The following is a 113,213-nucleotide window of genomic DNA, read 5'->3' on the forward strand; positions in this document are numbered from 1 at the left end:
CCGCAAGATGCCCAAGCCGCAAGATGCCCAAGAAGGATGCCGAGGAGATCGGCATGCACTATCTCAAGCGCGTCAAGATCCCCGAGCAGGCCCACAAATACCCGGGCCAGCTCTCCGGCGGCCAGCAGCAGCGCGTCGCCATCGCCCGCTCGCTCTGCATGAGCCCCAAGATCATGCTGTTCGACGAGCCGACCTCGGCGCTCGATCCCGAGATGGTCAAGGAGGTGCTCGACACCATGGTCTCGCTCGCTGACGAGGGCATGACCATGCTCTGCGTCACCCACGAGATGGGCTTCGCCCGCCAGGTCGCCGACCGTGTCATCTTCATGGACGCCGGCCAGATCGTCGAGATGAACGAGCCCAACGAGTTCTTCAAGAACCCGCAGCACGAGCGCACCAAGCTCTTCCTCAGCCAGATCCTGCACTGACGGGCGTGATCGATCCGCTCACCGGTGAGGACCGCCCGCGGAAAACATGCATCGCGGCGCGCATAGAAATCTCGATACACATATCGGAGGGAACCATGGCCCGACCAAGCATCGATTATTATTTCTGGGTCCTCTCGGACTGGGCCTACTTCGGTGGCCCCCGCCTCGCCTCGATCGGCGAGCGGCACGGGGTGACCATCAACTATTTTCCGATCAAGATGCCTTACGTCTACGCAAGGACGGGTGGCATCCTTTTGAGCCAAAGATCCAAGCAGCGGCAGGATTATCGCCTCGCCGAACTACGCCGCTGGCAGGTCAAGTTGGGCATGCCGATCAACGAGCCCCCTAGATACGGCACCACCAACGAAGACTTGGCATCGGGGCTCATCATCGCGGCGAAGCGCGACGGACAACCCGTCGAGCGGATATCTCATGACATCTTGAAAGCCGCATGGGTGGAGGAGCTCGACGTCGCCTCACCCGACGTCCTCCTGACTCTCGCCAACCGGACGCTGACGAATGCCTCCCGTCTGCTCGAAGAGGCGGGCTCGCACTCGGTCCAGGATGAATTCACACGTTATTCCGACGACGCCATCGAGAAGGGGGTGTTCGGGTCGCCGTTCTACCTGTTCGAGGACGACATCTTCTGGGGTCAGGATCGACTGGAGTTTCTCGAAGAGGCTGTCGTTGCCTCGAAGATGCGCACTCTCGGAAGGCCCTGAAGGAATCCTAGAGGGATCGAACGAGAACTCTTCCCCCGCATCCAGGCTGCCCGCGACGTTGCCGTGGAGCCGCGACCCAAGCGAGGCCATCCAATGCCGATGTCGGGACGTGTTCGGCTGTATGACACACAGCGTTCGGGGAACGCGTGGAAGGTCCGCCTTCTCGCAGGCTTCATAGGACAGCCGCTCGAACGCAGGACGCTTTCGATTGACAGGGGCGATCTGGAAACTTCCGAATTTCGAGCGATTGCCCGCTTCCGTCAGGTACCGGTTCTCGAGATGGCGGACGGCCGGACGATTCCAGAGTCCGGGGCGATCCTCTTTTTCATGGCACAGGGGACAGGTTGGTGGCCCAAAGATCCGCTCGACCAAGCGAATGTTCTGTCATGGATGTCGTTCGAGCAATCCTCGCACATGCACCCTCTGGCACAACTAAGACTGCATCGCTCGCTTCACCCTGGCCGGAAGGTCGAGCGGAGCAAGGTGAAAGAGTGGGAACGCAAGGCCGATGGCGCCTTGACCCTACTCGAAGATCGATTGAGCCAGGTCAAGGAAGGGAATTGGTTGGCGACTCTCAGTCATCCAAGCATCGCCGATATTGCACTGTACCCTTACACGCGCATGGCGCGAATGGGAGGTATCGACCTCGATGACAGGCCAGGCGTGTTGAACTGGCTGAAGCGGATCGAGAGCTTGCCGGGGTACTCTGCGCTTTTCCCAGGCAGAGCGGAGTTGAACGAGAGCGTCGTCGAGGACTGATACGCCGTCTTGATGATGCGCCCCCAAATAGAAACGCCTCCCCGTGGCGGGAATGCGTAATCGGTTCGTAATTCTCACATCAGCTGGCAGAGTGAAGTCGAAGATCATGCAACGTGAAACCGCCGCGAACCGTGACGTCGAGTCGAGCATGGCATCCCTTCCACATGCTTGGCCGAGGCCTGGCGCCAACCTCCTCCTAGAAAACGATCGTGGTGCCGCCTGGGACATAAAATTCACTCAAGGGATTTACTCTAACTTCCATAAACATCTTTACCACTATGCTGGCGTTGACCTGGCGCCTGCTGCCTACGAGATCATAAATCCTGACGGCAGCTCGGAAATAAAGGTTTCGTTCCCCGGAAGAATGTGGATGCTTCCCAAGGGGCTCACCCATATGGAGAAAGGGATTTCAACGATCGGGAGGCATATCGTGATCGTTGATATAAAAGACGAAGCTCCGGTTGGTGATGGCCGCGGCGTATTTGAATCAAACCAGATTTCGGATGTTGATTACAAGCTGGTGGGAGAGGACGTCTTTTATAAGCAGTACGACGTCACCATCGATTCCACCTCGGATATCGGTGTGCCCAACTGGCCAAATGATACGTTCATCGTTGCAGTCACGCCGGGACGGATCGTCCTCGATCATGGCAAGGAAAACGTCCTCGATGTGGACGTCGGCGATGTACATTTCCTGGAACGGGGAAAGAGCGTTTCGCTCCGCTCCGCCAATGGCGCGGTGCGATTGATGCTACTTGAATTGCTATGAAGGGTGGCCCTGCCGGTCGCGGCGCATTGCGACCGGTTACTTCCAAGCATCGCAGGCCTCGCACCCCGGTCCACGCGCGTGGTGTGCCTTTTGCCAGCAGGCCAACGTGATGGTTTCGCTTGAGCGCGTGGGGAAGTTTGCCGCGGTGTTCGGCGCCATCGGTGGACGGACGGGAATCCACCGAGATCTGTGTACGTCGCCGAAACATGGGTCGCGACGGGCCTCCCCATGTGGGAAGGCCCGTCGCCTTTTGCTACCTGAGCTCGACGAGCATGAAGCGTGACGTCGCTTCCACCGCTTCCACCTTGCGAACGACGCCTCCCTTCAGGAACGCGCCCCCACCGGGCTTCAATCCGAGGAGTTCCGGCGGCTTGCCGGGCTCCGAAATCTTCAAGCGCCCGCCGTCGAGCACGCAGATGAAGATGTCATGGGAATGGAACGTCGCCCTCTCCGGCACGCTCGGTGACAGTGAGACGTCCCACTGCAACAAGCGTGCGGTATCGTTCACGAGCTTGGCTTGAGTGCCAACGTAGCCTGAGGGTTCACCCGACTTGTTCTCATACGCAGGCGACGGCCCATCCTTCAGATCGACGATCAGGATGTTGCGTCCTGGCGTGGTCAATCCTTTCTCCATGTGGGTGAGCCCCTTGGGCAGTATCCACATTTTTCCCCTCGGGCTGGCTACGGTGCGGGTCACGCCGTCGGGATTGGTCACGGTGAACGCCGAGGTGGTCAGTTCCACGCCGACGAACTCGAACTGATGCTTGTGCCAATGGGCGCCGACACCTTCGGCGAAATTGATGTTCCACACTGCGCCGCGGTCGTTCTCAATGATCTTTTCGGCACCGCTTCTGGGCCAAGCGTGAGGCAGGTCGATCGTGTTGCCGGCCACCGCCGGCGGCACTTGTGCCAAGCTTGGCATGGAGGAACCGAGGGCGATAGACGCGATCAGGACCGCTGCGAGCTTTCGTTTCATTCGTTTCCTCCGTTTTTTATTTGATTGCACTGCTTCCAGATCGAGGACGAAGGCGAAGCACCGGTCCGCCTTTTCAGTCGACCTCGATCACCACCTTCCCTTTCGACTTGCCACTCGAAACGTGACGGTGAGCATCCGCTGCTGTCTCCAGCGTGAACCGCTCGGGATCGACATGCGGGCGCAGGAGCCCACGATCCGCCAGAGCCGCTATCTCGCGAAGAATCCGGCCATGTCTGTCGCGCCCCTCACCCGAGAGCATGGGAAGCAGCATGAATACGAGGTGCAACGAGAGGGCCTTCGCGTGCATCAATCCGAGATCGACCGAGGCCCTGGAATTGGTCGTTGCAATGCGTCCACCCACCGCAGCCGCCTCGAATGACTTGACGAGATTCTGGCCGCCGGCTGTGTCCACGATGGCATCGAACCCGCGACCGCCGGTGATGCGTTGTACGAAGGACGCAACCGAGTCGTTCTTGTAGTCGACAACGTTCGCGGCACCGAATGACCGCGCCTGCTCGAAGTCCCGATCCGAGCCGACGCTTGCGGAGACAACCGCACCAGCGAAGGCGGCCAATTGAACGGCGATGTGGCCGACGCCGCCCACGCCGCCTTGGACCAGGATGGCCTCCCCCTTCTTCGGGGCGATACGCTCGATGGCCTCCCAGGCCGTAATGGAGACCAACGGGAGAGCCGCGGCCTCGCGGAACGTCAAGGCCCGCGGCTTCGGCGCGATCAACCGAGCGTCGGCGGCGATGTACTCCGCGAGCGTACCACCGACGCCCTTCACTCCCCCTGCACAGCCATAGACCTCATCGCCGACATTGAAATCGTCGACACCCGGCCCGACTGCCTCGACAACGCCGGCCAGGTCCGCGCCGAGGATCGCCGGGAGCTCGGGACCGATGGGGAGGCCCTCCCGGATCTTGATGTCGACGGGATTGATCGAGGTGGCCCTGATACGAACTAGGACCTGTCCGGGTCGGGCAGTCGGACGTTCGACGTCTGCGAGCTGCAGCATCTCCGGTCCGCCGTGGCATTTCAGAACTTGGGCGCGCATGCGGGAAACCTCAGTTGTGTTGTGATGTCAGTCTGAGGCGCTTCAACCGCCACGCAAACGCATAGTTCAAATAATATTCAGTCGTTTTTCGAATAGCCCGCATAAGGGCCATGTTGTTTTGGATGATTCTAACTCTTTTTAAAGATAGATCCGCTTCCCATGAGCCAAGCGCATAGCGGATGTGAGTTTTTGATCATTGCTTAGCCACCTTTTTCGGAAGAGCAGCTATCTGCTGTTCACGGCACCTCTCGCCGATACTGTATACAATTCTGATTTCTCCCCAGAGAAACATCGGCGAGCGCCGATGCTTCCAACTTTGGCCGGCTCCACGCGGAGACCGGCCTTTTTGTTTGGATTTGCGTGGCCGCCGGAACCATGAGATCTGCAGGAACGGCACCGAGTTCTATCGGATTTGGCGTTTGGCTAGCTGGCCAGTAGCCGCCCTTGGCGTCCGGCCACCTTGAACCCGGCTTGGCGGTCGACAAATAGGAATGCCGGGAAGCGGTGTCGACCACGGCCGATGCGCTCCTCTTCGGGACTTCCTCCGATCGCGATCGTATCTCTATGCCCTTGCCGCGATGGCAATCATTTCAATCTCGACCTTGGCTCCGAGCGGTAGCGACGCCACGCCTATGGTCGTCCGCGCTGGGAACGGCTCGCTGAAATGGGCTGCATAAACTTCGTTCATCGCCTCGAAATCGGCCATGTCGACCAGGAACACGTTGCATTTGACGACGTCGCCAAAGGTCAACATCGCAGAAGCCAAAACGTGTCCAAGGTTGCCGAGGCACTGGCGCACTTGATCCTTGAAGTCTCCGACGACAATTTTCCCCGTCGCGCCGTCCAGCGGCGTCTGTCCGGAAAGGAACACGAGGTCCCCATGGGCTCGCACCCCGTGCGAATAGGGGCCGACCGCTGCGGCCCCCGCGGCTACGATGGCTTCTCGTTTCAAGTTTCGTCTCCTAGAATCTCGCAAGCCGGGCGCAGAGGCAGGCTCGCTCTGAAGCTATTTTTTGGACGACTTCGGAGGGAGATCGGTGCACGTACCCAACATGACCTCGGCCGCCATTCCGACTGTCTCGATTAAAGTGGGGTGCGGATGGATCGTCTTGCCGATGTCATGGGCGTCGGCCCCCATCTCGATCGCCAGACAGACTTCGCCGATCAGGTCGCCCGCGCCCACGCCGACTATTCCACCGCCGACGATCCGCCCGGTCTCATTTGAGAAGATGAGCTTCGTCATGCCGTAGTCCGCGCCGTTGGCGATCGCCCGGCCGGAAGCGGCCCAGGGGAAGCGACCGATCTCGACGGAGAGTCCTGATGCCTTTGCGCTTTCTTCGGTGACGCCGACCCACGCGATCTCCGGGTCGAGATAGGCCACCGACGGAACGACCATGGCATCGAGGGCCGCCTTCTTGCCCGCGACGACTTCGGCCGCCACGTGTCCTTGATGTACGGCCTTGTGAGCCAGCATGGGTTGATCGACGATATCCCCCACGGCAAAGATATTCGGAACGGAGGTGCGCATCTGCTTGTCGACCCGAATGAATTCTTTTTCGCACGCGATTCCGGCGGCGGCCAAATTCAGGGCAGAGGAATTCGGGCGGCGGCCAGGAGCTTGAAGGATAAGGTCATAGGTCCTGGGCTCGTGCTCGCCTCCGGCAAAGACGGCGAGAAGTCCTTCGTCCGTCGCCGCGACCGACTCCAACCTCGTCGACAACATGAGGCTATCGAAACGGTGGGCGTTGCGCTTCTGCCAGACCGCGACCAGATCGCGGTCCGCTCCGGGCAATAGCCCGTCGAGCTGCTCGACGATATCGATCCGTGCCCCAAGCGCGCCATACACGGTGGCCATCTCAAGTCCGATGATCCCTCCGCCGATGACCAACATCCGCTTCGGGATGAAGGGGAGCTCCAAGGCTCCAGTGGAGTCCACGATGCGTGGGTCGTCTGGCAAGAAGGGCAAGTGTACGGCCGAGGACCCGGCGGCAATGATGCAGTTGACGAACCCAATCTTCCTACGGTTTCCGTCGGCACCTTCCAAGACCAATGTGTTGGGATCGACGAAGCTAGCCTTGCCTACGAGCACATCGACCTTACGCATCCGCGCCATTTGGGCGAGGCCATCGGTCAGGCGTTTGACGGTCTTTCCCGTCGAACTCCTGAGCTTTTCAATGTTTATCTGCGGGTCGGCGAACGTGACTCCGTGGGCAGCCATACGGCCCGCCTCCTCCACGACCGCGGCGACATGGAGCAACGCCTTGGATGGAATGCATCCTACGTTCAGGCAGACGCCACCGAGAGTGTCGTACCGCTCGACCAATGTGACCCGAAGACCGAGGTCGGCAGCTCGAAACGCAGCCGAGTAGCCTCCTGGCCCGCCGCCGATGACCACGAGGTCGAGGCGTCCGACGGTCTCGTCTCCGATGGCGGGCGCGGGCTGTGGCTTTGCCGGCGCCAGCTCGTTCGGACCCTTTTCCTCGCCAACGCGTTCTTCGATCGTTGCGAGCATCGACGACGTACCGACGCGGTCACCGACCTGCACGGCGAACGAGACGAGCCGACCGGCGACCGGGGAAGGGACCTCGATCGTCGCCTTGTCGCTTTCGACAGCAACCAACGGCTGGTCGACCGCCACGATATCGCCGGGCTTCGCCAGCAACTCCGCCACCGAAACGTCCTTGTAGTCACCCAGGTCCGGGACAAGCACTGTCGTTGCCATGTTCATCCTCAGAGCAGCGCGCGGCGGAAATCGGCCAATAGGCCGGCCACGTGGCCAAGAAAGCGTGCGGCCGCCACGCCGTCGACGACCCGGTGGTCCCATGAAAGGCTGATCGGTGTGATGAGGCGGGGCTCGAACGTCGAACCGTTCCAGACCGCCTGCATCTGCGATCGGGCCGCTCCGAGGATCGCGACCTCGGGCGCATTGATGATCGGGGTGAAGCCGGCTCCCCCGATGCCGCCAAGGGAAGAGACCGAGAACGACCCACCTTCCATGTCGGAAGGCGACAGCCTCCCCTGACGGGCCTTCTCAGAGAGCGACGCCATCTCGTCTGCTATCTGGATCAGTCCCTTCCTGTCGCAGTCCCTGATGACCGGGACCATCAATCCCTTGGGCGTATCGACGGCGAAGCCGACGTGAACGTATTTCTTCTTGATGAGGTGCGCGCCATCGAGCGAGCTGTTGAAACGCGGAAACGCGGCGAGGGCCAGCGCCGACGCCTTTATGAGGAACGCGACCATCGTGAGCTTGATGGCCGGCGTCCTCCGTTCGGCATTGATGGCGAGCCGGAATGCCTCCAAGCCCGTGACGTCGGCGTTGTCGAAGTTGGTGACATGGGGAATCGCGAGCCAGTTGCGATGGAGGTTGGCTCCCGAAATCTGCTGAATACGAGAAAGCGGTTCGCGCTCGATCTCTCCGTACCTTGAAAAGTCGATAGAAGGCATCGCCGGTAACGATAGGCCCGGCGCCGCCGCGGTACCTCCGGATTCCGGCGCGCTCAATCGGCCCTTGACGAAGGCCTGGACGTCCTCCCGGAGGATGCGTTTTTTCGGACCGCTAGCCGAGACGCGGGAAAGGTCGACGCCCAATTCCCGGGCGTAAGCACGCACGGAGGGCGTCGCATGTGCCGTGCGGCTTTCCCCGCGCCCGTCGTCATCAGGGGGTGCGGCCACGATTGCGGCCTTGGCAGGCTCGGGAGGCGGAGTGGCCTTGGAAGGCGCCGGGTCCGGCTCTTGCGAGGCAGACGCTTTGGAAACCGGTGTCGGCTCCGATGACGACTGCAACTCGTCCAACTCCAAGACGGCCACCGCAAATCCGGTGGAGACCTTCGATCCGATATCGACCAACAGCTCCACGATCTTGCCCGCGAACGGCGACGGAACCTCCAGCGTCGCCTTGTCCGGCTCGAGCGTCATGATCGGCTGGTCGGCCCCGACGGCGTCGCCCAAGGAGACAAGGATCTCCACGACGGGGACGTCCTTGTAGTCGCCGATGTCCGGCAACTCGATCGTTTTTCTTGCGCCCATGGCCGCGCTTTCCTCTATCTTTTCGGGGGGGCGCGAACTCAGCGCGACCAGGGCGGAGTCTCGACGGCGTTCAGTCCGTATTTGGCGATGGCGGCCGTGACCGTCTCGGCGCCGACCTTGCCTTCCGCGACCAGCGAGGAAAGCGCCGCCACCACGATGTGATGCCGGTCGACCTCGAAGAAGTCGCGGAGCGCCTTGCGCGTATCGCTGCGTCCGAAGCCGTCCGTGCCGAGGGCGATGAAGCGCGCAGCCACGTAGGATGCGATCAGCTGAGGATAGGCCCGCACGTAGTCCGTGGCCGCGACGATCGGGGCTGCGCCTTCAAGCAGGACGGCAACGTGGCTCTTGTCCGTACCGTTGCCGAACATCTGCCGACGCTCGAGTTCCCGCGCCTCCCTCGCCAGTTCACTGAAGCTCGTGACGCTGAACGTATCCGCCTCGATCTGCCAGTCGTCCTTCAGGAGCTCCGCCGCCGCCACCACTTCGGGAAGGATCGCGCCGGAACCGAGAAGCCGGACCGCCGCGGTCCCACCGGCGGGTCCGGACAGCTTGTACATGCCGCGAATGATGTCGCCTTCGATCCCTGCCGGCATCGAGGGCTGCGCGTAGTTCTCGTTCATCGCGGTGACGTAGAAGAACTCGTCCGCACCCTCCTCCATCATCCGACGGGCGCCGTGATCGACGATCACGGCCATCTCGTACGCATAGGCCGGATCGTAGGCGCGACAGTTCGGGACCGTCGACGCGACCAGGTGGCTGCTTCCATCCTGGTGCTGGAGGCCCTCGCCGCCGAGGGTCGTACGGCCCGCCGTGGCACCGATCAGAAAACCACGCGCCCTCTGGTCGGCCGCGGCCCAAATCAGGTCGCCGATCCGTTGGAAGCCGAACATCGAGTAATAGATGTAGAACGGAAGCATGGGCTCGGCGTGCACGCTGTAGGACGTCGCCGCGGCCACCCAGGAGGAGATCGCCCCGGCCTCGGTGATGCCCTCCTCGAGCAGCTGACCGTCCTTGGCCTCCTTGTAGTAGAGCATCGTTCCGGCATCTTCCGGCTCGTAAAGCTGGCCCACGGGCGAGTAGATGCCGACCTGACGGAAGAGATTGTCCATGCCGAAGGTCCGGGCCTCGTCGGCGACGATCGGCACGATGCGAGGACCGAGCTCCTTGTTCTTCAGCAGGGTGCTGAACAGGCGAACGACCGCGACCGTCGTCGACATCTCCTTGCCGGCCGCATTCAAGGCGAAATCGGCGTAGCTCTCGATGGCCGGGACGGCATACGTCCTAGCCGCGGACCGGCGAGCGGGCAAATAGCCCCCGAGTTGCTCGCGGCGGGATTTCAGATAGGCGATCTCGGCGGAGTCTTCCGCCGGTTTCAAGAACTCGAGATTCTCGACCTGCTCGTTTGAAAGCGGCAGCAAGAACTTGTCGCGGAAGGCGAGAAGGCCCTCGACATCGAGCTTCTTTGCCTGATGCGAGGTCATCCTGGACTCGCCGGCCCGACCCATGCCGTAGCCCTTCTTGGTCTTGGCCAGGATGACGGTGGGCCGACCCTTGGTGTCGCGGGCCTTCTGGAAGGCGGCGAAGAGCTTCCGGAAATCGTGGCCGCCGCGCTTCAGTTGGTCCACGTCGTGATCCGACATATGGGAAACGAGCTTCCGGACCTCCGGGTTTGCGTCGAAGAAATTGGCGACGTTGTATGCGCCGTCCTTGGCCCCGAGCGTTTGGTACTGGCCGTCGACGGTTTCCGCGAAGCGCCGGAGCAGTTCGTGATTGGTGTCCCGAGCGAAGATCGCGTCCCATTCGGAGCCCCAGAGCACCTTGACGACGTTCCAGCCGGCGCCCTTGAAGATGGACTCGAGCTCTTGGACGATCTGGCCGTTGCCACGAACGGGACCGTCGAGGCGCTGCAAGTTGCAGTTGATGATGAAGGTGAGGTTGTCGAGGTTCTCGCGCGCGGCGAGAGACAGCGCGGCGATGGACTCCGGCTCGTCCATCTCACCATCGCCGAACACGCCCCAAACGCGACGTCCATCGGTGTCGAGCAAGCCGCGGTCCCGGAGATAGCGCATGAACCGGGCCTGATAAACCGAACTGATGGGCCCGATCCCCATGGACCCCGTCGGGAACTGCCAGAAGTCGGGCATCAACCAAGGATGGGGATACGAGCACAGCCCCCCTCCCCCGATCTCCTGGCGGTAGCGAGCAAGATGATCGGCGGTCAGACGGCCTTCGAGGAAGGCCCGGGCGTAGACACCGGGTGCCGAGTGGGGCTGAAAGAACACGAGGTCGCCTTCGCCCTTCTCTCCGCCGCCGCGAAAAAAATGATTGAATCCGACCTCGAAGATCTCCGCGGCTGACGCGTAGCTTGCGACGTGCCCCCCGAGCTCGCCATAGGCACGATTGGCACGCACGACCATCGCGAGCGCGTTCCACCGGATGATCGATGTGATCCGCTCCTCCATCGCGAGGTCGCCAGGAAACGGAGGCTGTTTTTCCAGCGAGATCGTGTTGCGATAAGGAGAATAGGGCAGCGCATCCGATAGGACGCCCAGCTCTCGGGCGCGACGCTCCAGCGCTGCGAGCACGAACCGAACGCGGTCGCTTCCTTCCTCGCGCGCCATGGCCTCGAGCGATCCCAGCCAATCCGAGGTCTCGCTCGGATCGACGTCGCCAGAGGTTGTGGAAACTTCCCGACTGCTGCTCTCAGGCATTTTGATGGACTCCAATCACGCGCCGGAGGCTACCGATTTCGCGCCGGAATATCCTGCCGCATATACCGCCTTGAAACGCCGTTGCGGCATGCTACTCTGCCAACATACGATTATGGAGCACGATATGCTGAGATCAGCCCTGGATCGAGCCGACCGTCGTATTCTGGCCGAGCTTCAGAATTCCGGACGAATCTCGAACGTCGAGCTCGCGGGAAAAGTGGGACTTTCCCCGTCGCCCTGCCTCGCGAGGGTCAAGCAGCTCGAAGACAAGGGCGTCGTGAGCAGGTACGTGGCGTTGTTGGATCCTGAAAGGATCGGCAGCACGGTGAGCGTCTTCATCCAGATTTCGCTGACGAACCAGACGGAGAAAAATCTGGAGAGGTTCGAGAAGGTGGTCATCGAATTGCCGGAGGTCATGGAATGCTATCTGATGTCCGGCGACTCGGATTATCTGCTGCGCGTCGTCGTCACCGACACGGTGGCCCTGAGGGATTTCATTCTCGACAAACTCACTAAAATCGAGGCCGTCTCAAGCATTCGATCGAGTTTTTCGTTGAAACAGGTCAAGTACAAGACCGCTCTCCCCATCGAGCAGCTTTGGCCCGAACGCTGAAACGTTGCGGCTTGTTCGGCCCGTTCATCGATTTGCGGAGGCTTCGGCATGAGATACCCAGACCTTGAGATTGATCTCCTTAGGGCGTTCGTGGCCGTCGCCGATTCCGGCGGCTTCAGCGCGGCCGCGCCCTTGGTGGGCAGGTCCCAATCCGCCGTGAGCCAGAAGGTGCTGCGGTTGGAGGGGATCCTCGGCCAGCGGATGTTCGACCGCAACAGCCGCTCGATCGGCTTGACCCTCGAAGGGGAAAAATTGCTCGCGGCCGCGCGGCAGATGATCGAGTTCAACGACAAGGTCGTGCGCGAACTTCGCGAGCCCAAGGTGGAAGGCACGTTGCGGCTGGCGATCTCCGAGGACGCAATCCCCCGCCAGCTGCCCTCGATCCTCGCCAGCTTCGCGAACGCCTATCCCCGAGTGCAGGTCGATGTCACCACCGGTTTGAGCTGCAACCTGGTGGCGGCGTTCGACGAAGGGAAGTTCGACGCCGTGATCGCAAAGAAGGATCGAACCAGCCAGCGCGGGAAGACGATCTGGCGTGAAGCGCTCACTTGGATGGCGAGCAGCGATTTCGCAATCGATGCGAAGCCGATCCGGTTGGTCATGCTTCCCATACCCTGCACGTATCGCGCCTTGATGATCGAGCGTCTGTCCCAGGCCAACTTGGATTGGCGGGTGTCCTGTACGGCCAGCAGCCTTCTAGGAGCCCAGGCGGCAGTGGAAGGAGGGCTTGGCGTGACTGCCCTGGGCAGGTCCTTCCTGGGTCGCGGCATGCGCGTCCTCACAACCGAGGAAGGTTGGCCGGCCCTCCCGCAGATGGAGATCGTGATCCTATCGGACGGGACGCAGACCACCGAACTCGTCCGGCCGCTGGTCGACTTCCTGACCGACAACCTCGCCGTTTCCGGGGACGATGCTCCAGAGCACTTCGCCCGTGGCATCTCATACTTGCATTCGTGACCAGACGATCGAGCCACGGCGCGAACGGCGGCCGAGAGACATTGGAGGACTTTGATGGATACCGAACCAGAACTGAGCTTCGAAGGAACGGCTCTCAGTCCAAGGAAAGAGTTGGTCAGGAAATTCTACAAGGACATGTGGGACCACGCGGACGTCTCGCTGATCCCCGACATCTTCCATCCGGATTTCACCTTCCGAGGCTCCTTGGGACCGACGTTGGTAGGGCATTCCCAGTTCGCGGAGTACGTTCGTTGGGTGACTCGATCCCTGGGCGGCTACACCTCCGACATCCTCGTGATGATCGAGGAGGGCGAAAGGGTGTCGGCGAAGCTGCGCTTTCACGGCACCCACCGCCAGCCCATGTTCGGCATTGCGGCGACCGGGCGTCATGTCTGGTGGAACGGAATGCCGATCTTCACTTTCGAGGGTGACAAGGTGCGGGACCTGTGGGTTCTGGGGGACATCCATGGTCTCATCGGACGCATCACGCAGAAGGGCCCAGGCGATATTGAGTTTGAAGTCGCTCCATCCGGGTCGGTAAAATTCGGTGGCTGAAGCTTGCGACGCGGCCCTACGATTCCAGCTGGGATCGAGTGCGCCCCGCAAGACTTCCGAAATTGTTGAACTGACATGCGAGGGGGATCGCCGCGCCCCGGGCGGTGGCGCGGCGACGGCCGCGCTCATGGGGGTGGCGCGGGGCTAGCGCCATCCCCATGACTCCGTGCTTCGGCCCCATGCCGCGTACACCGGAGCCAAGATGCGCACGTTCATCCGACGTCACGGATTAGACCACCGCCGTCTTCGTCAACGTGTTTTCAAACGACTTTGGCCGCGGCTGCCTCCAGCATCCGCTCGCCAACATACGTGTCGCCCCGCTCGACCAGATTTTCTCCGGCGCCGCGGATATCGCGTTCTTCCTTGTTTTGGCTCAGCTTGAATTTCCCCACGAGGCGCGTGATCTCAATTTCGATACCGACGATCGCCTTGAGCATCGCGTCGGTGAAGTCCTTGGGGGCGTCCGTCATCTTCCACGGCACCGGCTGCGACGCCTCGTGTGTACGGGTCAATCTCGCGACCATTCCACGAACGTAACGCTCGTCGTCCCTGATCGTGACGCGACCATGAGCATGGACGACGAGATAGTTCCACGTCGGCACCTGCTTGTGGAATTCGTGCTTGCTCGGATACCACTGAGGCGAGATGTATGCGCCCGCGGCGCGGAATACGACGAGCACCTCGTCCCCCGAGGCGATATCCTGCCAAACAGAATTGTTGCGGGCGACGTGGCAATGCAATACGCCATGCGGCCCCTGCGTGCGGTTCAACTCGAATGGAATGTGGTTGGCGTCCAGCCCGCTCTTGCCGTGCGTGACAAGGACGCCGAGGGCGTTGTTGTCGATAAAGTCGCAAAGCGTCTCAAGACTCGAAACTTCAAAATGCGGCGGCACGTACATGGTAGCTCCTTGGCGGCCATCTGCGGCGCCACGTTGAAAGGTTCCAACCCCCTGGGCGACGTCAGAGCTCCGTCATCTCAAAGTCACCTTTGGCCGCACCGCAGTCTGGACAAAGCCAATCCTCAGACACGTCCATCCACCGCGTACCGGGTGGGATGCCCTCGTCCGGCCAGCCGTCCCGCTCATGATAAACGAGGCCACACAGCGCACAGATCCAGCTTCTCAGCGGGATTTTTCGGGTTCGACGCTAGACGACAATGGGGCGACCAGGTCACTCATCGGGGTTCCATCGGTGGCGAGCCCTCAACGGAGGCCGCTTCGAGACTGAGAGCCATCTTGGATGGAACCTGGCCCAGGTGACAGTGCCAGTTCACGTCAATCTCGATGATCCAGTTCCGTTTGTGCCGTGGCCCCGCATAGCTTCGCGACGGCACGGACCCACGCCGACGTTCCAGTATCGCGTCGGCCCATTCGAGGCGCCCGTCTGCCAAAGCGTTGGACCTCCCCGGCACCCGCGGTCCGTAGGCCGAACGCTGGGAGGGGCCGACGCGACCAGCCATGTGCCGCGCCTCGAGGGTGCGGCGAAAATGACCGCTTCTTCTCAGTATCGAACGAGCGGTCGTTCCGTGCGCTTCAACCGTCATCCTTGCTCGGCGGATTGCATCTTGGGTGCAGCTTTGCGTCGGTTCGAGCGTACGTTCGGACCGATCTGGATTGCCTAGGCTCAGTCGTGCGCTCTCACATGGCGATGCCGGCGGGAAGGTGAGCGACGACTTCTGCGATGCGCCGTCTGGCGTCGACGTCAAGGGGAAGGATCGGACGCGGCGGCTCGATGTGGGCGATCCCGAGAATGTCAGTCAACGCATAGATCACGCGCATGCTGCTGAACTGCCTGAAGAGATCCCAGACTGGATCCAACTGCGTGTTGAGGCGCCGAGCTTCGGCGGCGTCACCCCGCTGGACGGCCCTCACGATCTCGACGCAAATTTCAGGAAAAAGCCCGCCGATCACGCTGTACCAAGTGTCGGCACCCGCGATCATCGCTTCCGTCGAGTTGGCATCGGCGCTGTAGCCCAGGCTGAAGCCCTCGGGCACGGCCCCTCGCGTCAACTGCAGGTGGGCGGACGTCTCATCCGGTGATCCCGCGATGCTTTTGATCGCGACGATGCCCGGGACGCGGGAGAGCCGTGCGACGAGTTCGGGCGTGAAGCGGAAATGGGTGGTGAACGGATTGTCGTAGATCACGATCGGCAGGCCGCTCTCTCGGGCCACGGTCTCGAAATGCTCGTACACCTCGTCGACCGTCAGGGGGGTGTAGGATACGGCCGCGAGCAGACCGGCGGAGGCTCCCGCGGCCTTGGCATCCTGCGCGAGATGCACGGTGTTGTCCGTTCTGAGGTGGCCGATGCCGACGACGAGCGGGGTTCGACCGGATGTCTCTTCCACGGCAGCCTCGATCGCGCGGCGTCGTTCGGCGCGTTCGAGGTACATGTAAGCCCCCGTGCTACCCAGCAGCCCGATCGAATCGACGCCGGCCTCCACGAGGCGGGCCACGAGCTTGCGCAACAGGTGGATCTCGACGCGACCAGCGGTGTCGGCGGGAGTGATGGGGAATGCGGACAAACCGGCTAGGACGATCATGATAACGATCCTGGGTGTGGGGTGACTTTGAAAGCCGAAATCGGCCAGACGCACTTGGCCGTGTGTGGAAACGAAGCGCATCACCCGTTGCTGGCCAGGCCGGGCCAGTAATGGCCGTCGGGAGTGGGGCGGACACCGAAGATGGCCTGTCCCACGCGAACGACGTTTGCGCCCTCTTCGATCGCGGCTTCGAAATCGCCGGACATTCCCATGGAAAGTTCGTTCATCGCCGGATCTCGAACCGCGATTTGATCGCGCAGGCGACGCAGCAGTCGGAAGCAGGGCCTGACCTTCTCCATGTCGGGACTGAATACGGCCAGCGTCATGAGTCCACGCGGGTTAAGTCGAGGGAAACGATCCAGCATGCCTACGAAAGGGCCGAGCGCGTCCGGATGGAGGCCATACTTGCTCTCCTCGCCCGACGTGTTGACTTGAACGAAGACGTCCAGTCGACGGTCTTCGCGCTCCAACCGCGCGTTCAGAAGATCGGCGACGCGCAAGCTGTCGAGGGCGTGGAACTCTCGGGCGAACCCAGCAACGAATTTGACTTTGTTCGTCTGCAGGTGCCCGACGATGCTCCAGTCGATAGGCAGATCGGCCAGCGCTTCGCGTTTGGAGATCGCCTCCTGGACCTTGTTCTCACCGAACTGCCGAACTCCAGCGTCGTAGGCGAGGCGTAGGATATGTGCCGGCACGGTCTTTGTGACCGGCAGGAGCGTTACCGAGTCCCGAGACCTGCCCGAGCGTCTGCAGGCCCGATCGATGCGTTCCTCGACCATTCCGAAATTGGCGTGAAAGGCGGCCCGCGGGTCCTCGCCGAAACGGGCTACGTCCGCCGCGGAGAGCGACGGAACCACTGCGGCCGTGATCATCAGTCGTCCTTTCCTCAACTTGCACGCCTGGAAGCGGCCGTAGAGTCCTAAACCCGTCGACTTGGGCAGCCGGCGTGGCGAGGAGAGCCCCAGAGCCTCCCAGCGAAGCCGATCCGCAATCCGATGCACCATTTGATTCCATCGTAGTTACGCGCACACTGGCCACATGAGAACGTCCAGTTTGCAGAGAAAATCATGAGCCAGTTCAACGACGGCATTTTGGCCGGCGCGCGTCGAATGGGCGCCCGCGGAATTTATGAGGCCCTAAAAGATCAGATCGTTGGCGGCGTTTTTGGGAAGAATGGTCACCTCCCCTCGTCGCGGACAATGGCCGTCGAGTTGGGTGTGTCTCGCACGACCGTGACAGCGGCCTACGAGCAGCTGCTCGCCGAAGGTTTCATCGAGGTGCGACGAGGTTCTCGTCCTCGGGTCGCATTGGGCGCGATCCCTCCCGCGCCGGCACAGATGCGGTCGAGTGGCCCTTTTCCTAAGCGCCTCTCGAACTACGCGAACCGCATTTCGGGAACCTCGCCTTGGTTGGAGACGCAGGGAAGCGGGTTGATCGCCGATTTCCGCTATGGCGACCTTGCCCCCGCGGACTTCCCCGCCGGCGTGTGGAAGCGCGCCGTGAACACCGCGATGGCTGCAGCGCCCGAGCGGTTGGCCTATGAGGACCCGAGAGGATCCCGCCGGCTTCGAATGGCGCTCCAAGGCTACCTTTGGCGCGCCAGAACGCTTCGCTGTGACCTCGAACAGATCATCGTCGTCAACGGCTCGCAACAGGGGCTGGACATCTGCGCCCGCTTGCTGCTCGATCCCGACGATCGGTTCGCGATCGAGAATCCCTGCTATGCCATGGCTCGGCAGATCTTTGCGAGCACCGGCGCTTCATCCATTGCCATCGACGTCGATCGCGATGGATTGAACGCGGATGCACTGGCCGAGCTCGACGCGCGCTTGGTTTACGTGACGCCCTCGCACCAGTTTCCGCTGGGCGGCGTCATGTCGATCTCCCGCCGACACCAGCTTCTTGAGTGGGCACGTCGTTGCGAAGCCTACGTGATCGAAGACGACTACGACAGCGAGTATCGGTACGACACCAAGCCAGTGCCCCCGCTTTACAGCCTTCGGGAGGGAGGCAACGTCATCTACCTCGGCACGATCTCCAAGACGCTCTCCCCCATGCTTCGCATTGGTTACCTCGTCGTCCCACCGGAGCTGCAGAACCTGTTTGCCACGGCGAAACAGCTCACCGACCGACACACCCCTGTTTGCGAACAGGATGCGTTGGCAACCCTGATCGAAACGGGAGCTTACGAGAGCCACGTGCGCCGGGTGCGCCGGTTCAACGGCGAGAGGCGCCAGACGCTACTGAACGCCCTGAGGCTCGAATTCGGCGATACGATTGAAATCGAGGGAGCCGAAGCCGGACTGCACATCGTCGTATGGTTCCGGACTCTGCCCGCTCGGCTTGAACGCACCCTCATGGTCAAAGCTCGCGAGACCGGGGTCGGCGTTTATTCCATTGCTGCGCTCTACGATCCGAAGTCGTCGGTAGCGCAGCCTGATCGACTGGGCCTCGTCATGGGTTACGCCGCGCTGGATCCCAAGAGGATCGAGAGGGGCGTCCAGCTTCTGGGGAAGGTGGTGCGAGGACGCGCCAAGACGCGCAGTAATCGCGGCCGCAAAGCCGCCAACTCGTGTCCGCCCCGGTCTTGAGCACGTCGATCGCCCGTCAAACGCGAAACCGCCGCGCATGCATTGCAGAGTCTAAAATCGATTTATCACTGATAGTCCGTTTGCCATTTTCGGATGCTAAACAGCATTCTGAAACTTCGCGTCCGCGATTCCAAGCGACGGGGCCCATTTTTGGAGGCCGAAGGAGGCCGCAGCGGCTCGACCGCCTTGACAAATAATCGATTAAAAATAAGGGTTCGGTCAAGGGAGCGTATCATGATGATTGCACGAGAGGCCGACGTGACCGCCGCGGCGCTTGCCGTTATGGAGCGCACGGACAACCCCCGTCTGCGGCAGATATTGGTGTCTCTCGTGCATCATCTGCACGGCTTCGTCCGGGATGTACGGCTGACGGAAGCGGAATTCCGGGAAGCCGTTGCGGTCCTCAACGAGATCGGCCAACTCGCTTCGGACAGTCACAACGAAATGATGCTGATGGCGGGCTCGTTGGGCGTCTCTTCGCTCGTCTGCCTGCTCAACAACGGCGACGGCGGTAACACCGAAACGTCGCAATCGCTGCTTGGACCGTTTTGGCGCCTCGACTCTCCCCGTGTTGAGAATGGCGGCTCGATTCTGCGGTCCGACACTCGGGGTGACCCGCTTTTCGTGACGGCGCGCGTCACCGACCGCCAGGGCCGACCGATCCCTGGCGCGGAGGTCGACGTCTGGCACGCCTCGCCGGTGGGCCTTTACGAAAACCAAGATCCAGAGCAAGCGGAGATGAATCTCCGCGGCAAGTTCACGACCGACGAGGATGGCCGCTTTTGGTTCCGATCCGTGATGATGGTCGGCTATCCAATCCCCACCGACGGCGTCGTCGGGCGTCTTCTGAAAGCGCAGCGTCGCCACCCGATGCGGCCCGCACATCTGCACGCGCTGATCTTCAAGACCGGCTTCAAGGTGCTGATCTCGCAGGTCTACGATCCCAATGATCCGCACATCGACTCTGACGTCCAGTTCGGCGTAACGCGATCGCTGATCGGTGATTTCGTGAGGCACGAGGAGCCGCATCCGGAGCAGCCGGACGTGACGCGACCTTGGTATTCGCTCGACTACACCTATGCCATGGAACCAGGCGAGGCGATCCTGCCGCGGCCCCCCATTCGCTGAGACGAAGGACCACCGCATGCTGACGGAAGACGAACGACGCGAGGCGGCCGCATCGATCCTCCGGGCTGAACGGGACCGCGTCCCCTGCCCTCAGCTATCGCGGACCTACCCGCACATGGAGATCGAGGATGCCTACCGCGTTCAGGACATTTGGGCCCAAGCACGCATCGACGCCGGCGCTCGGGTCGCCGGTCACAAGATTGGCCTGACCTCGCGTGCCATGCAGATGGCGTCGAAGATCAACGAACCCGACTATGGACGCATTCTCGACGACGCCTTGTACAATGACGGCGCGCAGATCCGCGCCGACCTGTTCATCAAGCCCCGGCTAGAGGTCGAGTTGGCCTTCGTGATGAGCGAGGATTTGCAGGGGCCCAACTGTCGGATCTACGACGTCCTACGCGCCACCGAATTCGTCGTGCCGGCGCTCGAGATCATCGACTACCGGACCGAGGTACCGCGCGCGATCGTCGATACGATCGCCGACAATGCCGCGTTCGGGGCTATCGTCGTGGGCGGGCGACCGATCCGCCCCATGGACGTCGACATCCGCTGGATCGGCGCGACGTTGGCGCTCAACGGCATCATCGAGGAATCCGGAGTTTCTGCGGCGATCATGGGCCATCCCGCCGCTGGCGTCGCCTGGCTCGTCAACAAGCTGCACGCCGTGGGCGCCAAGCTCGAAAAGGGGCAGATCGTGTTGGGCGGATCGTTCACGCGGCCGGTGGACATCAAGCGCGGCGACGTGGTCACCGCGGATTACGGTCCGATCGGCGCGATGTCGGTTTCCTTCGTATGAGCGCGGCCATGGAGCTGCCCCGCAATCGCTTCAAGCAGGGGTTGCTCGCCGGGCGACAGCAAATCGGCCTCTGGTGTTCGCTGCCAGGCTCGTATGTGGCTGAAGCCGTCGCGGGTGCCGGATACAACTGGTTGCTGTTCGACACCGAGCATTCGCCCGGCGACCCCTTGACGGTGCTCCCCCAGCTCCAAGCGGTCGAGCCCTATCAAGTGGCGGCCGTGGTCAGGCCGGCGTCGAACGACGTCGTTCTCATCAAGCGCTTCCTCGACCTGGGAGCGCAGACCCTCCTCATTCCGTACGTCCAGAATGCGGACGAGGCAGCGGCGGCAGTCGCGGCCACTCGCTATCCGCCGGCGGGTTTGCGCGGTGTATCCGGCCTCACGCGCGCAACAAGGTTCGGGCGAATTCCCGGCTACGCCAAGCGCGCCGCCGAGGAGCTTTGCGTAGTCGTCCAGATCGAGACGGTCGAGGCCTTACAGCAGCTTGAGCGCATCGCTAGCGTCGACGGCGTCGATGGGGTCTTCATCGGCCCTGCCGACCTTGCCGCCAGTCTTGGACATGCCGGAGAACCCGGCCATCCGTCGGTCGAGTCCGAGGTTCTCGCCGCAATCGGTCGAATCCGCGCGGCGGGGAAGCCTGCTGGCATCCTGACGCCGGATGAGGCGTTCGCGCGCCGTTGCATCGCGGCGGGCTCATCGTTCACCGCCGTCGCGATCGATGCCGGCATCCTTGCGCGCGGAACCGAAGCCGTCGCTGCCCGATTCAGATAGCGGCGACGCCCGACCTCTGGCGTGCGGCTTTGAGCGTGTTTTGCAACAGGTAGGCTATCGTCATCGGACCGACGCCGCCGGGGACCGGCGTTATGGCTCCGGCTCGATCGCGGACCTCGTCGAAGGCGACGTCCCCGATCACTCGGTAGCCATCGTTTCCCGCGATGCGACTTATGCCCACGTCGATGACGAGCGCGCCTCGCTTGATCCAATCGCCGCGAACCATTTCCGGTTGCCCTGTCGCTGCGATGACGATGTCCGCGGCCCGGCAGAGTTCAGCGACGTTGCGAGTTCGGGAGTGGGCGATCGTGACCGTGCAGTTCTCGCCCAGCAGCAGCTGACCCAAGGGTTTCCCAACGATGTTTGACCGCCCCAGCACAAGGGCATGCGCACCGGTCAAGTCCGCTTCGACGCTTTTCAGCAGATGGATGCAACCGAGCGGCGTGCACGGCGACAGGGCGCGCGCATCTCCCGTAGCCAGGCGGCCGGCATTGATCGGATGGAAGCCGTCGACATCCTTTGCGGGATCGACCTTGGCCAGGAGCGCAGTCGCGTCGATGTGAGGCGGAAGTGGAAGCTGGACCAGGATCCCGTCCACGGCGATGTCGTCGTTGAGTGTCTCGACCAATCGCATCAGCTCGCCTTGCGACACATCTTCTGGAAGCCGATACTCCAACGAGCGCATCCCGGCTTCGACGGTTTGCCGGCCCTTCGCGCGGACGTAAACGGAACTGGCGGGATCGTTTCCGACGAGCACGACGGCAAGGCCGGGCGTTCGGCCAGTCTTGGCGAACGCCTCGACTTTCTCCTTGAGCTCAGCCCGCAACCCCGCGGCTATGGCTTTGCCATCGATGATACGAGCTGACATGGTTTAGTCCCGGAAAACGACGGTCTTAGAACCGTTGCGCAACACCCGACCGTCGAGATGCCAGGCTATAGCCCGGGAAAGCACGCGCCGTTCTATGTCGCGCCCCTTGCGAACGAGATCGTCTGGCGTATCGACGTGCGATATCCGCTCGACGTCCTGCTCGATGATCGGCCCCTCGTCCAGATCGGAGGTGACGTAGTGCGCCGTCGCCCCGATCAGTTTGACGCCGCGCCCGAACGCCTGATGATACGGCTTGGCTCCCTTGAACCCCGGCAGGAAGGAGTGGTGGATGTTGATGCAGCGATCCGCGAGCTTCGTTGCCAAATCGTCCGAAAGGACCTGCATGTACCGCGCTAGGATCACGAGGTCGGCACCCCGGTCCTGGACGACCCGCCAGACCGCCGCTTCCTGTTCGGGCTTCGTCTCTTTGGTGATCGGCAAATAGTCGAACGGAATGTCCCCGAACTCGTGGGCCGCATAGGTCTCGCGCGGATAATTCGCGATTATGCCGACGATCTCCATGTCGAGTTCGCCCATCCGCCAGCGATACAGGATGTCCGTCAGGCAGTGATCGAAACGGGAGACCATGATGACGACGCGTTGCTTGTCGCGGCGTGAGCGCATCGTCCAATCCATGCCGAACGTCGTGGCGACCTCGGCGAAGCTGCCGCGAAGGTTTTCCGGCGATGCCGCATCCGACATGAGGCCGAAGCGGACGCGCATGAAGAAGCACCCGGTCTCCTCGTCGTCGAACTGCTGGGCGTCCTGAATGTTCGCGTCGTGCTGGAACAAGTGGGTGGCGACCCGCGCCACGATGCCCGGGCGGTTCCGGCAGGAAAGGGTCAGGAGATGCGTATCGGTCGTGGCCATTCGGTCCCTCGGCATGCTCATTTGCGCCCGCGGTGTGAGCCGGGTCGGCCAAGCACAATAAATCGATTTCTGAGGCGATCTTATTTTACGCGGACAACATTAAAACTGGCTCATCAAATTGAATTGGTGGGCCGATTATGGAAAAATGATCGCGCAATCGCCTCGGATCACCCGAGATAGCTGGCGCTTTCGTTTTGTCTAATAATCGATTATATGTCAATACCGCGATCCCGGCGATGAACGGGTTGTTGGCGACGCTGGCTCGGCTGTCGCCTGGGCATCTAGTTTGCTAAACGAGAATGTTCGGCGGTCAGATTGTCATGTCGCCAAACGGCCAGTCGGATAGCGACATGGAAAATGTTGCGTCGGCTCCGTCGAGGCAACCAATCGGAGGACGACGTGGCGAAAGACGTTCGCACCAAGGCTTCACCTTCCCCTTCGGTCGACGGCCGCCCCCTCACCGCCTCGGCGACGTCCCCACAAGGAGGGGACCAGGAGAAAGAAAAGCACACGATCTCGACGCGCCTTGTCACGCGGATGCGGGAAGCAATCTTGCGAGGTGAGCTTGCGCCGGGCTCAAAGATCAACCTGGACAAGGCTCGCAGAACATTCGACGTGAGCCTGAGCCCGATGCGGGAAGCCCTTGCCCGACTGACCTCGGTGGGCCTTGTCGAACTTCACGACAATCGCGGTTACACGGTCGCACCCGTCTCGTTGTCGAACTTGCGAGAGATCACGCAGCTCCGTGCCGAGTTCGAATGCCTCGCCCTCGATATCGCCATGCAACACGGCGACCTCGTGTGGGAAAGCGCGATCACCAGAGCCTTGCATAAGCTGAACCGCATCCATCGCGAGGCGTCCGACACGGCGAGCCTCGAAGCTTGGGAGGATGCACACCGGGACTTTCACCTCACCCTGATCCAAGGGTGCGATATGCCCATCCTCCTCAATTTCTGCACGACGCTGCACAATCTGAACGATCGCTACAGGCGGATTTTTCTCACCCGCACGGGAGGAGACGCCAACGTCGAGCAGGAGCACAATCAAATCGCTCAAGGCGCCGTTGCCCGCGATCGGGACTATGCGCGCGACAGGCTGCGCGAGCACATCCTGAGAACCGGACGCAATCTGCAAAATGCGTTGTCCGACGAACGCGCGGGCGCAATCCTCGCTCCCGGCCAAACCTCTCGCAAGAGCGGACGATCGGCAGGAGCTAGGTCAAACGCTTAGGTAGCGGCCCTTCAGAGAGGGCTCGGACAGGAACGCCTGCGACGGCCCCGACCATACCGTACGCCCCTTCTCGATGATGTGATGCCGGTCCCCGACTTCCATCATCTGCCGCAGGTTGCGGTCGATGACGAGGATCGAAAGACCTTCCGACTTCAGTTGGCGCAACGCACTCCAGATGACGTCGCGCACGATCGGGGCCAATCCTTCCGTCGCCTCGTCGAGGATCAGCAGATCCGGATTGATCATCAGCGCGCGGCCGACGGCGAGCATCTGCTGCTCGCCGCCGGAAAGCTGCGAGCCCCAGTTGCCGAGCCGCTCCCCAAGGCGGGGAAACAGTGCGAGCACGCGCTCAAGCGTCCAGGGATCGGGCCGACCGGAACGGTTGGCCGCCGCGGCCACGAGGTTCTCCCGAACCGTAAGGTTTGGAAAGATGCGGCGGCCTTCGGGAACGAGCCCGATGCCCATCCGCCCCAGGAGGTGCGAGGGCGTCGACCGAATGGACCGCCCCTTGAAGATGATATCCCCGCCCAAGGTCGGAAGCTGGCCGGTGACCGCGCGCACGGTCGTCGTCTTGCCCATGCCGTTGCGTCCGAGCAGTCCAACCATCTCGCCCGGGCCCACCGTCAGGGAGACGTCGAACAGGATTCGGGACTGTCCGTAGGAAGCCTGCACTGCCTCCAGCCGCAGCAAACTTTCGGTCATGCGGCGTCTTCCTGTTCATGCCCCAGATAGGCTTCCCGCACGCTGGCGTTCGATCTGATTTCCTGGGGTGTACCGGAGGCTACGAGGCGTCCGCCGACGAGTACGCTCACGGTGTCTGCCAGGTTGAAGACGGCGTCCATGTCGTGCTCCACGAGGACGATCGTGTGGTCGGCCCGCAGGGAGCCGAGCAGGTCGATCATGCGCTCGGCCTCCGCCGGTCCCATGCCGGCCATGGGCTCGTCGAGCAGCAGGACACGGGGCTGCATCGCCAACGCGATCGCTAGCTCCAGCTGCCTTAGCTGGCCATGCGACAGCACCCCGGCGGGGACATCTCCGAAATCGGCAAGACCGGTTCGCTCCAGCACGGATCTCGTGGCGTCCGCCAGCTCCCGCACGCCTCGCGGCGCCTGCCAGAAGCGAAAACCATGTCCCTGCTTGATTTGAGCCGCGACGACGACGTTGTCGAAAACCGAGTAGTCGTCGCAGACGCTCGTGATCTGGAATGACCTCAGGATGCCTAATCGGGCTCTCCCGCCCAGGTCGGCCGACGTGACGTCGCGTCCCTCGAAGTGGATCTGCCCCGCCGTTGGCCTCAACTCGCCGGAAAGTTGCGACAGCAAGGTCGTCTTGCCGGCCCCGTTGGGCCCGATCAGGGCATGGCAGGTGAGCGCGCGTATGGCCAGCGTCACGTCGTCGGTCGCTGTGAGGCCGCCGAATCGCTTGGTTAGTCCCCTTGCCTCGAGGATGGTCGCCGTCATGTACTGCCACCCCGCCCCAGCACCAATCCGAAGAGTCCGCGCCGCGCCAGCAGCACGAAGACGATGAGCATCGGGCCGAACACGATCTGCCAATGCTGCGTCCACTCGCTCAGGGTGAATTCCAGCATCAAATAGGTCGCCGCCCCCACGACGGAGCCGAACAGCGTTCCCAGCCCCCCGAAGATGGCCATGATCAGGATGCTGCCGGAGCGGGTCCATGACAGGTCGGCCGGGCTGACCAGCAGCTCGGCGTTGGCCAGCAGCACGCCGGCGACGCCCGCGATCACGCCCGATATCACGAAAAGAAGCAGCTTGTAGAGGTAGGTTCTGACACCGAGCGCCCTCACCCGCCTTTCGTTTTGCCTGCAGGCCTGGACGATCATGCCGAAGCGCGAGTTGACCAGACGCCAGCACAGCAGGAGGCACAGCGCCAACAGACCGAGCGCGAGGTAGTACAGCGTTGGCCGGTTTCCGAGGTCGATGAGCGGCAGGGTCGAGCGTTGCGATATCTGCAGGCCGTCCTCGCCTCCGTATATGCTGGGGGTGCTGGCGAGATAGAACAGCATCTGGGCGAACGCGAGCGTGCTCATGATGAAGTAGAGACCGCTCGTCCTGAGCGCGATGGCCCCGATCACCAGCGCCATCGCCGCCGCGCTCGCGATCGCCAGCGGCCAGGCGACCAGCGCGTCGTGCGTGCCTGCCAGCACGATCGGCCCCAACGCCAAGGGCTCGCCGTGGTCGAGGTGCCAGCCGAGGATCGCGACGGCATAGGCGCCCGTACCGACGAATGCGGCATGGCCAAAGCTGACCAGGCCGCCGAATCCCGCGACGAGATCGAGGCTCAGGACCATCAGCGCGAAGATGACGATCCGCAGGAACAGCCTCAGAAGGAATGGGTCGTCGAGCCAGGTCGAGAGCGTCGGCACGAGCGCGAGCGCGATCATGCACAGTCCCACGACCGACGCTGTCACACGTTGCCGCGACTTGGAGAGCGACCAAAGGATGGTGACCCGGTTTCCGTTGTCGCGAGCCTCGACCTGCGGCGGAGCCGACGCCGCAAAAAGGCCTTTCGGCCTGACGAACAGAACCCCGGCCATGAAGATGTAGATCGCGATCGTCGCGATCGCGGACGGCAGGAAAAGGCGGCCGAGCGTGTCGATGAGGCCGATGACGATCGCGGCGTAGAAGGCGCCCTTGAGAGAGCCGATTCCGCCGACCACGATGACGACGAGCGCCATGATGAGGATGTTCTCCCCCATCCCGACGTTGACGGAATAGAGCGGCCCCGACATCAGGCCAGCCAAGGCGGCCAGGGCCGCCCCGAAAGCGAAGACGAGAGAGTAAAGCCACGTGATGTTCACGCCAAGAACGGCGATCATCCCGCGATCCGAGGCGCCGGCCCTGATGAGCATTCCCAGGCGCGTCCGCATCACGACGAACGACATTCCCGCGGCCACGACGAGCCCCACGCCGATCACGGTCAAGCGGAAGAGCGGATATTGGAGCCCGGGCAGCAACGTCACGCTCCCATTGAGCAGCGGCGGGATCGGAGACGCGAGCGGTTGGGGACCAAAGATCAGTCGCATGGACTCGTTGAATAGGTAGATGAGTCCGAAGGTCACCAGCACCTGATCGAGATGGCTACGCGCATAGAGCCGCCTGGCACAGACGTACTCGACGGCCAAGCCTGCAACCGCGGCGCAAAGGCAAGCCCCCACTGCGGCGATGACGAACGATCCCGTCCATAGCTGGAGCGATACGGCCGCGAAGGCCCCGATCATGTAGAACGAGCCGTGCGCCAAGTTGACGAAATTCATGATGCCGAGGACCAGGGTCAGGCCCGACGCGATTAGGAACAGCATCACGCCGGACTGGAGCCCGTTGAGCATCTGTTCGATAAGGAGTGGCAGTGTCATCGATGACGTTTCCTCAGCGTCCCGGGCCGTCGCGGTGACAGCGCCGTGGGCTCCGGCCAGGTGGCGCCAGCATGCGCGTTCAGTTCAGCGGAAGTCCCGTGTAGTTTTCCGCAAAGGACAGGGCCGCATGCCGATTTTCCACGATGTGCCTGAGAGCCGCGAGGTTGAGCGCTTGCTCGAAAGGATTGTCCGACACGTGGAGGGCATGGGTGATCCAAGCCGAGAAGCGCTGCACCTGCCAGACGCGACGCAGGCATCTGTCTGAATAGCCGTCGATGCCCGATCGGTCACCATTCCCGAAATACCGCTTCAGGGCGTCGCCAAGCACCGCCACGTCCGCGGCGGCCAGATTGAGCCCCTTTGCACCGGTCGGCGGCACGATGTGGGCGGCGTCACCTGCAAGGAACAAGCTGCCATGCCGCATCGGCGCGGCAACGAAACTGCGTAGATGGATAGTCGATCGCTGGGTGATCGCCCCCTCGCGTAGAGGCACGGGTTCGCCGTCGCGCAACCTGAGATCGAGCTCCGACCAGACCTGGTCGTCGGACCAGGCTTCCGCGTCGACATTCATCGGCACCTGGGCGTAGATGCGACTGACGGTCGGCGAGCGCATCGACATCAGAGTGAAGCCGCGTTCATGCGCCGCGTAGATCAGTTCGTGGCTGGGAGGCGGTGTCTCCACCATGAGGGCAAGCCACTTGTAGGGATAGTCCTGCTCCCAGATCCTCAGGTCCCCTGAAGGTAGCGCCTGCCTGCTCGGGCCATGGAAGCCGTCGGCGCCAACGACGAAACGACATGCGATGATTTCGCGTGCGCCATTCCGCTCGACCGTGATCGTGGGCGCATCCGAAGCTATGCCGCTCAGCTCGACGACCGGGGTTTCGAAAAGGATCAGATCGCCGGCGCCTAGCCTCGCCGAAACGAGATCGGCGACGAGCTTGTGCTGCGGATAGATCGTGATGCCGCGACCGACCAGTTCCATGAGATCGAGGCGATGAGTTCGGCCCTCGAAGCGGAGAGCGGTACCCTCGTGGAGGATGCCCTCCTTGAGCGCCCCATCCGCGACGCCGGCCTCGCGCAGGATGTCCACGGTCCCCGTCTCGATGACCCCAGCCCTGATCCGGTTCTCGATATAGGCCCGGCTGCGGCTTTCAACGACGATGCTCTCGATGCCGGCACACTTCAGCAGCTGAGCAAGAAGCAATCCGGCGGGACCGGCGCCGATGATGGCGACTTGAGTCTTCATGTTTTGTCAGTTCCGCGAGCCCGGGTGCCAGCCTGGGCTCCGGAGGTTTCCATGTCGTTCCGTCGAGGGTCGTCGCACGCGGCCGCTATCGGCGCAGCTCAATCCTTGATCGGACATTTGTCGGCCAACTCGTCCTTGAGATTGGGCAAGGTGGTCCTCACCGCGTAGCTCAATCCCGTGCTCGATCGCTCGATCTTCGTGACGTAGAAGTTCTGGATGGGAAACTGGTTCGAGGCGAAGCTGAACGCTCCTCGCACGGACGGGAAGGGCGTCGTCTTCATCGCCGCCCGGAGGGCGTTCATCTCGGTCTTGCCGCCATTGCGTCGCAAGGCGGCGTCGAGAAGGACGGGGAGGTCGTAGGCCTGGGCCGCAAAGGCGCTCGGCGTCCGACCATATGCCTCGCGGAAGGAGGTGACGAAGCGCTTGTTTTCAGGATTGTCGAGCTGTTCAGTCCACAGGCTGACGACGTTGGTCCCTGCAACCTCCGGCCCGACCTGCGTCAACATGATGTGATCGAGCGCCAGATAGGATCCGACCACCCGATCCATGGCGTACCCGACCTGGGTGAGCTGCTTTAGAAAGTTCACCCCGACCTGGCTGGGGTAGAAATAATAGAGCCCATCGACGTCCAGGGCCTTGAGGGAGGTGATCTCGGCGGCGAAGTCCTGCTGGGACGGCGGCGTGTAGATCTCCTTGACGACCGTGCCTGGAAAGGCCTGCTTGAATCCTGCCGCGAGGTCGCGCGCGCCTGGCGTGTTCCACCCCATCATGGCGACCTTCGAGAAGCCGAGCTCCTTCGCCGCCATGCCGGTGGCCCGGCCAATGGTCTGGTTCTCGAAGCCCAGGACGAAGAAATTGGGGCTGCACTTCTCTCCGGCGAAATCGGAAGGTCCGGAGTTGATGCTGACGAAAAGACGCTTGGCATCGCTGACCGGCTTGGCGGCGGCCAAGAGCATATTGGTGATGATCGGACCCGTCACGAGATCGACGCGCTCCCGTTCGACGAGCCGCTCAGCGGCCTGCCGAGCGACGTCGGGCTTCTCCTGATCGTCCGCGACGATCACTTTCACGTCGTTGCCGGCGATCTTCCCGCCCAGATTTTTGATGCTGAGGTTGAAGGCGTCGATCATGTCACGAGCAACAGGCGCCTGAGAGCCGGTCACGCTCGTGACAAAACCGATCTTGAGCTCGGCGGCAGGCGCCAGCGCGGGCAATGACGCCGATGCCAGTGCGAGGAACAGTGTCCTGATCTTCAAAGCAACCTCCCTATCGTTATTTTGGGCGAAGCTAGCCACGGACCCGAAACCCGTCAACAAAAATCGATGAAATTATCGATACCCATTTTCGGGAACCGAGGCGAAATGGCTTAGGAGACGACAATATAGCTTGTTATTCCGAGAAATGGCGGCGCTTGCCGCGCACCAGTGAACGGTGTAGAACGAAAAAAATCGATTATCATGGCTGCGCCCGCAGCGATAACGATCCGGCGCCTCTCGCCGGCATCGATGGCGAGATCTTCGGATGACCGACTCCTATCTTCAGCCCACTCGAAGCTACGGCACGCTGGGCGGCCTGACCGAAGGCTTCTCGCTGGAAATGACGGCGCGAGACGCGGACGCGCTCGCCGAGGCCGTCGGCGACTTGCCGGCCGCCACGCGTATCGCCGTGACCTATCTGCCCGGCGAGGAGATGGCCGCGCGCGTGGCTGCCGCATCATCGATTCGGAACTATGGTCACATACCCGTCCCGCACATCTCGGCGCGCCGGCTCACCAGCGTCGTGGAGCTGGAGAGCTTCTTGGATCGGCTTTCCATCGAGGCGTCCATCGATCGCGCCTTCGTCGTCGGCGGCGATCTGCGCGCGCCTGCGGGTCCCTATCCCGATGCGAAGTCCGTGATCGCATCGGGCTTGCTGGCGAAGTACGGCCTGTCGAGGATCGGCGTCGCCGGGTATCCCGAGGGGCATCCGTCGATATCGGAGCACGATCTCAAGCTCGACTTACGCACCAAACTCGCGATGCTCCGCGATCTTGGCCACGAAGGCGTCGTGAACACTCAGTTCTCGTTCGATGCCGGGGCCATCCTGCAGTGGCTCGAAGCGCTCCGGAGCGACGGCGTGACGGCCACGGTTCGGGTGGGCATCCCGGGCCCGACGACGGTGAAATCGCTCCTGCGCTTCGCGGCGCGGTGCGGCGTCGGGGCATCCACTGCGGTTCTGCAGAAATACGGCATATCGCTGACCAGGCTACTGTCGCCGGTCGGCCCGGATAGGCTGCTTGCGGAGCTCGGCGCGCGGCTCGACGCCGAAAGGCACGGGGACGTGAGGTTGCATTTCTATCCATTCGGCGGGCTGGCCGGGACGGCACGCTGGGCGAAGACGCTCGTCCGCTGACGATACGCCGCGTCAGCCGGCTTTCGTCTAATCAAAGAAGCATCAATAAGAGGCAGGAAACGCAATGAACCAAGTCACGGGACAGCCGTCGCTCGAGGAATTCCTGAAGGGCATCCCCGACCTCGTCGACTACTTCTACAACGACACCACCGCACCCCACAGCAAGGACCGATCCGGCCTCACACCAGTGCCGGCCGAGTTCGCCAACTGGGTCGACGAGCAGAAGGCTTGGCGCGACGCCGCGGTCCTGTTCGACCAGTCGCATCACATGCCGGAGATGTTCCTCAAGGGGCCGGACGCCTTTCGAATGCTCAACGGCATCGGCATCAACAGCTTCGACAAGTTTGTGCCGGGCAAGGCCAAGCAATTCGTCGCGTGCAATCCAGACGGACACATGATCGGGGAGTGCGTCCTGTTCTATCTGGCCGAGAACAGCTTCGAGCTGGTCAGCGGCATGCACATGCAGAACTGGGTCGAGTACCACGCAACCAGCGGCGGCTACGACGTGACCGTCGAGCGCGACCTTCCCACATCGGTCAACCCGCGCGGCCGCACCCAGTTTCGCTTCGGCCTGGACGGCCCTGCGTCGGACGAAATCTTCGCCGCCGTCGTCGACGGGCCCGCGCCGAACATCCCCTTCTTCAATTTCGCCCGGGTCAGGATCGCGGGTTGCGACGTGTTGGCGCTTCGGCACGGCATGGCCGGAGGCCGTGGCGTCGAGCTGGCGGGCCGTATCGCGGACGGCCCCAAGGTGCGGGAGGCCTTGCTTAAGGCGGGTGCTACGCTCGGACTGCGGTCCGGCGGGACCTCCGCGTATTTCAGCGGCAACACGGAAGGCGGCTGGATGCCCTATCCGTTGCCGGCCGTCTACACCGGCGCCGAGCTCAAGGCCTACCGCGAGTGGCTGCCTGCGAGCTCGTGGGAGACCAGCTCTCAACTCGGGGGCAGTTTTCGCGCCCAGAGGATCGAGGACTACTACGTCACGCCATGGGACATGGGCTACGATCGGATCCTGAAGTTCGATCATGATTTCATCGGCGGCAAGGCGCTTCAGCGGGCTGCCGAAGGCCCGCGCCGGACGGCCGTGACCCTGGTCTGGAACGTGGACGACGTCGTCGATATCTTTCGATCCCAGCTCGAAGACGAGTTGCCCTACAAGCAGCTTCGCTTCCCAATGGCTTCCTACAGCTTCCAGCAAAACGACGAGGTCCGCGACGCGAGCGGCGAACTGATCGGCCTCTCGAATTTTTGCGGATACAGTGCCAACGAGCGAAAAGTCATGTCGCTCGCGAACATCGCTCGCGAGAAGGCGACGCCTAGTTTGGACGTCACGGTGACCTGGGGCGAACCGGACGGTGGGTCACGTAAGGCGCACGTCGAACGGCACAGGCAGAAAGTCGTTCGTGCGCAAGTCGCACCATGGCCTTACGCGATGGCGGCGCAGCGCCGTCCGACGTGAAGCGCGCGGTGCTATATGGCAGGGGCCGGCGCTGAGGGGGCCGATACGCCCCTGCTCCGTCGACCGGCCGCCCGCTCGGGCCGCCGACCTCTGCTGCCTACGGGGTGGCGTTTCCCGACGAACGCCCGGCGATCGCAGACATGGATGTCCTCGTCGAGAACAATCACGACAGGCGTCCAAACCGACCGACCGATGGTGATGTTTGCCGCTCGCAACCGGCTGTGTCGGGCGCGCTCCACGGTCACGCTGGCCATGGCAGGCCCGCTGTTCTCGATATCCCCCTAGCTGCCCTGCGGGCAAATCGGCTCGTGTACGCGATAGCACCAGGGATGCTCGACCAATCCATGACGCATGAAGCGAACAGCTGCGAATACCTTTCCGAAAGGGCGTGCCGAGCACTCCGCGCTTCCGTCTCCTTACGGCAGAGGGAGCGATATGTTAGCTAGGCTGCCCACGCGCCGCATCACCTTTGCGTGTTCCGGCGCGGGTCGCCACTACGTTTTCCCTGAACCGCGTCATAGGGTGCGGCCTCCGCAAACCTTCTCGGACGCCGCCATGGTCAAGCTGCCTGCCTTAATCTTCACCGCACTGCTTTTCGCTCTTCCTGCCTTAGCCCAGACGAGCTGGAAATTCGATCGTTCGGCGACCGAAATCAGCTTTGTCAGCCATCGGTTCGGAGCGGTTGTCGCAAAAGGACGGTTCGTGCGTTATGACGGCACGCTTGCGCTCGATTTCGATCATCCAAGTGAGAGCCGGATCAGGGTCACCATCGACACCGGTTCGATCGAGGCCGGCTCCTCGCTCATGGACGGCTTCATCGCCGGCGCGACCATGCTGGATTCAGCCCGCTACCCGACGGCGAGCTTCACCTCGGAAAGCGTCACTCGCACCGGCGAGCAGAGCCTGGAAATTCGCGGTCGGCTCACCATCCGTTCGATCTCGCAGCCGTTCACGGTGACGGCTGTCGTGGACGGCGATATCGACAAGGCTAGGCGCGGCGACGCACTCCCCTTCCATGCGAGCGGTTTTTTCCTGAGGCCGGCTTTCGAGATCGGCCGCGACGTCAACATCGTCGACGATCGGGTCGAGATCGCGATCAAGGGACGGCTGTCGCGATGAGCATGGTCGCCGGCCGGCCCGTGCGCTGGCATCCCGCCAGCGTCGTCCTGCACTGGCTGACGCTGCTGCTCATCCTGTTCCAGTTCCTGGTCGCCGGGCCAATGACCGACGAGACGCGCGATCTGCTCACGCGTTTCGAGCTCTATCAACTGCACAAGTCGGTTGGCCTGACGATCGCGGCATTCGTCGTGTTGCGCCTCGTCTTGCGCCTGGTCCTGCGCGCGCCGCCGCCGGAGAATGCCGGCCCGTGGCTGCGGGGCGCGGCAGGCGCGGTCCATGCCAGCCTTTATCTCTGCGTGATCGCGCTGCCCCTGACCGGTTTCCTGATGGTGTCGTCAAGCCCGATCCAGATCCCGACACTCTATTTCGGCTGGTTCTCGATCCCCCATCCCATCGGCCAGGTCAAGGCGACCTACCAGCTGATGCTGCACCTCCATGACTGGGCGGGCGACTTGCTGATGGCGGTCGGCGCAGTCCATTTCGCGGCGGTGCTCGTCCATGTCCTGGTTTGGCGCGACGGGCTGCTGCGCCGAATGTGGTTCGGCCGTCGCACGCCGCAGGGCTGACCGGCCCTATTCTAGACCGCCTTCTTCAGAAAGCCTGCAACTTGCCGGTAGTTCGCCGCGACTTCCTCCAGTTCGGCCGCGGAGATCAGGTCCTCGATCCGATCCTGCGGGCCCTTGACGCGAGCGGCTGCAATATCGAGCACGCGCTCGGGGCCGGATTCTCGATGATCATCGTGCCCGAGCTTCAAGAGAAAGCCTGTAAGGGCGGAGAACCTCGTTCAGCTCGGCGGGAAAGGCTGCAGCCCGCCGCGTCGCCAGACTGACATTGACAGCAAGTTGATCCATCGTCGCGGCAATGTAGCCGTGCTCCGACTGCCGCATTTCGAGATTGGTCCACAGCCTCTTGTCGTCGGCCTTGTTGATTGTCAGGCTGACCGTGAGCGGCGCGTTAACCGTGACTTCCCTGACATAGGCAATGGTCGCCGTCACGGTGAACAGTCCGAAGCCGAACCTTTGCGTATAGGCTTCCCCCAGCCCGAACTCGGCCAGGATGTCATGCCCAAGATCATCGAAGAGTTTGACGTAATAGGCCATGTTCATGTGGCCGTAGATGTCGATCCAGGAAGGATCGACATGGGCGCTGCGGATGCTTGAGGGCGAGTGTGACATGGTGCTCATGATGCGACGATAGGCGGCCGGTCACAGGCTAACCAGCAGCTAATTGGTTCGTGTCTGGTGCGTTATTCGTTCGTGACCGCCTGATGGTCCGGGAAGGTCTGGAGCAGCCATTTGCGTAGCGCCGCAATCGAATTTTCGTTCCAGCGGCGCGCCTGCGTGATGAAGTAGTACCCGCCGAGGCGAATATTGGTGGGCACCATTTCCTCAAGTTCGCCCCGCATCAGGAGCTCGCCCGCCATGAGATCGCTGACGAGTGCGACGCCCTGTCCGAGAAGCGCAGCCTCGACGGCCAGGTGGCCGTGCCAGAGTCGCGGCCCGCGGAGCCGAGGGGGCTCCGTGATGCCGGCATGATCGAACCAGTTCTCCCACTGCCGCGTCGACCGCTCATGGATCAGCGGCAGCTCGACTAGGCTTGCGACGCTGGTCGCCTCGGGATGCTGCGCCTTGAACGAGGGGCTGGCGACAGCAAGGATACGGGGGCGGAAGAAGATCTCTCCACGAAGCTCGTCGGGAAAGCTCGGGTTTTCCAGATAGTTGATCTCGGCGTCGACATCGCCTTGGCTGAAGTCGGGCCGGGACGAAATGGGCTGCAGAATGATCTCGCGACCGCCCAGGAACTCCTCGATCTCGTACAGCCGAGCGAGCAGGCGCCGCGATGCGAGACCAGCCATGCAACAGATGTGGAGAGCGTCACTGCTGCCGCTCCACAACTCGCCCGTCGCATCCGCGATGAGATCCAGCGCATGCCGCATCTGGGCGGCGTAGCGCTTGCCCTCTCGCGTCAACGCCAGGCCCCGCCCCGACTTCTGGACGAGTTTGATCCCGATCGACAATTCGAGGTTCTGGATGTGGCGTGAGACGACGGTATGCGAGACGGCCAATTCGTCGGCTGCGGCCCTCACCGTACCGGTCCGCCCGAACGTTTCGAATGCACGCAGTGCCAGTAATGGCGGAAGACGGCGCCGCATGGCGAACTCCATTGACCATCGGCTGCACCAAAGGGCAATCGCGAATACCCAATTGGTGCCAAGATCAAGCTAGTCCGGTACGGCAGTCAAGCGCTATTCGGTGCGCTCCATGCACCAATAAGGCCATTTCAAACTGCTTGTTGAGGTGAGGGAACGCCATACGCTCCTGGAATCTGAAACCGGGGTCATTGTGAGTGAACGACACGTCGACAAAAGCCTCGATCGTCGGCGCGTACGAGTCGCCTCGCAGGCAGGCGCCCCGTCTGCATCCCTTCGCGTTGCAAATGGAATGCATCTCAGGTGCCCTGACGGATGCCGGCCTGAGCCTCTCGGACGTGGACGGCCTGTGCGTGGCAGCCGGTGATTGGGCCGAGGGCGGCGGCGTCAGCAGCCTGACCGAGTTCGCCGAATATGCCGGCATCAAGCCAACCTATTTCGACAGCACGGACGTCGGTGGTTGCTCCTACATTGTTCACGCCGGCCATGCCGCCGCGGCCATCGCAGCCGGGCTCGCCGATGTCGTCGTCATCAGCTACGCCTCCTGCCCGCGCTGGTGGCCGCTGACCACGCCCTCCTTCGATCCGTTCGTTTTTCCAGCCGGTCCCGGCCAGTTCGAGCTGCCCTATGGGCCGACATTGATCTCCGCCTACGCCATGTTCGCACAGCGCCACATGGCCCTCTACGGTACGATGTCCGAGCAGTTGGCGAAGGTCGCGGTCACTTTCCGGCAGCATGCCGCGAACAATCCCGACGCGCGCTTCCGCACCCCGCTGACGATCGACGACGTCCTCAGTTCTGCGATGATCGCGACACCGCTGCGCAAGCTAGACTGCTGCGTGGTCACCGATGGCGGGGGCGCCATTGTCATGACAAGCCGGGAACGGGCGCGCGATTGCCGCTCCAGGCCCGTTCATCTGGCGGGCTTCGGGACCGCCGTCGCAAGGACGCAGATTAGCCAGATCGACCATGATCTCACCACGCCGGCCGCAATTTCCGGGCCGCGCGCCTTCGCCATGGCAGGCGTAGGCCATGCCGATATCGACGTTGCCCAACTCTACGATGCCTTCACGATCACGCCGATGCTGGCGCTCGAAGATCTTGGATTCTGCGCGAAGGGCGAAAGTGGCGCCTTCGTCGATGACGGCCACCTGACTCTGGGTGGCATGCTTCCCTCCAACACGGACGGTGGGGGACTATCGTCCAACCATCCCGGCAAGCGCGGCATCTTTGCCATGATCGAAGGCGTGCGACAGCTGAGGGGTGAGGGGCCGGGCATTCAGGTCCCCAATGCGGAAGTGGCGCTGGTGCATGGCCTGGGTGGGACTTTCTGCGCCGCCGCGACGGCGATCCTGACAGTCTAGGGGGAACCATGACAGCACTGAGTTCTCCCGTTACCGATACCGTTACCGACCCGTTCTGGAAGGCCACGCAAGCCGGAAAGTTGCTGATCCAGCGCTGTCCGGTGACGGGGCGCCACCAATGGTATCCCCGCGCGCACTCGATCTACGCGCCCGAGGCGACACCGGAATGGGTCGAGGCCAGCGGGCGGGGCACGGTCTTCTCCTTCTCCACCATCCACCGCGGCAACGGGCCCATCGAGACCCCTTATACGTGCGCACTGGTGATGCTCGAGGAGGGCGTGCTCATGCTGTCGCGGCTAGACGGCTTTGCCGAGGACGAGGTGCGGGTCGGGATGGCAGTCGTTGTCACCTTCAGGTCATTACCGGACGGCACCGCCCTGCCCGTCTTTGGCCGCGGGGAAGCACGACCATGACCGTCCCTTTCGTTGAAATCGAGATCGGCAGGGCCGCCACTTCGGCGCGGGTAACCGTAACCGAGACGCATATCGTGCTCTTCGCGGGCCTGACCGGCGACTTCAATCCGCTGCACATGGACGCCGAGTTCATGGCCGACAGTCCCTATGGCAAGCGCATCGCCCACGGCATGCTCGGCCACTCGCTGAGCACCGGCCTGCGCTCGGCCATCGACGACTGGGCGATCGAGGCGTTCCTCGAGACGCAGCGCCGCTTCGTCGCCCCCATCTTCGCCGGGGATACTGTCCACTACGAGGCGAAGGTCACAGAAGTCCGCGAGAGTCGCTCAAGACCTGGGCGCGGGATCATCCGGGTCGCCATGACTCTCAAGAACCAGCGCGGCGAGACCGTTCAGGAGGGCGAGGACGTTCTGCTGGTCGGGGCTAGCGAACAGGGGCGCTCCCCATGATATCGCGCCGCCTCGAAGGTCATACGTCATTTGTAACGGGTGGCGCCGGCGGGATCGGCTCCGCGATCTGCGAGCGGTTCGCCAGCGAGGGCGCGCGCGTCGTCGTCGCCGATCTGGTTCTCGACCAGGCCGTGGAGGTTGCCGAGCGGCTGGTCGCACAAGGCCATCTTGCCCATGCGGTTGCGATCGATGTCGCAAGTCGCGACAGCTGGAACACCGCGATTGCGTCCCTTCCGATGGCGTTCGGCGCGATCGACATTATGGCGAATGTTGCCGGTATCGTGCGCGACCGGTCCCTGACGAAAATGACCGACCAGGAATGGGATCAGGTCATCGATGTCAGCCTGCGCGGCACATGGCTCGGCTGCCAGACCGCTTTCGCCTTGATCGGGAAGAAGGGATGGGGCCGGATCATCAACACCGCCTCGACGGCGATCTTCGGATCATTCGGCCAGGCCAATTATTCATCCGCGAAGGCGGGCATCGTCGGACTTACCCATACGGTGGCGCTCGAGGGCGCCAAACGCGGCATTCTCACGAATGCCATCGCTCCCGGGATCGTCGAGACCGCCATTCTGGCGGATGTGCCGACCACGCTGCGTGAGAGCTGGATCGCGAAGATGCCCCTCGGCCGGACGGCCCAGCCTTCCGAGATCGCTTCGGTCGCGGCGTTCCTGGCCTCCAATGACGCAAGCTATGTCACCGGCCAGGTGATCGTCGTCGATGGAGGCGCGACGACGGGCGACTACTGATCGAGACTTCAAAATCGACACTGCAAAAAACCTGACAGGGGAACCAGCCGATGACGACGCTCAACAGAAGAAATATCCTGCTTGCTGGTGCCGCTGGCATCGCCGCCTCCGCGGCCCGCATCGTGCCAGCCAGCGCCGCGGACGAAGCCCTCTACGCGGCAGCGAAAAAGGAAGGCGCCCTCAACCTCTACTGGGGTTCATACGAGCAAAAGACGATCGAGGAGATCCGCGATGCATTCAAAGCCAAGCATCCCGGTATCGAGGTGAACCTGCTGCGGCAGGCATCTCAAACGGTCTATACGCGCCTTCGCCTGGAAATTCAGAACAACGCGGTCCAGTGCGACTCGCTGGGGACGACCAACCTGCTCCATTACATCGATCTGAAGAAGATCGGCGCGATCCAGCCGCACAAGCCTACCAATATCGAGATGGTGCCAGAGGCTTTCCGCAACCTGGATCCGGACAGCGCCTTCACTGTCGGTGCCATCAGCCTGACGACGATCAACCAGTCCTCGAAGGTCGCCTCCCCGCCGAAATCCTGGCAGGCGCTGCTCGACGCGCCCTGGGCCGGCAAGATCACGACAGGCAGCCCGGCCTTCTCCGGCGACGTTGCGAGCTGGGTCGTCGCGATCCGGAAAAAATACGGCGACGACTTCCTGAAGGCCTTCGCCAAGCAGAAGCCCAAGGTCGGCCAGTCGAACGTCGACACCGTGACCGACATTCTCTCCGGCGAACGATCCGTCGGCTCGGGAGCCCCGTTCAGCTACTCTCTCGCGCAGAAGGTTGCCGGAAACCCGATCGACGTCACGGTGCCGGAGGATGGTGCCATCCTGAATCTGGGGTTGGTGGCCGTGCCGACCAAGGCGCCCCATCCGAATGCCGGCAAGCTCTTCACGGACTTCCTATACTCGGTAGAGGTGTCCCAAATCTTGTCGAAGAACTTCTGGCCAACGCTGCGCACCGACGTACCCTGGGCCGAGGGCCGCACGCTGCAATCGATCAAGTGGTATCGCAACCCGGTCGACAATCTTGCGGCCGAGGTTGCCGAGGGTATCGCCAAGTGGAAGGAGATCGTCGTCTGACGATCGACTAGTCTAGCGCGCGCATCGTTTGAGCTTTCAACCGAGATCGCCTGCAGCGGCTGCGCCTCGCCTGGGCGCAGCCGGCTTCGGCCATGTTCACGTCAAAAGAGCATTCATGACCCTGTCGTTCCCGACGATGCCGGCCCGTTCAGAGTCCACTGGCCATCTACGCCATCACGTTTTGCGCTGGATCGTTCTGGCGGCACTCCTCGTGGCGCTGCTTTTACTGGTGGTTCAGCCGCTCGGCTGGATTCTCTACAACAGCCTGCATGACGACGACACCGGCCTTTGGACGCTGGGCAACTATCGACAGATATTCGCCTCCGCGGCGCTGATGAAGCCTGTCCTCAATTCGCTTCTGCTTGCGAGCGCCGTTGCCGTTCTCTCGACGCTCCTGGGTGTGCCATTGGCCTGGCTGGTGGCACGGACCGATTTGCCGGGCCGCGGGTTCATCCGCGTGCTCACTCTGGCTGCTTTCGTCACCCCGTCCTTCATCGGTGCGCTCGGCTGGATCCTGCTCGCCGCCCCGAACTCGGGATGGCTCAACGTCGGCTGGCGGGCGGTCATGGGCGCGCAGGCGCCGTTGATGAACATCTACACGATGACCGGCACGATCTTCGTCTGCGCGATCTACACCGTGCCCTATACCTTCACTATGGTCTCTAGTGCGCTCGACGAAATGGCGGTCGAGCTCGAGGATGCTGCGACCACGCTAGGTTCCGGCGTCGTGCGCACCATGGCAACCGTGACCATCCCTTTGGTGATGCCAGCCGTCTTGGTCAGCTTCATCCTGTCCTTTATCCAGGGCATGACGCTGTTCGGCGTGCCCGCGTTCTTGCTAACGCCGAGCGGCACGCTCGTTGTCACGACGAAGCTCGCGGAATTCTACCAACTCTTCCCACCTGCCCTGTTCTTGTCGGCGGCTTACTGCCTGCCTCTCGTCATTGTCACGGGCGGGCTTTTCTATGCGCGACACAAGATCCTCGGCCGACGACAGTTTGTCACCGTGGGAGGCAAGGGCCGGGCCGGCCGACTGATCAGTCTGAAGAAATGGCGCCTGCCGGCGCTGGCCTTCGCCCTTATCGTGCCGGTCACGGCCGTGTTGCTGCCTTATGTCGCGATCGTGCTCGTTTCGCTGAGCAAGGCGTGGGGCCTCGGTCCGATCCCGAGCAATCTGACGTTCCACTGGTACCGCTGGGCGATCATCGAGAACGCAGAGACCCAGCGCGCGATCGTCAACTCGCTGCTCTATGCCGGAGTGGCGGCGAGCTTCTGCATGCTTTTGGGCGTCATCGTGGCCTATATCGTTGAGCGGCGGCTGCTGCGCGGCGCGGGCCTGCTCGCCGTGCTCGTCACGATCCCGATCATCATTCCGGGCATCGTGCTCTCGGTCGGCTTCTTCTCCGCCTATACCCGCCCGCCGCTGAATTTCTATGGTACCGGCACCATCGTCATCGCCGCCTTCGTCGCGACCTTCCTGCCGATCGCCTATTCGCAGGCGGGGTCGATCCTCAAGGGGATCAGCCCCGATCTGGAGCGCGCCGCACGCAGCGTAGGCGCCAGCGAAGGCCACGCCTTCACCGCGATCACGGTGCCACTGATGCGTGGCGGGCTCGTCGCGGGATGGCTCCTGGTCTTCATCCCGATCATGCGGGAACTATCGGTCGCCATCTTTCTCGTGTCGCCGAAGACCAACGTCATGACTACCCTGATCTACAATTACAAGGACGGCGGCAATTACGAAGCCGTCTGTGCTGCGAGCACCCTGCTCCTCGCTGCCACCCTCGTGATCGTATTGCTTGCCCGCTTCATCACGGAGGGAGCCGCTCGCCGGAGGCGCAACGCAGCCAGCCTCGGAGAAGGCTCATGAGCGAGATCCACGTCAGGCAACTCAGCAGGTCCTATGGTGCCTACCAGGCGCTGAAGTCCTGCGATCTCGTCATTCCCGACGGAACCTTACTTGCGCTTCTCGGTCCGTCAGGCTGCGGAAAATCGACGACGCTGCAGCTTCTGGCAGGGTTTGATACGCCGAGCTCCGGCGAGATCTGGGCCGATCAAGAACTGCTTTCCAGCCCCCAGAAGGTCATCCCGCCCGAGCATCGCGGGATCTCGCTGGTCTTCCAGAATTATGCGGTCTGGCCGCATAAGACCGTGGCCGAGAACGTTGCGTTTGGCTTGAAGCTGCGAAAGCTGAGCAGGTCCGAGGTCGAGGCCCGGTTGAACAAGGCGCTGGACATGGTCCGCCTCGGCGCCTTGCGCGATCGCTATCCATTCGAGCTGTCCGGCGGCCAGCAGCAGCGCGTCGCGCTCGCCCGGGCGCTGGCGGTCGAGCCGAAGATCCTGCTACTCGATGAACCCCTGTCCAATCTCGATGCGCATCTGCGCGAGGAGATGCGTTTCGAGATCAGACGCGTCCATGACGAACTCGGCATCACCACCGTCTACGTGACACACGACCAGGGCGAGGCGCTGGTTACGGCCGACAAGGTCGCCGTGATGAGGGCGGGCGTCGTTCAGCAGTTCGGCTCACCCGAGGACATCTTCGAAAAGCCGGCGAACACCTTTGTCGCGTCGTTCATCGGCAGCAACAATGAGATCAAGGGCGTGAAGGAAGTCGGCGGCGCGCTGCGCGTCGGGGCGACAACCCTTCGCGCCCAGGATCGCAGCGGCGTGGCGCCTGGCCAGCCAGCCGTCCTGTGCATTCGCCCGTCGCGGCTGCAGCTATGCGACACGACGATGTCCGACAACCGACTGGACGGCATCGTGAAGCGCAGTGCCTATCTCGGTGAGTATCGCGACGTCCTGATCGACCTCGCCGACGGCGGAACGTTGAGAGCCTTCGTGGCCCCTCATCTCCGGCCCTCGACCGGAGAGTGGATCTCTGTGCATCTGCCGCCCACCGCCTGCCAGATTCTGGATGCACCCCAGTAACGGCCAACACCAGTCAAGCTCGATCGGATTTCACGCATGACGAAGCATGATGAAAACGCGCCCCTGTTGAGGCAACGCAAGGGTGAAGTGGAATGGCTGATCTTCAATCGCCCCCATGTTCGCAACGCGCTGTCCTCAGATATGGAACGGGCCCTGTTCGAGGCGGTCGACGCGATATCACGGGACGGCAGTGCCAAGGCGGTGGTCTTCACCGGCATGCGCGGCGAAAAATCGGCCTTCATGGCAGGCGCGGATATGGGCGCACTGGCCAAAGCCGTCGATCCAGAGGAGGCGATCGCGATCGAGCGCGAGGCGGAGACATTGATCGTCGCGATCGAGGCGCTCCGGATTCCGACCGTCGCGGCCATGGCGGGAGCCTGCGTCGGCCAGGGCGCCTTACTGGCCTCGGCCTGCGATGTCCGCATCGCTGCGCCGTCCCTGCGTTTTGGTTTTCCCATCGCCCGCACCGTCGGCAATTGCCTGAGCCTGATGAACTATGCTCGCCTGATTTCCCTGCTGGGCGAAGTGGCGACCAAGGAGATGGTCTTCAGCGCCAAACTGCTGGGCGCCGAGGACCTCCTGGCGACCCGCTCGATCCGCGCCGTCGTCGGTGAGGACGAGATCGACGAGCGGGCCCAGGAGGTTGCCGAAGCCCTGACCAGGCTCGCTCCACTGACGCTCTGGGCCACGCGTCAGGCTCTGTTACGGCTGCGCAACCACGGTGTTCCGCCGGATGCCGACGATGACATCCTCGCCGCCTGCTACGGATCCCAGGACATGCAGGAGGCGATTTCCGCCTTCCTTTCGAAGCGTGAACCGCAATGGTTGGGTCGCTGAAAGCCAAAGCCGAAGACCAAGAAAATGAAGGGCCGGGCATGATGCCCGGCCTCTTTTCGTATGACCGCAGATCGCACGGTCAGCTGAAGCCGAGCATTGATCTCAGATCACGGCATCGGCGCGAAGGGTCGCGATTTCTTCCAGCGAGAATCCCAAACCCTGCAGAATTGCATCGCTATGCTCGCCCAGTTCCGGCGGCGCCTTTTCCTCTGGGAGAGGCGTCTTCGGCATTTGGATCGGAACGCCGACGAAGCGGCGACCCGATCCGGCGGGAACCTCGGCGATCATGTTGCGCGAAACGACCTGCGGATCCGCGAGCGCTTCGGGAACGGAATTGATGGCGCTGGCCGGCACATCCGCCTCGTCGAGAATGGCGAGCCATTGCTCACGGCCACGCGTCGCGAAAAGCGCCGCGAGCACGGGCTCCAGCTGGGCGTGGTTAGCGGCTCGGGTCGAACCGTTTGGAAAGCGTGCGTCGGCCAGCAGGTCAGGCCGTTCGAGGGCGCCGCAGAGTCGCTGCCATTGCTCGTCGGTATCGACGCAGACCGCTATGGGCTCGTCTGCTGTGGCGAAGGCTTGGAACGGTGCGATCAGCGGATGGCGGCTGCCGAGCCGGCGAGGCTCCTCGCCGGCGTTCAGATAGCGCGCGATCGCATTTTCCATCAGCGCGAGCTGGCAATCCAGCATAGCAACGTCGACGAAGGTGCCGCGCCCCGTCCGTTCGCGCTGCTGCAGCGCCGACAGCACGCCGATCGTCGCGAACAGGCTCGATCCGATATCGCCGATCGAGGCGCCGACACGTGCAGGCGGTCCCGCTTCTTCTCCCGTAATGCTCATCATGCCCGACAGAGCTTGCGCGATGGCATCGAAGGAGGGCTTATGTTTGTAAGGTCCGGTCTGGCCGAAGCCCGAGATCGAGGCGTAGATCAGCCGGGGATTGATCTCCACTGTGGCAGCGTAACTGAACCCGAGCCTGTCCATGACACCGGCGCGGTTGTTTTCGACGAACACGTCCGCACCGGCCAAGAGCTTTGCGAAGATCTCTTTGCCGCGCGGGCTCTTGAGGTCCAGCGTCAGGCTCCGCTTGTTGCGGTTGACACTCATGAAATAGATGCTCTTCTCGTCGCGGAACGGAGCGATGATGCGTGTGAAATCGCCTGCCCCGCGCCGCTCGATCTTGATCACGTCGGCGCCCAAGGCTCCCAGCAGCCAGGTACAATAGGGACCGGCGAGCATATGCGTCGCGTCGATCACGCGAGTGCCGGATAACGGGCCGCGCGAAGCGTCGTCTGCGCTCATGGTGGCAAAGCTCCCTGGATCGTTCTGTCGCCGGTGCGGCAGCGTGACTGTCCCGGAATGCGCCGAACGGAACAATCAGCAATTTGGGACGCCTTTGATGCTTAAAATGCACCATTGCCGAGCGCGATCGTGAGATTTGCTCACAGCATCGCGTTGTCAGCACTTTATGCGGTCTTTTCGGTAGTAATAGAGCTCATGATTTATATTCCAACTTGAGTAATCGACATAGGCTTCGGAGAGGCGGATGCGCCGGCGCGCATCTAAGAGCGTGATCCATGCATCAATCAGACCAATCGCTCTGATAAAATCTGATGGACATCGCCACTCGGCCCTCTGCCTTTTGGCAAGGAAACATGCGAGCACTCGTTCTTGCGGGGCTTTTGTCCGTGGCCGCGGCCACCTCGACTGCAGCTCAAGACACCGTGACAATCGGCGCGGTGTGTCGGGGACCGGCGCAGCCGCCGCCTTCCTCGGAGAGCCCGAGGAAAAGACCCTGCAGATCTATTTCGACAAGCTCAACGTCGAAGGTGGTCTGCTCGGTAAGCAGATCGAGCTCGTTTAACCCAAACGACATCGTCTCCCTCGGCAGAGCTGCGTCATCGACACTAACAAGCTGACCTTCCGCAAATAGCTTCCCGTCTTTGGCGACTTAAAAATGGCGCCTGCGCTCCTCGGCGAGCTAACCGATCACTGCGGCATCGTCGTGACCCGCACGAGAGCCGGCGCTTCAAGGATAGCTAAGCCAAGCGCTCGTCCGCTTAGGAGGCGGCGCGGCTGACGAAGCAGGGACCTTTTTGCAGAGTGCGTTGCGAGAAACCCTAATGCCCGAAGCTTAGTCGACCTCCATACTGCCTGTGGGGAATAAAAAAATTGGAGCGCGGATATGGAGCCGGGAGAATTCAACCGTTATCGCCACGCCATGTGCGCGTGCGGCCAGTCGCACGACGGCCCCCTTGCGGCGGAAGATTGTAAGGGATTCATTGAAGAAACCGTTGTCTCGGCTACCGACGAAATCCTTATCGCGTCCGTGTTCCCTGATTTGCGAACACGTCGCCAGCTGCTGCGCAGCGTGGGGGCCGCCACGCTACTCGCAGCCATGGGAGACATCCTCCCCTTGGGTACCTTGAGGGCACTAGCGCAGGAGCGAGCTCCTCTCGAGAAGAAAGACATCAATGTCGGCTTCCTCGCCATCACCTGTGCCACCCCGTTGGTGATGGCCAAAGAGAAGGGCATCTTCGAGAAGCACGGTCTCAACGTCGCTCTTCAGAAGATCCCTGGCATCGGTCTCATCCGGGACAAGATGATCAATGGAGAGCTCGATGTTTCCCAACAGGTAATGCCCGTGGCGATCGCGACTTCGGCCGGTGCTGGTGGCACCGTGGTCCCGGCCAAGGTGCTTACGATCCTGAATCAAAATGGGAATTCGCTGGTGCTGGCTCTGAAACACAAGGATAACCGGGAACCGCGAAACTGGAAGGGCTTCCGGTTCGCGGTTCCTTTTGACCAATCCCATCAGGCTCTGCAACTGCGTCATTATCTGGCGCAAGCGGGCCTGGACCCGGATAAGGACGTCGTCTACCGGGTCGTTCCTCCGTCCGAATACGTTTCAAACCTTCGCGTCGGCAACATCGACGGATTTTTCGGAGGCGAGCCCGGTGGGCAGCGCGCAGTCGTCGAGGGCGTCGGCTTCATTCACCTGCTGTCCCGCGACATCTGGGAAAACCATCCATGCTGCTCGGTCACCGCCACCGATACCTGGATAAAACAGCATCCCAACACGTTTCTTGCGGTGTTTCGTGCACTAGTGGAAGCCGGGTTGTATTCTTCGGTTCCGGAAAATCGCGCGGGCATGGCGGAGATCCTCGCTCGGCCAGAATACATCAACGCTCCCGCGAACGTCATCCAGCAAGTCATCGGGGGTCGCTTTGCAGATGGCTTGGGCGCCGTACGAAACGTGCCCGACCGCATCAAGTTCGACCCGTTTCCGCAATACTCGATGGCTGTCTGGCTGTCCGTGCAATTGAGCCGCTGGAACATGCTTCCAGCCGATATCGACCATAAGCGGCTGGCACAGACGGTTATGCTTGCCGTCGATGCGAAGAAGATTCTCGCGCAACAAGGCATCGAAGTTCCGGAACCCAAATTTGGGATTGAACGGATATTGGACAAGGAGTTCGATTCCAATGAGCCAGATCAATATCTACGCTCCGTCCGCCGCCCGAACTGATGGCAAGTCGTCCTTGTCCGACTTGCACAGTGTCATGAACCGCCCATGGGTCGCGTCGCTGGCGATTTTCGTCGCCTTCGTATCCATTTGGCATGCCCTCACCTCGATCGGCGGCGGCGAAACTGCTGTCGATTCCGAATATGCCAAGTTGATGGGCCAGACCGTCGGCGTCACCACCGGCTCTTCAATTCCTGGCCCGATGGCAGTGGCTCGACGGGCCATGGAATTGGGAAGTCGCGCCTTCGACAGCTCCAATCCCAACAACCTCGGCATCTTCTGGCATCTCTACTACTCGCTTGGCCGTGTCTTTTTAGGGTACGCGTTGGCCGTGGTGGTGGCCGTCCCCCTGGGTTTCGGCATTGGCCTGATGCCTTGGCTCTACCAGGCGCTGAATCCGTTCATTCAGGTGCTCAAGCCAATCTCTCCTTTGGCTTGGATGCCGTTGGCGCTGTACGCGCTCAAGGACAGCGCAACGGCGGCCATCTTCATCATCTTCATTTGCTCCCTCTGGCCGCTTTTGATCAACACGGCCGCCGGGGCCGCCGGCGTGCGGCAGGATTGGCTGAACGTGGCGAAAGTGCTCGGCCTCAAGACCTCGACCAAGGTGTTGAGGATCGTCTTTCCCGCCGCGGTTCCGATGATCCTGACCGGAATGCGCATTTCGATCGGCATCGCCTGGTTCGTCATCGTGGCGGCAGAGATGGTCGTCGGTCAGAACGGCATCGGGTACTTCATCTGGAACGAGTGGAACAACCTCCAGCTCTCCAGCATGATCGTCGCCATTGGGCTCATCGGCATCATCGGCTTCGTTCTCGATCAGTGCCTTGCATGGGTCGGTCAAAAACTCAGTTTCAAGGAGTGACCGGTGGAAACATTCCTGTCGCTGAACAAGGTGTCGATGACTTTTGGCGAGCGCACGAAATTCCATGCGCTGGATGCCATCTCGTTGTCCGTGGAGCGTGGCGAGTTCGTCAGCCTGATCGGGCATTCCGGCTGCGGGAAAAGTACATTGCTCAACCTGATCGCCGGTCTCTATCGGCCTTCGGCCGGTTCGATCAGTTGCGAAGGACAGCAGATACTCGGCCCAGGCCCCGACCGTGGCGTCGTGTTCCAGAACCATTCCCTGCTTCCATGGATGACCTGCCACGACAACATCCTGTTGGGCGTGGCGCAGGTCTTCGCCGCCCGGCTCGACAAGCAGGCAATGCGGCGAAAGGTCGACCAGGCGCTGGACCTCGTCCATCTCGGTCATGCGGCAAACAAATACCCCCACGAGATTTCGGGGGGCATGAAGCAGCGTGTCGGCATCGCTCGGGCCCTGGCGATCGAGCCCCGTGTGCTGCTTCTGGACGAGCCCTTCGGAGCTCTCGATGCGCTTACGCGGGCAAGTCTCCAAGACGAACTCATAAAGATCGTGGAGCAGACGCGGTCCACGGTGGTCATGGTCACTCACGACGTTGACGAGGCCATCTTCCTGAGCGACCGCGTGGTCATGATGACGAACGGTCCCGCAGCAAAGATCGGAGAGGTGCTCCATGTCGATATTCCGCGACCACGTCATCGCCTGGCGATGACCACGACGCCGGCCTATATCGAATGCCGACGAAGGCTGCTCGAGTTCCTCTATCTAAAGCAGGCCGCGGTTCGGCATTGACACTGGGGTCCGCCGAGCTGCGGTGTCGAGCCGAGGCAATCTTCCGGTCGTCGAGGTACGGGACGCAAAGGACTATACTACGTTGATGGTGATCGCGTGGGCGGCATAACGCACCCCTTCGAGGGGTTGGCTGCGCCCGTCATTCGCCGTGGCTCGTACGATGAGTTCGAGAGGCCCCGGCCCCGCCACACCTATCGTCTCCTCGAAACGTCGCCAGGCGGCGCCCCGATCCTGTTCAAGTTTTGCGGGGCGCCAGTTGGCACCGCCATCGACGCTGACCTCGACGCGAGACACGCCCGACTTCGCCCACGCCCACCCGGCAAGATCGAGACCATCGCCGCGATGATGCGACGATCCCGGGGCCGGCGAGGTGAACAGCGAGCCGACGGGGATCTCCCACACCGGCTTCCGCGGCTCGGCGGGGAATTTCGCATCATTGTAATAGGTCGTCGTGAAAAGCCCATCGAGCGGTTTGTCCCGAAACTCGATCCTGTCCAGCCATTTCACCGTGTTGGTACCATAGTAGCCGGGTACGACGAGGCGTGCAGGAAAACCATGCTCCGTGGGCAAGGCGCTGCCGTTCAGTTCGTAGGCAACCAATGCTCCCGCTTCCAGAAGACGATCGATCGTGAGGTCCTTGCCGTAGCCGTCGCACGAAGTTCCCTCGAATTCCCCATGATCCATGCCAAACGACCACATATGGGTCGCCCCGGGATCCAGCTCCGCCAGATCGATCAGGGATTTCAGAGCCACGCCGGCCCACTCCACACAGGCCACCCGACGCGTGGGAACGGTCGGCTGGAGCGGATTGCCGGCGCACTGATGGACGGTCTGGACCGCCACGCGCGGCAGGCTTCGAAGCTCGGTCAGCGGGATCGAGAGTGGGCGCGAAACCATCCCTCCGATGCCGAGCGACCACGTCGATACGTCGATAGCGGGTGTTCCCATGTGGATCAGGACAAAGAGGTCGCTGGTCGCGGTGAGGCGCTCATCCATCTGATGAGGCTCCAAGGGAAGACGACGATAGATCCCGCTCGGGCCCATATTGGGCCGAGGATTGTGAGGTGCGATCGGCGTGCTCATGCGCGTGTCCCTTGAGCGATCGAGCGCCCGGTTTGATGCACCGTGCCGGCCGAAACGGGCCCACGGTGTTCGTGCAAGCCGATATGTCCGCCAACCTCCTCGCCCAGGGCGGCGTCCTCATCCCGTCCAGGATCTCGGTGCGACGTGCGGAACTTCTTCAACGCGCCAGGCTCCGGTGTCGGCGCCCGCTTTTTGCGTTCAGGCGCCTTCCTCTTGGAAGGCGATCTCTCTGAAATCCAGATCGTTCCGATCAGGCTGCCGCGCAGCCGCGGCGTTGCAGGCCGTCTCGTCAGTGACAAAACGCACGGGCCGCTGCCGTGTCCGTCGCACGGTGAGCTCGAACACATCGAAGCGGTTGTAGTATCCCACAACGTCATGAAACTGCTTGGGCTCGATGCACTGCCCGATATCGATTTCCGCATAGGCGATACCTTCCTCGTCCTGCAGGGTCTCGCTGATCAGCGCGCCCGTCGGATCGACGATGAACGACGCACCGCGAGGGGTGGCGTCAAGAACGTCCGCGGCTTTCGGATCTTTTTCGACGAGTTGGTCGCGCATCGATTTGTCCATGAACCCAGCGGTGGCGATGCCGAAGGCTTTGGCCTCGAACGAATGGGCGCTGGCGCGGATGCGGTTGGCCGCGACATTGTCGAAATTGCCGCCTTTCGCCGGCGGCCTGGTGGGCCAGATCGGCGGCCAGCTCGACACGTGAACCTGCTCGCCCTGCGCCATGAGGGTATAGCGAGCCAGCGGATTTGTGTTCTCGCCACAAATGAGCCCGCCCAGCCGACCGATGCGCGTATCGGCAACGCGAAGCCCGTCACCGTCGCCGGCGGCCCAAACCAGCTTTTCATAAAATGTCGGAACGAGCTTTCGGTGGTGAACCAGGATCGCGCCGTCGTCGCCAATGATCAGATTGGAATTCCACATACAGCCAACGCTGGCCGGTGAACGCTCGCTGATCCCGATCGAGACGAAGACGCCCAGTCGTCGGGCCTCGCGTCGAATCTCGGTGACCTCGGGTCCGTCGATCAACACGGACTCCTGGGACATCCGGATGAAAAAATCGTGATTCTCGATCGGGGCCCAGATCGCCGACCAGACCGGAAATGCGGGAATGTAGGTTTCCGGAAAGGCGATGAACTCCGCCCCTGCCCCTGCCGCCTCCTGGATGAGCGCTATCGCCTTGCGTGTCGTCGCTGCCTTGTCTAGGAAGACGGGTGCAGCGTGGATCGCCGCAGCCTTGAAGCGTGGGAGCTGTCCCATGATGCACTCGCTGTCACATTGCGGTCCAACGACCGACGGCCGCCGGGGCTTTGCGAGGAGAGGCAGGGGGCGGCAGCGGAGTCTTCGCGATGCGCCGTCCGATCCATCCCACCACCTCGCTCAATGACTGCGGATATCATCGAGGCGGGCGGGCGTTGAGCGCCTATCGATGCAAGCCCCGTTGCATCGGCGCAGGCCGCGCCCTTAAAGCTTGGCTGACAGACCTTTACGTCCCCGCCGGGCACACCGGCTGATGCATGTGGTCCCGCTCGCCCCCGGCGGGGTGTGCCGTCAGGCTTGGGTCGGCGACCCTTCCGACGCGCTATCCGAATCGAGCTAGCCCTTGGCCTCCAGATCTACGACGACACGCCCACGGACCTTGCCCGCCAGCAATTCCCCGGCGACGCCGACGGCGTCGGCGAGCGGGATCGTCCGTGTGAGGGTCTCGAGCTTCAGGGCGTCAACGTTCTCGGCCAGCCGGCGCCAGGCCTCGACACGCTCCGATATGGGACGGGTCACGCTGTTGATCCCCACGAGGGCGACGCCGCGGAGGATGAAGGGCGCGACCGACGTCGGAAGGTCCAGCCCCTGCGCCATGCCGCAGGCGGCCACGGCGCCATCTGCCTTTGTGCTCGCGCAAGCGTTTGCGAGCGTATGGCTGCCGACGGAATCGACCGCCGCGGCCCAGCGTTCCTTTTGAAGCGGCTTGCCCGGCTCAGATAGCGTTTTTCTATCGATGACCTCGGCGGCACCCAGGTCCATGAGGTAGGCCTCCTCCGACATCCGTCCCGTGGAGGCGACGACCCGATGACCCAAGCGATTTAGCAGCGCCACGGCAATGCTTCCGACGCCTCCGCTCGCCCCGGTCACGAGGACATCTCCGCGTCCAGGCATCAACCCGAAACGCTCGAGGGCGATGATGCAGAGCATCGCGGTATAGCCAGCCGTTCCGATGGCCATCGCCTGCTTGGCGGTCAGGGCTTTAGGGAGGCGGATCAGCCAGTCGCCGCGCACGCGCGCACGCTCGGCCAGCCCGCCCCAATGCTGTTCGCCTACGCCCCATCCGTTCAGAAGCACCCGATCGCCGGGTGCGAAGTCGGGATGATCGCTATGTTCGACGAAGCCGGCGAAGTCGATGCCCGGCACCATCGGGAAGCTGCGGACGATCGGGCCTTTGCCTGTGATCGCTAGGGCGTCCTTGTAGTTGATCGTACTGGCCTCGACCCGGACCGTGACGTCGCCAGCCGGGAGGCGATCCTCGGACAGATCCGTCACCGAGACGCGCTGACCCTTGTCGTCCTTTTCGATCAAGATTCCCCGAAACATGGTCCGCTCCCTTTGATGACCCGCCATTTGCGAGGTCGACACATATTTGGGCAACAGAAGCCCAATTTGGCAACATGATGTTTATTGACGACTTGATGTCCTTTGGGCAACTCTGATCCCAACGCATAAAAGGGGAAAGGGCTTGTCAATGAAACAGCTTCTGGTCTGCGCAGCGTTCGCCTCGATGATCGTCACCGGTTTCGCCTCGGCGGCCGAGACCGATTATCCAGCCCGGCCCATCAGACTCGTCGTGGGGTATCCCGCAGGCGGACAAACGGACGTCCTCGCGCGCATCGTCGCAAAGAACTTGGGCGATCAGCTCGGCAAGCAGGTCATCGTCGAGAATACCGGCGGGGCCGGCGGCACCATCGGCGCCCTGAACGTCGCCAGGGCCACGCCCGACGGGTATACGCTCCTGATGAGCGTCGAGGCCACGCAGACGCGGGCCAAGGTCTTCTACCCGAAGGTCGCCTACGATCAGCTGACCAGCTTCACGCTCCTGCGCAAAATGGCGAAGCAGCGCGCCGTCCTGGTCGTGAACCCGAACTTTCCGGCCAAGTCGGTGGCGGAACTGGTCGCCTACGCCAAAGCCCGCCCGAAAGAGCTGAATTATGGGGGAACGCTGGGTACGACCTCCCATATCGGTGGGACGATCTTCGACAAGCTCTACGGCACCCAGTTGACGTTCGTGAGCTACGCCGGCGGCAACCAGCCGATCACGGACCTGCTGTCGGGCACGACCCAGGTCGGGTTCTTCACCGAGTCGACGGTTGCCGAATACATCAAGGCCGGTTCGCTGCGGGCATTGGCCGTACTGGCGCCCGAGCGATCCTTGATCTTCCCGGATCTGGCGACGATCGAGGAGGCAGGAGGCAAGGCCTTCGATATCTCGGCCTGGTTCGGCGTCGCCGGCCCGGCGGGACTTCCCCCGGCAGTCGTCCAGAGGCTCATGGATGCGCTGAACAAGGTCAGCGACAGCCCGGAGTTCGCCTCCCATATCCAGTTCATCGGAGCGGTTCCGATCAAGGGTTCCAACCCGCAGAATTTTGCCGCCGACGTGGCGAAAGAGGTCGCGTACTGGGGAGAGTGGGCAAAAGAGAACAAGCCGGATTAGCAGATCGATCGGTCGCGGCCATGACTTTCTTCGCCCAGTACGACGAGGTTCTGTCGGAGGCCGAGCGCGAGCTCGTCTCGAACGCGCGACGGTTCTGCGAAGGTAGCTTCTCCGAGGAGGCGCACACGGCCTACCTCCAAGGGGTGCCGTTCGCGCGGGTGTGGATCGAGCACTGGGCGGCCGAAGGCATGCTCGGCCTACAGGTCAGGCCCGAGCATGGCGGCCACGGCGCGTCCTTCATCTGCAAGATCCGCGTCGCCCAGGAAGTCGCCCGCCACAGCTTCGCGGCCGCGTTCTGCCTCAACAACCTGCAAGGCCAGGCGACGAGGCTGTCGCGCGCCGGAAGCGACGAGCAGCGGAGCCGCCTGCTCGCAGGGCTCGCCGCTGGTTCGATCCTGGCGGCGCCCTCCATGTCGGAGCCGGGCGGCGGTAGCGACCTCGGCGCCCTCACCACCACGGCGACGCCCGTGTCGGGCGGCTGGCTCGTCAATGGCGTGAAAGACTGGGTGACGAACGGGACGATCGTGGACTGGTTGTCCATGCTGGTGCGCTCGGGCGGGAGCACGGAGCTGATGACCCTCCTCGTTCCTTGCGGCCCGGAGTCTTCCGTCGCGCGGGAGGAGGTTCCGCTGGCGGGCGGCAGGTCGTTCCGGTTGGCAAGGATGACCTTTCGCGATCATTTCGTGCCGGATTGGGCGCTGCTGGGCCCTGCCGGCGACGCCGTGCGCGCATCCATGGCGGCGGTCAATGCCGCGCGAGTACACGTCGCGGCGATGGCGGTCGCGACACTACACTCGGCTCTCTGCGAGGCCGTGCGATATTGCGGAAAGCGGGAAACCTTCGGCAAGGTTCTGCTCGCCCATCAAGGGCTGCAATGGGAGTTCGCCGAGGTGGCGACGCGACTGGAAGCGGCCAGCGCCCTCGTCTTCAAGGCGGCCCAGCTCGTGGATCGCGGCCTGCCGTCGCAGACCGCAGCGGCCCAAAGCAAGAAGTTTGCTGTCGATACGGCGATCTGGGGCATCGATCAGTGCATTCGGGCAATGGGCGCGATCGGGGCGACCGATGCGCACCGCCTGGGGATGCACCTCGCGGAAGTCAGGCTGGCGGCCTACACCGACGGGACAAACGAGATGATGCTCGACCGCATCGGGCGAGGCCTCTCCAAGGAATACGGTATGCCCGTCGTCGGCGAGCAGGCGCCGACCGGCATGGAGGGAACAGCTCGATGAGGAACGTCGTCGTAGCGAACGCCGCCGCGGCAGTCGAAGGTCTGCGCGACGGCCATGTGGTCATGGTCGGCGGGTTCGGCGGCGCGGGACTTCCTCGCGCCCTCGTCCAGGCCGTAGCGGACCTCGGCGTGCGTGGCCTCACGGTGATCTCGAACAATGCCGGCACCGAAGGCGACGACCTGTCGCTGTGGTTCCGCTCCAGGATCGTGAGCAAGATCATCTGCTCCTATCCACGCAACTCCAAGGACTTCACAGCGCAGTACAGGGCGGGCGCGGTCGAGATGGAGCTGGTCCCCCAGGGCACGCTGGTCGAAAGGATCCGGGCCGGCGGCGCCGGTCTCGGCGGATTCCTGAGCCCCGTCGGCATCGGCACCATCCTCGAACAAGGAAAGCAGAAGGTCGATGTCGACGGGCGCACCTATTTGCTCGAGACGCCGCTCAAGGCGGACTTCGCCTTCGTGAAAGGGAAGCTCGCCGACACCCTCGGCAACGTCACCTACAATATGACCGCCCGCAATCACTGCGCTGTAATGACGACGGCGGCTGAGACGGTGGCGGTCGAGGTCGACCGTGTGGTCGAGCCCGGCGAACTGGATCCGGAGGCCATCGTCACCCCCTGCATCTTCGTCAACCGCGTCTTCGCGAGGATTCCGTCATGAAGGGCCTGGAGCGGCAGGATCTCGCGCGCATGGTCGCATCGCAGCTGCCCCGGGACAGTTTCGTCAATCTCGGCATCGGCGCGCCAACTCACGTGGCCGATTACATGGCACCGGACTCCGGCGTGATCCTGCATAGCGAAAACGGCATCCTCCATGTTGGCCCCGCACCGGCGCCCGGTGAGGCGAACTACGATCTCATCAATGCCGGCAAGTCACCGGTCACGCTCGCGCGTGGGGGTTCGTTCTTCGACTCGTCCATGGCCTTCGCCATGATGCGAGGGGGCCATATCGACGTCGCCGTGCTCGGCGCGTTCGAAGTCTCCCAACGCGGCGACCTGGCGAACTGGAACACCGGCCGGGACGAGGGCGAGCCGCCCGGCGTCGGCGGGGCGATGGACCTCGCCGTCGGCGCCAAGCAGATCTGGGTCATGATGGAGCACGTCACCCGCGAGGGCGCGCCGCGCATCGTATCGGAATGCACCCTTCCGCTGACCGCCACCCGCGTCGTCTCGCGTATCTTCACGAGCCTCGCCATCGTCGAGGTCGAGACGGACGGCCTCGTCGTCTCGGCGATCCTGGACGGCGCCCGGCTCGACGACGTCCAGGCTGTGACAGGAGCACCGCTGAGGCCTGCCGCGCGTCTGTGCTTGATCAGCCCGGACGGGCGCGTGGGTACACCATGAAATCCGACGGTCCGACGATCGGTCTGGAAGACATGGCATCCCGCCTGAGGGATGCCATCGGGGCGGCATTCGTCCGCACCGGAGGCGAGATCCCCGAGCGCAATCGAGCCGATGCCAGCCGCCTGCCGCCGATCTCCCCCTCCATCCTGGCGACCCCGGACTCCACCGAGGCCGTTTCCCAGGTGTTGCGGCTGTGCAGCGAGGTTCGCTGGCCAGTCGTCGTGCAAGGCGGCCTGACCGGACTGGCCGGAGGAGCGCACCCGAAGGGAACGGAGGTCGCGCTGTCGCTGGAGCGCATGACGGGAATCGAAGAGATCGATCCTGTCGCCGGCACGCTGACGGCTCGGGCCGGGACTGCCCTGCAGATCGTGCAGGAAGCCGCCGCCGAAGCAGGCTTCCTGTGCGGAATCGACCTCGGCGCCCGCGGCTCATGCACGATCGGCGGCAACGTCGCCACGAATGCGGGCGGAAACCGCGTCCTGCGCTACGGCATGACGCGGCACAATGTGCTCGGCCTCGAAGCCGTGCTGGCGGACGGGACGATCGTGACATCCATGAACAAGATGCTGAAGAACAACGCCGGCTACGACTGGACGCAGATGTTCATCGGCTCGGAAGGCACGCTGGGCGTCGTCACTCGGGTCGTGCTCGGCCTGCACGCTCGACCGGGCGACATCTCGGCCGCGTTTCTGAAGGTCGCGGACTTTGCCGCGGCAGTTGCCGTGCAGAGGGCGCTCGAGCGGGCATTGCCCGGGCGGCTGATGGCCTTCGAAGCCATGTGGCCCGAGGTGATGGCGCTATCCGAACGCTGCTTCGGCTTGAAAAGCCCCTTCGCCTCGCATGACGGCATCACACTGCTCGTGGAGGTGGAGGCCAGCGGGAGCGAGGTCGATGGATTGCAGACGTGCTTGATGGAGCTCTACGAGCATGCCGTCGTCTCGGAGGCGTTCCTCGCCCGCTCGGAGGTGGACCGATTGGAGTTCTGGCGCTTTCGAGAGACACCGTACGAGTATCGAGGTCGTTTCGGCACGATGGTCTCCTTCGACGTCAGCCTGCCGCGAGCCGTCTTGGAGCAGGCGACGGAGGCCATCCGAGGTCGGGTCCTGGATTTGTGGCCCGATGCTGTCGTGGCCATCTTCGGCCATCTTGCGGACTCGAACCTCCACGTCATCGCGCTCCGGGTCGAAGGCACCCCCGGCGGTCACGACGCGGTGGAGTGCGTCGTATACGACGCGGTCGGTGGATTCGGTGGCTCCATTTCGGCCGAGCACGGGATCGGCACCAAGAAGCGAGCCTTTCTGCACCTCAGCCGCGACCCGACCGAAATCGCGCTCATGGAGCGGATCAAGCAAGCGCTGGACCCGAGAGCGATCCTCAATCGCGATCGGGTGCTAGGGGGGGCCACCCACGGAACACTCTCAAGCGATCGAGATGCGATCCGATAGAGGCGCGGATCCCGGAGCTCACTCAATCACCGCCATTATCGCGCTCCGGGCTTTGTGGGTTCGACGTAAGCGAGCAGCGACGGGCTGCTGACCGACGAGCAGCTCGCCTTGTTCCTGCACACCGCCGCCGAGCACGCGGCATTGGCCGCATGTCTGGCCTCAGCCCCACGGACGCCGGCAAGCAAGTCGTCGTCACCTCCAGGGCGGCTGAGCAGGACGTCGCGGCAGCGAGACGGCGACAGGCGAACCGCAGGCGCTCGTCACAACACCCCAGTCGACATGTCCAATGAGATTTGCTGCTTTAAGAACCGGACCACGGTCTTGATCCTACCCGAGTACTGTAGATCCTGGTGAACATTTAACCAGATTTCGCGCTCGGCCCGGAGATTTTCCTGGAACAGCGGGTGTAAATTCGGCGCGGTCAGCGCGGCAAACCTGGGCAATACGACAAGACCCAAGCCGGCCGAAGCCGCATGCATTTGCGCAATCATGCTATTTGATGAGAACGAATAATTTGACAGACCGATCAGGTCACGATGCCACCGAACGGCATCGACCACAACCAAATCGTCGATATATCCGACGAAACTATGATTGGCCAATTCAGATTCCGTCTGCGGACGACCGAAGCGCTCGAAATAAATATCGGAGCCATACGCGTGAATGGCAAACGATCCCAATTTCTCCGAAACGAGACCTTGGCCTGGCGGCTTGAAGAAGCTGAGAAACAGGTCCGCTTCCCGGCGGTTCACGTGTATCACTTGAGGCGACGTAACCAATTCCAGCCGAAGGTCGCGCGCAGCAGCGTCCAAAGCCAGCAACCGCGGTGCCAGATAGAGAGACGCGATACCTTCCATAGTGGCCAGACGGACCACTCCGGACGTGACCTCCGGAGCGACGTCCGCCCGTATGCCAATTACGGCGCTCTCGATGGTTTCGGCATGGCGAAGCACTCTTTCCCCGCTGTCGGTGAGCCGAAAGCCGCTCCTGGTGCGCTCGAAGACGCTCAATCCAAGAGTGCTCTCCAAGTGCGCGATACGCCGGCTGACCGTGGAATGGTCGATGCGCAGACGCTTCGCACTTTGTGCCAAGCTCCCTGTCCTCGCAACATCAAGGAAAACACGCAAATCATCCCAGTCCAGGTTGTCAATTGCGCTCATGGGCCTTCGGGTTTCTCACCATGTGCTTTGTAAACCGACCTATCCAAGATGCCTTGCCCGATTGCTCAGAGGCGGCCCATGTTACGCCGCGAAACAGCCACCCGCCATCAGGTTATCCGCGCAGCCACTACAAGGCGGCGGCGCACCCGCTCTGGTGTTTTTGGACAGGGTCGCGACTTCCGGCCTTATCCATTTGTTCGTGAAGCGACCCGCCACGTTGCCGGACGGATCGGGTTCCCGAGACGTTCATTCTCCCCTTTCCATCCGGGGAGCACCTCTCGGACACCCATCCTGAACCACGACCTGTTCGAAAAAAACAGCGGACTGAGCCGTGATGGTTGAGAGCCCCGAGATCTGCAGGTGGCGTCTTCGTCGGTCCGACGTACCTCGCCCTCGTCACGATTTTCCGTCAGCTCTTCGCAGCGTCATCTCCGGTTGTCGAAGATCGCGTGAAACTATGAGGCTGGCGCAGCTCTGCGCACTTCCAGCCATGGCTGCTCCATGGTTTGCTGGCCCTCCCCAGCGCCGGGATCCGCAAAGCGTCATGTCCGCGCCAATGCGACGGCACGGTTGCTCGTGCCATGCCTGAACTCGCCGTCGGGCTGCCGCCCACGCCTGCAACCACGTCGCCCGAGCCGAACCATTGCGAAGTGACGGCAACGACGTTCGAAGTTCGCTTTCCTTCATAGTCGAGCGCCGGCTTCGCATGGAGTTCGTCTCTCCATGCGCTCGTTTCGGCACCCAGGCCGCGATGGGTGTCAGGCCGTCACGTTCGTGTCCGCGACGACAGCCGCGGGTGAGCGTCCAACGATCTCCTCATAGAGGACGGGATCGGTAGCTCCTTCCGTATTGATCAGGAAAATGCGTGAGCTCTCGTTCAAGCCAATCTGCTTCCTGTGCTCTGGATTGGACGCCACCTGCTTCAGCGCGGCGAGACCCACGCCTCCGCTTTCCCCCGCCACGATCGCCGGATCTGCGCCTCCGGGCGCCGCAAGGAGCTTCATCGCGTCGATGGCCTCGCCGTCCTCGACCGTCATGAAGGCATCGGCGACACGCGACAGAATCCGCCAGGCGACGAGGGAGGGCTCGTAGCATTCGAGCATAGCCATCACCGTGGGCTCAGCGTGCTCGACTTTGACGATCTGCCCGGCTCGCGCGCTTTCGAACAGACACGCAGCCTTCGATGGGTCGACCACTACGAAGTATGGGCGCTTCTCTCCCAGCGATAGCGCGAAGAAGGCGGCAGTAGCTGCGGCTATGCCGCCTACGCCGGCCTGGACGAACACGTGGGTCGGAGGCTGAGGGATCTCTTGCAGGACTTCGCTCAACAGGGCGGTGTAGCCCTGCATCACCAGGCTTGGAATCCGCTCGTATCCTGGCCACGAGGTGTCCGAAACGATGATCCAACCTTCCCTTTCGGCCACGCGGCCGGCTTCAGCGACAGAGTCGTCATAGTTTCCGGCGACACGCACCATCTCGGCACCGTACCGGGCAATGGCAGCAACCCGTTCGTCGCTGACGCCGGAATGGACAAAGATGACGCACCGCGCTCCGATCAACTGCGCACCTTGCGCGACCGATCGACCGTGATTTCCGTCCGTGGCGCAAGCGACGGTGAGCCTCCTGGCGACCGACCTCACTTCCGCAGAATCAAAATCCGCGATATCGATCGTACGGTCGAGCTCTTTTGATGTCTGTTCGACAATCAACCGAATGACGGCGTAAGCCCCGCCCAACGCCTTGAAGCTTCCAAGTCCAAGTCGGTGTCCCTCGTCCTTGACGTGCAACGTGCCCACCTGGAGCGACACCGCCAAGTGCGGCAGCGAAAGAAGCGGGGTTGGCCGGTGGCCTTCGCGCCTTTTTAGATAGCGCTCGACCTCGATCACCGCGCCCGGTCCGAGCACCTCCGCATCGACCGCAACCAGGGGATTGCCGTGATCCGGGAGAGAATTGACGATGAGCATAAGGCCTGTCCTTCAGCGCGACGTTAATCACCACATTAGGCAGTTGCATACGAGTATTGCGCTCCAATCAGTCCGCGAACATGCAATTTTGCTCATTCAACGAGCCAAATGGCGCAAAATTGCTGCGCTTCGAGCTTAGGCTGGGGACCGCTCAAACTCGATACAACCGGCAGACGCAACCCGCCTGCACGATCGATGCTCGCCCGAGGTCGCGCCGCCCGTTCCCCTGCGAAAGTCTTCGCCTGAAAGACGCAGCCTGCTCACGCGGCAAAATTGCAAACATACCCCGCCGGGCGAGACAAACCCGCACATACCCCGCCCAATCAGAGCGCTCTACCCGCTCAAGGCAGCATATCGTCCGCCTGAATGGAACGCAGCTGATGTCGCCATCGTCAGCTGCCCCACGAGGTGCGTTGATGCTCAGCCTCACCGAGTCGACCAAAGAACGCGATCAGATCGTCGCTTCGGCGTTAGCCCATGTTCGCAATGGCAGCTTTTTTCACGAGCTCAGAGCGCGGATTGCGATCGCCACCGAGAGCCCGCGCCTGGACTCTTCGCCGGAGAACCTTCGATACCTCGAAGGCGAGATCCGCCCCCTTCTGGAAAGCATGGGGTTTCAGTGCGATCTGCTCGAAAACCCCGTGGTATCGCGATTGCCGGCGCTTCTGGGGGAACGCATCGAAGATCCCGAACTGCCGACGATTCTCATGTATGGGCACGGCGATGTTCTTTGGGGTATGGCCGGAGCATGGAAGGCGCAGCGCGACCCGTGGGCGTTGGAGGAAGCGGAAGGGCGCTTCTATGGCCGAGGGGTCGCTGACAACAAGGGGCAGCATACCATCAATCTCGCCGCGCTGAGGCTGGTCCTGGAACAGCGTGGTCGCCTTGGATTCAACGTCAAGGTGCTTATTGAAATGGCAGAGGAAGTTGGATCGCTCGGACTTGCCGAGATCACCCGCCACCATCGCGATCGGCTCAAGGCCGACTGCTTGATTGCTTCCGATGGACCGCGCATCGGCGCGTCGTCGCCGACCCTGTTTCTCGGCAGCCGTGGCACCGTCGGCTTCAACCTGATCGGCCATCCTCGCCAAAGTGCTTACCACTCCGGAAACTGGGGTGGCCTTCTTTCAAATCCCGGCATCAGGCTCACGCATGCTCTCGCCTCCCTCACCGATGAGAAGGGTCGGATCGTCGTTCCGGAGTGGACCCCTGCAGGAATCCCCGCGAACGTCCTCGCTGCCCTCAAGAAGCTGACCTTCGAAAAGGGCGCGGACGATCCTGAGATCGACGATGACTGGGGCGAGCCGGGCTTGACCGGGCCACTGCAAGTCTACGGGTGGTGCAATTTCGAGATCCTCGCATTCACCTGCGGACAGCCGGAGGCTCCGGTCGGCGCAATCCCTCCATACGCCAGGGCAACCTGCCACCTACGGTTCGTCGTGGGTGTCGAGGCGTTAGACGTCATTCCCGCCCTGAGACGACACCTCGATGCCAGAGGCTTCTCCGACATCGAAATCGAGGAGCTCAAGGAGGATTTCTACCTGGCCACGAGGACCGATCCGGACGATCCATGGGCCAGGTTCGTTCTTGCCTCGATGGAGCGGACGATCGGCCGGCCGGTGGCCCTCCAGCCGAATTTTGGGGGTTCACTGCCCAATGAAGTGTTCGCCCAAATCATTGGAATGCCTACACTTTGGATTCCCCATTCCTACCCCGCCTGCTCACAACATGCCCCGGACGAACACATGCCCGTGACGATCGCCGAGGAGGGTATGCAGATCATGGCTGGGTTGTTTTGGGACCTGGGCCAAGACCCAAGAGACTGGCGCTCATGCGCCGATCGACGCGAGCCGGTCGCATCGCGTGTTCGGTCATCCGCACCAGCACGGGCGCGCCATCGGACGCAAGGTTGAGGCGACGCAGCAGCTCCTGCGGGCGAGGCTCGGCGGCATGGTGCAACACCGAGATCGCCGCAGCCTGGTGCTTCGCACGATAGGCTTCGATGGCCTTGTCTAGGAACGCGTGGTCCGGGCCAAACCGGTCCTGGAGGAGATTGAAGAAGGCGAGCCGGCCGGGCTTGTCGAGCCGCTCCCAGAGACTAAGCACTGCCTGCGCCAAGGCCATGCCGGAGGCCTCGCCCCGCCCGGAGAGCAAATCGTCGCAAAGTCGATCCAAGGGACGTCGGCGTTGACCGACATCCCGTTCGAACCGATCAGGGCGCGCCCTCGATCGGTCACGCTCGTCAGAAGTCCGCTGGGAAACGAGACGTCCATGCGAGCCCTCTAGGTCCCCGGGATCAGACGTTCGAGCGACTTGGCCTATCGAAGGCGCCGTTCCAGTCCGTGCTATTTGGCCTCGAAGATCACCCGCGGGGTTTGCGTGAGCCGCTCACCACCACCGTCGGTGACGAGCACCGTTTCACTCACAGCCAGCCCGCCCGCCGAGGCGTACATGTGGAACACCATGTCCCTCTCGATGGACCACAAGGCTTTCGGCGAGAAATTTCGATGCAAGTCGCTCAGGCGCTGTGACGCGGAGGAGTTGTATCCCAACGTGTAGCCCGTGATGTTGTCGTAGCTAGGCCGCAAGTTTTTTTGCAGTGCTCCGACGCGCATGATGGCATCGACATCGCTTGCAAGGGCTCCGGGCTTCATTGCCGCCAGCTGCTGGTCCTGAAGCTCGCACAGTTGGGCAAAAACATCCTTTTGTTCGTCGGTGGCCGCACCGACGACCACCGATCGCATGATTCGCACGGTGTAGTTTTTCAACCGTGGCAGGAGCTCGATGTGTACGACCTGACCGTCTCCAAGTGGCTCATCCGTCATGAACCCGTGCAGTGAATCCCAACCGGTGCTCGCGGTGATGTGCCCGATGAAACCGTCGTCGAAGCCGAGTCGGTAATAGGCCGCCGCCGCGATCGCGGCGATCTCCCTTTGCTTGATACCAGGACGGATTGCAGCGACGACCTCGCTCACCACCTCATCGAGAATTTGGGAGCCTCTGCGCATATGGGCAATCTCGTGCGCCGACTTGATCCTCCGCAGATCCCACGTCGACCGCTCCAGATCCACGAACCCGGCATCCGAAAGCTTGTGCTTGAGAGCCAGCACACGCGCTTGTGTCATCGAGTTCGACTGGAACTCGATCCCGATACGGACCTTGCCGTTTTCGCCCGCCGGAAAGTGCTTCATCAAAACCTCGATAGGGTCCTCCCAGTCGAGAAAGGTCACGATCCGATCAATCCAGGTCCGATGTCGCGCGGGAGCCGCATCAAGGCTTCTCAGCAAGAGAAACGGCTGCCCGCTGTCGGGCACGATTACGGCGCGCCACAAATTCTCGGTGGTGACGTAGCCAGACAACCAACCCATGGTCTCGGGCTCGTCCAAGATGGCCCAATCAACGTTTCGAGCCCGCAAGACTTCCTGGACGCGCCGAAGCCGATCATGGAAATCCTCCAGCGGAAAAGGGGATGCGAACTGTACCATGCAAAAGGTCCTCGGCTCAGATTGGGGCGTGGTTGGCGCCGGCGAGTCAGCTCGCTCGCGACTTGGCGACGGCGCGGATGGCGGACGCCACGCGCTCGATCTCCTCACCGGAGTTGTAATAGTGCGGGGAAACTCGAACGACAGGCGGCAGCTGCCGGGCGGCTGCATCGATGGGTGTGCTGGTGGGCGGCGACACCGACACGTTGATCCCCATCGCAGTGAGCCGCCGCATGACTTCCGCGGCCTCCACTCCATCGACTGTCAGCGACAGAATTGCGGCCCGGCGCCGGCCGAGATCGTGCAAGCGGACACCCTTAATTTCCGCCAGTTGGCTCCGCAACGTGTTGGTCAGCTCCGCGCAGCGCGCCTCGATTGCCTGCAACCCGACCGCCAGGGCGTACTTGACGGCCGCGTTCAGGCCCATGCGGGTCGAGTAATTTGTCTCCCACGTCTCGAAACGCCTCGCGTCCGGCCTCAACCCGTAAGTGCGCGGCCCGGTCATCGGCGCACCGAAGAGGTCGAGCATGGCCGGCTCGGTGTGGTCGAGGACCGCCTTGCGGATGTATAGAAATCCAGTACCGCGAGGAGCGCGGAGATACTTCCGACCGGTCGCCGTGAGCATATCGCAATTGAGAGCTTCCACGTCGATCGGCATCTGCCCGACGGCTTGGCAAGCATCAAGGAGGAAGGGAATTCCATGCCTGCGGGCGATCCTGCCGACTTCCTCCGCGGGGTTGACCAGCCCCCCATTGGTGGGAATCCAGGTGATTGCTATCAGCCGAACCCTCTCGTCGAGCATGGCTTCAAGCGCCGACGGGTCGAGCGCACCCGCTTCATCGTTCGGCACGACCTCGATCGAGGCCCCCGTGCGCTCGGCAACTTGCAAGAAGGCGATGAAGTTGGCCGCAAATTCGGCATTGGCGGTGAGAATCCGGTCGCCTGCCCGAAACTGCATCGAATAGAATGCGCGCTGCCAGGCTATGGTCGCGTTCTCGGCAATCGAGATCTCATCAGGCCGAGCGCCGATCAAACGCGCGACCGAGCCGTATACTGCGTTCAGCTCATCGTAATGCTCGGCGGCGGCCTCATAGCCGCCGATCTCAGACTCCCGAACAAGATAGTTCTGCACGGCCGCCAAAACCGGCTTTGCTATAAGCGCAGCGCCTGCGTTGTTGAAATGAGCTCGATGGGCTACGCCCGGCGTATCGGCCCTGAGAGCATCAATATCCAGAACTGTTTCAGCAAGGTCGGTCATTATTATTCGAGATCTCCGCGTGCGGGCGTCCACTGGTCGTGAAGTTTCGTCTGCCAAAGGCGCCGAACGCAGGCAATTGGCATTTTTGCATGTATCATTGCGTATACTGATGCTGCCCTCGGCTCGATCACGCTCTGCCCGATCGCTTCATTCCCAAACCCACGGGCGAGCCTACCGGGATGAAAGCCTACCAGCGCGGAGCAGACATCAGAAAGGGGCGCCAACGCAGGTTGGAGCGCCTTCGCGCCAACTTGCGGACCAGTTTTCTCGCCGTGAGTAGGCCCGTCAGCGGCCCGGTGAAATACCGAAACCGACGTGGCGCGGCACGTTCCCGGCTACTCATGACTGAGTGGCCAGACGCCTCCGAGCGATCGCAGCATGAACGTTGGCACCGTGCAGGAGGCCCCCGTCGTCAAAGTCGAACTTGGGGTTGTGCGCAGAAGCGCTGTCACCATTCCCAATACGTGCGAACACTCCCGGAACATGCGCCAGGAAACGGGCAAAATCTTCAGAGCCCGTTCCCGGCACCGTAGAGAGTTTGACTTTGTCGGTTCCAAGCACGCTCCCGGCAGCGGCCAGCATTTCCTCGACGAGCGCGGCGTCGTTTACGACAGGCACGAACTCGCGCAGATAGGAGAGCTCGGCCGAAAGGCCGTATGTTTGAGCCGTGCCCTTCGCGATCTCGAGCATGTGCTTTTCAATCTCAAGGCTCACTTCCGGCACAAAACTGCGAACATCCCCCAAAATTCGCGCCTGGCCAGGCAGCACATTCCGAGTGCCATCGGTTATGACTTCGGTTACGGAGACGACTGCCGTTTCGTTAGGGCGAAGCCTCCGCGAGACGATCGTCTGCAGGCTGCAGATGAGGCTCCCCAACGCCACCATCACTTCGCGCCCCGACTGAGGTCTCGACGAGTGTCCGCCGACGCCCTTCAACGTGATCTCGAAATTGTCCTCTGCGGAAGTAACCGCGCCAATGCCCGCCTGTAGCTGCCCCACCGGCATCCCCGCGGCATTGTGCAGTCCATAGATTTCATCGAATGGGAAGCGCTCCATCAGCCCATCGGCGAGCATTGCGAGCGCACCCTTACCCCATTCCTCCGCAGGCTGAAAAACAAACCGGACCGTCCCGTCGAAGCCCCCTTCCGCTGCGAGCAATTTCGCGGCTCCGAGCAACATTGTCGTATGCCCATCATGCCCGCATGCATGCATCAGACCCGGCTTTTTCGACTGATAGGAAAGGTCCGTATCCTCGAGGATGCGAAGCGCATCCATATCCGCACGAAGCGCAACAGCACGATTTCCTGTGCCTCGCTTGAGGGTACCGACGACTCCGGTGCCGCCTACGCCCTCGGCAACCTCGTCCAGACCAAATTCGCGCAGCTTCGAAGCAACGAAGGCGGCGGTGCGATGCTCCTCGAAGCCAAACTCCGGATTGGCGTGCAGGTCGCGCCGCCAAGTCGTCATCTCGCGCTCAAGTTCCAAATAATCGAGCTTGCTATCGTTGCTCACGAAACCCTCTCAAATTCTGGATGGGGCAATCGGTCGGATATCGACTAAACGTTATTGCAATCCGCTAGAGAAAGGCGCTCTGTTTGGAGGCCTTGGATGCACATTTGTAACGCGTGGACCATGAATCCGAATCTCGACAGCTTCGATCGCGCGATCCTCGAAATTCTCCAGCAGGACAATCAAACGCCCCAGCGAACGATCGGCGAGCGCGTCAACCTCTCCGCCGCCGCCGTCCAGCGACGCATTAAGCGCATGGAAGAGGGCGGAGTGATTTCCAGAAATATTGCCGTTATCGAGCCAACGGCCGTGGGGAAACCGATCACGTTGTTCGTGGAAGTCGAGCTCGATAGCGAAACGATACGCCATATTGACGAAGCGAAACGGATATTCATCGAGTGTCCATTTGTGCAACAGTGTTACTATGTCACCGGAGATGTCGAATTTATCCTCGTAATTGTCATATCGACAATGTCAGCCTACGAGGATCTAACGAGACAACTGTTCTTTAACAACACGAACGTGAAAAAATTCAAAACGTTTGTAGCGATGGATCGTGTGAAGGTTGGCTTGACGGTCGCGATCTAAATTAATCTTTTATTCTGAGATATTCACGGTCTTAACGCGTCGATAAGAGGCTCTCGCTGCACCTTAGCTAGGCTACGAAATAGCGGGATTTTTTCATGTCCGGCACCAGATGGATCTCCGAACCGTGTTCGATCCCCGAGCACAACTCGTTGCTCGGCAACCGCACCTTTAGTTCACCGAGTTCAGTCCCGACGAGCAGAGTCGTGGTCTCTCCGGCATACGCCTTCTCAAGCAAATTGGCCTTGAGCCCCTGCCCCGTGTTTGAAATCGAAAAGTGCTCCGGTCGGATGCCCAGCCTGCCTCTTCCGCCGTGGACCGTAGATTGACCAATCGGAACGGATTGACCTTGTTCAAAGCCAGGGAAGGTTACGGTCGCACTTCCATCGGCGATATCCTTGGCATTGACGTCGATAAAATTAGTCTCCCCGATGAAGTCGGCCACAAAATCAGTAGCCGGCCGCTCGTACAGGGATGTTGGGTCACCGATCTGCTCGATTCTGCCTCCCCGCATGACAGCGACGCGGTCAGCCATCGAGAGCGCTTCTTCTTGATCATGAGTGACAAAGATGATCGTGCAGCCGATGGTTCGATGAAGTCGCTTAATTTCGAGCTGGAGCTGCTGTCTGAGCTTCCTATCTAGAGCGCCGAGCGGTTCATCCATTAGCAGAACCGATGGCTTGAATACGATCGCGCGTGCCACCGCAATGCGCTGCTGCTGGCCGCCGGAAAGTTGAGCTGGGTACCGTGCTCCATAAGCGCCGAGATCTACGAGTTCCAGAACCCTCTCGACCTCATCGGCGATGAGTTTTTGCTTCCACCCACGACGCCGCAGCGGATAGGCAATGTTCTCCGCCACGGTGAGGTGTGGGAACAGTGCATAGCGCTGAAAAACCATTCCAATTCCGCGCTTATGCGGCGGCTTGTTGGTCACCACCTCCGAGCCGATGCGAATTTCACCGGCGGAAGGAATATTGAAGCCAGCGATGTTCATGAGGATCGTGGACTTTCCCGATCCACTCGGCCCCAACAGCGCGAGGAACTCACCTTCGGCGACATCGAGCGTCACGTTATCGAGCGCCACCATGGAGCCATAGCGCATGGTGAGGTTCGATACAGACACCGAAGCGCCTTGAATGGTCAAATCCGCTGATGGAGACTTCACGATCACAACCCTTTTGCGAGCATCACTGTTCTTTACTTACGCGGCGACGCTAAATAGTTTTCTCTCACATTGGGTCAGGCGCTCGATCCCGTTCGTTCGGACCACGACAGCCTCGCTAATGGCCAAGCCTTCGGCAGAGAGGTACATGTGGAGGACCATCCCCTCCTTGAGCGTCCACGTCTCAGCCGGCGTGAACTTATGAACGAACTCGCTGCCCTTCTGCGTGGACGAGGGATAGCAACCCAGAGTGTAGCCGGTGATGTTGTCGTAACTCGGACGAAGACCGGCGGCGAGGATCGGCTCGCGTGCCAGGGCGTCGATATCCCCAGCCACAGCTCCGGGTACCATTGCCGCAAACTGTCGATCCTGGATTTTGATCAACTGATCCATGACATCGAGTTGCTCCTTGGTCGGCTCGCCTACGACGACCGACCGCATGATCCGAGAGCTATAGCAGCAAACCCGGGGGGTCAGCTCGATATGGACGATGCTTCCTTTCTCGATGGGATGAGTATGCTCATTCCCGTGTAGCGCGCCCCAACCGATCCCAGTCGTGATCGGTCCCACGCGGCCCGGATCGGCGCCCATCTCGAGATACGTGATCGCGGCAGCCTTCACGACGTCGCGCTGACGCCCTCCAACCTTGATGGCTGCAACGCCTCGTAGCACCGCCTCATCGCAGATTTGCGCTGCGCGACGAAGATACTCGATCTCCGCCGGCGACTTAACGGCTCTCAGCTCCCAAATGCGAATGCCAATGTCCTTGAATTGAGCGTCAGGAAGCTCGCGCTTCAGATCCGCGAGCCGCCGGACAGACATCGACGACGAGTCGAATTCGACGCCGATATCCACCTTGTCGAGCCCGCGCTTGCGGAGTTCCTCAGCAAGCACCGAGACGGGATCGTCCCAGTCCTTGAAGCCAACGATCTCGGAGAATGGCGACCGTTCGATCGCGGGCACGAGGTCAAGACTCCGCACGATGAGGAAGGGCTCACCCTCCCGCGGGACGACCGCGCACCGCCACATCGTCTGTGAAATGCCGAAGCCGGACACCCACTGCATGGATTCCAATTCGTCCAGAACGAGAGCCTGGAGAGCCAACTCGGCCATGATCCCGCGCACGGCGGACAAACGCTGCGCGAACTCTTCCTTGGAAAATTCGAGATCGATGTGTTGCATGATCAGTCGTCCTTCGAAATATGGCCAACGGCTGGCGTTCGCAGTGATAGGAGTTGATGGACCAGATAAGCGGCTGCCAGTGCGGCAAAGAAAATCACTGCGACAACGGAAACTTGGGGGCTGATTTCTTGCTTGATGTCTTCCCACATCCGGACAGACAATGGTACGCTGCTTGGACCGCCTAGAAACAAGCCCAAGATGACATCGTCGAATGCCATGATGAATGAGAAGAAGATCGCACTCAGCAACGACGGGAGGAGCAATGGAAGCGTGACCGTCCTGAAGGCCGTTATCGGAGTCGCACCGAGGCTTTGGGCCGCACGTTCAAGCGAGGCGTCGAGCTGGCGCAAGCCACCGACGATCGCGATCAGCGCATACGGGATCCCGACGACGGTGTACGCAATCACGAAACCCGCTTTAGTCCCGAGAAGCCCTATCTTTCCGAGGAAGAAGTACAGACCCAACGCAAGCACGACGTGCGGCAGAACGATCGGTGAGATCAGCAATATGTAAATCGCGATACGAGCTGGCGCCCGCTGACGGACGATCGCGTACGCTGCGGGAACGCTCAAAGCCACCGCGAAAAGGGAGGCCAGCAGGCACGTTTGGATACTAAACCAGGCGGCCCGAAGCCATATGTCGTTGGAAATGAAGGTGTTGAACCAACGCAGGGAATAGCCGGGAGGCGGGAACGTGAGGTAGGACGCCGAACTGAAGGCGAGCGGAAAGATGACCAGCAGAGGCACAAGCAGAAAGATGAACGCCAGGACCGTCGTAGTCCACAGCAAGGGAGTCCGAATGACAGCGAGCGCGTCCGACAGCGACCGTGCGAACGGATGAATTCGGCAACGTAAGCTTTCGAGCGCATCCGGATAACGTGTGAGGCCCGTCCCGTTTTTCGCGGCCAGCTTTTTTGTACTCCTGTCCTCTCCCGTATCCGGGGCCAGCGTCGAGCGAAAAATAAACAGCATCGCTATTACAATGCTCAACAGAATGACTGATTGCGTGGTCGCACCAACGAAGTCAGCGAGCGCCGTTACTCGGACTGTGATGCCTTGCGCGAGCATGTAGTCCCCTGCCCCGCCGAGTAGAGCCGGCGTAACGTAGAAGCCGAGGCAGGACAGAAAAACGAGTGTGCAGCCGCTGACGATGCCGGGGGCGGTCAGAGGCGCGAATGCGTGAAGGAACGCGCTGACGGGATTGCTGCCGAGATTGGCGGCCGCGTCGATCAACGATCGATCGACACGCATCATGGCCGCGTAAAGCGGAAAAACCATGAGCGGCAACTGGATCTGGACCATGCCGACATAAACGCCGAACGTATTGAACACCAGATCAAGCGGATCCTGGATGAGCCCCGCACCCAGAAGAGTCTTGTTCACCACGCCATTGGGCGCCAAAATGATGACCCATGCATAGGTCCTGATCAGGACGCTTGTCATGTACGGCAACGAAACAAGCAGAAGTAGAATGGCAGCCGCCCTGCCTTTAACTTTCGAAAGTTGGTACGCAAGCGGGTACCCGATCAACAAACATATGAATGTGACGATGATCGAAAGAGTCAGTGTCCTGAAGAAGATCCGTACAAATGCCGCCTGCGACAGGGTTTGCCGGTAGCCTTCCAAGGTCCATTCGCTTCCGACCCTAAAGCTTCCGCCAAAAAGCTGGAGAAGGGGGACGAGATAGAACGCAGCAACAAATAGCAACACTGGCCCCAACAATAGAAGTGGGGCCACGTAAGCCGCTTTTCTCGATTTTGTCACCAGTACAACCCGCCAATGTTGCTTTGGAGAAGAGCTACGAGGCGCGCGTTGCGTCATCCCGTAGCCGTGCTGAAGGCCAGGCCGGACTCACGAACCGCCTGCAGCACTTGGTGCAGGCGGCTCGAGAGACCCTAAGATCAGCGAACGCCAGAGATCCAGGCTTCCCACTGGGAGACAGCGTACCGCTCGTTGTCCTGGCCCTTCGTCTGCTGAGACCAGAAGTCGTAGTTTTGCACGATCTGAAGGCCGCGCACTTTTTCGTTGGTCGGGAGCAGTGCCGCGCGAGCTGGATCGATCAGCTTGAATGCGTTGGCGTTGGGCGGGGAGTACAGAATGTGCTTGGCAAATTCCGCTTGGCGATCAGCCCGAGCGCTAAAGCCGAGGAACTTCATCGCGTTCTCGGCATTCTTGGCGCCCTTCAACACGTACCAGTTGTCATACTGGATAATGCCTTGATCCCAGCTGACGCCCAGGTTCGCGCCTTCCTCGATCGCGCCGAAAACACGTCCATTCCAGGCGCTTCCGATCACGGCCTGCTTGTCGATAAGCAGCTGTGAGGTCTCAGCTCCGCTGGTCCACCACTTCAGGATGCTTGGCTTGATCCGCTCGAGACTCTTGAAGGCCCTATCCCAATCGATCGGGTAGAGCTTTGCCGGATCCACGCCGTCCGCCAGCAGGGCGATCTCATACGCCGCAGCGGTGGGACCCCAAGTGCCACCAGCGAGGGTACGCTTGCCCGGAAAGCGCTTCACATCCCAAACATCGGCCCAGGTCTTAGGCGCCCCATTGGGAAAAGCCGCTTTGCTGTACACGCTAATGAGTGAGTAGACGATGTGGGGGCACGTGTATTTCGATGTCGCGATGGGCGTGAACGCCTCAAGATCTTCTTTCTCGAAATACTGGTAGTCGATGGGTAGAAGGAGTCCGTCGCGCTCGAAGCCCGGCGTGACGCCACCCGCGGCGACAGCGACATCATAGCGCGGCGCGCCGGCCAAGATGCTGGCCCGAACAGCGCCCGTTTCCACACGGGGATTCCGGATGACCTTGATGCCGGTCTCCCGCTCAAACGGCTCGAAATAAGCTTTGCGCTGAGCCTCGCCCCAGACGCCGCCCCCGTCGAATACGACGAGCTCGCCGGTTCCGCGAATGGTCTTAGCAATCGCCGGCTTGAATAGTCCAGTAACCGCAAGGGCGGTTGCGCCGGCACCTTGAAGAATATTACGCCTATTGAGTTGTTGAGACATGTCTAACCTCCACCTTTTAACTTCCCCGGTTGGCGGATTGGTTGATCCCGATCCGTCCACGATTACCAAGAAGCTTAGGCCGCCTTCCGCGATCCTTGCACTCGAATTGCAGGCCGCTTCTGCAATTTTGTCTCGCGAAAGCGGTGAAATCGGAGGCGATGCCTCAAACGCGTCGGTAGAAGCACGCACGTCGCCTCAGCGTCGGTTTTCGGCGATTTGCACTATTTTTGGTCACTATCTGGGTGTTTTTTGGGTGAAGGTCGCTCGAAGCACTTGTCCTCGACATCAAAGCCACAAGCGTCGGAATGAGAAAATGCTGCATTATCATGCCGAAATTGAGGCGCATGCCTCTCGAGGACTTGGTACCTTCTTTCGCATAGCGATAGGCCAGAAGCGGCGCCTGTCCGGTTCTCAACTCACGGGATGTGCCGATGATTTATACTGATGAAAGCGCCAACATCTCGCTGGCCCATGACCCGCTCAAGGCTATTGTGGCCCCAAGGCCGATTGGGTGGATCACGGCTCAGAGCACGAGTGGCGCTATCAATCTGTCGCCTTACAGCTTCTTCAACGCCGTCGCGACACGACCACACATCGTTTCCTTCTGCTCCGAAAGCAGGAAAGATGCGGTGACGTTTATCGAGGAAACGCGTGAATTCACCTGCTCCTTCGTTTCCAAGCAGCTAGCCGACGCGATGAATGAAACGTCCGCCGAACTTCCCCGCGGACAAAGCGAGTATGCGCATGCCAAACTTGAGATGGAGGCGTCCCGATATGTGCGCCCTCCCCGTGTCTCTGGAACTCCCGCCGCTCTCGAATGCAAGTTGATCTCTGTCCTTCAAATGCGAGACCTCGAAGGAGCTCTCATCCCGACCTTCATGGTCATCGGCCAGGTTGTCGGCATCTATATAGACGCCGCCTACCTGAAGAATGGCCGGTTCGATACTGCTGGGGCCAACCCGGTCGCCCGCTGCGGCTATGCGGACTATGCCGAGGTCAACGAGCTGTTCTCCATTCTACCGCCAAGTTGGCGCGACAGGTCGCCCTCACCGGGGGCGGACATTCCTCGTCGTGGAGCGGAAGGGGAGCGATGAAGGATCGCCCGCCCTGACCTACAAACATCCCCCTTTAAATCCTACGTCTAGCTTACTGGACATCCGCGCAGGCCTGAGGAACACCCAAGATGGAGCTCAGCTTCGTTCGATATCGCCGGACAATTTCGGCGGCTGATAGTATCACGGAAACGGGACCAGGGCATTGCGATCGCGCTGGAACGTGCGTGAATCCTTAAAGGGGTCTTCCGGGCTCAGGGGTGAAGGTTCTCGGTGCGACACTCGCCGATGATGACGGCTGGATTGCACAGCCGTCGGAGGCCCTTCAGCTGATGTGTTTCAGCACCGAAGCCTTAACCTACCTCAATTTACAAAATACCTTTGAAATTAGCTGGTTAGGCAGCATTCGCGAGGTCATTCTTCGGCGCTTACTCACATGAAGGCTACGCAGCGCGATCGAAGGAGGCGATGAAGTCGGCGAGGCGCTCGCCCTGGATTAGAACATGGTCCCGCAGCTGCCGTTCCGCCGCCTCGCTGTCGCCGGCGCGGATCGCATCGACGATCGCCTGATGTTCCGAGAGCGAGGTCGCGACCCGGCTGCGGGCGCGCAGCTGCAGGCGGCGATAGGGCTTGAGACGAGTGTGCAGCTGGCGGGCTTGTTCCGCGAGGAAGCCGTTCTGGCAGGCCTCGTAGATCGCGAGGTGGAAGCGCTCATTCGCATAGTAATAGGCGTCGGGGCTGCCTTCGGCGGCATTTCGCACGCATTCCTCATGGGCGATCTCGAGCTCTTGCTGCTTTGCGTCGGTGATCCGGCGGGCGGCCAGGGCTCCGCACATGCCCTCCAGCGCGGCCATCACCTCGAAGCGCTCGATCACGTCCTTGAAGCTCAACGAGGCGACGAAGGCGCCGCGGCGAGGCTGCAGAACCACCAGGCCCGTGGAAGCCAGCTGCATGAAGGCTTCGCGGATCGGGGTGCGCGAGACCTCGAAGCGCGTGGCGAGGCTCTGCTCGTCGAGCCGCTCGCCCGGGCGCAGCCTGCCCGTCACGATTTCGTCTTCGAGGACGTCCCTCAGATTCTGTGCACGTCTCATGGCCGTGTTCCTGCTTCGCGCACATTAGCACGGCAGCCGGTAATCCGAAAAAACAAATCTCGTATACAAGAACATTGACTCTGCATCCAATTGATGCGTTTCATAATGCAAATCCAACGAGGGGTATCCTGCGCAACCCCCGCCAAGGGCTAAAACCATTGGCCAACCGCGCGGGGAGGAAACGAAACAACGGGGTCGCCATGTCGCCGCAGATGCTCTCGATCTACGCGCTTGCCGTCATGTTCGTGGTTGCCACAATCCTGCCGATCAATATGGGCGTCCTGGCTTTCGTCGGCGCCTTTCTGGTCGGCACCCTCGCGGCCAACCTGACGGCAAACCAGATCATCGCCGGCTTTCCCGGCGGCCTGTTCCTGACCCTGGTCGGGATCACCTTCCTGTTCGCCATCGCCCAGAACAACGGAACCATCGACTGGCTGGTTCGCCTGGCCATGCGGGCGGTGCGGGGGCGCATCGCCGCCATCCCGTGGATCATGTTCGGAGTTTCGGCCCTGCTCACATCCGTCGGCGCGGTCAGTCCCGGGGCGGTTGCGATCATTGCGCCGATCGCGCTCGGCTTCGCGCTCAAATACGCCATCAACCCGCTGCTGATGGGTCTGATGGTGATCCATGGCGCTCAGGCCGGCGGCTTCTCGCCGATCAGCATCTATGGCGGCATCACTAACCGCATCGTCGCCAAGGCCGGCCTGCCCCTCAACGAGATCGCGACCTTCCTGGCCAGCTTCGGCGTCAATTTCGCCGTCGCCGTCCTGCTCTTCTTCGCGCTCGGGGGGCGGAGGCTCCTTTCCGCGAGAGCAGACTTGTCTCCGGATCGGGCGGCAGCACCCGCGGGTACGGGGACTCTCGCGCTCACGGTTCCGGGCTCCGTCACGAGCGCCCGGCCTGCCGACGCCCAGGCCTATGGCGACGCCGAGCTCGAGGCCGCTACCGAGGAGCGGCTGCTCGCAAAGCAAGAGGCCGCCCCCGCGCTGACCGCTGGGTCCGAAGATTCAGCCGCAGGAGGCGCGCACTGGTACCGCATCCTCACCCTGGCGGGCCTCGTCCTGCTCGCGGTTCTCACTTTGGCCTATAATCTCGACATCGGCTTCGTCGCGATCAGCATCGGGCTGGCCCTGTCGCTGATCGCCCCGAACCTGCAGAAGCGCGCCATGGGGCAGGTCGCCTGGCCGGAGATCATGCTGATCACCGGCGTGAGCACCTATGTCGTGGTGCTCGAGAAGATGGGCACCATCTCCTTCGTCGGCGACAGCGTCGCCACGCTCGCCTCGCCGATGCTCGCGGCCCTGCTGCTCTGCTTCATCGGCGCGGTGGTCTCGGCCTTCGCCTCGTCGACGGCGGTGCTTGGCTCGCTCATCCCGCTCGCCGTGCCGTTCCTGCAATCGGGCACGGGCGTCAGCGCGGTCGGCTTCGTCGCCGCCATGGCGGTGGCCTCCACCATCGTCGACGTCAGCCCCTTCTCCACCAATGGCGCGCTTGTCCTAGCCAACGCCCAGGGCGTCGATCGAGAGGCCTTCTTCCGCAAGCTGATGGCCTATGGCGCGGCCGTCACGCTGATCGCCCCGATCGTCGTCTGGTTCCTGTTCGTCGTCCTGTGAGCCTTGCCTTTCGCCGGAAGCAAAGGAGATGACCCGTGAAGCTCTCTCGATCGGTACCCGGACTGGAGGCCGCGCCGGCCTTCCTGAGCGACCTCATCGACACGCTGACGGAGCGGGGGCGCTCCCTGCTCCGGCAAAGGGAGCCTCGCGGCGCAGTCCCCAAGGACACGCTTCCGGAGCTCGGCGAATTGCTGCTGTCGCGCCGGGGCGAGGCGTCCGGCGTGGTCCTGGCGCAAGCCCTAGCCGCCGGCTATGCCGCCGCCGACCCGGTGAGGAGGCTGGAGTTCCTGACGGCGCTGGCGGACCGCTTCGGGCCGGACCGGCGCCGCATCGAGATCGCGATGGAGACGGCTCGCCGCGGCGATACGCCCGATAGCCTGGAAGATCTGCATGCCGCAGCCGAGCCGCGCCGCCAGGAGCTGCTCCGGCGCCTCAACCTCGCCCCCGGAGGCACCACGGCTCTGGTGCGCATGCGCGAAGAGCTGCTCGGGCATCTGGCCGACCATCCGGAACTGAAGCGGGTCGATGCCGATTTCAGCCATCTCTTCTCGTCCTGGTTCAACCGGGGGTTCCTGGTGCTTCGCCCGATCGACTGGTCCACGCCGGCCAACATCCTCGAGAAGATCATCCGCTACGAGGCCGTGCATGCGATCCAGAACTGGGACGATCTGCGCAACCGCCTCGAGCCCGAGGACCGCCGTTGCTACGGCTTCTTCCACCCGCAGCTCGTCGACGAGCCGCTCATCTTCGTGGAAGTGGCGCTGACGCGAAGCATCCCCGGCGCGATCGGGCCGCTGCTCGACCTTGCCCGCAAGCCGACGCCGGCCGCCGAGACCACGACCGCGGTGTTCTACTCGATCTCGAACACCCAGAAGGGGCTGGGCGGCGTCTCCTTCGGCAACTTCCTGATCAAGCAGGTGGTGGAGAACCTCAAGCGCGAGCTGCCCAATCTCAAGACCTTCGTCACGCTGTCGCCTGTCCCCGGCTTCGCAAGCTGGCTGGCGCGCGAGCGAAGGGCTGAAGGCTCGGCCTGCCTTGATGCTACGGCCCGGCAGGCCTTCGCGACGCTCGACGAGCCAGGCTGGCACGAGGATCCGGCCAAGCTCGAGAGGCTCAGGGAACCGCTTCTGCAGGCGGCCGCCTATTACTTCCTGAAGGCGAAGGATGCGAAGGGCCGGCCGGTCGATCCCGTGGCGCGGTTCCATCTCGGCAACGGTGCCCGCCTGGAGCGGCTGAACCTCTTCGGCGATCTCTCGGCCAAGGGCCTGAAGCAGTCGCACGGTCTAATGGTGAATTATCTCTACGCGCCCGACGAGATCGAGGCGAACCACGAGGCGTTCGCCGAAAACGGCAAGGTCGCGGCCTCCGCTTCTGTCCGCAAAACCCTGCGCGCCGATCTTCCCTCCCGCGACCTGGTGCCGGCGCCATGACCGCCATCTCGCTCGAGACCCTCATGCGATCCGTCATCGATCCCCGTTTTGGAGCCCTTGCCATGAACGCGAACCTGTTTGACCGGCTGGAGCGCGGGGTCACCGACCCGGCCAGGACAGCGATCACGACCCCTGCCGGCGAGACCGTCAGCTATGCCGGGCTCATCGCGCTGGCCGGCCGTCTCGCCAATGTGCTGGTCGCCCGCGGGGTCAAGCCGGGCGATCGCGTCGCCGTCCAGGTCGAGAAGTCGGTTCCGGCCATGGTGCTCTATCTCGCGGCGGTGCGGGCGGGCGCCGTCTACCTGCCGCTCAACACGGCCTATACGCTCGCCGAGCTGGAATACTTCATCGGCGACGCAGAGCCTTCACTGGTCGTTTGCGATCCCGGCAGGCGCGAGGGTATCGCCGCCATCGCCGCGAAGGTCGGCGGCCGCGTCGAGACGCTGGACGCAAGCGGGCAGGGCACGCTGAGCGAGGCTGCCGATCAGGCCCCGGAAGCCTTCGCGACGGTGCAAAGGGCGGGCGATGACCTGGCCGCTATCCTCTACACCTCGGGGACGACGGGCCGCTCCAAGGGCGCCATGCTGACGCATGACAACCTCGTCTCGAATGCGCTGACCCTGAAGCAGGTCTGGCGCTTCACCGAGGGCGATACGCTCATCCACGCCCTGCCGATCTACCATACCCATGGCCTGTTCGTGGCCTGCAACGTGACCCTGTTCTCCGGCGCGTCGATGCTCTTCCTGCCGAAATTCGATGCCGACGAGATCCTGGCGCTGATGCCGCGGGCGACAGCGCTGATGGGTGTGCCGACCTTCTATGTGCGCCTGTTGCAGCATCCGGGGCTGACGCCGGAGACGACCGCCGGCATGCGCCTGTTCGTCTCGGGTTCGGCGCCGCTGCTGGCCGAGACGCATCGCGAATGGAGCGCCCGCACCGGCCACGCCATCCTCGAGCGCTACGGCATGACCGAGACCAACATGAACACCTCAAACCCCTATGATGGGGACCGGGTGCCGGGTGCTGTCGGGTTGCCGCTGCCGGGCGTGGCCGTCCGCATCACCGATCCGGAGACGGGGGCGGAGCTGGCGCGCGGCGAGATCGGCATGATCGAGGTCAAGGGGCCCAACGTGTTCAAGGGCTATTGGCGCATGCCGGAGAAGACCGCGGCGGAATTCCGCCCGGACGGCTTCTTCATCACCGGCGACCTCGGCAAGCTCGACGAGCGCGGCTATGTCCACATCGTCGGTCGTGGCAAGGACCTCGTGATCACGGGCGGGTTCAACGTCTATCCGAAGGAGATCGAGGACGAGATCGACGCCATTCAGGGCGTGTCCGAGTCGGCGGTGATCGGCCTTCCGCACGCCGATTTCGGCGAGGGGGTGACGGCGGTCGTCATCCGGTCCAAGGAAGCGCCGGTAGACGAGCGCGCGATAATGGCCGCGCTCGACGGCCGGCTTGCGAAGTTCAAGTTGCCCAAGCGCATCGTCTTCATCGACGAATTGCCGCGCAACGCCATGGGCAAGGTACAGAAGAACGCCCTGCGCGAGAGGTTCAGCGGGCTCTACCAGACATCGGCCAAGGCTCGCTGAAGACCTGCTAGTGGAGGCAGCCGACTGGCGCGGCCACCTCCGGCGTAGATGTCCCCACCGCATGATGGGCATGTGCGACCGACCGTTCTTGTATCCGGGGCGCCGCCCTATATGAAGAAAAAGGAAACGCTCAAGGTTCAGTCACATCCGTAAAAGGAGCTGTTCCTTGATCCTGTCTCTTCTCTCTCGTTCGCTGGTCCGCACAGGTCTCGAGGTCGCTCGCTTGAGGCGCCAGCTTGATCGCCGCGGCAAGGAGCGTTCGCTCTGGACCGCCTTGCTCGCAGCCCGCTTGCAGGAGGCTGATGGTTTGGTCGCCGACCATCTGCGCCTCGGTGTCCAGGCTGATCAGCTGATCGGTAACCGGCTCGAGGGATGGGCGTTTCACCGCTGACGCAAACGGCGGACCTTCAAAGTTGCCGTCAGCCTTCTGGGTCGGGGTTGCGATCGTGGCCATGATGTCTCTCCTTCGGGTAGTCGGGGACCATCGCCGACGCCTGAAGAAAGGGGCAAGCGGAGGGAAACCCCCGAAGCGGGGTTGACGGCACAAGGCGAACACGCCCCCGCGCAAAGAGGGCTGTCGCACTGTCAAAGCCCCGGTCGGTCTTCCAGGTATTGGCGTAGCGATCACGATGCCCGGGTTGTGGCGGCGAAATCGCGCTTTTCAACCGCGCAGTCTGCGTGCGCTTAGCGTTGGGTTGCAGAGACCTTTTCGACCATAGCCGGATTAGACGCTTCCATATTCCGCGCCTGCTGACCTGCCAGCCCAGCGAAGGGCTGGATGCGTTAGCGATCGAATAATCCGTCGAAGATGCGGCGCACATCCTCTGACGGGTCCATCCGCAGCTCCGCGCCGTCAATGCCGAAAACCTGCGTCGCTCGCCTCTCGGCATCGTATGGTGCCCAGGGAGCGGTCCCGTCGGTCCGGACGAAGGTCGCTAAGGCTTCGTTCATGCTGCCGGGGCCTTTGACGGCCGACGGCCTGCCGTAGGGCCCCGGCTGATTCCAGATCAGGCCCAGATCGGCGATATGGGGCGCCTGGCCGGCGAAGGGCCCGGCAGGGAGCGGCCGGTCGTTGCGGTAGACCCAGGTCGGCTGTCCAGCCGCCGCATGAAGCTCGGCCAGCCGGGTCGACGGCAGTTCGTATTCCTCCGCAGTCAGCAGCCGGAGGCGACGCGCACTTGCAGGCAGGCCAGGCCATGCGCGCGAGGCACGCATCTCGGCCTCCGCCATAAGGCTCGGCGACAGATGCGTCAGCAGCCGCCCGTCCCATGCTTCCGTCGTATTGCCGCCGCCATGCCATGGCTTGCCGATGAACGCTGCCGCCTCGTCGCGAGCTGTTCCGATCAGGAGCGGCACCGGCTGGCAGGGCCACAACCGCTGCGGCGCCAGCGGCAGGAATACCCCGTCCAGCACGGCACGAAACGGTTGCCGCCGCACCTCTTCCCGAGTCAGCCGCATCTGCAGGGCGATAAGGTCGGCGACCGGCATCGTCCGGAGATGCTGCAAACCACCGCCGGCAAGCGCCAGAGCTCGCTCGGCGACCGCGACCGCCGCATCGAGGCCGTGGACCGTGTCGCCGCCGCCGGAACTCGAGAACGCCGCGTGGAACAGGCCTGCGGTGGATGGGGCAGCCAAGAGCGCGGCGACGTTCTTTGCCCCAGCCGACTCGCCCCCGAGCGTCACCCGACCAGGATCGCCGCCAAAGGCGGCGATGGCCTGCTGAACCCAGCCGAGCGCCACGATGATGTCGCGCAGGGTGTTGTTACCGCTGCCGCGAAAATCCTCGCCGAAGATGCGCCCGCCCTCGAGGAAGCCGAGCAGCCCGAGCCGATGGCCGACCGTGACGCAGGTGATCCCCGCTCGCGCGAAGGCTGCGCCGTCATAGACCGGCCGGCTGGTGCCGCCGACGATCTGGCTACCGCCGTGCAGCCAGACGAGCACCGGATGCGGCCCGGCTCCAGCCGGTGACCAGATATTGAGGTAGAGACAGTCCTCGCTCGCCGTTACCGGCGGCATGGCGTCGGGGTCACCGGGATAGAAGCCCGGATCGGCCGGTTGCGGCGCTGCCGGTGCAAAGGTCAGCGCGTCGCGCGTCCCGGCCCATGGGGGAAGCGGTTGTGGCGGCCGGAAACGCAGTGCGCCGACCGGCGCGGCAGCGTAGGGAACGCCCCTGAAGCACAGGATCTCGCCCGAGCGCACACCACGCAGCCGCCCAAAAGGCGTGTCGACAACAATGGCGCGCTCAGCGGGCACCGCGTTCCGGGACGCACTATGCAGCATCAGGCGTGGTCTCGATGACGGCTGGTCTGGCTCTGGCCGGAGCGCCCGTGATCGCGTGTGCGACCGCGGGAAGCGGCGGCGGCGAAGCCGTCGCGTGCTTACTGGCGGGTAATGTTCCAATAGACAGGCGCCGGCGGGGTGAGCAGACCGGTCAGGTTCGCCCGATGAGCGCGGATCTGGTACTGCACGCCGATCGGCACATAGGGAACCGTCTCCGCGGCGCGGGCCTGGATCTTCTCCGCCAGCGCCTTGCGTTGCTCCTTGTCGGAGAGGTCGGCGAAGGCCGCCCGCATTGTCTCGATCTCCGCATCGCAGGGCCAACCGAACCAGGCCTTCTCGCAATTCGAGCGCAGGCCGAGATGGCTGACCGGCTCCATCATATCGAGACCGCCCGGCCCCGAGATGAAGAGCGACCAGCCGCCCTTGCCGACCTGTTCCTTGCTGGCGCGGCGGGAGACGATCGTCGCCCAGTCCATGGCCTGCAAATCGGTCTTGAAGCCGATGCTCTTCAGCAGCTCGTTAGCGACGGTCGTGAAGGCATGGATGTTAGCGTTCTCGGTCGCATCGAGCAGCACCACCGGCGTTCCGTCGTAGCCGGCCTCCTTGACGAGAGCTTTGGCCCTGGCGAGGTCGATCCTGGGAAAGCCGGCCTCGGCAAAATAGGGCGACGAGCAGACGTAGAACGAGCGGCACGGTTTGCCGAGATCCGGATCATCGATGACCGCGGCGAGGAACTCCGCGCCGTCGACGGCGTAAAGCAGGGCCTGCCGCAGCTTCGGATTATCAAACGGCGGCTGGATCGAATTGAGGCGGATCTGCTGCGCCACGCCGATGTCGTCCTGGCGCGCAAGCACGATGTCCTTCGACTTCTTGGCGAGCGGAATGAGGTCTCCGGAGATTTCCTCGTTGATGTCGATCTCTCCTTTGAGCAGGGCGTTGAGCGCCGTCTGCTGGTCCGGAATGATCTGCCATTCGACGCGGTCGACCTTGACCACCTTGCCGCCGGAGAGGCCGGCGGGGGGCTCGGTGCGCGGGGCGTAGGCCGCGTTCTTCGTAAACACCAGCCGGGCGCCGGCCATCCATTCGTCCTTCTTGAAAATAAATGGACCGGAGCCGACATGGTCCGTGACGGCCTGGTTGGGCGGCGTCACCGAGGCGATGCGGGCGGGCATGATGAAGGGCACCGGAGCGCCGGGCTTGCCGAGTGCATCGAGCACCATTCCCCAGGGCGACGTCAGCGTCAGACGGACGGTCTTGGCATCCACCGCCTGCCAGGCGGCGCCGCGCTGGTTGAGTTGCTGCCCCATGCTGTCATTGACACTCCAGCGCTTCAGCGAGGCGATCACATCGTCCGCCGTGACAGGCTGACCGTCGCTGAATCTGAGGCCGTCGCGCAGTGCGAAGGTCCAGATCCTGCCGTCCGCGGACGTCTCCCACTTGTCGACCATCTGCGGCTTGATCGCCAGTTTGTCGTCGACCGCGAACAGCGTGTCGTAGATCATGTAGCCGAAATTGCGCGCCATGGAATCCGAGCCGAGTATCGGATCCAACACCTTGACGTCTCCGGACGGCTTCACCTTGAGCACGCTGTCGGCCAGGGCCGGCCCCGCGACGACGAGCATGGCACCGCCGAAGAGCGCTGCCGCCAATGCTTTCAAAACCATGGTTCCTCTCCCTTATTGTTCGATTATTGTTCGATTGGGTTGTCTGTGCCGATGTCGGCGGCCAGTTCCTCCGATTGCATCGCGCCGCGTTGCAGGTAGGCGTAGGTTGCGAGCGCCAGGCCCGCCGCCGGTTCCCGCCCCAATTCCGCGTTCGCGAAGGTGACGTCCACTGCCGAAGCCCCGCCGAAAAGGCTGGCATCTATTCCGCCGAGAATGGTGGCGTGCGCCTGATCGCCGAGTTCTGCCGGCCAGCCGGCCACCACCACGCGCCGGATCGGCGTCAGGTTGAGTGCATTGCCGATGGCGAGCCCCAATCGCGCCAGGCGTGTCATGAGGTCACGTCGGACACGCGCCGACAGCTTGAGCCCGCCTAGCCGCCACTCGCCCATCGTCAGCAGGTCCTGCTCGCGGATGCCGATGGCCGGCGCGATGGCCGCTGTCGAGACATAGGCCTCAAGGCAGCCCGAATGGCCGCAGCGGCAGCGGGGCCCCCGCGGATCGAGCACCATATGGCCGATCTCGCACGGCGCCACTTCGCCGCTTGCGGCAAAGTCGTCGACCAGCGCCGCAGCCACGCCGTGGCCGACGAAGGTGTAGAGATAGGGTCCGCCGGCCAGGCTAACACCATGCTTCAGCCGGTGGGCGACGGCGCGCGTCACGATTGAGTTGGCGGCAAGGAGCGCGACGCGCGGCAACACCGCCTGGATGTCCGCCAGGATCGCTCCCGGATCGAGGGCGATGATGGGATTGTTCCGCAGCGTGTCGTGATAGCCCGGGATCGAGACCGCGATCTGGCAGAGCTCGATTCCGGCCCGGTGAAGATGACCGGTGAGCTGGTGCAGAGCGCGGCGATAAGTGGCTCTTACGGTTTCCGGTTCGGTGCCGTCAGGCAGTTCCAGCCATTCCGAGAAGCGGACCTCTCCCGTCAGCGATCCGGCGCCTACATGCACCCGGCCGCTGGAAAATTCGACGGCGCCAACAAAGCGATTCTTACTTAGTGTTAGAAAAGAGCTCGGCCCACCTTGATAGGGCGCCGTTCGCTTGGACTCATCGACCAACTCCTCGGCCTTCAGGTCAGTGACGATGCGCGATATGCTTGCGTCCGTCAGGCCGACATTGTTGGCCAAACCCGGGCGAAATGAGCCGTTGGAGCACCAGAGATAGCGCAAAACCGCTGAACGCGTATCTCGCCGGCTTCTCGGCGCCTTCATATCTCCACCCATTTTTATTTTTGCTATATGTAATAATGATGATGTGGCGTGGTTGGATTGTCAACAAGCCACCTGTCCGCCACGACGGACCTGCGTCACGGCGTCAAACGGGAAGTTGTATTGGGGGCGTTGTCACGTTAACTCCGAGGTGGTGGCAAGCGGTGTAGATGGGCTCGCATGATCCTGCCCTGCGTCAGCTACAAGCGTCATCGGTTTCCTCCGGCGATCATTGCCCATACGGTGTGGCTGTACTTTCGCTTTCCCCTGAGCCTTCGCCTGGTAGAGGAGATGCTGCTGGAGCGCGGTTTTGCTGTCTCCTATGAGACGGTTCGGCGCTGGGCCCTGAAATTCGGGCGGGACTATGCCCGCCAGCTCCGGCGGAAGAACCGGGTCCGCGCGACATCTGGCACCTGACGAGGTCGTCGTGACCATCGCCGCTGCCCGCCCCGGCGCGTGATCACCGACAAGCTCGGCTCCTATGCCGCGGCTCGCCGCCAGATCATGTCGGCGATCGAGCATCGCGCGCAATCGAGGCCGATCAGCCCCGTCCACGATCGGCCACGCTGGTCAGAAGATCGCCGAGAAACGCCATGTCCATTGGAGCTCCTGAGGGTTTTCGCCAATCAGGCCGAAGGTCGACGTCGCGACACGGACGGGAATTCCGCCGATCAAGATTTCCGCGTTCTGCTGTCGGGCTTGGTGCTTTTCGCCGTCGGGGCGGCGCTGAAGCCCTCGACCCTGCGCTTGCGGGCGCCAGCGATGTGACGCCGCATCAGCAGCTCCGCGAGGTCGGGATCGCGATCCTCCATCGCCGCCAGGATGCGTTTGTGTTCGACGAGCGCGCGCGCGCGCAGCAATCGGTCGTCGGGCCGGCTTCGGTAGAGGCGTAGCAGCGGATAGAGTTCGGTGCAGAGAAGCTGGATCAACAGCGGATTATTGCTCGCCTGCGCAATCCGGAAGTGAAAATCGCGATCGGCGGTGCCGAGCGCCATCAACGCCCCAGGGGGGGCGGCCGGCAATTGCAATTCGTGCTGCCTGACGCTTTCCGCGAGGCTTGCGAGTTCCTCGTCGCTCATGTTGATCGTGGCGTCGCGAACCGCCAGCCCCTCCAGAACCTCGCGGATCCCGAAGATCGAGTTAAGCATCTCCGGCGTCGCCTCGACGACCCGAGCCCCCTGGTTCGCCAGGCGCGTGATCAGCCTGCGCTCCTGTAGGCGGTGGAGCGCTTCCCGCAGCGGACCGCGGCTGACGCCATAGCGCCGGGCCAGCAGCGGCTCGCTGATCTTCGATCCGAGCGGCAGTTCGCCGCGCAAAATGGCTTCCATCAGCTGATGGAACAGACGCTCGGCCAGGGTTCCAGGCGCCGTGGAATCGAGTAGATTTGTTGGTCCTAAGGGGTCGTCGTGATGGTCCATCGGGCACGGGTTCCTGCAAAGCATCATTATACGGAGGTGCCGGCGTGGCCGGAAAGTCAGGGACGCGGGCGCGTCAAGGCGCGCGACAGGAGCGGTATGGCGGTGACCACGAATAGCGTTCGGAAGGCATGGCAAGCGACGACGAAGCCGACCTCGACCTGAATGGCCAGGGCGATGACCGTCATCTCGGCGAAGCCGCCAGGCGCGAACGCCAGAAACAGCGCCGTGATCGGAAGCGGCAACAGCAATGAGGTAAATTCCGCCGCCATGGCGGCCATCACCAGCAGCAACAGCGTCCAGGCCAGACCGTGCAGCAGCGCGAGCTTGATCTCCGTCAGCCGGCTGCCGGCGAAGCGTGAACCCGAGATACAGCCGATCACCACCTGCATCGCCACGATCAACCATCCCGGTGGCGCTGCCGAAGTCATCCCCGCGGCATGCGCGAGCGCGCTAAACAACATCGGCGCGAGCATCATGCCGCCCCAGGAGCGCAGGCGGCGGCCGAGCAGATAGCCGGCGAGACCGCACCCGAGCAGCACCGTCCAATCGAACATCCCCGCGTCCGGCACGGCGGGAATGGGCGACCTCCTCAGGTCCGCGCCCGCAATGAAGGTCACGAAGAGCGGAATGGCGGTCACCACGGTCACAATCCGCACGGAATGGATCAGGACGAGGCGCCGGATATCGGCCCCAAAAAGCGCGCCCATCAGAGTCATTTCGCCCAGCCCGCCCGGCATCGACGCTAACAGCGCCGTTGGCCGATCGAAGCCGCAAACCCGTCGGAAAAACAGCTGTCCGGCGGCCGAGACAAGCACGAAATAGGCGATCAGGATTGGGATGATCTGCCACCAGCCCGCCAGTTGCTCGACCACCGAGGGCGAGAAGGCGCTGCCGGCCATGACCCCGATCACCGGCCTGGCGCCGTCACGGAAGACGGCGGGCAAGCGCCACCCCGGCCCCGCGAGCGCGAGCACCGCGGTGGCCGCCATCGCCCCCAGCGTCCAAGGCAGGGGCAGTTCGAACAGCCGAAAGACGAAACCACCCGCCGCTCCCGCTGCGAGCGCGCCCGCAACGCGGGTGGCCGCGTCGAGAGGGGCCGCTCGCGGCAGCTTGCCGGTCACTTCTTGCCTAGGCCGAGTTCGACGAGGAGCTCGGTCGCGAGCTGGGTTTCGCTCCGGATGAACGCCTGGTACTCGGCCTCCGGCTGATAGAGATCGAGCCAGCCGCGCTCCGCCAGGAGTTGCCGCCAGCGCGGCGATTTCACCAGAGTCGCGAAGAAGTCAGTAAGGGTCTTGACGCTGGCCGCATCGAGGCTCGGATGCACAGAGACACCACGCCAGTTCGCAAAAACGATATCGTAGCCCAGTTCGCGTAAGGTCGGCACTTCGAGCTTGGGCAACCTTTCCGGCGCAGCCACCGCGAGCAGGCGCAGCTTGCCGGCCTCGATCTGGGTGATGAAATCCTGCAATCCGCCGCCGACCACCGTGGCCTGCCCGTTCAGCGCAGAAATCACCACCTCGCCGGTATTGGGGTGAGGAATGAAGTTTAGCTTCTGCAACGGAACCCCGGCCTGCTTGGCAATCCGCGCGAAAAACAGGTTCTCGGTTGAGCCTGGAGAGCCGCCCCCCCAGGCTACGGAGCCGGGATTGGCCTTGAACCGGTCGACCAGTTCCTTGAACGACTTGATGTCCGACTCGCTCCGGACAGCCACGACCTCGTATTCGCCGGCCAGCCGCGCAATCGGACGGACATCGGCCAACGACACGGGCGTGTTGTTCGTCAGGGGAAAGAAGACGGTACCGGCGCCCTGCACCACCACGGCCTGCGGATTGCCCTTCTTGCTCGTCACGAATTGCGAGATCGCGACCATGCCGCCGCCACCGGGCACATTGGTGACACGCGCACCTGTCGCGAGACGGTCTTGGCGCACCGTGTCCTCGATCGCCCGGGCCGCCTGATCGAGCCCGCTGCCCGGGCCGCCGGGGACCGTGATGTCGAGCAGCTTGATCGCCTGCGACCAGGCGGGCAGCGCGAGGCACGAGAGACCGGCCGAAAGGGCGGCGGCGAGAACGGCACGTCGATTCAAGGTCATGGTCAAGATGGTGTCCTCCCAGTGGTATTCTGATTTGCTGGCGATTGTTCAGACGTTTTCGCGCGCAGCGGCGAGGAGGCTTTGGGCTTCATCGCGAAACTGCTCCTCGTGCGCCAGGCGACTGTCGAGACCGACCAGCGCGTTGTAGTCGTCGAGCGACATCAACATGGCTTCGACGCGCGCCAGGGACTGCGCCGCGATTAGCGTGTCGAGCATCCCACCAACCGCTTGCGCGGCGGCAAAAAGGCTGACCGATGGAAGGCTGATGCTTGCCACGCCCAACGCACGAAGCTCGGCGATATCGAGCGCGCGATCACGTGACGCCTGAGACAGCGTGGCGAAGAACGGACAAGGCACCTCGGCTATTGCGCGCGCAATTTCAGCCGGCTTGTCGACGCCCTGGGGTTTGGCGATATCGGCTCCCGCCTCAAGGAACAGCCGGCAGCGATGCAAGGCTTCGTCGATGCCGTGGTCGGCATAGGCATCCGTGCGGGCAATGATCACCAGTTCGGGGTCGCGTCGCGCCGCGACCGCAGCCCGGATCTTCGCCAGCATCTCCTCGAGGTCCACCACCGCCTTGCCGGCCATGTAGCCGCAGCGGTTCGGGTAGACTTGGTCGCCCAGCATGATGCCTGCGACACCGGTCGCTTCAAAGGCGCGCACCATCTGCGTAACGTTGTGGACGCCACCGAAACCTGTGTCGCCATCCACCGAGACCGGCTCGTCGACGGCAGCGCAAATCCGGCCGTAGTGTTCGGCATAGTCGCGCATGTTCGACTGACCGATATCGGGCCCGCCCAGCATCGAGCCGATCGCGGCATATCCGCCGGCACCGAGCAGTTTGAAACCGGCCCGAGCGGCAAGGCGCGCCGAGAGCGCGTCATAGACCCCGGGCACAACCTGTCCCGCGCGTTCGGCGATGAGGCTGCGGTAGTGTTGTCGATTGTTCATCGCATTTTCCAGTCGAGATACGAGGCAGTGGTCAGCCCAAGGCCGGCGTGGCGAGCCGAGCGCTCCGCCAGCGCATGAGCGGCGGAAGCAACACGATTGCCGCGGTTAGCGCGAGGAGCGCAGCCGACACCGGGTTGGTGAGGAAGACGGTCCAGTCGCCCTGGCTGATCGCAAGTGAACGGCGAAGCTGCTGCTCGATGAGCGGGCCGAGGATGAGGCCGAGGATGCAGGGCACGATCGGGACGTTGAGCAGCCGCAGCACGAAACCGAAGAGGCCGACCGCCCAGAGGATCACGAGATCGATCGTATTGCCGTTGAGTGCGTACGTCCCGAGCGAAGCCAGCACCAGGATGCCGCCATATAGCAAGGGTTTCGGGATCGTCAGCAGCCGAACCCAGATGCCGACCATCGGCAGGTTCAGCACCAGCAACAGCACGTTGCCAATATAAAGGCTGGCGATCAGCCCCCAGACCAGATCGGGATTGCTCTGGAAGAGCATGGGCCCGGGGCGCAGGCCGTATTGCTGGAATGCCGCCAGCAAAACGGCAGCGGTGGTGGACGTCGGCAGCCCAAGTGCCAGCAGCGGCGCGAGCGCACCGGCTGCCGAGGCGTTGTTGGCAGCCTCAGGACCGGCCACGCCCTCGATCGCGCCATCGCCGAATTCAGCCGGGTTGGCTGCGAGCCGCTTTTCGAGCGTGTAGGACAGGATCGTCGGGATCTCGCTCCCGCCGGCCGGGATCGCGCCGATCGGGAAGCCGATGACCGTGCCGCGCAGCCAGGGCTTCCAGGAGCGCTTCCAGTCGTCCCGGCTCATCCAGATCGAGCCGCGCAGGGTATGCATCTTGTCCGGCGCGCCGCCTTCGCGGCTTGCGACATAGAGCGTCTCGCCGACCGCAAACAGACCGACCGCGACGACCACGGTGTCGATACCGTCGAGCAACTCGGGGATGCCGAAGGCAAAACGCGCCTGGCCGGTCTGCGGATCGAGTCCCACCGAGCCGAGCAGCACGCCGATGAAGAGCGCCGCCAACCCCATGCCGACCGAGCGGCCAAGCATCACTGTCACGGTCGCAAGCGACAGGATCATCAGCGAAAAATAGTCGGGCGCGGTCAGTCGCACCGCGACCTCGACGAGCAGGGGCGCGGCAAAGGTCAGGCCGATCGTGGCGATGGTACCGGCGACGAACGATCCGATCGCCGCTGTCGCCAGAGCCTGTGCGCCGCGGCCCTTGCGCGCCATGGCGTTGCCGTCGATCGCCGTCATCATCGCCCCGGCCTCGCCAGGCGTGTTGAGCAGGATCGAGGCGGTCGAGCCGCCATATTGCGCCCCGTAATAGATGCCCGCGAACATGATGAAGGCGGAGATCGGATCGAGACCGATCGTCAGCGGCATCAGCAGCGCCACCGTCGTGGCGGGGCCGATGCCCGGCAGCACGCCGATCGCCGTTCCGAGCGTCACGCCCAGCACCGACCAGGCGAGGTTGATGGGTGTCAGGGCGACGCTGAAGCCATGAAGCAGCGATGCGAGAGTATCCATGGACCTATCTCCGCCTAAGCCGCTATCGCGCAGCGCTGAAAAGGGCGTCGAGCGGGCCCAATGGAAGGTTCAGCCCCAAGCCGAGATTGAACGCCACAAGGATGAAGGCACCGACGCCGGCGCCAATTGCGAGGTTGCGCCAGATGCGGCGGTCGCCGAACGCCCGGGTGCCGGCGACGAACACCGTCGCCGTTACGGGTATCCAGCCCAGGCTGGTGATGAATGCAGCTTCGAACAGTAGCGCCGCCGAGATCAGGACGACCGGGAGCCAATCCATCGGCGACTCGTCGGCCGATACGGCAACTGGCGCCTTGGAGGAGGCATCGAGCACGATCAGTAGCGCTGACAGGCACAGGCCAGCACCGATCATCAGCGGAAAAAGACGGGGCCCCGCCGCATCATAGGAGAAGCCAACCGGAATCGAGAACGCCCCGGCGAGAACGGCGAGGCCGAGGAGCAGAACGGCGCCACCAAAGGCTACCTCCGGCGTGAACTTGACCGTCATGATCATTCCTCCACTCGCCGATCTTCAAGGCCCTGGGCCCACCACGGCGTTGGCACCGGACACTACTGGCCGATCACATATTGTCAACATATCTTGCCGTACTAGCCAATAGAGAGCGTAAAACAGGCTAAAATGCCAAAAAGTGTTGACATATCTCGAGTTGAAAGCGTATCTCGCGGCAATCGACGGAGCGCGGGAGGATCGGTTTTGCATCTCAGAAAGACTGTCATCGAAGGCCGCATGAGCACGGAACTACGCCGGCAGCTCGCCAATGATGCGCGGCCACTTCCAGCCATCTCGGGGGCAACCGCACACCATGCACAGCTCGCAGAAGCGGCGGGCTTCCGGCTGTTTTCCTTGTCCGGTTCGCAGGCCGCGGCCCATATTCTCGGACTGCCGGACGCGGGGCTGATGACATTGACCGAAGCCGCCGAGAACATCCGCCATATCTGCCAGGCAGTCACAATCCCGGTCATCGCCGATTGCGAAACGGGTTTCGGCAATGTTCTGAACACGACGCGAGCCGTTCATGAGTTTATCACGGCGGGTGTCGCAGGCTTCTTCCTGGAGGATCAGGTTTCCCCCAAGCGTTGCGGCTTCACCAAGGGACTCGAGGTCATCCCCGCGGAGGAAGCGGCCGGAAAATATCGCGCCGCGGCCGCCGAACGGGACAAGCTGGACCGGGACGTCGTCATTCTGGCGCGCACCGACGCCCGTGCCGCGGTGGGCGGCAGCGTCGACCAGGTTTTGCGCCGCTGCGAACTCTATCTCGAAGCCGGCGCCGACATGCTGATGGTGATGGCGCTACAGAGCCGCGAAGAGATGCGCCGGGTGATGGAGGCCTTTCCGGGCATCGACATTTACATCAACGCCAGCGCGGTGCGCCCGGCGCTGACACATGCCGAATATCTGGATTTCGGCGTGGCGACCTACAATGTCTCCATCTCGAAAGTCGCCCAGATCATGATGGAGACGTTTCTACGCGATTATCATGCGCGCGGTGCGGACGCCTTCAACGCTTTCATGGACGAGCAGACATCCCTGCGGAACGGTACGTTCGGCTATCTCGAACTCACAGGCTTCCCGGCAGTCCTGGACCTCGAGCGCCGCTTCCTGCCGGAGGAATCCCTCAAGAAGTACGAAGCCTCTCTCGGGGAATACGATCCCAGGGGTTAGTACGCCCTGGGGAGGCACAAATCGGACGGCAGCAGTAGGTCATAGAGCGGTGGCACCCCACCATTGTGATCGTTGCGAGGGGTGGCCTAGGTACACAGCTTAGGTGTCTGTCGCGTCGTCTCAGCTCGCTTGCGACCGCGGGTTGAGCACATCGCGGAGGTGGTCGCCGATCAGGTTGATCGCCACGACTGTCACAAGCAGCGCGAGCCCCGGATAAAAGCTGATCCAGAACTTCCCCGAAAGCATGTACTGGTAGCCATTGGCGATCAGCATGCCGAGGCTGGGCTCAGTGACGGGAACGCCGAGCCCGAGGAAAGAGAGCGTCGCCTCCAACGCGATCGCACGCGCGATCTGCACGGTCGCGATCACCATCAGCGGCGGGAGGCAGTTGGGCAGGAGGTGGCGCCAAAGGATGCGCATCGGCCGCGCGCCCATGGCGCGGGCCGCCTCGATATACTCCTTGCGGCTTTCGATCAGCGCGCTGGCGCGGGCGGTGCGGGCGTAGACCGCCCATTCCACGATGACGAGCGCGAGCACGACATTGGCGATGCCCTTGCCGAGGAAGGCGAGGATCATCAGCGCGATCAGGATCGTCGGAAAGGAGAGCTGCAGGTCGACCAGCCGCATCAGCGCGGTCTCGATGCGCCCGCCGGCATAGGCGGCAAACAGCCCCAGCGTCGTGCCGACCGCTGCCGCCAGCAGGGCCGATGAGATGCCGACGACAAGCGAAATCCGCAGCCCGTAGAGGATGGCCGAGAGCATGTCGCGGCCCTGGTCGTCGGTCCCCAGCCAATAGGTCATGCCCGCGCCGGAGACCGCGCCCGGCGGCAGGCGTCCATCCAGGATGTCGAGCTGCATCAGATCATACGGGTTCTGCGGCGAGATCCAGGGCGCCAGCAGCGCCGCCAGCACGATCGCGGCAAAGGCGACGAGGCCGGCCATGGCCAGGCGCGAGGAGGCGAAGGCGCGCAGGAAGCGGCGCAGCGGCGTCGCGCGCGGCGGGCTCGCAATCTCTGCGCTCGAAGTCGGCGCGGTCATCGGCCCAGCCTCACGCGCGGATCGAGCGCCGTGTAGAGGCAGTCGACGAGGAGGTTGATGATCACGAACATCAGCACGATGATCATGAGATAGGCGACGATCATCGGCCGATCCAACACATGGATGCTGTCGATGATCAGCTTGCCCATGCCGGGCCAGGCGAAAATCGTCTCCGTCACCACGGAAAAGGCGATCACCGAGCCGAATTCGAGCCCGATGATGGTGACGACCGGGATCATGATGTTCTTCAGCAGGTGGCGGAAGATGACCCGGCCCTCGGGCAGGCCCTTGGCGCGCGCCGTCCGGATGAAGTCTTGGGGCACGACCTCGCGGGTCTCGGCCCGCACCAGCCGCATCACGAGCGAAATCTTGAACAGCGCCAGGTTGAGCGCCGGCAGCACGAGATGCTGCAGACCGTCGAGCGTCAGGAAGGACCAGCCGATGCCGAACAGCTCGCGCGTCTCGCCGCGCGCCCCAGACGGCAGCCAGCCGAGCTGGACGGCGAAGACCATGATCAGCAGCAGGCCGACCCAGAAGCCCGGCAGGGAAAAGCCGAGGATCGAGCCGGTCATGATCACCCGCGTCAGCGGCGCATTCGGCTTGAGGCCGGCATAGAGCCCCAGCGGAATGCCGATGAAGGTTGCGAGCAGCATGGCGCAGACGGCGAGTTCGAGCGTCGCCGGCATACGCTGCAGGATGATCTTCAGGGCGGGCTCGTTATAGACGAAGCTGCGGCCGAGATCGCCATGCAGCGCCCCGTTCAGGAAGGACAAATACTGCGCCCAGAGCGGGCGATCGAGCCCGAAGGCGGTGATCGCGCGCAGCCGCTCGGCCTGGTCGGCATCGGGCGAGATCAGCACCGCGACGGGGTCGCCGATGACGCTGATGCCGATGAAGACGATCACCGTCATCGCCAGCACGACGAACCCGGCCTGGAGCAGGCGCTGAAAGAACCATCCGGCCATTGTTCCCCCGCTACCTGCCGAGCTTGGAGCCGGCGCCTTCGCGGTCGAAGCACCCGGCGACGCTGCGGCTCAGCTCGCTCTTCTTGATGCGCTGCGTCGGCGTCTTCGGGAATTCGTCGATGCCCTCGATATAGCGCGGAATCTGGAAATAGGGCAGCCGCTGCTCGCACCATGCGACGAGGCCGGCCGGGTCGAGCGCGCGGCCAGGCGTGGGCCGGATGAAGAGCTTGAGGTCGTCATCGCCCATCTCGCTGGGCACGCCGATCAGCGCGCATTCCTCGATCTCGTCATGGGTCAGGACGACGCGCTCGACCTCCCAGGCCGAGATGTTGACGCCGCGCCGCCTGACGCTGTCCTTCTTGCGCCCGCAATAGAACAGGAAGCCGTCCTCGTCCCTGCGGGCGAGGTCGCCGGTCGAGAACCAGCTATCCCTGACCAGCGCCGCGCCGGCCTCCTCCATGCGGAAATAGCCCTTGAAGGCGAGGCCGGGCTCGCGCGGCAACACCATGATCTCGCCGGGCTCGCCGACCGCGACCTCGGCGCCCGCCTCATCGAGCAGGCGCACCTCGTAGAAGGGCAAGGGCCTGCCGCAGGAGCCGAGCCGGCCCTCAGGGTTGATCGTGACGAAGGTCGTCATCTCCGAGAGGCCGTAACCCTCATAGAGCGAGACCGCGAAGCGCTCTTCGAAAGCGCGCCAGACATCCAGCGGGCAGCCGCCGCCCCAGGCCATCCTGACCTTGTGGTCGCGGTCGCGCGGGCTTGCCGGCTGCTTCAGCAGCAGCGGCAGCACGCCGCCGAGATAATGGATATGGGTCACCTCGAAGCGGCGCACCTGCTCCCAGAATTGCGAGGCGCTGAACTTCTCGACCATGGCGAGCGTGATCGGCTGCATCAGCGCCGCGATCAGCACCGCGACGCCGGCGCCGTGATGCAGCGGCTCCCAGAGCAGGAAGACGTCGCCGGCGCTCGCGCCCGTCAAGGCGAGCGTGCCCATCGGGCCGGCGCGCAGGCTGCGGTCGGTCTTGAGCACGCCCTTCGGCTCGCCGGTGGTGCCGGAACTCGGGGTGATCGCGATGATGTCGTCGGCCGCGACCGTCACCGGCGGCGGCAAGGGGCTGCCGCGCTCGAACAAGCTGGCGAGGCTTTGCGCGCCATCGTCGCCGCGCCAGAACACGGAGAGCCCCGGCAACCACCCGACGACCGGCGCGAGCGGCTCGGCATAGGCGGCATCGGCGATCAGCGCCTGCGGCTCAAAGCGGTCGAAGACGAAGTCGAGCGCCGCCCCCTTGAGATGGATATTGACGGGGATGCGCACGAGCCCGGCCTTGGCCAGCGCGAAGATGACAATGATGTGCTCGGGATGGCTCGGCAGCATTACCGCGACGCGGTCGCCCTGCTTCAGGCCGGAGTCGAGCAGCGCATTGGCGAGGCGGTTGATGGCCGCGTCGAGCCGGCCGATCGTCCAGCTCTCATCCTCGAAGCGGCAATAGACATGGCCCGGATCGCTAGCGGCGCGCCGGTCCCAGAGCTGTGCGATCGTGATCTCGTTGGTCTGCATTGAGGCGGTCCGTGGTGACGGTCATCTCCGGAGGGAGGACGGCGCTCAGCCGTTCTTCCTGGCGGCGCGCTTGGCGAGGAACTCTTCCATCATCCGGGCGGGCTCGCCCGTGGCGTAGGCCTCGCGCTGGTTACGGATACCGGCGGCCAGGGAGTCGCGGAAGCCGGCCTCGGTGACCTCGCGGAAGCGGGCGCGATTGAGACGCATTGCGACGGGCGGCTTGGCCGCGAGTTCGGTGGCGAGCGCGAATGCCGCCTCCATCACCTTGTTCTGCGGCACGAGACGGTTGATCACGCCGATGCGGAAGCACTCATCGGCGTCCATCATGCGCCCTGTCAGGGTCAGGTCGATGGTGCGGCCGAGCCCGATCAGCTCGCGCATGATCCAGGGGCCGGTGGTCGAGGCTATGCCGGAATTGATCTCGGGCTGGCCCATGGTGACGCCGGGGTGGCCGATGCGCAGGTCGCAGAGCAGCGCGACTTGGAAGGCGGAACCGGCGGCGACGCCATTCAGTGCGGCGATGATCGGCTTTGAGAGCGAGCGGATCCGGTCGTAGAGGCGCTCCCATTCGCCGATCCAGAGTTCGGCGCGGTCGGGGTCGAAGGTCTTGGTCTCGTTCAGGTCCTGGCCGGCCCCGAAGGCGCGGTCGCCCGCGCCGGTCAGGATGATCGCACGTACGACCTCGTTCGCCTCGAGCTCGTCGAACATCTCGGCGAGGCGGGCCCGCATCGGCGCGTTCCAGGCGTTGAGCTTGCCGGGACGGTTCAGGGTCACGATCCCGACCGCGCCGCGGACCTCCAGCAAAACAGTATCCAAGGCAACCTCCATATTGATATACAATAACGATGATTGGATATTGATATTCGTTTTGGGGCCTGTCAAGCGGTTGGTCTCCCGCTGCATATTGACAGCGTGTTGCCTGCAAATAATAATTGTTATTATATAGCAATATCAACAGGACGGACGCCATGGCCGATATCGAACTCGAGCGACGTGAGGGCGTCGCCATCGTCGCGATCAATCGCCCCGCGAAGCGCAATGCCCTCAACGTTGCCGCCTGGCAGGCGCTCGGCGACAGCTTCGTCGCGCTGCGATCTGATCCGTCGATCCGCGCCATCGTCCTGACCGGTCGAGGCGGGGCGTTCTGCGCCGGCGACGAGATCGGCGCCTTTGCCGCCGTCCGCGACGACCCACCGGCGCGACAGGCCTATTGGGATTCGATCATGGCCTGCTATGCCGCCGTCTCGGCCTCGCCGGTCCCGGTCATCGCGGCCGTCAGCGGACCTTGCGTCGGCGGTGGCTGCACGCTGGCGCTGCGGGCCGATTTCCGGCTCGCCAATGCAACTGCGCGCTTCGGTGTGCCACCGGCCAAGCTTGGACTGGTCTATCCCGCCGACAGCACGCAGCTTCTCGTCGCGACCGCCGGCATCACCATGGCCAAGCGGATGCTCTATACCGGCGAGCTCGTCGATGCGCTCGCAGCCCAGGCCTGCGGTCTGGTTTCGGACGTTGTCGAAGGGGATGTCGTCGAGGCGGCCCTGCGCATGGCCGAGCCGATGATCGCCAATGCGCCGATCTCGATCCGGGCGTCCAAGCTCGCCTGCGATGCGCTGGTTCAGGGCCGCCTCGCTGAGGTCACGGCCGAGATCGCCGCCCTGTCCGCCTTGGCCGACCGCAGCGCGGATTACCGTGAGGGTTCTGGGGCCTTCGCCGAGAAGCGCAAACCCGTCTTCACGGGCCGCTGAGCCTCCAGAACCTCTTCAGGACGACGCGATGCCCGTCATCACAGTGCCCGACGATGCCAATGTCTTCGCTGCCCTGATCGATCCCGCGCGCGATCCCGACCGTGTCTTCATGGAAAACTCGGACGGCCGGGTCGCGCGCTTCGGAGAGGTGGCCGCCGTCACGGCCCGCTATGCCGATCTGCTGGCGAGCGAGGGAGTGGGGAAAGGCGATTTCGTCGCCGGCATTCTTGAGAAGTCGCCGGAAGCCATTCTGCTCTATCTGGCGGCCTGCCGGCTCGGCGCGGTCTATGTGCCCGTGCATATCGGCCTGACCGATGGCGAGATCAGCCATATCCTGGGCGACTCGCGGCCGAAACTCGTCGTCTGCGATCCCGTCCGGCGGGACGTCGTCCTCGCTGCCGGCTGCAAGGTTTTCACCCTCGATGCCGGTGGGGCCGGCACGCTCGTCGAGCGAAGCCGGACGATGCCAGGCGACAGCAGGTTCCAGAGAATGGCGCCATCCGACCCGAACGCGATGGTCTATACCTCGGGTACGACCGGGCGGCCGAAGGGCGCGTTGCTTTCGACAGGCGCCGTGATCTGGAATGCGCGCTCGCTGGCCTCCTGCTGGGGAATCACGGACGCCGACACACTGCTGCACGCCAATCCGATGGCCTATGGCCTTTTCGGCACGACGACGCCCGCGCTGGCGGGCGGGGCGTCGATGATCCTGCTGCCGAAATTCGAGGCCGAGGGCGTGCTGGCCCAGCTTCCGCGCGCGACGATCTTCGCCGGCGTGCCGACCTATTACACCCGGCTGATGGCGGACCCACGGTTCGACCGGGCGCTTTGCAGCGGGATGCGCGTGTTCGTGACGGGTTCTGCCCCGATGCGCCCCGATGCCTTCGAAGCCTTTGCCGAGCGAACCGGCCATCGCCTGCTCGACCGCTACGGCCTTACCGAAGTGCTGATCGCGACGTCGAACCGGCTCGACGATATCCGCCGCGTCGATACCTCCGGACTGCCGCTGCCGGGATCGGCGATCCGCATCGTCGACGAGCAGGGCGAGCTCGTGCCGGTGGGGACCGTCGGCATGATCGAACTGCACCAGCCCTATCCGTTCCTCGGCTACTGGCAGGATGCCGAGAAGACCGCTCGGTCCTTCAATGAGGGATGGTTCCGCACGGGCGATTTCGGTCGCGTGGGTGCCGAGGGGTCTGTCAGCGTGCTCGGGCGCGGCGCCGATCTGATCATCTCGGGCGGGCTCAACGTCTACCCCAAAGAGGTCGAGGCCGCCGTCAACGCGCTGGACGGCGTGATGGAGAGTGCGGTCATCGGGGTTCCCCATGCCGATTTCGGCGAAGCCGTGCTGGCGGTCGTGCAACTCTCGGCCGCGGCCGAGGGTTTCGATACGAGCGCTGCGATCAACGATCTCAAGCGCTCCCTGGCCGGGTACAAGATTCCCAAACGGATCGAGGTGATTTCCGAGATGCCGCGCAACACGCTCGGAAAGATCCAGAAAAACCTGCTCAAGCAGCGCTTCGAGGATCGATTTCGAGGCTGAAAGACCGGGTTTTAGCCGCAGCGCAAAGATGCTAACGCTGCGCCCCACCGACAGGAAAGCACGAAGGCGCAATGCCGGACGCAACGACGAAACGAAGCCCGGCCCTGTCGCCGAAGGACGCCGAGCCGACCAGCGGCGAGATCGACGAGCGCCTCTTCGTCGCCTCGGTCGGCAAAGCGATGAAGGTGCTGGAGACCTTCGACAAGACCACGGCGACCTTGAGCCTTTCCGACATCGCGATCCGCACCGGGCTCGGCCGCAGCGCCTCGCAGCGCTTCATCTACACGCTCGAAAGGCTTGGCTATCTCGACCGGGACGCGCAGACCAAGCGCTACATGCTTGCCAAGAAAGTCTTTCGTTTCGCCCAGAGCGTTGTTTCGTCGAACACGGCGCTGGATGCCGCTTATCCCGCGATGCGCGAACTGGCCGAGCGCACGCGCGAGACGATCTCATGGGTCGAGGTCGATCGCGCCGACATCGTCATTATCGCCACGATCGCGAGCACGCATATCTCTTCGATCAACCTGCCGGTCGGCACCCGCTTCCCGGCGCTGTCGTCCTCCTCAGGGCAGGTGCTACTAGGGCATTCCGCGCCGGCCCATATCGAGAAGGTCTGGAACGCCTCGCATGAATCGGTGCCGATGCGCACGCAGGCGAAGAACGCAGGCGACATGATGCGGATACTCGAGGCGGTGAAGGTCGCTGGTTTCGCCGTGACCGAGAAGAACATGGAGCAGGGCTCGATCTCGGTGTCGGCCGCCGTGCACGACCGTGCCGGCCGTGCCGTCGGCGCGATCAATCTCTCGACCCTGACCACGCGCTTCGAGCGTTCGGCGGCGATCGCGCAGCTCGCGCCGCTGGTGGCCTCAGCCGCAGCCCGCGCGACCGAGACGCTGATTTCCTGAGTAGCCCACCATGGGCGACGTCCAGCGCGGCCGGCCTCTGGCTCGCGATGCGAAGTTGTGCCCAGAAATCGGAAAATCCGGACCGGATGTCGGGGATATGCGCCGCTGTCGGCCGCATCCGGCGACGCCTTGACAGCTCTCGGAAATTGTCTTCAAATATTAGTTATTGATATACAATAATATAGGGGATGATCCATGGCTTCTTCTTTAACGATGCACCTGAGGATGCCGCTCCTGGCCGGTGCACTAGCCGTTTCGATGGACGCTACAGTGGCCCACGCGGAAAAGCTGACCATCGGCCTCGGCGGCTCGGTCAATTCGCTGGATCCGCATTTCTACAGCACCACGCCCAACAACCTCGCCTCCTTCCACATGTTCGATCGGCTGGTCGATCGCATGGCGGACGGCAAGCTCGCGCCGGGTCTTTCAACTTCGTGGCGCTCGACCTCGCCGACCGTCTGGGAGTTCGCGCTGCGCGAAGGCGTGACCTGGCATGACGGCAAGCCGTTCACAGCCGACGACGTCGCCTTCACCCTGAAGCGGGCGCTCGACGTCCCCAACAATCTCGGCGGTTTCGCGGGCATCATCCGGCCGATCATCGGCGTCGAGGTGGCTGGACCGCTGCTGATCCGCCTGACCACTGCGACGCCGATCCCGAACCTCCCGAGCGACCTGACGCGCCTGGCCATCGTCTCGCGCCATGCCGGGCAGGACGCGACCACGGCCGACTACAACAGCGGCAAGGCCGCGATCGGCACGGGCCCCTTCAAGTTCTCCGCCTATACGCCGGGCGAGCGCATCGAGTTCGTCCGCAACGACAGCTGGTGGGGCAAGAAGACCGACTGGACCAGCGTGACGCTGCGGCTGATCCCGAACGTCGCCGTTCGTACCGCCGCACTTCTTGCGGGCGACATCGACGTGATCGACTCGCCCTCGGCCAGCGACCTGCCGCGCCTGCAATCCTCCGACAAGGTCAAGGTTGCGGAAGTGGCGGGCATGCGCGTCAATTACGTCGTGCCGATGATCCAGCCGGCGCCGGATGCGCCTGCGATCCTCGACAAGAAGGGCGCCAGGATCGAGCCATGGCCGCTGACGAACCACAAGGTGCGCGAGGCGCTTTCACTCGCGATTAATCGCGTCGGCATTGCAGACCGCGTCGTGCTGGGAACCGCGACTCCGACGGGCCAGTGGCTGCCGGCCGGAATCCTCGGGCATGACGCCAAGACTCCGGTCCCGGCCTATGACATGCAGAAGGCCAAGAAGCTCCTGACCGAGGCCGGATTTCCGGACGGCTTCAAGCTGACGCTCTCAACAGCGAATGACCGGACGCCCTATAGCGTCGAGGTCGCCCAGGCGCTGGCCCAGATGTGGAGCCGGATCGGCGTCGAGGTCGCCATCGATGCGATGCCCTTCAGCGTCTACTCCTCGCGCGGCGCCAAGAGCCAGTTCTCGGCCTATCTCGGAAGCTGGAGCAACAACTCCATGGAAGGCACCGGCCTGCTGCGCGACCTCCTGGCGACCCGCAGCCAGCAGACCGGCTGGGGCCTCTACAACTGGGCACAGTATTCCAACCCCGCGCTCGACGCGCTGACAGCGGCAGCGATCGGCGAGGTCGATGAAGCCAAGCGCGAAAAGCTGGTTCTGGACGCGGTCAAGCTCGTCTCAAGCGACGTCGCAATCATCCCGCTCTACCACTTCAAGAACATCTGGGCGACACGCAGCACATTGCGCTACGCCCCCCGGATCGACGAGTTAACGCTGGCGACGGACGTTCATCGCACTACAAAGTAAATTGCGGGCGGCAGTGTTTGATTTGATTTCGATTTCTATCCATGTCTTTTCAGTTGGTCACTCGCCTCCGCAGCGTCTTCAAGCGATGCTGAGCTTGTGAATACTCTTACGCAGAACCTGAAATTCGCAGATTCTGTATGCGCTCAGTCGGGTTTTAGTGAGCCTCACAGGCCACATGCTGGCAGAGATTAGGAGACCTGTGCGCGGGTGGGTGTAGCTCGGGAACCATCCCCGATGACGCCTAAAGAAAGGGGCCGGTCGCCGTCGTCACCGCAGCAAAGCGGGGGGAACCCCCGAAGCAGGATTGACGGCACAAGGCGATCGCGCCCCTCCACGCAGGCGGCAAAGAGACGGGGATGGACCCGCGAGGCGACCAGACGCCATGCACACTGGAAAGCTGGGGCCGGCGTCGCCGCGTGAGCCCGTCAAGCGGCCGAATTCGCCTCATTGCGCGCGCCGTCAGTTAACGTGATAACGCCGCACCGTGCCCGACATCGATCGGACCGACCTCGATTAATGCAGCGTCCGAAAGCCGTTCACCGATCTGCTCCTGTATGCGGGGCCGGTGACATTTTGTTTCGCGTCGGGCATTCCGATAACAGCGACGCGAGCGGACAGTCAGGACGATTCACGATGGATACCGATGGTGCGACCGGCGAGACCGAAGCCCCCGTCGTCAGCGACACGCCCGAGGCGCAGCAACTAGCCGTTCTGGCCAAGGAGCTAAAACGATATCGCAAGAGCCGCGATCTTTCGCTCGAACAGCTTGCGGCGGTCTCGGGCGTCAGCAAGTCGATGATCTCGAAGATCGAGCGCAGGGAATCGATCCCCTCAACGGTGATCCTGTCGAAGCTCGCCGAGGCCTTGGGCGTGACGTTTTCCCGGCTGATGGCACCGCCGGTCGAGCGAGAGATCCTGCTGATCCCAACGGCTCGCCAACCCATGTTGCGCGACGAGGTCTCGGGCTTCACCCGCCGCTGCCTGTCGCCGGTGCTGCCTGGGCGCGGTATCGACTGGGTACTGTGCACCCTTCCGCCAGGCGGCACGACGGGGGAGTTCGTTGGCCATCGCCACGGCGTCGAGGAGTATTTTTACGTCCTCAAGGGGCGCCTAACCGCTCGCATTGGCGAGCGCGCGGTGACGCTCGAGACGGGCGACTCGCTCTATTTCGAGGCTGATTCAGGTCATGCCTTCACCAATGTCGGCGACGGCACCTGCGAGTTTTTCCTCGTAATCGACAGCGCGCGGCTGCGCTGATTGGCATCGTCAAGGCCTGTGGCGGAGCCGCAACCGCAGGTCCGTACGGGCGGGGCGTCTGCCGTGGCGGGTTCGCGTTCCGCGTCGGCGAAATGCCGGTCGACCCGGCCTCCGCGGCATTCGCGCTAGCAGCGCGCGCTCGGCACCTCAGTCCCTCGGCAACTCGTCGCCAATCCTGAGACTGGCGGAGCCAGCATGAGCGCCGTCGTCAGACCACCATATCTCGCCGAGACGAACGCGGTCGAGCCGGCGCTTTACCGACACGAAGGTGCCCGCGTGCCCGACTGTCCAAGTTGCCTGCCTGCCGCGCCACGCTCTCGTCGGGGCGAAGCCATTCGCCGCCCGCCACGAGGATGGTGCCGTGCGCTCTGCGCGCCGAATGGCGCCGTCGTCCCCCTCCAGGCGCTGGAATTCCCAAGCGACCGCTTGGCAAGCTCCTTGCTTCCTATTTAGTGGACGCTATTCCACAGGGGTGGATTAGCTGCCCTCAGGGAGAATCCAATGAAAAGGCGCCTGTTCCTCACATCCACAGCGGCCCTCACTGGAGCGACGGCCGTCGCCGCTCCAGCGCTTGCGCAATCACTTCCACAGATCCGCTGGCGCATGACGTCCAGCTTCCCAAAGAGCCTTGATATCCCCTATGGCGCCGGGGAGCAGTTCTGCAAGCACGTCTCGGATCTGACCGAAGGCCGCTTCGTCATCCAGCAATTCGCGGCCGGCGAGATCGTGCCCGCGCTTCAGGCGCTGGACGCCGCGCAAACCAACACCGTCGAGGCGGCCTATACCGGCCTGCTCTTCTATATCGGCAAAGACATGGCCTACTCCCTGACCTCCTCGGCGCCCTTCATGATGAACCCCCGCGCGCAGAACGCATGGTATTATCACGGCGGTGGATTGCAGATGACAAACGAGTTCCTGCTCAAAAGGAATGTCGTTGCCTTTCCCTGCGGCAACACCGGCATGCAATGGGGCGGGTGGTTCAAAAAAGAGATCAAGTCGGTCGACGACTTGCGCGGGCTCAAGATGCGCATCGCTGGACTTGCCGGCAGCATCGCGGCACGTCTGGGCGTCGTGCCTCAGCAGATCGCGCCCGGCGACATCTATCCGGCGCTGGAACGCGGCACGATCGACGCAGTCGAATATGTCGGCCCCTATGACGACGAGAAGCTCGGCCTGCACAAGATAACGCAGCACTATTATTCGCCGGGCTGGCAGGAAGGCGGTACGATCTTCCACACTGTCTTCAATCAGGCGAAGTTCGCCGAACTGCCGCCACTCTACAAGAAGGCGATCGAAATCGCGTCGCAGGCAGTGAACATCGACATGTTGGCCCATTACGATGCGAAGAATCCTGAGGCCCTGTTGCGTCTGATCGGGGCCGGCGTCAAAGTCTCGGTATTCCCTAGCGAGGTGCTGACGAAGATCTACGAGGAGGCGGAAACTTTCTACAAGGGCATCGTTGGCTCGAACGCGGAGTTCGCGACGATGTTCAACCACCAGCGCGAATTCATGCGCAAGAGCAACATGTACCAGCAGGTGGCCGACTTCCAGTACGACCTGATGATGTACAGGATGCGCCGCTGACGCGGGCCGGACTTATCGAGAGAGGCGTCATGACGATCGAGTTCGACCCGAAGATGGTCCGCTACATGACGTCCATCGACGAAGTTCGCGCGCTGCATCCCGCTCCGATGTCGCGCGCCACCGACAAGGTGTTAACGCGGCTCGACAAGCATTGCCGCGCCATTCTGGCGCGCGCGACCTTCTGCTTGATCGGCACGCATGGCCGGAGCGGAGCCGACGTGTCGCCCAGAGGCGACCCGCCCGGCTTTGCCGTGATTCTCGATGACGGGCACCTGCTGATCCCAGACCGGATCGGCAACAACCGGTTCGACAGCTATGCGAACATCTTCGAGAACGGCATGGTCGGTCTGCTCTTTCTGGTGCCGGGCATGGCGGAGACGCTGAGGATCAACGGGCAGGCGCGGCTCACGGACGAACCCGGCCTGCTCGCGCTTTGCGCGGTGCAGGAGCGGGTCCCCCGCCTCGCCCTCATCGTTGAGGTGCGCGAAGCCTTTCTGCACTGCGCCAAGTCGATCAACCGCAGCCGACTCTGGGATGCCGCCGCGCAGATCGACCGAGCCGAGTTGCCAAGCTATGGCGACATGCTGGTCGACCATTGCGAAGGGCTGACCGCGGCTGAGAGCGAGCGTCAGGGCGAGGAGATGGCGCGCCGCGGATATTACTAGCGCGCTGTGTGGAAAGGCACGCTCTTCACGCCACCATTGACATGAGGGCTTGCGATAAGCTTGGCGGGGCAGGCTTCGGTTCCTCCTATCGGTGTCAAACGACGCGCCGCTTGCCGGCTCGGTCTGGAGGGCGGTGCGCCCGACCACTCCTCTTTCTCTAAGAACCGGCACGGTCGCTTCCGCGACAGCGACTTGCTGCGCGAGGCGTTCGAGACGACGGTTCGACGCGGCATGGCGGAGAGCTGGCTGGTGGCGAAGGATTTGCGGCCGATGCCAGCCTGATTGCGTCCGCCCGCCATCGACGGCGAACCTGTCGTCGACGTTCAATCCAGCGTCTCAGCGCACTCAGCATGATTGCCTGAACCCATTCTCTGGCGCTCTCACGGCTCGCATCAGGGATGGCCGCCCGCAAGGGAGAAGATCTGGCACGGGATTTCGGCGCCAACAGCCAGGCCCTAGGCAAACCGATGACGCTTGTAGCTGATACAGGGCAGGCTCATGCCGTCCATCTACACCGCTTGCCGCCATGCCGAAGTCAACGCGACAACGCCGTCCTAGCCGATCTTGCCCGCTACACCCACCGCGTCGCGATCGCCCACAGCCGCCTCGTCGCCATGGACGAGCACCGCGTCACCGTCCGCTGGAAAGACAATCGGGCCCGCTCGTCCGGCAAAGCCTGGGCAAGACCATGACGCTGACGGCGCGCGAATGTGTCCACCAGGCTCGCCGTCACGGGTGTCTCGTCAAGGATGACTCGCATGGCATCGTTGCTCGATCATGGGGATATGGGCCTTGCAGAAGTCCAGGTACGCGCGGACGATCGTCGAGGGATGCCGTTGCTTGCGATAGACCAGATGGAGGGGAGATGCCGGGAAGGGATGATCCTTGAGTAGCTCGACAAGCTTTCCGGTCCGAAGACGTTCGACGGCAAGAAAGGAAGGTAGTTCGGTCACGACGTTCCCCGCTAGCGCCCTCGTCCTGAGGTGCACGTAGTCGTTGACGGTGAAAGCGGCCCCGACCTGCAAAATCTGCCCGCCGAGCGTCCAAGTGGGACGGGCATCCAGCGTCGATCCCCAGGCAGCACAAGGATAGCGTTCGAGGTCGCTGGGTTCTTGGGGCCCGCCGAGCCGGCTCACCAGCTCCGGACTTGCGACGAGAATGTGCCGGAACGACAGCATGTGCCTGGCGACGACCGTCTCGTCGGCGATCGGTCCCACCCGCAGCGCGACATCAACGCCATCGGCCAACAGGTCCACGCGGCGTTCGGTGGAGTAGACGCTCACCTGAATGCCAGGATGGGCGCGTTGAAACTCGGCGAGAAGATCCCACCAGGGTTCGAAGGACTGCGGCAGGGAAAGGCGAAGCCGACCGATCAACTTGATCTGCTCGCTGAGCAAAGCGCGCTCCGCTTCCTGCAGGGCCTCGATCCCGCTGCTGGCGTGATCGTAGAGCCGCGAGCCAGCCTGGGTCATCTTGCACCCGCGAGCCGTCCGCTCCAGGAGCTGCACCTTGAGGTCAGCCTCAAGCTCGGCGATTTTGCGACTGAGCGTCGCCAAGGGCAGGGCCAGCCGAACGGCCGCGGCGGATAGGCTGCCTGTCTGGGCGACCGCGACGAACATGTGGACCGCATTGTAATCCATGCAGCCAGTCTACCGCCCACGAGAGGCTGTTTGTCAAATCTGCGAATACTCTTCCGCCTGCGGACCTATTACCTCCTTCACAACGTCAAGTCGCGGCGGCTCGAAAACAGGTCGGCCGTCGCCTCTCAAGGAGGCAGCATGTCAGGATTGTGGATCCGTAAGGTGGGATTGGCGATGACAGTGGCGGCAAATCTTGGACTAGCATCGCCAGTTTTGGCGGACGAGTTCGCCGGGCGCGAGCAATTGCGGGCGAGCTCCGCGGAGTTCCACAAAGACGTCATCGAGATCACGAGCGGCGTGTTCGCTGCCATCGGCTACTCCGCCAGCAACGTGACGCTGGTTCAGGGCGACAAAGGCTCGATCATCGTCGACACCTCCGCGAACCCTGTTGACGCAAAGGCAATCGTCAAGGCGTTCGGAGACCGCCTCGTGCGTCCCGTCCGGGCGATCATCTACACGCATAACCACCCAGACCATTCCGGCGGCGCCAAGGTTTTCGCCGGAGCCGACAACCCGGAGATCTACAGCCATCAAACGCTGATCGAGTCCGGCGCCGAATTTGGACGAGGGCTGCGGGACGGCGGTGACGCCTTTGGAACGAAGCTTCCGGATGAGCTCTTCATCAACGCCGGCACCCAGCTCGAATATGGCCGTGTCACGCCGCATACGCGGGAAGGCTTCCTCAAGCCGACCGGCACCTTCAGTGGTGAGAGCGAGACGATCGAGGTGGCGGGCGTCCGCATGCAGCTCATCCACACGCCGGGGGAGTCCCCGGAGAACACGGCCATCTGGATCGCCGACAAGGGCGTCCTGATCCCTGGCGACGACTTCCTGAAGTCGTACCCGAACCTCTCGCCGATCCGCGGCCTCAAGCTGCGGCCTCCAGAACGCTGGATCGCCAGCCTGGACAAGATGCTTGCCTTAAACGCCAACTACATGGTGCAGGGTCACATGCATCCGATCCTCGGGGAGGACGAGGTTCGCCGGGCTCTCACCGACTACCGCGACGGCATCAAGACCGTCCTCGACCAGACCCTTGCGGGCATCAAGCAGGGGAAGACGCCCGAAGAACTTGTCCATGAGGTCAAGCTTTCGCCAGGACTCGCGAAGAGTCCGTATCTCCAGGAGTATTACGGCAGCGTCGCCTGGGCCGTTCGGGGCATCTATGCCGACTATGTCGGATGGTTTGACGGAAACGCGACCAATCTTGCTCCTCTGCCGCCTGCGGAACGCGCACGCAAGATGCTCGACATGGTCGGTGGATTGGAACGGATGCTTTCCCGTGCCAATGAGGCGCTCGAAGCCAAAGAGTTTCAATGGGCTGCCGAACTGGCTGATCACCTGCTCGTCCTAGACCACGCAAACACGGTAGCCAAAAAGATCAAGGCCCGTGCGCTTACCGAACTGGGCGAGCGCCAGGTGAACGCCAATGCCCGCAACTACTACCTGACTACGGCGCAGTTCCTGTCCGAGAATGGCCAGAAATAGGCGTTCAGATGGAGCAATTCGCTCCTCTCGCTAGCGCCTCGCAGCCAATGCAGTGCGGCCTGCGAGCCTTATTCATTTGACGGCTCCAACACCGCCATGACGAAACGGGTCGAACGTTCGCCGGCACAGGCATATGCATGCTCACAATCTGTCCGGGCATGCGCCGAGCCCCCCTGCTCGATCACGTGACTTGATCCGCTCAGTTCCAGAACGAGACTACCCTCAAGAACGGATACCAACTCCTGTGTGCCCGCGGGATGGATCTGCGCTTCGAAACGCTCTCCGGGATGCAACTCCCACATCCATTGTTCCAACATCTCCGGACCGTCCGACCCGATCAGCAGGCGAGCGGTACCGCCGAGGGGGCCCTGCCACAATATCGGTGCCTCACCCGGAGCGATGATCCTAATGGGACGCTGCCCCGCCTCCGCCACCTCGACGAGTTCCGCCACCGAGACGCCGAGCCCGGAGGCAAGTCTGCACAGCGTTCCGATGCTGGGGTTGGCTTTCCCCTGCTCGATCTGAACCAGCATGCCCTTGCTGACGCCGCACCGGGCGGCGAGTTGATCGAAGGAGAGCCGACGCGACTTTCTCAGCACGGCGATACGGGTGGCGATCGCGGCATGCACCGCACGCGTCGGATCGGGATCAGTCGAGCCATCGGTCATTATATTGACTATTTCGGTCATTAGTGCATTCTGCCGTTGGCGCCCTTCGGCGTCAACAGAGGACTATTAGACCGAAATGGCCGTCGAACCTTTGATCAGACCCGAGATCTTCGCACTCCGCCCGGATTATGCGGCCCTCAGCATCCACGCGGAGTTCGTACGGAACGGACCGAGCGACGTGTACAGCATGGGCCTCCTCCACGCCGCCTGCAGCGAGCTCGATGGAGCCCCGTGGGCGGAAGCCCATCTGAATTCGTGGCGCGACGCCTATCGATCGTTCGGAGCTAAACCGCAACGCACCCCGTGCTCGGCGGAGGCGTTGCGCAAACGGGCCGAACGGGATCGAGCGCTGCCCGCCGTGAATGCCGTCGTGGATCTCTACAATGCTCTGAGCGTCCGATATGCGGTTCCGATCGGCGGCGAGGATGCGACCCTTTACGATGGCGCGCCGACGCTCGTTCAGGCGTCCGGCGGGGAGCCGTTCGACACCGTCGCCGAGGGCGTGGCTAGGATAGAGGCCGCCGACCGCGGCGAGGTGATCTGGCGGGATGCGCAGGGGGTCACCTGCCGCCGCTGGAACTGGCGCCAAGGCACTCGGACCAGGATCACCGAAACCAGCACGGCGATGTGGTTCGTGCTCGAGCGGCTGGACCCGATGCCCATCCAGTCACTGCTCGAAGCGGGCGCCAAGTTGATCGACGGACTACGCCGATTGAACCCGGAGATGCGGGCTAAGCAGCTATTGCTCGATCAAGACTCGCCCACGGGCCAACATCAGGCTCGATGAAGGCCAAGCGTCGACGGGGGCTGTCGCGCCGGTCGAAATCGCCTTCGCCTGCAGCCCTACGCCGAGCTTCGATAGAAATTTTCACAAAACGAGGACGTACCATGCATCCTGAGACTCTCGCCGTTCACGCCGGTCAGAAGAGCGATCCCGTCACAGGCGCGATCGCTGCGCCGATCTACCTCTCGACCACTTTCGAACGATCCGCCGACGGGACGTTTCCCAGCGGATACGAATACAGCCGGGACGACAATCCCAATCGTCGCAACCTGGAAACTTGCCTCGCTGCCCTCGAGGGCGGCGCCGAGGCGATCACGTTCGCCTCGGGGATGGCCGCCATCACGGCCGTGATCGAGAGCCTTCCCGACCACCTGCCGAAGCGCTTGGTCCTCCCGGACGACATATACTTCGGTGTTCGCTCGCTTTTGAATGAGACGGATGTCGGCCATCGGTTCGAGTGGGAGGTCGTCGACATGACGGATCTCGAGGCCGTCCGGGCGGCGTGCGCGAAGCCGACGGGATTGGTTTGGATCGAGACGCCTTCGAACCCGCTCGTGAAGATCGTCGACATAGCGGCCATAGCGAAGCTCGCGCGGGAGGTCGGCGCGGTCTCCGCCGTCGACAACACGTGGGCGACGCCGTTGCTCACGAGACCGTTCGAGTTCGGCGCCGACCTGGTCGTCCATTCGCTCACCAAGTACATCGGCGGACACAGCGACGTCATGATCGGCGCCGTCGTCTCGCGCGAGTCCGGCCCGCAGAACCTCGCACTCCGGGCAATTCAAAAGCACAAGGGTTCCGTGCCTTCACCCCTCGACTGCTGGCTGGCGCTGCGGGGCATCCAATCCCTCGCGCCGCGAATGCAGGTCCATTGTAGCAATGCGATGGAGGTCGCCCGCTTCCTGTCCCAGCATCCCGCCGTGTCCGTCGTCCATTATCCCGGATTGCCGACCCATCCGGGGTTCGGCGTCGCCTCGAACCAGATGAAATCCTTCGGAGGAATGCTATCGTTCGAAGTCGCCGGGGCACGCAAGGAGGTCATGGCCGTGGCGGGCGCGCTCCGTTTGATCGCCCGGGCAACCAGCCTCGGTGGCACGCATTCCCTCATCGAGCATCGTGCTTCAGTCGAGGGTCCACAGACTAAGGCCCCAGAAGGCTTGCTGCGGATGTCTATTGGTCTCGAGCACGCGCTCGACCTGATCGCCGACCTGGATCAGGCCCTAGGTCAAACTTCCAATCGCGGGTGAACGTGCGTCGATCCAACCACGTGGTGCGCGGCAGCGGATCGATGCGTTCCACAGCGGCGAAGCGCCCGCATTTCGCGGGATTGCACGAGGCACCGACGTCTTGGGCTCCGCGGCAACGGAGCTCGGGCGTCAACCCGTCAGAGAGTTGAAATGGCCTGGCTATTCCTCATCATCGCCGGAATTCTGGAAGTCGTCTGGGCGTTGGCGATGAAGCAGTCCGACGGATTCACCCGTCCCGGCCCGACGACCGTGACCATCGTCGCCATGATCGGCAGCTTCGCGCTTTTGTCCTTGGCGATGCGCTCGCTCCCGCTGGGGACGGCCTACACCGTTTGGACAGGCATTGGAGCGGTCGGCGCCTTCATTGTCGGCGTTGCGGTTCTCGGCGAGGACCTGACGCCGATGAGGGCGGTTGCGGCGATGCTCATCGTATCGGGTATGATCACGATGAAGATGTCGTCGGTATGATCCGTCGCCCCTATGCATCTTGCTCGCCAAAATCCTCTTGAAACGGACGTCGTGCGAGCGTTTGCCACCAACACGACGCTCGTCGAAGCAGTGACGCTGGCGCATAGGAAGAACTCGGTCGACGCAGCGGGGACTTTCAGGCTCAGGAAGGACTTCTCAACTCGCGCCCTGGAGTTGATGGCCGCACTTCTGCCATTTCCCCCTGGCGAAGGTGCATCACCAGGAGACGATCCAGCATCGTCGCGAGTACCGCATCGTGATCACGGCGGGTGCCGGTTCCTTGTTCCTGGAGCAGGGAGCGGGTCATGGTGCGTGATCCTTCGACCGCGGTGCTCCGGTACAGGACCAGATCGCGAACTCGCCCGTACGTTCCCGATATCCAATGCGGCACACGGTACCTTCCTCGCGATAAGCTCGGTTGATCTCCGGAGGCCAATCATCTGGGCTGGCAAAGGGACGGATTGATGCCGCGTCTCACCACCGCCGAAAGACGGCCTCGATCGCCTCGGCCAGCTTCACGGACTCCGGCAAGGTCAGCTCCTTGCTGATCCGCGACAGCGCGTCATGATTGCCGCGGATGACGAAGACCCGGATGCCGGCCTCATGCAGCCGCCGGAGCTGTTCTGCCAGGAACCGCGCCGTCTTCATCGAGGTCTGGTCACCATCATAGAGATCGCCTGCCAGCAGCAGCGCATCGACCTGCTCGTCCAGACACAGGTCGACGATGCGCACAAAGGCCTGCCGGGTGGCGTTTCCGATCAGGTCGGCGAGGTCCGCGGCGCGCAGCGCGAGAGAACGCAGCGGTGAGCCGTCCACAGCATCACTTCCTGACGTTGGAAGCCCGCCAGGAAGCGGACGTTCGGGCTTGCGAGGAGCCTACCCCACCTGTCGCAGATTCAGGACGCTTCCAGCTCTAAACTTCTGGACCGGATTTTTTCATTCGCCCCACGCGCATGGCTCCGCGCTTCGAATGCAACTCAACTCAGGGCTGCATGCGCGCATCGCGTCCCCGCGGAAAATCTAC

The 113,213-nt window shown here is 62.8% G+C and carries 103 protein-coding genes and 5 pseudogenes; 55 read left to right on the top strand and 53 right to left on the bottom strand.

What is annotated here, in order from left to right:
• The 4 genes from AC1DYU_RS21990 to AC1DYU_RS22005 form a co-directional block, all read left to right on the top strand.
• Positions 1-428: amino acid ABC transporter ATP-binding protein (locus AC1DYU_RS21990; protein WP_476793487.1), on the top strand; the 428-nt coding region annotated here is incomplete at its 5' end.
• A 95-nt stretch (positions 429-523) separates the two neighbouring features.
• On the top strand, positions 524-1,150 hold the full coding sequence (locus AC1DYU_RS21995; RefSeq protein ID WP_476793488.1) for a DsbA family protein: 627 nt from the start codon (positions 524-526) through the stop codon (positions 1,148-1,150).
• 93 nt (positions 1,151-1,243) lie between these two features.
• Positions 1,244-1,909, top strand: coding sequence for a glutathione S-transferase family protein (locus AC1DYU_RS22000; RefSeq protein ID WP_476793489.1), 666 nt, complete (start codon positions 1,244-1,246; stop codon positions 1,907-1,909).
• A 106-nt stretch (positions 1,910-2,015) separates the two neighbouring features.
• Positions 2,016-2,678: a hypothetical protein gene (locus AC1DYU_RS22005; protein WP_476793490.1), complete on the top strand. Its 663-nt coding sequence runs from the start codon at positions 2,016-2,018 to the stop codon at positions 2,676-2,678.
• Between the two features lie 253 nt (positions 2,679-2,931).
• On the opposite strand, the gene AC1DYU_RS22010 is transcribed toward AC1DYU_RS22005, so the two are convergent.
• From AC1DYU_RS22010 to mdeB, 6 genes are all read right to left on the bottom strand, one after another.
• Positions 2,932-3,654 (bottom strand): cupin domain-containing protein, encoded by a 723-nt coding sequence (locus AC1DYU_RS22010; RefSeq protein WP_476793491.1) that lies wholly within the window; start codon positions 3,652-3,654, stop codon positions 2,932-2,934.
• A 73-nt stretch (positions 3,655-3,727) separates the two neighbouring features.
• A complete protein-coding gene (locus AC1DYU_RS22015; protein WP_476793492.1) occupies positions 3,728-4,711 on the bottom strand; it encodes a zinc-dependent alcohol dehydrogenase family protein in 984 nt (327 codons plus the stop codon).
• A gap of 562 nt (positions 4,712-5,273) precedes the next feature.
• Positions 5,274-5,663 carry a RidA family protein gene (locus AC1DYU_RS22020; RefSeq protein ID WP_476793493.1) on the bottom strand — a complete coding sequence of 130 codons (390 nt, stop codon included), beginning with the start codon at positions 5,661-5,663 and terminating at the stop codon, positions 5,274-5,276.
• A gap of 54 nt (positions 5,664-5,717) precedes the next feature.
• On the bottom strand, positions 5,718-7,439 hold the full coding sequence (gene lpdA, locus AC1DYU_RS22025) for a dihydrolipoyl dehydrogenase (protein ID WP_476793494.1): 1,722 nt from the start codon (positions 7,437-7,439) through the stop codon (positions 5,718-5,720).
• A 2-nt stretch (positions 7,440-7,441) separates the two neighbouring features.
• Positions 7,442-8,740, bottom strand: a complete 1,299-nt coding sequence (gene aceF / locus AC1DYU_RS22030) for a dihydrolipoyllysine-residue acetyltransferase (RefSeq protein ID WP_476793495.1) — start codon at positions 8,738-8,740, stop codon at positions 7,442-7,444.
• A 38-nt stretch (positions 8,741-8,778) separates the two neighbouring features.
• Positions 8,779-11,451: an alpha-ketoglutarate dehydrogenase gene (gene mdeB / locus AC1DYU_RS22035; protein ID WP_476793496.1), complete on the bottom strand. Its 2,673-nt coding sequence runs from the start codon at positions 11,449-11,451 to the stop codon at positions 8,779-8,781.
• A gap of 124 nt (positions 11,452-11,575) precedes the next feature.
• Between mdeB and AC1DYU_RS22040 the strand changes: the two genes are divergently transcribed.
• The 3 genes from AC1DYU_RS22040 to AC1DYU_RS22050 are packed head-to-tail and all read left to right on the top strand — an operon-like array spanning position 11,576 to position 13,576.
• Positions 11,576-12,064, top strand: coding sequence for an Lrp/AsnC family transcriptional regulator (locus AC1DYU_RS22040; RefSeq protein ID WP_311909285.1), 489 nt, complete (start codon positions 11,576-11,578; stop codon positions 12,062-12,064).
• A gap of 48 nt (positions 12,065-12,112) precedes the next feature.
• On the top strand, positions 12,113-13,021 hold the full coding sequence (locus AC1DYU_RS22045; protein WP_476793497.1) for a LysR substrate-binding domain-containing protein: 909 nt from the start codon (positions 12,113-12,115) through the stop codon (positions 13,019-13,021).
• A gap of 54 nt (positions 13,022-13,075) precedes the next feature.
• The gene (locus AC1DYU_RS22050) at positions 13,076-13,576 is read left to right on the top strand and encodes an ester cyclase (RefSeq protein ID WP_476793498.1); all 501 of its coding nucleotides are present in this window, start codon (positions 13,076-13,078) and stop codon (positions 13,574-13,576) included.
• Between the two features lie 260 nt (positions 13,577-13,836).
• Here AC1DYU_RS22050 and AC1DYU_RS22055 read toward each other — a convergent pair whose 3' ends face one another.
• From AC1DYU_RS22055 to AC1DYU_RS22070, 4 genes are all read right to left on the bottom strand, one after another.
• A complete protein-coding gene (locus AC1DYU_RS22055; RefSeq protein WP_476793499.1) occupies positions 13,837-14,475 on the bottom strand; it encodes an FMN-binding negative transcriptional regulator in 639 nt (212 codons plus the stop codon).
• A gap of 61 nt (positions 14,476-14,536) precedes the next feature.
• Positions 14,537-14,707 (bottom strand): rubredoxin, encoded by a 171-nt coding sequence (locus AC1DYU_RS22060; protein WP_476793609.1) that lies wholly within the window; start codon positions 14,705-14,707, stop codon positions 14,537-14,539.
• A 506-nt stretch (positions 14,708-15,213) separates the two neighbouring features.
• Positions 15,214-16,116, bottom strand: a complete 903-nt coding sequence (locus tag AC1DYU_RS22065; protein ID WP_476793500.1) for a dihydrodipicolinate synthase family protein — start codon at positions 16,114-16,116, stop codon at positions 15,214-15,216.
• 80 nt (positions 16,117-16,196) lie between these two features.
• Positions 16,197-16,988 (bottom strand): YggS family pyridoxal phosphate-dependent enzyme, encoded by a 792-nt coding sequence (locus tag AC1DYU_RS22070; protein ID WP_476793501.1) that lies wholly within the window; start codon positions 16,986-16,988, stop codon positions 16,197-16,199.
• A gap of 195 nt (positions 16,989-17,183) precedes the next feature.
• On the opposite strand from AC1DYU_RS22070, the gene pdxR reads away from it, so the two are divergent.
• The 4 genes from pdxR to AC1DYU_RS22090 all read left to right on the top strand — a co-directional run bounded on the left by pdxR (position 17,184) and on the right by AC1DYU_RS22090 (position 21,404).
• Positions 17,184-18,707, top strand: a complete 1,524-nt coding sequence (gene pdxR, locus AC1DYU_RS22075) for a MocR-like pyridoxine biosynthesis transcription factor PdxR (protein WP_476793502.1) — start codon at positions 17,184-17,186, stop codon at positions 18,705-18,707.
• A gap of 234 nt (positions 18,708-18,941) precedes the next feature.
• Positions 18,942-19,835 (top strand): dioxygenase family protein, encoded by an 894-nt coding sequence (locus AC1DYU_RS22080; protein ID WP_476793503.1) that lies wholly within the window; start codon positions 18,942-18,944, stop codon positions 19,833-19,835.
• Between the two features lie 16 nt (positions 19,836-19,851).
• Complete coding sequence (gene hpaH, locus AC1DYU_RS22085) at positions 19,852-20,634, top strand: 2-oxo-hept-4-ene-1,7-dioate hydratase (RefSeq protein ID WP_476793504.1); 783 nt, start codon at positions 19,852-19,854, stop codon at positions 20,632-20,634.
• A gap of 8 nt (positions 20,635-20,642) precedes the next feature.
• Entirely contained in the window at positions 20,643-21,404 is a 762-nt protein-coding gene (locus tag AC1DYU_RS22090) for an aldolase/citrate lyase family protein (RefSeq protein ID WP_476793505.1), read from the top strand.
• Here the strand turns inward: AC1DYU_RS22090 and folD are convergent.
• Together folD and purU are read right to left on the bottom strand one after the other, a co-directional pair.
• Positions 21,397-22,272: a bifunctional methylenetetrahydrofolate dehydrogenase/methenyltetrahydrofolate cyclohydrolase FolD gene (gene folD / locus AC1DYU_RS22095; RefSeq protein ID WP_476793506.1), complete on the bottom strand. Its 876-nt coding sequence runs from the start codon at positions 22,270-22,272 to the stop codon at positions 21,397-21,399. The two genes, AC1DYU_RS22090 and folD, sit on opposite strands and share 8 nt — an antisense overlap.
• Before the next feature lie 3 nt (positions 22,273-22,275).
• On the bottom strand, positions 22,276-23,142 hold the full coding sequence (gene purU / locus AC1DYU_RS22100; protein ID WP_476793507.1) for a formyltetrahydrofolate deformylase: 867 nt from the start codon (positions 23,140-23,142) through the stop codon (positions 22,276-22,278).
• A gap of 399 nt (positions 23,143-23,541) precedes the next feature.
• On the opposite strand from purU, the gene AC1DYU_RS22105 reads away from it, so the two are divergent.
• Entirely contained in the window at positions 23,542-24,372 is an 831-nt protein-coding gene (locus AC1DYU_RS22105; protein WP_476793508.1) for a GntR family transcriptional regulator, read from the top strand.
• Here AC1DYU_RS22105 and AC1DYU_RS22110 read toward each other — a convergent pair.
• The 5 genes from AC1DYU_RS22110 to AC1DYU_RS22130 form a co-directional block, all read right to left on the bottom strand.
• Positions 24,361-25,074 carry an ABC transporter ATP-binding protein gene (locus AC1DYU_RS22110; RefSeq protein WP_069694115.1) on the bottom strand — a complete coding sequence of 238 codons (714 nt, stop codon included), beginning with the start codon at positions 25,072-25,074 and terminating at the stop codon, positions 24,361-24,363. The genes AC1DYU_RS22105 and AC1DYU_RS22110 overlap by 12 nt on opposite strands.
• Positions 25,071-25,832: an ABC transporter ATP-binding protein gene (locus AC1DYU_RS22115; RefSeq protein ID WP_476793509.1), complete on the bottom strand. Its 762-nt coding sequence runs from the start codon at positions 25,830-25,832 to the stop codon at positions 25,071-25,073. The genes AC1DYU_RS22110 and AC1DYU_RS22115 overlap by 4 nt, the downstream gene beginning before the upstream one ends.
• Positions 25,829-27,748, bottom strand: a complete 1,920-nt coding sequence (locus AC1DYU_RS22120; RefSeq protein ID WP_476793510.1) for an ABC transporter permease — start codon at positions 27,746-27,748, stop codon at positions 25,829-25,831. Before AC1DYU_RS22120 ends, AC1DYU_RS22115 begins: the two co-directional genes overlap by 4 nt.
• A 79-nt stretch (positions 27,749-27,827) precedes the next feature.
• The gene (locus AC1DYU_RS22125) at positions 27,828-28,994 is read right to left on the bottom strand and encodes a 4-hydroxybenzoate 3-monooxygenase (protein WP_476793511.1); all 1,167 of its coding nucleotides are present in this window, start codon (positions 28,992-28,994) and stop codon (positions 27,828-27,830) included.
• Between the two features lie 98 nt (positions 28,995-29,092).
• Complete coding sequence (locus AC1DYU_RS22130) at positions 29,093-30,289, bottom strand: ABC transporter substrate-binding protein (RefSeq protein ID WP_476793512.1); 1,197 nt, start codon at positions 30,287-30,289, stop codon at positions 29,093-29,095.
• Between the two features lie 226 nt (positions 30,290-30,515).
• Between AC1DYU_RS22130 and AC1DYU_RS22135 the strand changes: the two genes are divergently transcribed.
• From AC1DYU_RS22135 to AC1DYU_RS22150, 4 genes are all read left to right on the top strand, one after another.
• On the top strand, positions 30,516-31,385 hold the full coding sequence (locus AC1DYU_RS22135; RefSeq protein WP_476793513.1) for a methylenetetrahydrofolate reductase: 870 nt from the start codon (positions 30,516-30,518) through the stop codon (positions 31,383-31,385).
• Positions 31,386-31,449: 64 nt separating this feature from the next.
• A complete protein-coding gene (locus AC1DYU_RS22140) occupies positions 31,450-32,844 on the top strand; it encodes an aminomethyl transferase family protein (protein ID WP_476793514.1) in 1,395 nt (464 codons plus the stop codon).
• A 351-nt stretch (positions 32,845-33,195) separates the two neighbouring features.
• A complete protein-coding gene (locus AC1DYU_RS22145; RefSeq protein WP_476793515.1) occupies positions 33,196-33,963 on the top strand; it encodes a YceI family protein in 768 nt (255 codons plus the stop codon).
• Positions 33,960-34,529: a cytochrome b gene (locus tag AC1DYU_RS22150; protein ID WP_476793516.1), complete on the top strand. Its 570-nt coding sequence runs from the start codon at positions 33,960-33,962 to the stop codon at positions 34,527-34,529. The genes AC1DYU_RS22145 and AC1DYU_RS22150 overlap by 4 nt, the downstream gene beginning before the upstream one ends.
• Positions 34,530-34,540: 11 nt before the next feature.
• On the opposite strand, the gene AC1DYU_RS22155 is transcribed toward AC1DYU_RS22150, so the two are convergent.
• The 3 genes from AC1DYU_RS22155 to AC1DYU_RS22165 form a co-directional block, all read right to left on the bottom strand.
• Positions 34,541-34,672 (bottom strand): hypothetical protein, encoded by a 132-nt coding sequence (locus AC1DYU_RS22155; RefSeq protein WP_476793517.1) that lies wholly within the window; start codon positions 34,670-34,672, stop codon positions 34,541-34,543.
• A 25-nt stretch (positions 34,673-34,697) separates the two neighbouring features.
• A complete protein-coding gene (locus AC1DYU_RS22160) occupies positions 34,698-35,138 on the bottom strand; it encodes an acyl-CoA thioesterase (RefSeq protein WP_476793518.1) in 441 nt (146 codons plus the stop codon).
• Between the two features lie 71 nt (positions 35,139-35,209).
• A complete protein-coding gene (locus AC1DYU_RS22165; protein ID WP_476793519.1) occupies positions 35,210-36,115 on the bottom strand; it encodes a LysR substrate-binding domain-containing protein in 906 nt (301 codons plus the stop codon).
• Between the two features lie 194 nt (positions 36,116-36,309).
• On the opposite strand from AC1DYU_RS22165, the gene AC1DYU_RS22170 reads away from it, so the two are divergent.
• From AC1DYU_RS22170 to AC1DYU_RS22205, 8 genes are all read left to right on the top strand, one after another.
• A complete protein-coding gene (locus tag AC1DYU_RS22170; protein ID WP_476793520.1) occupies positions 36,310-37,476 on the top strand; it encodes a thiolase C-terminal domain-containing protein in 1,167 nt (388 codons plus the stop codon).
• A gap of 8 nt (positions 37,477-37,484) precedes the next feature.
• Positions 37,485-37,889, top strand: a complete 405-nt coding sequence (locus AC1DYU_RS22175) for a Zn-ribbon domain-containing OB-fold protein (RefSeq protein WP_476793521.1) — start codon at positions 37,485-37,487, stop codon at positions 37,887-37,889.
• Complete coding sequence (locus tag AC1DYU_RS22180; protein WP_476793522.1) at positions 37,886-38,338, top strand: MaoC/PaaZ C-terminal domain-containing protein; 453 nt, start codon at positions 37,886-37,888, stop codon at positions 38,336-38,338. The genes AC1DYU_RS22175 and AC1DYU_RS22180 overlap by 4 nt, the downstream gene beginning before the upstream one ends.
• A complete protein-coding gene (locus tag AC1DYU_RS22185; RefSeq protein ID WP_476793523.1) occupies positions 38,335-39,090 on the top strand; it encodes an SDR family oxidoreductase in 756 nt (251 codons plus the stop codon). The genes AC1DYU_RS22180 and AC1DYU_RS22185 overlap by 4 nt, the downstream gene beginning before the upstream one ends.
• Before the next feature lie 50 nt (positions 39,091-39,140).
• Positions 39,141-40,172 carry an ABC transporter substrate-binding protein gene (locus AC1DYU_RS22190; protein ID WP_476793524.1) on the top strand — a complete coding sequence of 344 codons (1,032 nt, stop codon included), beginning with the start codon at positions 39,141-39,143 and terminating at the stop codon, positions 40,170-40,172.
• Positions 40,173-40,287: 115 nt separating this feature from the next.
• Positions 40,288-42,042, top strand: a complete 1,755-nt coding sequence (locus AC1DYU_RS22195; RefSeq protein ID WP_476793525.1) for an ABC transporter permease — start codon at positions 40,288-40,290, stop codon at positions 42,040-42,042.
• Positions 42,039-43,103 (top strand): ABC transporter ATP-binding protein, encoded by a 1,065-nt coding sequence (locus tag AC1DYU_RS22200; RefSeq protein ID WP_476793526.1) that lies wholly within the window; start codon positions 42,039-42,041, stop codon positions 43,101-43,103. The genes AC1DYU_RS22195 and AC1DYU_RS22200 overlap by 4 nt, the downstream gene beginning before the upstream one ends.
• A gap of 36 nt (positions 43,104-43,139) precedes the next feature.
• On the top strand, positions 43,140-43,940 hold the full coding sequence (locus AC1DYU_RS22205) for an enoyl-CoA hydratase (RefSeq protein ID WP_476793527.1): 801 nt from the start codon (positions 43,140-43,142) through the stop codon (positions 43,938-43,940).
• Positions 43,941-44,042: 102 nt separating this feature from the next.
• Here AC1DYU_RS22205 and AC1DYU_RS22210 read toward each other — a convergent pair whose 3' ends face one another.
• A complete protein-coding gene (locus AC1DYU_RS22210; RefSeq protein WP_476793610.1) occupies positions 44,043-45,239 on the bottom strand; it encodes a CaiB/BaiF CoA transferase family protein in 1,197 nt (398 codons plus the stop codon).
• A 439-nt stretch (positions 45,240-45,678) separates the two neighbouring features.
• Between AC1DYU_RS22210 and AC1DYU_RS22215 the strand changes: the two genes are divergently transcribed.
• The 4 genes from AC1DYU_RS22215 (at position 45,679) to AC1DYU_RS22230 (ending at position 49,120) form a co-directional block, all read left to right on the top strand.
• Positions 45,679-45,801, top strand: coding sequence for a hypothetical protein (locus AC1DYU_RS22215; RefSeq protein WP_476793528.1), 123 nt, complete (start codon positions 45,679-45,681; stop codon positions 45,799-45,801).
• A 321-nt stretch (positions 45,802-46,122) separates the two neighbouring features.
• A complete protein-coding gene (locus AC1DYU_RS22220) occupies positions 46,123-47,466 on the top strand; it encodes a CmpA/NrtA family ABC transporter substrate-binding protein (RefSeq protein WP_476793529.1) in 1,344 nt (447 codons plus the stop codon).
• A 34-nt stretch (positions 47,467-47,500) separates the two neighbouring features.
• A complete protein-coding gene (locus tag AC1DYU_RS22225; RefSeq protein WP_476793611.1) occupies positions 47,501-48,328 on the top strand; it encodes an ABC transporter permease in 828 nt (275 codons plus the stop codon).
• 36 nt (positions 48,329-48,364) lie between these two features.
• The gene (locus AC1DYU_RS22230) at positions 48,365-49,120 is read left to right on the top strand and encodes an ABC transporter ATP-binding protein (RefSeq protein WP_476793612.1); all 756 of its coding nucleotides are present in this window, start codon (positions 48,365-48,367) and stop codon (positions 49,118-49,120) included.
• A 72-nt stretch (positions 49,121-49,192) separates the two neighbouring features.
• Here the strand turns inward: AC1DYU_RS22230 and AC1DYU_RS22235 are convergent, their stop codons facing one another.
• From AC1DYU_RS22235 to acuI, 3 genes are all read right to left on the bottom strand, one after another.
• Entirely contained in the window at positions 49,193-50,203 is a 1,011-nt protein-coding gene (locus AC1DYU_RS22235; RefSeq protein WP_476793530.1) for a molybdopterin-dependent oxidoreductase, read from the bottom strand.
• 198 nt (positions 50,204-50,401) lie between these two features.
• Positions 50,402-51,469: a carbon-nitrogen hydrolase family protein gene (locus AC1DYU_RS22240; RefSeq protein WP_476793531.1), complete on the bottom strand. Its 1,068-nt coding sequence runs from the start codon at positions 51,467-51,469 to the stop codon at positions 50,402-50,404.
• Between the two features lie 336 nt (positions 51,470-51,805).
• On the bottom strand, positions 51,806-52,795 hold the full coding sequence (gene acuI / locus AC1DYU_RS22245; protein ID WP_476793532.1) for an acrylyl-CoA reductase (NADPH): 990 nt from the start codon (positions 52,793-52,795) through the stop codon (positions 51,806-51,808).
• 148 nt (positions 52,796-52,943) lie between these two features.
• Between acuI and AC1DYU_RS22250 the strand changes: the two genes are divergently transcribed.
• Genes AC1DYU_RS22250 through AC1DYU_RS22270 form a run of 5 tightly spaced genes read left to right on the top strand, consistent with a single transcriptional unit; the run spans position 52,944 to position 57,925 of the window.
• Positions 52,944-53,909 carry a Bug family tripartite tricarboxylate transporter substrate binding protein gene (locus AC1DYU_RS22250; protein ID WP_476793533.1) on the top strand — a complete coding sequence of 322 codons (966 nt, stop codon included), beginning with the start codon at positions 52,944-52,946 and terminating at the stop codon, positions 53,907-53,909.
• A gap of 20 nt (positions 53,910-53,929) precedes the next feature.
• Complete coding sequence (locus AC1DYU_RS22255; RefSeq protein ID WP_476793534.1) at positions 53,930-55,138, top strand: acyl-CoA dehydrogenase family protein; 1,209 nt, start codon at positions 53,930-53,932, stop codon at positions 55,136-55,138.
• The gene (locus AC1DYU_RS22260; RefSeq protein ID WP_476793535.1) at positions 55,135-55,797 is read left to right on the top strand and encodes a 3-oxoacid CoA-transferase subunit A; all 663 of its coding nucleotides are present in this window, start codon (positions 55,135-55,137) and stop codon (positions 55,795-55,797) included. Before AC1DYU_RS22255 ends, AC1DYU_RS22260 begins: the two co-directional genes overlap by 4 nt.
• A complete protein-coding gene (locus AC1DYU_RS22265) occupies positions 55,794-56,480 on the top strand; it encodes a 3-oxoacid CoA-transferase subunit B (RefSeq protein ID WP_476793536.1) in 687 nt (228 codons plus the stop codon). The genes AC1DYU_RS22260 and AC1DYU_RS22265 overlap by 4 nt, the downstream gene beginning before the upstream one ends.
• Positions 56,477-57,925 carry an FAD-binding oxidoreductase gene (locus AC1DYU_RS22270; RefSeq protein WP_476793537.1) on the top strand — a complete coding sequence of 483 codons (1,449 nt, stop codon included), beginning with the start codon at positions 56,477-56,479 and terminating at the stop codon, positions 57,923-57,925. The genes AC1DYU_RS22265 and AC1DYU_RS22270 overlap by 4 nt, the downstream gene beginning before the upstream one ends.
• Positions 57,926-58,185: 260 nt before the next feature.
• On the opposite strand, the gene AC1DYU_RS22275 is transcribed toward AC1DYU_RS22270, so the two are convergent.
• Positions 58,186-59,085, bottom strand: a complete 900-nt coding sequence (locus AC1DYU_RS22275) for a LysR family transcriptional regulator (protein ID WP_476793538.1) — start codon at positions 59,083-59,085, stop codon at positions 58,186-58,188.
• A 758-nt stretch (positions 59,086-59,843) separates the two neighbouring features.
• Positions 59,844-61,049, bottom strand: a complete 1,206-nt coding sequence (locus AC1DYU_RS22280; protein WP_476793539.1) for a diaminopropionate ammonia-lyase — start codon at positions 61,047-61,049, stop codon at positions 59,844-59,846.
• 416 nt (positions 61,050-61,465) lie between these two features.
• On the opposite strand from AC1DYU_RS22280, the gene AC1DYU_RS22285 reads away from it, so the two are divergent.
• Positions 61,466-62,962, top strand: coding sequence for a M20 family metallopeptidase (locus AC1DYU_RS22285; RefSeq protein ID WP_476793540.1), 1,497 nt, complete (start codon positions 61,466-61,468; stop codon positions 62,960-62,962).
• On the opposite strand, the pseudogene AC1DYU_RS22290 reads toward AC1DYU_RS22285, so the two are convergent.
• The 4 genes and pseudogenes from AC1DYU_RS22290 to AC1DYU_RS22305 all read right to left on the bottom strand — a co-directional run.
• Positions 62,955-63,173, bottom strand: a pseudogene (locus tag AC1DYU_RS22290) (malonyl-CoA decarboxylase N-terminal domain-containing protein); the annotation flags it as partial. The gene AC1DYU_RS22285 and the pseudogene AC1DYU_RS22290 sit on opposite strands and share 8 nt — an antisense overlap.
• A gap of 221 nt (positions 63,174-63,394) precedes the next feature.
• On the bottom strand, positions 63,395-64,534 hold the full coding sequence (locus AC1DYU_RS22295; RefSeq protein ID WP_476793541.1) for a M24 family metallopeptidase: 1,140 nt from the start codon (positions 64,532-64,534) through the stop codon (positions 63,395-63,397).
• Between the two features lie 46 nt (positions 64,535-64,580).
• Complete coding sequence (locus tag AC1DYU_RS22300; RefSeq protein WP_476793542.1) at positions 64,581-65,789, bottom strand: aminotransferase class V-fold PLP-dependent enzyme; 1,209 nt, start codon at positions 65,787-65,789, stop codon at positions 64,581-64,583.
• Between the two features lie 339 nt (positions 65,790-66,128).
• A complete protein-coding gene (locus AC1DYU_RS22305; protein WP_476793613.1) occupies positions 66,129-67,256 on the bottom strand; it encodes an amidohydrolase in 1,128 nt (375 codons plus the stop codon).
• Positions 67,257-67,421: 165 nt separating this feature from the next.
• On the opposite strand from AC1DYU_RS22305, the gene AC1DYU_RS22310 reads away from it, so the two are divergent.
• Complete coding sequence (locus AC1DYU_RS22310; RefSeq protein WP_476793543.1) at positions 67,422-67,886, top strand: Lrp/AsnC family transcriptional regulator; 465 nt, start codon at positions 67,422-67,424, stop codon at positions 67,884-67,886.
• Between the two features lie 67 nt (positions 67,887-67,953).
• On the opposite strand, the gene AC1DYU_RS22315 is transcribed toward AC1DYU_RS22310, so the two are convergent.
• The 4 genes from AC1DYU_RS22315 to AC1DYU_RS22330 all read right to left on the bottom strand — a co-directional run bounded on the left by AC1DYU_RS22315 (position 67,954) and on the right by AC1DYU_RS22330 (position 73,234).
• Entirely contained in the window at positions 67,954-68,985 is a 1,032-nt protein-coding gene (locus tag AC1DYU_RS22315) for an ABC transporter ATP-binding protein (protein WP_476793544.1), read from the bottom strand.
• 99 nt (positions 68,986-69,084) lie between these two features.
• Positions 69,085-70,227, bottom strand: coding sequence for a M24 family metallopeptidase (locus AC1DYU_RS22320; RefSeq protein WP_476793545.1), 1,143 nt, complete (start codon positions 70,225-70,227; stop codon positions 69,085-69,087).
• 2 nt (positions 70,228-70,229) lie between these two features.
• On the bottom strand, positions 70,230-71,990 hold the full coding sequence (locus AC1DYU_RS22325; RefSeq protein ID WP_476793546.1) for an ABC transporter permease subunit: 1,761 nt from the start codon (positions 71,988-71,990) through the stop codon (positions 70,230-70,232).
• A 137-nt stretch (positions 71,991-72,127) separates the two neighbouring features.
• Positions 72,128-73,234, bottom strand: a complete 1,107-nt coding sequence (locus AC1DYU_RS22330; RefSeq protein WP_476793547.1) for an ABC transporter substrate-binding protein — start codon at positions 73,232-73,234, stop codon at positions 72,128-72,130.
• Between AC1DYU_RS22330 and AC1DYU_RS22335 the strand changes: the two genes are divergently transcribed.
• Positions 73,233-73,679 carry a hypothetical protein gene (locus tag AC1DYU_RS22335; RefSeq protein ID WP_476793548.1) on the top strand — a complete coding sequence of 149 codons (447 nt, stop codon included), beginning with the start codon at positions 73,233-73,235 and terminating at the stop codon, positions 73,677-73,679. The two genes, AC1DYU_RS22330 and AC1DYU_RS22335, sit on opposite strands and share 2 nt — an antisense overlap.
• Positions 73,666-74,328: a flavin reductase family protein gene (locus AC1DYU_RS22340; protein WP_476793549.1), complete on the top strand. Its 663-nt coding sequence runs from the start codon at positions 73,666-73,668 to the stop codon at positions 74,326-74,328. The genes AC1DYU_RS22335 and AC1DYU_RS22340 overlap by 14 nt, the downstream gene beginning before the upstream one ends.
• A 401-nt stretch (positions 74,329-74,729) precedes the next feature.
• Here AC1DYU_RS22340 and AC1DYU_RS22345 read toward each other — a convergent pair whose 3' ends face one another.
• Entirely contained in the window at positions 74,730-75,377 is a 648-nt protein-coding gene (locus AC1DYU_RS22345) for a GntR family transcriptional regulator (RefSeq protein WP_476793550.1), read from the bottom strand.
• A gap of 200 nt (positions 75,378-75,577) precedes the next feature.
• Between AC1DYU_RS22345 and AC1DYU_RS22350 the strand changes: the two genes are divergently transcribed.
• From AC1DYU_RS22350 to AC1DYU_RS22360, 3 genes are all read left to right on the top strand, one after another.
• Complete coding sequence (locus tag AC1DYU_RS22350) at positions 75,578-76,990, top strand: SLC13 family permease (RefSeq protein ID WP_476793551.1); 1,413 nt, start codon at positions 75,578-75,580, stop codon at positions 76,988-76,990.
• A 35-nt stretch (positions 76,991-77,025) separates the two neighbouring features.
• The gene (locus AC1DYU_RS22355) at positions 77,026-78,420 is read left to right on the top strand and encodes a malonyl-CoA decarboxylase (RefSeq protein ID WP_476793552.1); all 1,395 of its coding nucleotides are present in this window, start codon (positions 77,026-77,028) and stop codon (positions 78,418-78,420) included.
• Positions 78,421-78,482: 62 nt separating this feature from the next.
• Positions 78,483-80,012: a malonate--CoA ligase gene (locus AC1DYU_RS22360; RefSeq protein ID WP_476793553.1), complete on the top strand. Its 1,530-nt coding sequence runs from the start codon at positions 78,483-78,485 to the stop codon at positions 80,010-80,012.
• A gap of 130 nt (positions 80,013-80,142) precedes the next feature.
• Here the strand turns inward: AC1DYU_RS22360 and AC1DYU_RS22365 are convergent, their stop codons facing one another.
• The 4 genes from AC1DYU_RS22365 to AC1DYU_RS22380 all read right to left on the bottom strand — a co-directional run bounded on the left by AC1DYU_RS22365 (position 80,143) and on the right by AC1DYU_RS22380 (position 85,125).
• Positions 80,143-80,466 (bottom strand): hypothetical protein, encoded by a 324-nt coding sequence (locus AC1DYU_RS22365; protein ID WP_476793554.1) that lies wholly within the window; start codon positions 80,464-80,466, stop codon positions 80,143-80,145.
• Positions 80,467-80,795: 329 nt separating this feature from the next.
• Positions 80,796-82,265 carry a carboxylesterase/lipase family protein gene (locus AC1DYU_RS22370; RefSeq protein WP_476793555.1) on the bottom strand — a complete coding sequence of 490 codons (1,470 nt, stop codon included), beginning with the start codon at positions 82,263-82,265 and terminating at the stop codon, positions 80,796-80,798.
• A 125-nt stretch (positions 82,266-82,390) separates the two neighbouring features.
• Complete coding sequence (locus tag AC1DYU_RS22375) at positions 82,391-83,956, bottom strand: ABC transporter substrate-binding protein (RefSeq protein WP_476793556.1); 1,566 nt, start codon at positions 83,954-83,956, stop codon at positions 82,391-82,393.
• Positions 83,957-83,979: 23 nt separating this feature from the next.
• Complete coding sequence (locus AC1DYU_RS22380; RefSeq protein ID WP_476793557.1) at positions 83,980-85,125, bottom strand: ROK family protein; 1,146 nt, start codon at positions 85,123-85,125, stop codon at positions 83,980-83,982.
• Positions 85,126-85,344: 219 nt separating this feature from the next.
• On the opposite strand from AC1DYU_RS22380, the pseudogene AC1DYU_RS22385 reads away from it, so the two are divergent.
• Positions 85,345-85,692 (top strand): annotated as a pseudogene (locus tag AC1DYU_RS22385) (IS6 family transposase); the annotation flags it as partial.
• Between the two features lie 143 nt (positions 85,693-85,835).
• On the opposite strand, the gene AC1DYU_RS22390 reads toward AC1DYU_RS22385, so the two are convergent.
• From AC1DYU_RS22390 to AC1DYU_RS22415, 6 genes are read right to left on the bottom strand one after another with little or no spacing between them, the layout of a single operon-like run.
• Positions 85,836-86,582 (bottom strand): GntR family transcriptional regulator, encoded by a 747-nt coding sequence (locus AC1DYU_RS22390; protein ID WP_476793558.1) that lies wholly within the window; start codon positions 86,580-86,582, stop codon positions 85,836-85,838.
• Between the two features lie 56 nt (positions 86,583-86,638).
• The gene (locus tag AC1DYU_RS22395; RefSeq protein WP_476793559.1) at positions 86,639-87,703 is read right to left on the bottom strand and encodes an AbrB family transcriptional regulator; all 1,065 of its coding nucleotides are present in this window, start codon (positions 87,701-87,703) and stop codon (positions 86,639-86,641) included.
• Positions 87,700-88,674: a Bug family tripartite tricarboxylate transporter substrate binding protein gene (locus AC1DYU_RS22400; protein ID WP_476793560.1), complete on the bottom strand. Its 975-nt coding sequence runs from the start codon at positions 88,672-88,674 to the stop codon at positions 87,700-87,702. The genes AC1DYU_RS22395 and AC1DYU_RS22400 overlap by 4 nt, the downstream gene beginning before the upstream one ends.
• A 48-nt stretch (positions 88,675-88,722) precedes the next feature.
• Positions 88,723-89,625: an isocitrate lyase/PEP mutase family protein gene (locus AC1DYU_RS22405; RefSeq protein WP_476793561.1), complete on the bottom strand. Its 903-nt coding sequence runs from the start codon at positions 89,623-89,625 to the stop codon at positions 88,723-88,725.
• A 31-nt stretch (positions 89,626-89,656) separates the two neighbouring features.
• Positions 89,657-91,162 (bottom strand): tripartite tricarboxylate transporter permease, encoded by a 1,506-nt coding sequence (locus tag AC1DYU_RS22410; RefSeq protein WP_476793562.1) that lies wholly within the window; start codon positions 91,160-91,162, stop codon positions 89,657-89,659.
• Between the two features lie 22 nt (positions 91,163-91,184).
• Entirely contained in the window at positions 91,185-91,667 is a 483-nt protein-coding gene (locus AC1DYU_RS22415; protein WP_476793563.1) for a tripartite tricarboxylate transporter TctB family protein, read from the bottom strand.
• 240 nt (positions 91,668-91,907) lie between these two features.
• On the opposite strand from AC1DYU_RS22415, the gene AC1DYU_RS22420 reads away from it, so the two are divergent.
• Complete coding sequence (locus AC1DYU_RS22420) at positions 91,908-92,843, top strand: isocitrate lyase/PEP mutase family protein (RefSeq protein ID WP_476793564.1); 936 nt, start codon at positions 91,908-91,910, stop codon at positions 92,841-92,843.
• Positions 92,844-92,963: 120 nt separating this feature from the next.
• Here the strand turns inward: AC1DYU_RS22420 and AC1DYU_RS22425 are convergent, their stop codons facing one another.
• The 4 genes from AC1DYU_RS22425 to AC1DYU_RS22440 are packed head-to-tail and all read right to left on the bottom strand — an operon-like array spanning position 92,964 to position 97,220.
• Positions 92,964-93,881 (bottom strand): ABC transporter permease, encoded by a 918-nt coding sequence (locus AC1DYU_RS22425; RefSeq protein WP_476793565.1) that lies wholly within the window; start codon positions 93,879-93,881, stop codon positions 92,964-92,966.
• Positions 93,878-94,846, bottom strand: a complete 969-nt coding sequence (locus tag AC1DYU_RS22430; protein ID WP_476793566.1) for an ABC transporter permease — start codon at positions 94,844-94,846, stop codon at positions 93,878-93,880. Before AC1DYU_RS22430 ends, AC1DYU_RS22425 begins: the two co-directional genes overlap by 4 nt.
• Before the next feature lie 10 nt (positions 94,847-94,856).
• Entirely contained in the window at positions 94,857-96,404 is a 1,548-nt protein-coding gene (locus tag AC1DYU_RS22435) for an AMP-binding protein (RefSeq protein WP_476793567.1), read from the bottom strand.
• Positions 96,405-96,449: 45 nt separating this feature from the next.
• Positions 96,450-97,220, bottom strand: a complete 771-nt coding sequence (locus AC1DYU_RS22440; protein ID WP_476793568.1) for an enoyl-CoA hydratase/isomerase family protein — start codon at positions 97,218-97,220, stop codon at positions 96,450-96,452.
• A 152-nt stretch (positions 97,221-97,372) separates the two neighbouring features.
• Here AC1DYU_RS22440 and AC1DYU_RS22445 point away from each other — a divergent pair, with 152 nt between their 5' ends.
• The 9 genes and pseudogenes from AC1DYU_RS22445 to AC1DYU_RS22485 all read left to right on the top strand — a co-directional run.
• Positions 97,373-98,149 (top strand): enoyl-CoA hydratase/isomerase family protein, encoded by a 777-nt coding sequence (locus AC1DYU_RS22445; RefSeq protein ID WP_476793569.1) that lies wholly within the window; start codon positions 97,373-97,375, stop codon positions 98,147-98,149.
• Positions 98,150-98,177: 28 nt separating this feature from the next.
• Complete coding sequence (locus tag AC1DYU_RS22450; protein ID WP_476793570.1) at positions 98,178-99,692, top strand: AMP-binding protein; 1,515 nt, start codon at positions 98,178-98,180, stop codon at positions 99,690-99,692.
• A gap of 71 nt (positions 99,693-99,763) precedes the next feature.
• The gene (locus AC1DYU_RS22455) at positions 99,764-100,597 is read left to right on the top strand and encodes an IclR family transcriptional regulator (protein ID WP_476793571.1); all 834 of its coding nucleotides are present in this window, start codon (positions 99,764-99,766) and stop codon (positions 100,595-100,597) included.
• Positions 100,598-100,867: 270 nt separating this feature from the next.
• Positions 100,868-102,388: an ABC transporter substrate-binding protein gene (locus AC1DYU_RS22460; protein ID WP_476793572.1), complete on the top strand. Its 1,521-nt coding sequence runs from the start codon at positions 100,868-100,870 to the stop codon at positions 102,386-102,388.
• Positions 102,389-102,904: 516 nt separating this feature from the next.
• Positions 102,905-103,645 (top strand): helix-turn-helix domain-containing protein, encoded by a 741-nt coding sequence (locus tag AC1DYU_RS22465; RefSeq protein WP_476793573.1) that lies wholly within the window; start codon positions 102,905-102,907, stop codon positions 103,643-103,645.
• Positions 103,646-104,146: 501 nt separating this feature from the next.
• Positions 104,147-105,229: a TRAP transporter substrate-binding protein gene (locus AC1DYU_RS22470; RefSeq protein ID WP_476793574.1), complete on the top strand. Its 1,083-nt coding sequence runs from the start codon at positions 104,147-104,149 to the stop codon at positions 105,227-105,229.
• Between the two features lie 29 nt (positions 105,230-105,258).
• On the top strand, positions 105,259-105,894 hold the full coding sequence (locus AC1DYU_RS22475; protein WP_476793575.1) for an MSMEG_1061 family FMN-dependent PPOX-type flavoprotein: 636 nt from the start codon (positions 105,259-105,261) through the stop codon (positions 105,892-105,894).
• 111 nt (positions 105,895-106,005) lie between these two features.
• Positions 106,006-106,202: pseudogene (locus AC1DYU_RS22480) on the top strand (transposase); the annotation flags it as partial.
• Positions 106,203-106,442: 240 nt separating this feature from the next.
• Positions 106,443-106,550, top strand: a pseudogene (locus AC1DYU_RS22485) (transposase); the annotation flags it as partial.
• A gap of 87 nt (positions 106,551-106,637) precedes the next feature.
• Here the strand turns inward: AC1DYU_RS22485 and AC1DYU_RS22490 are convergent.
• Positions 106,638-107,513 carry a LysR family transcriptional regulator gene (locus AC1DYU_RS22490; RefSeq protein WP_476793576.1) on the bottom strand — a complete coding sequence of 292 codons (876 nt, stop codon included), beginning with the start codon at positions 107,511-107,513 and terminating at the stop codon, positions 106,638-106,640.
• A 159-nt stretch (positions 107,514-107,672) separates the two neighbouring features.
• On the opposite strand from AC1DYU_RS22490, the gene AC1DYU_RS22495 reads away from it, so the two are divergent.
• Positions 107,673-109,022 (top strand): alkyl sulfatase dimerization domain-containing protein, encoded by a 1,350-nt coding sequence (locus AC1DYU_RS22495; protein ID WP_476793577.1) that lies wholly within the window; start codon positions 107,673-107,675, stop codon positions 109,020-109,022.
• Positions 109,023-109,090: 68 nt separating this feature from the next.
• Here the strand turns inward: AC1DYU_RS22495 and AC1DYU_RS22500 are convergent, their stop codons facing one another.
• Positions 109,091-109,690, bottom strand: coding sequence for a helix-turn-helix domain-containing protein (locus AC1DYU_RS22500; protein ID WP_476793578.1), 600 nt, complete (start codon positions 109,688-109,690; stop codon positions 109,091-109,093).
• Between the two features lie 76 nt (positions 109,691-109,766).
• On the opposite strand from AC1DYU_RS22500, the gene AC1DYU_RS22505 reads away from it, so the two are divergent.
• The 3 genes from AC1DYU_RS22505 (at position 109,767) to AC1DYU_RS22515 (ending at position 112,189) form a co-directional block, all read left to right on the top strand.
• Complete coding sequence (locus AC1DYU_RS22505) at positions 109,767-110,477, top strand: B3/B4 domain-containing protein (protein ID WP_476793579.1); 711 nt, start codon at positions 109,767-109,769, stop codon at positions 110,475-110,477.
• Positions 110,478-110,578: 101 nt separating this feature from the next.
• Entirely contained in the window at positions 110,579-111,721 is a 1,143-nt protein-coding gene (locus tag AC1DYU_RS22510; protein WP_476793580.1) for a trans-sulfuration enzyme family protein, read from the top strand.
• Positions 111,722-111,871: 150 nt separating this feature from the next.
• Positions 111,872-112,189 carry a DMT family transporter gene (locus tag AC1DYU_RS22515; protein ID WP_476793581.1) on the top strand — a complete coding sequence of 106 codons (318 nt, stop codon included), beginning with the start codon at positions 111,872-111,874 and terminating at the stop codon, positions 112,187-112,189.
• Positions 112,190-112,331: 142 nt separating this feature from the next.
• Here AC1DYU_RS22515 and AC1DYU_RS22520 read toward each other — a convergent pair whose 3' ends face one another.
• Positions 112,332-112,496, bottom strand: a complete 165-nt coding sequence (locus AC1DYU_RS22520; RefSeq protein ID WP_476793582.1) for a hypothetical protein — start codon at positions 112,494-112,496, stop codon at positions 112,332-112,334.
• A gap of 191 nt (positions 112,497-112,687) precedes the next feature.
• Positions 112,688-113,005 (bottom strand): annotated as a pseudogene (locus AC1DYU_RS22525) (DNA repair exonuclease); the annotation flags it as partial.
• Positions 113,006-113,213 lie beyond the last annotated feature (208 nt).

The sequence above is a fragment of the Allobosea sp. P2_B12 genome (assembly GCF_056404835.1).

Coding starts and splice junctions, on each gene's coding strand:
- AC1DYU_RS21995 (WP_476793488.1), top strand. CDS start 524: ATGGCCCGACCAAGCATCGATTATTATTTCTGGGTCCTCTCGGACTGG.
- AC1DYU_RS22000 (WP_476793489.1), top strand. CDS start 1,244: ATGCCGATGTCGGGACGTGTTCGGCTGTATGACACACAGCGTTCGGGG.
- AC1DYU_RS22005 (WP_476793490.1), top strand. CDS start 2,016: ATGCAACGTGAAACCGCCGCGAACCGTGACGTCGAGTCGAGCATGGCA.
- AC1DYU_RS22010 (WP_476793491.1), bottom strand. CDS start 3,654: ATGAAACGAAAGCTCGCAGCGGTCCTGATCGCGTCTATCGCCCTCGGT.
- AC1DYU_RS22015 (WP_476793492.1), bottom strand. CDS start 4,711: ATGCGCGCCCAAGTTCTGAAATGCCACGGCGGACCGGAGATGCTGCAG.
- lpdA (WP_476793494.1), bottom strand. CDS start 7,439: ATGAACATGGCAACGACAGTGCTTGTCCCGGACCTGGGTGACTACAAG.
- aceF (WP_476793495.1), bottom strand. CDS start 8,740: ATGGGCGCAAGAAAAACGATCGAGTTGCCGGACATCGGCGACTACAAG.
- mdeB (WP_476793496.1), bottom strand. CDS start 11,451: ATGCCTGAGAGCAGCAGTCGGGAAGTTTCCACAACCTCTGGCGACGTC.
- AC1DYU_RS22040 (WP_311909285.1), top strand. CDS start 11,576: ATGCTGAGATCAGCCCTGGATCGAGCCGACCGTCGTATTCTGGCCGAG.
- AC1DYU_RS22045 (WP_476793497.1), top strand. CDS start 12,113: ATGAGATACCCAGACCTTGAGATTGATCTCCTTAGGGCGTTCGTGGCC.
- AC1DYU_RS22050 (WP_476793498.1), top strand. CDS start 13,076: ATGGATACCGAACCAGAACTGAGCTTCGAAGGAACGGCTCTCAGTCCA.
- AC1DYU_RS22055 (WP_476793499.1), bottom strand. CDS start 14,475: ATGTACGTGCCGCCGCATTTTGAAGTTTCGAGTCTTGAGACGCTTTGC.
- AC1DYU_RS22065 (WP_476793500.1), bottom strand. CDS start 16,116: ATGATCGTCCTAGCCGGTTTGTCCGCATTCCCCATCACTCCCGCCGAC.
- AC1DYU_RS22070 (WP_476793501.1), bottom strand. CDS start 16,988: ATGATCACGGCCGCAGTGGTTCCGTCGCTCTCCGCGGCGGACGTAGCC.
- pdxR (WP_476793502.1), top strand. CDS start 17,184: ATGAGCCAGTTCAACGACGGCATTTTGGCCGGCGCGCGTCGAATGGGC.
- AC1DYU_RS22080 (WP_476793503.1), top strand. CDS start 18,942: ATGATGATTGCACGAGAGGCCGACGTGACCGCCGCGGCGCTTGCCGTT.
- hpaH (WP_476793504.1), top strand. CDS start 19,852: ATGCTGACGGAAGACGAACGACGCGAGGCGGCCGCATCGATCCTCCGG.
- AC1DYU_RS22090 (WP_476793505.1), top strand. CDS start 20,643: ATGGAGCTGCCCCGCAATCGCTTCAAGCAGGGGTTGCTCGCCGGGCGA.
- folD (WP_476793506.1), bottom strand. CDS start 22,272: ATGTCAGCTCGTATCATCGATGGCAAAGCCATAGCCGCGGGGTTGCGG.
- purU (WP_476793507.1), bottom strand. CDS start 23,142: ATGGCCACGACCGATACGCATCTCCTGACCCTTTCCTGCCGGAACCGC.
- AC1DYU_RS22110 (WP_069694115.1), bottom strand. CDS start 25,074: ATGACCGAAAGTTTGCTGCGGCTGGAGGCAGTGCAGGCTTCCTACGGA.
- AC1DYU_RS22115 (WP_476793509.1), bottom strand. CDS start 25,832: ATGACGGCGACCATCCTCGAGGCAAGGGGACTAACCAAGCGATTCGGC.
- AC1DYU_RS22120 (WP_476793510.1), bottom strand. CDS start 27,748: ATGACACTGCCACTCCTTATCGAACAGATGCTCAACGGGCTCCAGTCC.
- AC1DYU_RS22125 (WP_476793511.1), bottom strand. CDS start 28,994: ATGAAGACTCAAGTCGCCATCATCGGCGCCGGTCCCGCCGGATTGCTT.
- AC1DYU_RS22135 (WP_476793513.1), top strand. CDS start 30,516: ATGACCGACTCCTATCTTCAGCCCACTCGAAGCTACGGCACGCTGGGC.
- AC1DYU_RS22140 (WP_476793514.1), top strand. CDS start 31,450: ATGAACCAAGTCACGGGACAGCCGTCGCTCGAGGAATTCCTGAAGGGC.
- AC1DYU_RS22145 (WP_476793515.1), top strand. CDS start 33,196: ATGAAGCGAACAGCTGCGAATACCTTTCCGAAAGGGCGTGCCGAGCAC.
- AC1DYU_RS22150 (WP_476793516.1), top strand. CDS start 33,960: ATGAGCATGGTCGCCGGCCGGCCCGTGCGCTGGCATCCCGCCAGCGTC.
- AC1DYU_RS22160 (WP_476793518.1), bottom strand. CDS start 35,138: ATGTCACACTCGCCCTCAAGCATCCGCAGCGCCCATGTCGATCCTTCC.
- AC1DYU_RS22165 (WP_476793519.1), bottom strand. CDS start 36,115: ATGCGGCGCCGTCTTCCGCCATTACTGGCACTGCGTGCATTCGAAACG.
- AC1DYU_RS22175 (WP_476793521.1), top strand. CDS start 37,485: ATGACAGCACTGAGTTCTCCCGTTACCGATACCGTTACCGACCCGTTC.
- AC1DYU_RS22180 (WP_476793522.1), top strand. CDS start 37,886: ATGACCGTCCCTTTCGTTGAAATCGAGATCGGCAGGGCCGCCACTTCG.
- AC1DYU_RS22185 (WP_476793523.1), top strand. CDS start 38,335: ATGATATCGCGCCGCCTCGAAGGTCATACGTCATTTGTAACGGGTGGC.
- AC1DYU_RS22190 (WP_476793524.1), top strand. CDS start 39,141: ATGACGACGCTCAACAGAAGAAATATCCTGCTTGCTGGTGCCGCTGGC.
- AC1DYU_RS22195 (WP_476793525.1), top strand. CDS start 40,288: ATGACCCTGTCGTTCCCGACGATGCCGGCCCGTTCAGAGTCCACTGGC.
- AC1DYU_RS22200 (WP_476793526.1), top strand. CDS start 42,039: ATGAGCGAGATCCACGTCAGGCAACTCAGCAGGTCCTATGGTGCCTAC.
- AC1DYU_RS22205 (WP_476793527.1), top strand. CDS start 43,140: ATGACGAAGCATGATGAAAACGCGCCCCTGTTGAGGCAACGCAAGGGT.
- AC1DYU_RS22210 (WP_476793610.1), bottom strand. CDS start 45,239: ATGAGCGCAGACGACGCTTCGCGCGGCCCGTTATCCGGCACTCGCGTG.
- AC1DYU_RS22220 (WP_476793529.1), top strand. CDS start 46,123: ATGGAGCCGGGAGAATTCAACCGTTATCGCCACGCCATGTGCGCGTGC.
- AC1DYU_RS22225 (WP_476793611.1), top strand. CDS start 47,501: ATGAACCGCCCATGGGTCGCGTCGCTGGCGATTTTCGTCGCCTTCGTA.
- AC1DYU_RS22230 (WP_476793612.1), top strand. CDS start 48,365: ATGACTTTTGGCGAGCGCACGAAATTCCATGCGCTGGATGCCATCTCG.
- AC1DYU_RS22235 (WP_476793530.1), bottom strand. CDS start 50,203: ATGAGCACGCCGATCGCACCTCACAATCCTCGGCCCAATATGGGCCCG.
- AC1DYU_RS22240 (WP_476793531.1), bottom strand. CDS start 51,469: ATGGGACAGCTCCCACGCTTCAAGGCTGCGGCGATCCACGCTGCACCC.
- acuI (WP_476793532.1), bottom strand. CDS start 52,795: ATGTTTCGGGGAATCTTGATCGAAAAGGACGACAAGGGTCAGCGCGTC.
- AC1DYU_RS22250 (WP_476793533.1), top strand. CDS start 52,944: ATGAAACAGCTTCTGGTCTGCGCAGCGTTCGCCTCGATGATCGTCACC.
- AC1DYU_RS22255 (WP_476793534.1), top strand. CDS start 53,930: ATGACTTTCTTCGCCCAGTACGACGAGGTTCTGTCGGAGGCCGAGCGC.
- AC1DYU_RS22260 (WP_476793535.1), top strand. CDS start 55,135: ATGAGGAACGTCGTCGTAGCGAACGCCGCCGCGGCAGTCGAAGGTCTG.
- AC1DYU_RS22265 (WP_476793536.1), top strand. CDS start 55,794: ATGAAGGGCCTGGAGCGGCAGGATCTCGCGCGCATGGTCGCATCGCAG.
- AC1DYU_RS22270 (WP_476793537.1), top strand. CDS start 56,477: ATGAAATCCGACGGTCCGACGATCGGTCTGGAAGACATGGCATCCCGC.
- AC1DYU_RS22275 (WP_476793538.1), bottom strand. CDS start 59,085: ATGAGCGCAATTGACAACCTGGACTGGGATGATTTGCGTGTTTTCCTT.
- AC1DYU_RS22280 (WP_476793539.1), bottom strand. CDS start 61,049: ATGCTCATCGTCAATTCTCTCCCGGATCACGGCAATCCCCTGGTTGCG.
- AC1DYU_RS22285 (WP_476793540.1), top strand. CDS start 61,466: ATGCTCAGCCTCACCGAGTCGACCAAAGAACGCGATCAGATCGTCGCT.
- AC1DYU_RS22295 (WP_476793541.1), bottom strand. CDS start 64,534: ATGGTACAGTTCGCATCCCCTTTTCCGCTGGAGGATTTCCATGATCGG.
- AC1DYU_RS22300 (WP_476793542.1), bottom strand. CDS start 65,789: ATGACCGACCTTGCTGAAACAGTTCTGGATATTGATGCTCTCAGGGCC.
- AC1DYU_RS22305 (WP_476793613.1), bottom strand. CDS start 67,256: ATGACGACTTGGCGGCGCGACCTGCACGCCAATCCGGAGTTTGGCTTC.
- AC1DYU_RS22310 (WP_476793543.1), top strand. CDS start 67,422: ATGAATCCGAATCTCGACAGCTTCGATCGCGCGATCCTCGAAATTCTC.
- AC1DYU_RS22315 (WP_476793544.1), bottom strand. CDS start 68,985: ATGCGCTATGGCTCCATGGTGGCGCTCGATAACGTGACGCTCGATGTC.
- AC1DYU_RS22320 (WP_476793545.1), bottom strand. CDS start 70,227: ATGCAACACATCGATCTCGAATTTTCCAAGGAAGAGTTCGCGCAGCGT.
- AC1DYU_RS22335 (WP_476793548.1), top strand. CDS start 73,233: ATGTCTAACCTCCACCTTTTAACTTCCCCGGTTGGCGGATTGGTTGAT.
- AC1DYU_RS22330 (WP_476793547.1), bottom strand. CDS start 73,234: ATGTCTCAACAACTCAATAGGCGTAATATTCTTCAAGGTGCCGGCGCA.
- AC1DYU_RS22340 (WP_476793549.1), top strand. CDS start 73,666: ATGATTTATACTGATGAAAGCGCCAACATCTCGCTGGCCCATGACCCG.
- AC1DYU_RS22345 (WP_476793550.1), bottom strand. CDS start 75,377: ATGAGACGTGCACAGAATCTGAGGGACGTCCTCGAAGACGAAATCGTG.
- AC1DYU_RS22350 (WP_476793551.1), top strand. CDS start 75,578: ATGTCGCCGCAGATGCTCTCGATCTACGCGCTTGCCGTCATGTTCGTG.
- AC1DYU_RS22360 (WP_476793553.1), top strand. CDS start 78,483: ATGAACGCGAACCTGTTTGACCGGCTGGAGCGCGGGGTCACCGACCCG.
- AC1DYU_RS22365 (WP_476793554.1), bottom strand. CDS start 80,466: ATGGCCACGATCGCAACCCCGACCCAGAAGGCTGACGGCAACTTTGAA.
- AC1DYU_RS22375 (WP_476793556.1), bottom strand. CDS start 83,956: ATGGTTTTGAAAGCATTGGCGGCAGCGCTCTTCGGCGGTGCCATGCTC.
- AC1DYU_RS22390 (WP_476793558.1), bottom strand. CDS start 86,582: ATGGACCATCACGACGACCCCTTAGGACCAACAAATCTACTCGATTCC.
- AC1DYU_RS22400 (WP_476793560.1), bottom strand. CDS start 88,674: ATGACCTTGAATCGACGTGCCGTTCTCGCCGCCGCCCTTTCGGCCGGT.
- AC1DYU_RS22405 (WP_476793561.1), bottom strand. CDS start 89,625: ATGAACAATCGACAACACTACCGCAGCCTCATCGCCGAACGCGCGGGA.
- AC1DYU_RS22410 (WP_476793562.1), bottom strand. CDS start 91,162: ATGGATACTCTCGCATCGCTGCTTCATGGCTTCAGCGTCGCCCTGACA.
- AC1DYU_RS22415 (WP_476793563.1), bottom strand. CDS start 91,667: ATGACGGTCAAGTTCACGCCGGAGGTAGCCTTTGGTGGCGCCGTTCTG.
- AC1DYU_RS22420 (WP_476793564.1), top strand. CDS start 91,908: ATGAGCACGGAACTACGCCGGCAGCTCGCCAATGATGCGCGGCCACTT.
- AC1DYU_RS22425 (WP_476793565.1), bottom strand. CDS start 93,881: ATGACCGCGCCGACTTCGAGCGCAGAGATTGCGAGCCCGCCGCGCGCG.
- AC1DYU_RS22430 (WP_476793566.1), bottom strand. CDS start 94,846: ATGGCCGGATGGTTCTTTCAGCGCCTGCTCCAGGCCGGGTTCGTCGTG.
- AC1DYU_RS22435 (WP_476793567.1), bottom strand. CDS start 96,404: ATGCAGACCAACGAGATCACGATCGCACAGCTCTGGGACCGGCGCGCC.
- AC1DYU_RS22445 (WP_476793569.1), top strand. CDS start 97,373: ATGGCCGATATCGAACTCGAGCGACGTGAGGGCGTCGCCATCGTCGCG.
- AC1DYU_RS22450 (WP_476793570.1), top strand. CDS start 98,178: ATGCCCGTCATCACAGTGCCCGACGATGCCAATGTCTTCGCTGCCCTG.
- AC1DYU_RS22455 (WP_476793571.1), top strand. CDS start 99,764: ATGCCGGACGCAACGACGAAACGAAGCCCGGCCCTGTCGCCGAAGGAC.
- AC1DYU_RS22465 (WP_476793573.1), top strand. CDS start 102,905: ATGCAGCGTCCGAAAGCCGTTCACCGATCTGCTCCTGTATGCGGGGCC.
- AC1DYU_RS22470 (WP_476793574.1), top strand. CDS start 104,147: ATGAAAAGGCGCCTGTTCCTCACATCCACAGCGGCCCTCACTGGAGCG.
- AC1DYU_RS22475 (WP_476793575.1), top strand. CDS start 105,259: ATGACGATCGAGTTCGACCCGAAGATGGTCCGCTACATGACGTCCATC.
- AC1DYU_RS22490 (WP_476793576.1), bottom strand. CDS start 107,513: ATGTTCGTCGCGGTCGCCCAGACAGGCAGCCTATCCGCCGCGGCCGTT.
- AC1DYU_RS22495 (WP_476793577.1), top strand. CDS start 107,673: ATGTCAGGATTGTGGATCCGTAAGGTGGGATTGGCGATGACAGTGGCG.
- AC1DYU_RS22500 (WP_476793578.1), bottom strand. CDS start 109,690: ATGACCGATGGCTCGACTGATCCCGATCCGACGCGTGCGGTGCATGCC.
- AC1DYU_RS22505 (WP_476793579.1), top strand. CDS start 109,767: ATGGCCGTCGAACCTTTGATCAGACCCGAGATCTTCGCACTCCGCCCG.
- AC1DYU_RS22510 (WP_476793580.1), top strand. CDS start 110,579: ATGCATCCTGAGACTCTCGCCGTTCACGCCGGTCAGAAGAGCGATCCC.
- AC1DYU_RS22515 (WP_476793581.1), top strand. CDS start 111,872: ATGGCCTGGCTATTCCTCATCATCGCCGGAATTCTGGAAGTCGTCTGG.
- AC1DYU_RS22520 (WP_476793582.1), bottom strand. CDS start 112,496: ATGACCCGCTCCCTGCTCCAGGAACAAGGAACCGGCACCCGCCGTGAT.